Origin of the sequence: Candidatus Thiodictyon syntrophicum, assembly GCF_002813775.1 — a bacterium.
Taxonomy (GTDB): Bacteria; Pseudomonadota; Gammaproteobacteria; order Chromatiales; family Chromatiaceae; genus Thiodictyon; species Thiodictyon syntrophicum.
On sequence record NZ_CP020370.1, the window covers coordinates 1 to 114,434 of the forward strand.

The following is a 114,434-nucleotide window of genomic DNA, read 5'->3' on the forward strand; positions in this document are numbered from 1 at the left end:
ATGGATCCTTGGCAGGATTGTGTTCAAAGACTGAAAGGGGAATTGACGGCAGCCGAGTTCAACACGTGGATTCTGCCGTTACAGGCGCAACGCGATGGCGACCTGCTACGTTTGCTGGCGCCCAATAAGTTCGTGCAGGACTGGGCGCGGCAGCATTATGAACAACGTTTGCTTGAACTATGTCGTCACACGAGCGAGGGAACCATTACCCAGTTGAGATTTGATGTCGGCGGGCTCGATCGCCCGACGGGCGCGCCCGGACCGGGTTCCTCCGCGATCAGGATGCAGCCCTCTGCACTGAGCGAGCGGCGCGCGGAAGCAAACATCAACCCGGAATTCAGTTTTGCCAGTTTCGTGGAGGGCAAGTCAAATCAACTGGCACGGGCGGCGTCGATTCAGATCAGCCAAAATCCCGGTATTGCCTACAATCCATTGTTTATCTACGGCGGTGTTGGACTGGGCAAGACGCACTTGATGCACGCAGTCGGCAACATGCTGCTGGAGAGCAACCCGAATGCGAAAGTGACCTATCTGCACTCGGAGCGGTTCGTGGCGGAGATGATTCGCGCCTTACAGCACAACCGGATCGATGAGTTCAAGAAGACCTACCGTTCCCTGAACGCCTTACTGATCGACGACGTGCAGTTTTTCGCCGGTAAGGAACGTTCGCAGGAGGAGTTCTTTCATACTTTTAATGCGCTCTTTGAGTCCCGGCAACAAATCGTCCTCTCGAGTGATCGCTTTCCTCGGGAGGTTGTCGGCCTCGAAGAACGTCTGAAGTCGCGATTCGGGTGGGGGCTGACGGTCTCGATCGAGCCTCCCGACCTGGAAACAAGCGTCGCGATCCTTCAGAGTAAAGCAAGCCAGTTCGGCATTGTGCTCCCGGAGGATGTGGGTTTTTTCGTTGGCCGACGCATCCGTTCCAATATCAGAGAATTGGAAGGAGCGCTGCGGCGCCTCGTGGCAAATTCCCAGTTTACCGGCCGGGCAATCACGGTGGAGTTCGCCAAGGAGACGCTACGGGATATGTTGGCGGCACAAGACAAACGGGTGACGATCGCCAGTATACAGAAGACGGTTTGTGAATATTTCAAGGTTCGCAGCACGGACCTCCTGTCGGCCAAACGCAGTCGTTCAATCGCCAGGCCGCGGCAGATTGCGATGGCCTTGGCCAAGGAACTGACGAAACACAGCCTGCCTGAAATCGGCAGTGCCTTCGGCGGGCGGGATCATACTACAGTGCTCCATGCAACGCGGAAAATCCGGGAGCTTCGGGATAGTGATCCTGCGGTTGAGGAGGATTTCAAGAATTTGTTGAGAAGCCTGTCGTCCTAACTGTGGATAACCTGGGTATGGTATCCGGAGCGGGTTCTGCGGGGCAGTTGTCCACAGGTTGATCAGCGCCTCAGAGTGCTCAGGCGTGATTGCAGTGCAATGAAACCTATGGAGAAAAGTGTGTAGCACACATTTCCACAGGCCTTATAACTACAGACTATATTTTATTTTCTACTTTTTAAGAGGGGCAGCGGTATGGATGTGAAGATCGGGCGGGAGCAACTCCTGCCGGTGTTGAGTCGGGTGGTAGCGGTGGTCGAGCGACGCCAAACGCTGCCGATCTTGGGCAACCTGCTGTTACGGGCACAGGACGGTGGGTTGATAATCGTTGGAACGGATATGGAGATCGAGATCCGCTCCCGTTGCTTGGCGGATGTGATTGAGGAGGGGGAGGGGACCGTGCCTGCGCGCAAACTGGGGGATATTGTCCGTTCCCTCGCGGAAGGTTCGGAAGTGCGCCTGAAGATTGCCGGCGATCGCTGTGTATTGACGGCGGGACGCGGGAGATACGTCTTGGGAACGCTGCCGGCGCAGGATTTTCCGTTGATGGAGGCGGTGTCGCCTGAACTGGTGATGGAGATTGAAGAAGGGATTCTGAAGCGAATTTTCGAGAAGACGGCGTTTGCGATGGCGCAGCAGGACGTTCGGTATTATCTGAACGGCTTGTTGCTTGAACTCGATGAATCAGGCCTGCGCGCAGTGGCGACGGACGGGCACCGACTCGCGTCCTATGCCCATGCCTGTGCGCTTGACGTGCCCGAGAGTCGGGCCGTGATCATCCCATTCAAGACGGTGAATGAGCTCAGGAGACAGCTGAGCTTTGGGTCAAATTCGGTTCGGATTGAGATTGGGGAGCGGTTGATACGATTCGTTCTGGGAGATACGGTGTGCTCGTCGAAGCTCGTTGATGGTCGGTATCCAGAGTACGGCAGGGTGATTCCGGCCGGACTGTCGAAGGTGGCGATCGCGGATCGGGAGTTGCTGAAGAAGGCGCTCTCGCGGACGGCGATTCTTTCAAATGAGAAATATCGCGGCTTGCGCGTCTCCTTTGAAGCGGGGGTGTTGAGGCTTGTGGCGCATAATCCTGAGCAGGAAGAGGCGGTGGAGGAGATGGAGTTGGATTATGGCGGTGAGTCGACCGTGATCGGCTTCAACGTCGCCTATTTGGCGGATCTCCTTGCGGCGGTTGACACCGGTCAAGTGGAGGTTCATTTCGACGATGGAAGCAGCAGTTCTCTCTGGCGGGGGCTGGGTGCGGTGGGTGAGACTTATGTCGTGATGCCGATGAGGCTTTAGGGGCAGATGGGACGATGGTTAGCGCGAGCGTGGAACTGCTGAGGATCGACGGGCTCAGGAATATTGAGCACACTGAGGTGGATATCAGGGGTCCCTGCTCGCTTTTCGTTGGGGCCAACGGGTCTGGGAAGACATCGGTGTTGGAAGCGGTGTATTTGTTGGCGCGGGGCAAAAGTTTTAGAGGGAGAAGGAGTGGTGACCTGACGTCCTTGGGCAAGGAAGTGACGAGGGTGGTGGGGGATATCCGGGAAGGGGGTGAGGACGCGGTTTGGCAGTTGGCGTATCTCCGCAAGAGGACTGTGAGAGCGCGATACGTGAAGGGCGTCATGGTAGGTGATGGTGCTGAATTTGCCAGGTGGTTCGTCGTGCGGCTGATTGGGGAGGGTTCCGGGCGGCTTTTTGAAGGTGAGCCAGCGGTTAGACGGTGCTTCCTCGATCTCAATTTGTTCCACGTGGAACAGCGTGGATCTGAGGTGCTGAGGGCGTTCAAGCGGGTGCTGGAGCAGCGAAACGCCTGGCTGCGCTCTGGGGCTCGCGGTCGCCCGCTGTGGGACCATGAGTTTGTTCGCTTGGGGGTTGATCTCGATCAAGCGAGGAAAGGACTTTTCAGCGATCTGCGTGAGGCTTTCTTGGTTCTCGCGGAAGGTTTTCCCTTTCTTAAGGGGATAACTTTGACCTTTCGGTCTGGGTGGCCGGATGGGGTGCATCTCGCTGATGCGGTCGCTGCAGATTCCGGCGGGGAACAGATATCGGGTCATACACGGGTCGGCCCGCATCGAGCAGACTTTTCGCTGCGGAACCGGGATGGTGAACTTCCGATGTCCCGGGGACAGACAAAGATCGTGGTGTGCCTCTTGCAGCTAGCGTTTGAGCGAGTTCAGATGTCTAGACTGGGCTATGGTTCGGTCTGGTTGCTGGACGACCTTTGGGCAGATCTGGATAGTCGCTCGTGGGGAATCCTCTGTAGCCTCTTTCGTTCTACCGGCGGACAATGCATTTACACGCGCGTGGGAGATACGGACGGTCTTGAGGTGCTAGGTCTCCCGTCCGACACTCGGTTGTTCCACGTGGAACGGGGGACGGTCGTTGACCTATCATGACGATCGGTCCAGCCAACCTCTGTGTAGCGTGTGCCGATACGTGGCAAAACAGATTCTTGCGATCGGGTATAATTGCGCATCGGCCGGCGTCCAGGACGGTGCGAACAACCTTTCTGAGTCCCGTTAGGCTCGACCGCTTGGTTGTCCCAGGCCAACTATCTTGCGAGACCAGACACTGCAATGACATACGATTCAACAAATATTAAGGTTCTGAGGGGCCTGGATGCAGTTCGCAAGCGCCCAGGTATGTATATCGGCGACACCGACGATGGGACCGGACTCCATCACATGGTTTTTGAGGTGGTCGATAATTCCATCGACGAAGCACTCGCGGGCTATTGCACTGAGATAACTGTCACCTTGCATCGTGATGGGTCTGTTAGCGTCAGCGATAACGGCCGCGGCATTCCGGTAGATATTCACGCGGAGGAAAACCGCTCCGCGGCGGAAGTTATCCTGACCGTGCTGCATGCCGGCGGTAAATTCGACGACAATTCCTATAAAGTCTCTGGGGGCCTACATGGAGTCGGGGTGTCAGTGGTGAATGCGCTTTCGCAGCGCTTGATCCTGCGCATCGCAAGAGGCGGCAAGCGCTATGACCAGGAATATGCGATGGGGGAACCTCTTTATCCCCTTCGTGAAATCGGCGACGCCTCCGAGACGGGCACCTATGTCCGATTCTATCCATCACCCGAGATCTTCTCTAATCTCGATTTCCACTACGATATTCTCGTCAAGCGCCTCCGTGAGCTTTCGTTCTTGAACTCCGGCGTGCGGATTGTACTTTCTGAAGAGGTGAGTGGCCGCCAGGACATTTTCGACTACCAGGGTGGTATTCGTGCATTTGTTGATTACTTGAACCGGAATAAGACCCCGATCCACCCGAGTGTCATCTATTTCTCCGCTGAACGCGCGGGTATCGCATTGGAATTGGCTCTCCAATGGAATGAGGGATTCCAGGAAACGATATTCTGCTTCACCAACAATATCCCTCAGCGCGATGGCGGAACCCATCTGGCTGGCTTTCGCGCCGGGTTAACGAGAACGCTCAACGGTTATATCGAGCGGGAAGGACTGGAGAAGACACAAAAGATTAAGGCAATCGGCGATGATGCCAGGGAGGGTCTGACGGCCGTCCTGTCGGTCAAACTCCATGATCCGAAATTCTCGTCGCAAACGAAGGAAAAGCTCGTCTCTTCGGAGGTTAAGGCTTCCGTCGAATCGCTGGTGGTAGACCACTTCAACGCCTTTCTGGAGGAGCAGCCGGCCCAGGCCAAGATTATCGCTGCAAAGATGCTTGACGCGGCGCGCGCACGAGAGGCCGCAAGGAAAGCTCGGGAAATGACGCGCCGCAAGGGTGTCTTGGATATCGCCGGCCTACCGGGAAAACTTGCCGATTGCCAAGAAAAGGACCCTTCAAAATCTGAACTTTACCTCGTAGAGGGGGATTCAGCAGGTGGATCGGCGAAGCAAGGGCGTGACCGCAGTTTTCAGGCTATCCTGCCATTGAAGGGGAAGATACTCAACGTCGAGAAGGCGCGGTTCGATAAGATGCTTTCTTCAGCGGAAGTCGGGACCTTGATCACCGCGCTTGGCTGCGGCATTGGACGCGATGAGTATAATCCGGAGAACTTACGCTACCATCGCATCATCATTATGACCGATGCCGACGTCGATGGGGCGCACATCCGCACGCTCTTACTGACTTTTTTTTACCGCCAGATGCCGGAACTGGTCGATCGTGGGCATATCTTTATCGCCCAGCCGCCGCTCTATAAGCTCAAGAAAGGCAAGCAGGAAGACTACCTACTGGACGATGCTGAGCTCAACGCGGCTATGCTCCAGGCGGCCCTCGATGAGGCAGCCCTGTATGTTGCCGCCGATGCACCTGCGCTGGCAGCGACTGCTTTGGAATCACTGGCTCGGGAGTATCAGATCTTCGAGGGGATATCGCGTCGCCTCTCGTCTCGCTATGATCCAAGCCTTCTGCATGAATTGGTCCGCAGTCCGCGATTGGACTCATTGAATCTCCAGGATTCCGAGAGCATGGCAACCTGGTGCCGCGGACTTGCGCAACGTCTCAATGAACCCCATTTGGCCCATTCGTCGCTTCGCTTTATTCTGACCTATGAACAAGGGGAATCCCAAAAGGGGAGCTTCCTAAAGTTAACTCGCTTGATACATGGGATTCCAGAAACAAAACAAATCCCACTCGACTTCTTTCTCACCGCGGATTATCAGCGAATCGCTGAATTTGGGGAGAAGGTTGAGGGCCTATTGCAGCCCGGTGCCCAGATGGCACGTGGCGAACGCAGGAAGGATATTATCGATCTTGGTGATGGAATCCGCTGGCTGCTGGCAGAGGCACAGCGCGGATATAGTATGCAGCGCTACAAGGGGCTGGGTGAGATGAATCCGGAGCAGTTGTGGGACACGACCATGAACCCGGAGGGACGCCGGTTACTCAAGGTGACGGTAGAAGACGCGGTCGCGGCGGATCAGATTTTTACCACACTAATGGGTGACAATGTCGAGCCGCGACGGGAATTTATCGAACGCCACGCACTTGATGTGGAGCATCTCGATGTCTAGCGGGCACTGTTCATCCCGCTCAGTGACTGAAGTGCGCGCATCTGGCTAGTCGGACTGCGCAGGACTGCGCTGTAAATCGGCGCGTGTTGGTAGGCGGGCAACGACTCCTTCAATCCAGCTTTCCGTTTCTCGGCTCAGTTGTTGGGCGCTCTTACCGGTGCTGTTGATACTCTCGCCTATGACCAGTTGGATAGTTCCCGCCCGTTTAATCAGGCTGCGCCTACCCCAGAATACCCCGGCGTTATGGGCTATCGGCAAGATCGGGTAGCCGCTGCGCTGTGCGAGGAGGGCGCCGCCGACGTTGTAGGAAGCCCGTTCACCGGGCGGGACCCGCGTTCCTTCCGGGAAAATGACCACCCAATGTCCAGTGCCAAGCAAGTGCTGGCCTTCCGTAACCAGTTGTTTGAGGGCCGCGCGACCGGCGGAACGATCGATTGCAATAACTCGAAACCGGCGCAGCGCCGATCCGAGGATTGGTATGTCGAGTAATTCCCGCTTCAGAACCCAGGTGTGCTCAACCGGCAGCAGCGCCCGTAGAGCAATGGTTTCCCATGCCGATTGATGCTTACTCATGACGATGCACGTCGAGGTGGGTAAGTGTTCCAGCCCCTCGATCCGATAATCCAGCCGGCACAGGGATTTCAGTGCAATCAGGTTTGCCCGCGCCCAAATCCGTGCAACCCGGCTGAGGAGTCGGAACGGCACCCACCGCCCAACGATTGCAATGGCCCCGCCGAACAGCGCAACGGATAGCATGAGGAAGACCTGGTAAGCGAGCGAGCGTAGCAGAATCAAGAATTGCACCAATGGTTAATCAGTTCGTCCGTGGCGGCCCTTAAGTCCTCAAAAACAGGAACGCCCTCCAACTCCGCGGTTCCCAGCCCTAAAGTTCGCAGCCCCTTACCGCTCTTCACCAGCATCGGCTTCATTCCGACCAGTCGTGCTGCTCGAACGTCGCTGATGGAATCCCCGATGAACGGCAGCCCGCGCAGGTCTAGCCCAGTACGGTCGCTGACACTGTGCAGGAGTCCCGTCCGCGGCTTGCGACAAGCGCAGTTTTCACCCGGTCCGTGCGGGCAGAACAGGATCATCTCGAGTCGACCACCCCGCAGCGAGACCAGATCACGCAACTTCCGGTGCATGGCGTTCAAGGCGCCAAGATCGAACAGACCTCGCGCGAGCCCTGATTGGTTGGACACGATCGCAATCCGGAATCCGGCATGCGTCAATGCCGCAATGGCGTCCATACTACCCGGTATAGGCACCCATTGCGCCGCGCAACGGATGTAGTCATCTGCGTCTTCGTTGATGACTCCATCACGGTCGAGCAATACGAACCGTTCACACGACATGGCAGGCGATCATTGCTCGATGAACTGCGTATGGGCGATTTGCAGCATGGAGATGTCAGCCACCTGCAAGAACAACGCCCGTAGCAACGTCAGCAGCAGCAGTCGGTTATCTTGCACCGACCGATCCTCGCACATCACCATCACCTGATCGAAGAACTGGCCGACGTCGTCCCTCAACTGTGCGAGTTGCTCCAAGACCCCCGCGAAATCGCACTCGCGCATGAGCGGTGCTGTCGCCAGTTCCAGCCCTTGTATCCTGTGCCACAGTCGATGCTCCGCGTCATCGGTAAACAGGTCCGGATTCGGCCGCGCCGCGCGATCAAATGACGCCCGGGCCTTCGCGAGGATGTTACTGATTCGTTTGTTGGCCCCTGCCAAGGCCAAGGCTTCCGGCCGGTTGCGAAACGACTGCACCGCCCGAATCCGCCCGTCCAGTTGGCTGAGTGTGGCCCCCCCTGCGCCAATGACCGACGCCACGCTGTCCGGTAAGACCCCTCGCTCCTGGTAGTAGCCTTCCAAGCGGGCCATGACATAGGCCAATACCTCGTCGGTGGTGCCGGGGCTGAGGACGCCGGATTCAAACCCCCCCTGAGACGCCGACAGGAGCGAGTTAAGGTCGAGGTCCAAGGGTGTTTCCACGAGCATGCGTACTACCGCAATGGAGGCACGTCGCAAACCATAAGGGTCCTTGGCTCCGGTTGGCCGGTGCCCGATACCAAAAGAGCCGACCAACAGGTCCAGCCGGTCCGCCAGGGCAAGCACCAGACCACAGCCTCTGGCCGGCAGCGCGTCGCCAGCGTGGCGCGGAAGGTACTGCTCTTCAATCGCGGCACAGACTGCCGGCGGCTCGTCGGCATGTTGGGCGTAGTAGCGGCCCATGATCCCTTGGAGGCTCGGGAACTCCGCTACCATGGTGGTCGCCAAGTCGCACTTGGCCAGCATTGCCGCGCGCCCCACCAACTCCGGGTCCTCGCCAATCGTCGCAGCAATCGAACCGGCCAGTCTTGCGACGCGCCGACACCGGTCAGCGACCGAGCCGAGCTTATCCTGAAAGACAATCGACTCCAAACGGTCGAAATAGGCCGCAAGCGGCTGGTTCAGACCTTGCCGCCAAAAAAATTGGGCATCCGCGAACCGGGGCCGGATCACCCGCTCATTGCCTCGTATCACTTGTTCCGGGCACTTGCTTTCGATGTTGGAAACGGCAATGAACCGTGCCTGCAAGCACCCGTTATGGTCACGCACCGGGAAGTACTTCTGATTTTTCTCCATGGTTTCGATGAGGACCTCGGGGGGCACCGACAGGAAGCTTTCATCAAATGACCCGAAGATCGCGGTGGGCCACTCGACAAGCCCCGTCACCTCATCGAGCAGTTCCGGCGGCAGGTCCGCCGTGACGCGATGGGTGGCCGTAAGTTGTTGGACTTGGTCGACGATGAGTGCGCGCCGCTGTTCAAAGCACGGCTCGACAAAGCCCCGTTCCCGCAACAACCGTGGGTAAAGCGAGGCGTGCGTTACCGTCAGCGGGCCTGGGGCGTGGAAACGGTGGCCGAAGGTCTCGGTCCCTGCGCGAACCCCAAGGACCTGCGCCGGCACGGCTTCATCGCCTAAGAGGATACAGACCCAGTGTACCGGGCGGACGAACTCCGCATCGCCGGTGCCCCAGCGCATGCGTCTTGCCACGGGTAATCCAGCGAGGGCTTGCTCAAGTACTCCCGGCAGCAGCCGCGCAGTGGTCTGTCCGGACTCGAGCGTCCGACAGACGACCCACTCCCCCTTGTCTGACCGTTCGCGCGCCAGATCCGATACCGCGACCCCACAGGAGCGGGCGAAACCTTCCAGGGCCTTGGTTGGGTGACCCTCCGGGCCGAAGGCGGCCGCGACGGCGGGACCCCGCCGGGTGATCGTACGATGCGCCTGCTGGGTCTCGACCTGCGCGACCAGTACGGCAAGCCGCCGCGGGGTGCAATAAGGAGTGCCCGGCCCGTGACCGATCCCATTCTCGGTGAGTTGGGCGTCAATCCCGTCGGCGAAGGCCTTTGCCAAGCCCTGGAGCGAGACCGGAGGCAATTCCTCCGTGCCGATTTCTATCAGAAGATCCTGGGTCATGCGCGCGCCCGTATCAAGAGTCATGGCTTAAGCATCGGAAACCCGAGGGATTCCCGGCGCTCATAATAGGCGCGCGCGACGTTTCTTGCGAGCGCGCGAACACGCAGGATAAACCGCTGTCGTTCGGTCACAGAGATGGCCCCGCGCGCATCAAGCAAATTGAAGGTGTGGGAGGCCTTGAGCACCTGTTCATACGCCGGCAGGGGCAGACCATCCGCTACGAGTTGGTGACTGATCCGTTCGCTGGCGTCGAACGCCGCCAGCAGCGCCGGTACCTCGGCCTTCTCGAAGTTGTAGGCCGACTGCTCCACCTCGTTTTGATGGAAGACGTCCCCGTAAGTGACGAGGCCGAACTGGGAGTGGCTCCACACCAGGTCATAAACGCTCTCGACCGACTGCAGGTACATCGCAATGCGCTCGAGGCCATAGGTGATCTCACCGCTGACCGGTCGACAATCGAGTCCACCGACTTGTTGAAAGTAGGTAAACTGCGTCACTTCCATGCCATTGAGCCACACCTCCCAGCCGAGACCCCAGGCGCCAAGGGTCGGCGACTCCCAGTTGTCCTCGACGAACCGTATGTCATGTACGAGCGGATCGATCCCAACATACCGCAGAGAATCCAGATAAAGGTCCTGAATGTCGAGCGGTGCCGGCTTCAGCAGGACTTGAAACTGGTAATAATGCTGTAAGCGGTTTGGATTGTCCCCGTAACGACCGTCGGTGGGGCGGCGCGAGGGTTGGACGTAAGCGGTACGCCAGGGCTCAGGTCCGATGGACCGCAAGAAGGTGGCGGGATGAAAGGTGCCGGCGCCCACCTCCATATCATGGGGCTGTACCATCACGCATCCGAGCGCCGTCCAATAGCGCTGCAACGCAAAAATGAGACCCTGGAAGCTGGAAACATCAACCGGCTCGAGATTCAAGCTGTACCCCCTACCGCGTTCGCGAAGTATAAGGGTGAGAGTATATCTGTTATGCGGGTCGGGTTGGAACTACTTCGCAGCGCTGCGGCTGCGCCTATTCCCGACGTTCGGGCATGAATTACGGGACCCCTGCGCTCGACCCGCCCATCTCCCTCACACACCCGGTGTCATGGCGAGGGCGCACCGGTGTCGGTGCACTATTGCAGTGCAGCCTGACCAGGGGGCGGTCCGTTCTAGTGCGCTTCCCAAGGGGGGCGTGAGCCAGCCGAACAGTCGCCGATGATCGGGGACGGCTGGGTGGGCTGTCGCAATGGGCGCTGGACTTAGACTCCTCACTCCCCCAAGGCGCCGGAGCTGGGTCACACAAGTGCCGGGTGGCCCATCCCCTGGCGCCCGAACCCTGTAGCCGGGGGTGAGTCCCGTCGCCGGGCGCGTCCGCGGCAGACGCTGCCGCTGGCGCGAATCGTGCTTAACCCTTGCGACGGATCGCCGCGCACGCTGCGTTCGACCAGCCCCAGGGTCGTGCCCTCAGGGTCGGCAGCGCGGGCGCCGGGTCATCCAGCGGGTCAGGCGTGCAGCACTTGCGTCGACCTGTTAGGCTCGCTTGCCCACGAGCGCGGGCGGCGGCAAGTTAGAACCACCCCCTCGCCGCCTCCCCGGTGAGTCGCACCAATTTATCCAGCCAGCATTTGGAGTATTCAATGGCCGACGTCCTGAAGATGATCAAAGAACATGAGGTCAAGTTCGTTGACCTTCGCTTTACGGATACCAGGGGCAAGGAGCAGCATGTGTCCATGCCGGCGTCGCTCGTCGACGAGGACATGTTCAAGGACGGCAAGATGTTCGATGGGTCCTCGATCGCGGGTTGGAAAGGCATCCAAGAGTCGGACATGGTGTTGATGCCCGAGGCATCGACCGCCGTGATGGACCCCTTTGCCGACGAAAATACCCTGATCATCCGCTGCGACATCCTCGAGCCGAACACCATGCAGGGCTACGAGCGCGATCCGCGCTCCGTCGCCAAGCGCGCCGAGGCCTACCTGAAGTCGACCGGGATCGCCGACACCGCCTTTTTCGGCCCCGAGCTCGAATTTTTCGTGTTCGACGACGTCCGCTGGGGCGCGAACATGGGTGGGTGTTTCTACAAGGTCGATTCCGACGAGGCCGAGTGGAACTCCGAGCGCGTCTTCGAGGACGGCAACATGGGGCATCGGCCCGGGGTCAAGGGCGGCTATTTCCCGGTGCCGCCGGTCGATTCCCTGAACGACCTGCGCGCCGCCATGTGCCTGGCGCTCGAAGAGATGGGCGTGCCGGTCGAGGTTCACCACCATGAGGTGGCGACCGCGGGCCAGTGTGAGATCGGCACCCAGTTCACGTCCCTGGTCAAGCGGGCGGACTGGAACCAGATTCAGAAGTACGTGTGCTGGAATGTCGCCCACGGTTGGGGCAAGACCGTGACCTTCATGCCCAAGCCGATGGTCGGCGACAACGGCACCGGGATGCACGTCCACCAGTCGCTCAGCAAGGATGGGGTGAACCTGTTTTCCGGCGACAAGTACGGCGGCCTGTCCGAGATGGCGCTCTACTACATCGGCGGCATCATCAAGCACGCCCGGGCTCTGAATGCCTTCACTAACGCCTCCACCAACTCCTACAAGCGGCTGGTTCCCGGCTTCGAGGCCCCGGTCATGCTCGCCTACTCGGCCCGCAACCGCTCGGCCTCGATCCGTATCCCGCACGTGTCCAGCCCCAAGGCCCGCCGGATCGAGGTCCGTTTCCCGGATTGCACCGGTAACCCCTACCTTTCCTTTGCGGCCATGATGATGGCCGGGCTCGACGGGATTCAGAACAAGATCCACCCCGGCGATCCGATGGACAAGGACCTCTACGATCTGCCGCCCGAGGAGGAAAAGGCCATCCCGACCGTGTGCCATGCCCTTGACATGGCGCTCGCCGAGCTCGACAAGGACCGGGAGTTCCTGACCGCGGGTGGGGTCTTCACCGATGATCTGATCGACGCCTACATCGCGCTGAAGATGCACGAGGTCACGCGGCTGCGCATGACCACCCATCCGGTCGAGTTCGACCTGTACTACAGCCTCTAGAACCCCGGGGCCTCGACCCGGCGCGTTGGCGGTGCCCCGAAACGGGGTGCCGCCTCCACGTTGAGTCAGAGGCCCGACTCGACTATCCTGTGTCGATGATCAGGATACTGCCAGTCGTTATCTTCTTCATGTCGATCGGCGCGTCCGCGCAGGTCTTCAAATGGGTCGACGCCGATGGTCGTACCCATTTCTCCGACCGTCGCGAGCCCGACGCCCAGGCCATCGGGCTCAAGTTGCCCAAGCCGGTCGCCGGCGACCCAACGGTTTCCCCTACCGCGGCTGCGCCAAAACCAGGACCCTATTCAGCGTTCGAGATCCTGTCCCCCGAAACCAACAAGACGTTGCGGCAGCCTGAGGACACAGTGGCCGTCAGCCTGCTGCTTGACCCGCCCTTAATGGATGGACACAAGATCGAGTTGGTCCTGGACGACGTCGCCATCCCGGTGGAGAAGTCGGCGGGGACGCAACTGAACCTTCAGGGGATCAGCTTCGGCAGCCACCGGGCCTATGCCCAGATCCGCGACCCCCAGGGTGCGGTCATTGCCGGCACCCCGATCGTGATCTTCCATCTACGCAAGCCTATTCCGCCGGGCGTGCTGCCTTAGCTGTTGCTGGTGGAATGCGCTGCCCTTGTACACCCTACGATGCCGCGTAGCCGGAAATGTGACCAAGCATTTGCGGCCAAATACTCTTCTTAGGATCAACTGCCGACCGCGCCTTCGCGGCCGAGGCAGGACTGTGGCGCGATTATTGCTTATTTGAAGCGGGGGAGACCGGACGACCGAGGTATCGGTGCGACCGGGTCCGCGGCGCAAGTCCCCGCGGCGTCCCCTACGCAGCGATAGCCACGACCTTCTAACGCCATCCATCGGGATGAGTGTGCGCCGCCTCAGACACCCGACAGGAATATCAGCAACGTGGCCACATCGCCGCTTGAACAAACGGTTCTGGATCATTTAAACACCGCGGTGATGCTCTTCGGTGCCGACCTGTGTCTGCGGTACTTGAACCCGGCGGCCGAGATGCTCTTTCAGTTCAGTGCTCGCCATGTGGTCGGTCTGCATGCCGTCCATGTGCTGCCCTGCCCGGACACCAAGGTCGAGCACCGCCTCAAAGAGGCCTTGCGCTCGCGGCAGCCCTTCACCGAGCGTGAACTCAATGTCACCCTCCTGGACGGGCGCACCATCACGGTGAACTGTACCGTGTTACCCCTGCACCATTTCGATGCAGAGGCCGAGTTGCTGGTCGAGATACACCAGGTGGACCGACAACTGCGCATCAGCCGCGAAGAGCACCTGCTGTCTCAGCATCAGGCTACGCAGGCCCTCATCAAGGGTCTCGCCCACGAGATCAAGAATCCGCTGGGTGGTCTGCGCGGGGCCGCGCAGCTCCTGGAGCGGGAACTCCCCGACCCGGGGCTGCGCGAATACACCCGCATCATCATTGAAGAGGCCGATCGCCTGCAGGCCCTGATGAACCGCATGATTGGGCCGAACCGGATGCCGATCCGCGTCAAGGTGAACATCCATACCGTGCTCGAGCATGTACGCGGACTGATCCTGGCGGAGAACCCGTCGGGCCCCGCGGTACAGCGCGACTATGACCCAAGCATCCCCGAGTTTACCGCCGACCAGGATCGCCTGATTCAGGCCTTGCTGAACATTGCGCGTAATGCCGCCGCCGCGGCCGGCAGGGTCGGCACCCTCGGTTTTCGCACCCGCGTGCTACGCCAATTCACCATCGGCAACCGGCGCCACCGCCTGGTATTGCTCGCGGAGGTCAGCGATGACGGGCCCGGGATACCGGATGAGCTCAAGGACCAGATCTTCTTTCCGATGGTCTCCGGGAACCCCGGCGGCACCGGGCTGGGACTCGCCATCGCCCAGGAGCTCATCAACCAGCATGGGGGGCTGATCGAATGCGAGAGCCGCCCCGGCGAAACGCGGTTTTTCGTCTATTTGCCGTTGGAGTCCGAACATGACTAAAGAGCCCAGGGTGTGGGTGATCGACGACGACCGATCGATCCGCTGGGTCCTGGAGCGGGCACTGCGCAAGGCCGAGATGCATGTCACCTGCTTCTCCAACGGGGTCGGCATCATGGAGGCCCTGGAACGGGAGCGGCCGGACGCCATCCTGTCGGATATACGGATGCCCGGGATCGATGGGCTGGATCTGCTGCGCCAGATTACCGCCCGTTATCAGGGCCTGCCGGTCATCATCATGACCGCCCATTCGGATCTCGACAGCGCCGTCTCGGCCTTTCACGGCGGGGCTTTCGAATACCTCCCCAAGCCCTTCGATATCGACGAGGCCGTCTCCCAGGTCACCAGGGCCTGCCGCCGGGTGCGCAGCGATGTCCAAGAGGACCTGCCAGAGCTTGATCGGCCCGAGATCATCGGTGAGGCCCCGTCGATGCAGGAGGTCTTTCGCGCCATCGGCCGGTTGGCGCGCTCCAACATCACCGTCCTGATCAACGGCGAGTCCGGAACCGGCAAAGAACTGGTCGCCCGTGCCCTGCACCGCCACAGCCCCCGCAGCGAACGCCCTTTCATCGCGCTCAACATGGCTGCCATTCCCCGCGACCTGCTGGAATCCGAGCTCTTTGGACATGAACGCGGCGCCTTCACCGGGGCCCAGGCCAGGCGTGAGGGGCGCTTCGAGCAGGCCGACCGCGGCACCCTCTTTCTCGACGAGATTGGTGATATGCCCGCCGAACTCCAGACGCGCTTGCTGCGGGTCCTGTCCGACGGCGAATTCTATCGCGTGGGGGGCACGGCACCGATTCGGGTGGATGTGCGGATCATCGCCGCGACCCATCAGAATCTGAATGAATTGGCGCGCCAGGGGCGCTTCCGGGAGGACCTGTACCACCGCCTGAACGTCATTCGCATCCACCTGCCGGCCCTGCGCGATCGGCGCGAGGACATTCCGCTGCTGATGCGCCATTTCCTCGTCCAGGCCGCCCGCGAGCTCGGCTGCGAGGTCAAGCTGCTGCTGCCCACCGCGGTCGACCAGCTCCAGCGCCTGGATTGGCCCGGCAACGTCCGCCAGCTCGAGAATACGGCGCGCTGGCTCACCGTCATGGCCTCCAGCAAGGAGGTCCATGCGGAAGACCTGCCGCCTGAGTTGAACGCGGTAAAATCCGACGGCGATCGGGACGAATCCTGGGAGGCGGTATTCCGGCGCTGGGCGCGCCAGAGTCTCAAGCGCGGCGAGAGCGCCCTGCTCGACCAGGCCATGCCCGCCTTCGAGACCATCCTGATTCAAACGGCCCTGGAGCACACCGGCGGGCGCCGTCAGGATGCCGCCCGGCTCCTGGGCTGGGGTCGCAATACCCTGACTCGCAAGATCAAAGAGCTTCAGCTCGATCTCGGCGGTGATCCGCAAGACGGCTGACACGAATCCCAAACGCCCCAGGACTCTCCCATGGACCACAGCCACATCGACCTCAAGGGCTCACAGATCGCCTCGATTACCGAGACCGAGTCCGCAATCGGCATCGTATTTTCACGCGCCCTGATCATCAAGCGGATGACCGGTTCACCGGAGCGCACCCGCTGGTGGCAGGCCGGCACACTCGTACTGGAGGACGTGGCGGCTCACCGCGGGTTGCCGCCCGGTCCCTGCCACTGTGTCGGCGGGGAGATCGATGAGAACATCTACAGCTATCGGGATATGATCCCGATTCCGTTCTCCAGCCGGGGCCGGATTCGCTGCCTGCTGCTGCTCGAGGGACAGGACCAGCCGCTGGTGGTCGAGGCGGGTGCCGTGCGACTGGAGTTGGAGGGGGTGCCGAAATACATTGAACACCTGCGGGCCTGAGCGGCCCGCGGGGTCCTGCGGGTTTTTGCCGGTCCTGATCAGGACCTACACCATCAGCGCAAGCCGTTGACCAAAAAAGTAAAAAGAAGTTTAGCCGCAAATGAACGCAAATTGACGCAAATAATCTAAAGACTTGCATTTACTGCATGTTTACTGTCCGGGTGACGCCCGCGACGATTCTAACCGGCAGATTTATTTGCGCTTATTTGCGTTCATTTGCGGCGAAATACTCTTCTTGGGATACTCCGCCTCCCCCCGTGTGGGAGCCGGCGGGGTCGGGGGCGCAACGCTTACCGTGTCAAATGCGCGACGAACCGACGATCTGATGCGCCAGGTCCACCACGCGGTTGGCCATCGCCATATATTCCTGCGGATAGCCCGCCAGCGGTCCCCCGCCCGTGCCCCAGTAGTCCTTGCCGCCGACGCCATGCTCATGCTCGTAGGCGATGAACCGCTGTTGCATCGCGTGCATCTTGTCGATCAGTGCCTGTTTCTCGGTCTTCAACGCATCAAGGTCGCTCATGAACGTCTCCCCCAGGGGGTTTGGGTCGAAAGTGGTCGGCGAATTTAGTAAATTCGGAAGTCTTAATATACCATGCAGATCCGAGCCCTGGTCAACCCGGCCCCCGACCCCGTCTACCACCCGGACCTCCCTGCGCGGGAGGGCGTCCCCACGCGCGCCCGCGCCTGACTGACAATGTTCCATCTCATTCTTTACCAACCGGAAATCCCGCCGAACACCGGCAATGTGATGCGCCTGTGCGCCAACGTCGGCGCGACCCTGCACCTGATCGAGCCCCTTGGCTTCAGCCTGGATGACCGGCGCCTGCGGCGCGCCGGCCTCGACTACCGCGAATGGGCGGACGTGCGGGTGCACGCGTGCCTGCCCGACTGCCTCGTCGGACTGCCCCACGCCCGGGTCTTCGCCCTCAGCACCCATGGCCGGGTCCGCCATGACGCGCCGGCCTATCGGGCGGGGGACTGCTTTCTGCTGGGGCCCGAGACCCGCGGCCTGCCGCGCGATCTGCTCGAGGCCCTCCCCGCCGAGCGGCGCCTGCGCCTGCCCATGCAGCCCGGCAACCGCAGCCTGAACCTGTCGAACGCGGCGGCGGTGGTCCTCTTCGAGGCGTGGCGGCAGCATGGGTTCAGCGGGGCCTGTGAGCCGGAAACCTGACATGAGACTCACCCAACAACAACTCGAGGCCCACCTCTGGGGCGCCGCCAACATCCTGCGCGGCAAGACCGCCGGGCAGGACTACAAGAACTACATCCTCTCGCTGATGTTCTATAAGCGCCTGTGCGATCAGTGGGAAAACGAGGCGGACGAGGCCATCGCGGAGCTTGAGCGTCAACAGGGGCGCGCCTTCACCGAGGCGCAGAAGGCGGTCTTCCGCGCCCGCGGCGCACACCGATTCTTCATCCCCGAGGACTGTCGCTGGGGCGACATGCTGGCCGTGTCGGTCAACCTGGGCGAAGAACTCACCCTGGCCATGCGCGCCGTCGCTGACGCCAATGAGGAACTCAAAGGCGTCTTCACCGTGGACTGGAATCAGCCGGCCCCGGACGGGTCCGGCCGCCCGCTCATCCCCAATGAGGTGGTCTACGCGCTGATCCAGCACTTCAACAGCCACGACCTGTCCAACGCCAGCGTCCCCCCCGATGTGCTGGGCGGCGCCTACCAGTATCTGCTGAAGAAATTCGCCGACGACGCCGGGGCCAAGGCCGGCGAATTCTTCACCCCGCCCGAGGTCGTGGACACCCTGGTGCACATCCTGGAGCCACAGCCCGGCGACACCATCTACGACCCCACCTGCGGCAGCGGCGGTATGTTGGTCCATTCGGCCGACTTCTTGCGCGAGCAGGGCCACCGAGCAACTGCGGCCCAATATTTCGGCCAGGAGATGAACTGGAGCAACGCCGCCATCGGCAAGATCAACTCCGTGCTGCACGGGTTGGAGGCCCAGATCGTCGCGGGCGCCAGCACCATCACCGACCCGGCCTTTCGGGGCGCCGCGGGCAAGGTGCGCAAGTTCTCGCTGGTGCTGGCCAATTTCCCCTTCTCCGATGAATTCTGGTGGCTCAAGCCCGAATTCCAGACGGACGACAAGAAGAAAAAGGACAAGCTCAAAAAGGAGACCTTCGGCAAGGAAGGCTACAAAGACCCCTTCGGGCGCTTCGGGCGCGGCACCGCCTTCAAGGCCCCGCCGGCGGGCTATGGAGACTATGCCTTCATCCTGCACTGTCTCGCCTCGCTCACCGACACCGGTCGCGCCGGTGTCGTCTGCCCGCAAGGCGTCCTGTTCCGCGGTCAGCCCGAGGTCGAGGAAGAGACCGGCGAGTTCGACGATGAAGGCAACCCCAAGGTCAAGCGCCGCAAGGCCGACGACGAGCACCTGATCCGTCGCGCCTTGCTCGAATCACGGCTCATCGACGCCGTGATCTCGCTGCCGCTCAATGTCTTTTACGGTGCGGGCGTGCCGGCCTGTCTGCTGATCCTCAAAAAGCAGCGCCCACCCGAGCGGCACGACCAGGTGCTGCTGGTCTATGCCGCCCGCCACTACCGCGAACTCTCCAACCAGAACGAACTCCGCCCGCAGGACCTGATGCGCATCCTGGTCCATGCGCACGCCTATGGCGACCCGGCCAAGGTGCCGGACCTGGTGGCCCAGCACAGCCGGCGCATCGGCAAACAGATCGACGCCCGCGAGACCGATGAGGTGGAACGTCTGGAGGCCGAATACGCCGACTGGGCCGACACGCTCACCCGACTGGAGACCCAACTGACCAAGGATAGTGCGGCGCTGGCCAACCTCACCGCCGGGGCCATCAGGGACAAGGCGAAGGTCGGACTCGCCCGGCTCCAGGCCCAGCGTGACCGGGCCGCCGCCAAGGTGGCCGAGCGCGACGAGAAGATCGCCGAGACTCGGCGCCGTGCAGATGACGACCGGCGCGATGTTGAAGTGTTCGGCGCCGAGTTGGGCGCGATCTACGGCGACCCGGACGAACTGATCAAGCACGCACGGGTCGTCGGCATTGATGAGGTCGAGGAAAACGAATTCAATCTGAATATTCCGCGGTATGTGGATACCTTTGACCCGGAGCCGCGGGTGGAGGTCAAGGACGCGCTGACGGCGCTCAGAGATGCTGAGAGTGCTCTGAAATCCGCCGAGGGCCAATTGCTAGCCTTGTTGCGGGGAGCGGGCTATGAAGCCAAGTGATGCGCTCCCGCACCCTAGTGGTTGGCAGACTGAGATCGTTGGAAACGCCATCGAAATTAAGCGCGGGGTGTCCTGGTCGAAAGATCAAGAGCATTCGGCTCCCTACGATGGAGCGGTCCGGGTGATTGGTATCAGCAATGTTCAGGAGCGGCTTGATCTGGACAAGACCCTGTATATTTCCGGTGTCAAGCCAAAAGCAGTCGAGAAAAAGCGCTTAGAGAAAGGTTGGTCGGTCATTGTGGGCTCTAACGGCAATCGACAGCGCATTGGCAACGCTGTATTTATTGCCGAGGATTCCGCGTTTCTGTTCGCGTCCTTCTTAATTGCGGCCAAGCCAAAGCAAGAAAGCCCGATTACGCCTGAGTTCTTCTTTCGTTGGCTGCGGACAGAACAGGTTCAGGCATATCTGAGCGCTTCATCGGAAGGGTCGACCGGGCTTAGCAACCTAAGCCACAGTTTTTTCGTTCGATGTCAATTGCTTTTCCGGATGGTAAACAACAAACCGCTATTGCCCGAATTCTCGATGCCGCTGACATCGCAATTGATCAAGCGCGGGAAGCTGCGACCCAAGCAGAGAGCGCCAAGAAATCGCTTATGCAAAAGGTGTTCTGTGAAGGGATTCGCAAAGAGCGACAGAAAAAGACTTCCGTCGGATTAATTCCGCAATCCTGGGATGCGAGACCGGTCAATGCGGTCGTAAAGAATTTCGAGTACGGCCTTTCACTGCCGATGCACCTAAAGGGTGCGACACCAATTCTCCGAATGGGCAACATTTAGCATGGTGATGTGCTGATGGACGACCTGAAGTACGTCACACTACCGCCAAAACTGCTTGACCGCTACCTGCTGAAAAGGGGCGATGTTCTTTTCAATCGGACGAACTCCCAGGAGCACGTCGGGAAAGTCGGAGTATATCGGTCTGATGCGCCTGCTGTCTTTGCGTCGTACCTAATTCGGCTGCATCCGGACGTAGAGCAGATCGACAACTATTATCTGGGCCAAGTGCTAAGCGCCTATCCGGCACAGTGCCGCATCAAGCGTTACGCAACGCCTGGCGTACAACAAGTCAATATCAACGCCAAGAATCTTGGCAAGGCGCTGATCCCGATTCCGACAGGAGCGGCCGGACTTGAAGAACAACACCAGATCGCCGCCCTGTTGGAACAGGCCGATGAGCGGGTACGTTGTTACGGCCCGGTGCTCAAGAGTCTGGAGCAACTCAAAAAATCCCTGATGCACGACCTGCTCACCGGCGCCGTGCGGGTCAGCGATTGCGACCTTACGTTATCCCCATGAACAGGCAAGAGTGACCATGCCCACAATCACCCTGCACGATGTCCCGGAAACGCTTCATCAACGGTTACAGCAGCGGGCGACCATCCACCATTGGCCCATCGACAAAGAGGTCATTCTCCTGTTGGAACAGCTTTTGGCGAAGGGCGCCGCACCGGCCCCGCAGTCACCCGAGGAGCGATTTGCGGCGATCATCGATATCAGCCGACGCTGTGCCGCATTACCGGAGCTTGACTCGCGAAGCGCGGATGAGATCGTCGGTTATGACGAAAACGGTTGGCCCGCGTAAGGCAATCTGACAGTCGGGTTAAGCTCCGCTAACCCGACCTACGCGGCGCGGGCAACGGAAGACGGCCGCAACAGCGATTCCGGACGAAAATCCGCACCAAGATGCAGATCGGCCGGCGTGATGTCCAGCGCGGCACACTGTGACAAGAGCGTTGACAGTGCCTCGTAATAGCCCATCAGACGCCCTTCGTCATAGGCGGACGACGCATCCAAGGCCCCAGCCGCGTCTTTCAGAGACTGGGCGGTCTCCTCCAGGACCAGCAGTGCGTCTTGCTGTTTGCTCATGGATCGGCCTCCGCTAGAATTTGCTCCAGGATTTCAATTTGCTCGGTAAAGTTGGCGATCTCTTTCGGCCAATACTGGTTGACGAGGTGGCTGAGTTGACGCTCGGGAAGCTCAGGCGATACCCATTTCAGCGGGTTTGCGATCTTGTCTCGGTGGACTTCGACCTGATTGCGCAACGAGCGGATCGCACGCGTCACCTCACCGGTCGATTTCGTCGCATGTCCGAGCAGAAAGCCCGCGTGGCGCCCGCCTGACTTTGCGATCTCGTAGGCCGATGATTTCATCAAGGTTGAGTATAACATGGCGGTTCGGCTCGATTCCCGCGCGCAGCCCTTGTCGAGCCCGCGGCCTGTAGGTCGGGTTAGGTGCGCCCTTCGGGACTTGCCGTCTACACCGAAGATGCCGCACGCCGCAACCCGACAAGGCAACCTGGCTGTCGGGTTACGCTCCGCTAACTCGACCTACGCCCCGGCTGAGCTTCGACGCCAATCGCCTCTCGCCATGATATACCGGAAAAACAACGAGCTGGCATTCTTAGGATCGCCTCGAAGACCGGCAGCTAACAAAGAGGTTAGCAAAGCCCTGGTGTGTCGCGGTAGGCTAAAATGCTGATGTAGAAAGTATTTCATTTGATAGCTCTTTGATTGGGAACAACTGAACCATGAGCGAATCCGGCTACGTCGAACTCCCCGTCATCGCCTGGCTCTCCGGCCACGGCAGCGCCACCCCCGGCAACCAGGGCTTGGGCTGGACCTACCGCGACGAGTCGGCGATGGCGGCCTTCGGGCGCCCGCCGATAGACCCGCTGGTGGAGTCCCTGCTGGTCGCGGCGATCCGGCGCATTAACCCGCAGGTCACCACCGACGCACAAGCCCTGCTCGCGGTGCAGGCCCTGCGCCAGGCGATGGGCAAGCCCGACCGGTTGACCGCCAACCGCGAGACGCTGGACCTGCTGCGCGACGGGGCGCGGGTAGAGTTGACGCCGGGGGCGGACGCGACCACGGTGCAGTTCATCGCCTTCGAGCCGGAGCGCCAGCACCTCAACGACTTCACCGCCACCAACCAGTACCGGGTGCAGGGGGTGAAGCAGTGCCGTGACGATACCGTGTTGCTGGTCAACGGCATCCCGCTGGTGATCGCCGAGTACAAGAGCTATGTCAGCAGCGGCAAGGACTGGACCGAGACGGTGCACCAACTGCACCGTTACCAGCGCCAGGCACCCCTGATGCTGGCGCCAAATGTGTTCTGCGTGGCTGCCGACGAGGACGCCTTTCGCTACGGCACCGTGCTGCGCCGGGACGCCGACCAGGACGCGATCGAGCGGCACCTCGACACCTGGGGTTCCTGGCTCTCCAAATACCCGGACGTGAAAGGTTGGTGGAATGACCCGGCGGCGGACGACCCGGACGATCCGCTGGAATTGCCGGTCAAGGGCCTGCTGCGACTGGCGCCCTGCCATGTGCTCGACTTTCTGCAACACTTCGTCGTGTTCGAGACCAAGAAGGGGCGCACCATCAAGAAGGTGGCCCGCTATCAGCAGTTCGAGGCGGTGAACGACATCGTGGACCGCATCCTGGCGCTGATCGGCAAGCCGGTCGGCGCCCAGGACCGCACCGGTCTGGTGTGGCACACCCAGGGGTCCGGCAAGAGTCTGACGATGATCTTCGCCGCCTACAAGCTCGCCCGACTCCTGGGGTTGAACAACCCGACTATCCTGATCGTGGTGGACCGGCGCGACCTGAAGACCCAGATTGCCGACGATTTCGACGCCTGTGACTTCCCCGGCGTACGCAAGGCGCTGGGCGTCCAGGACTTGAAGGCCATCCTGCGCGGCTCGCGGCAGCCCCAGCGTGGCACCTTCGTCACCACCCTTCAATCCTTCCAGCAGATGGGTGACCTGAAGCCGCTGGCGGAGGACAACATCATCACCCTGGTGGACGAGTGCCACCGCTCTCAAAAAGGCGGCACCGCGGACAGCTACGCCATGACCATGCGCGTGAAGCTGCCCAACGCCTTCCGCTTCGGCCTCACCGGGACGCCCATCGACCGGGCGATGACCAACACCCATCGCGACTTCGGCCCGGTGATCGACGGCCAGCAGGAGCGTTATCTCAGCTATTACGGCATCAAGCGCGCGATCAAGGACGGCGCCACCCTGGAGGTGCACTACCTGCGGGACAAGGTGCCCTTCATCGTCGATGAGAAGGCCCTGAATGTCGGCTTTGAGCAGATGTGCACGGAGATGGAGGTCGAGGACGAAGCGGCGAAGGACCTGATCCAGCGCCAACGTTCGCAGTGGAAAGAGCTGGCCCGCCACCCGGACCGGGTGGAGATCGTCACAGCCAAGATGCTGGAGCACTTCCTCGCCTACCCCGACCCGAGCGGTTTCAAGGCGCAACTGGTGGGTGTGGACCGCATTGCCTGCGCCCGCTTCAAGGACGCACTGGACACCAAGCTCAAGGCGCGCGGACTGCCGCCCGATTGGTCGGACGTCATCATCTCCGAGGCCCAGAACGACGACCCCGACCTGACCCGTTTCCATTACGGTAAGCAGAAGCAGGACGACTTGATCGACTACTTCAAGCTGACACCGCCACAATGGGAAGAGTGGAACCGGGAGCGCTACGGCGAGGTGCGTGACCAGTGGCGCCCGCCGCTCAAGATTCTAATCGTCTGCGACCGGCTGCTGACGGGTTTCGATGCGCCGGTGGAGCAGGTGATGTACCTGGATAAGCCGCTGCGCGACCACAACCTGCTGCAAGCCATCGCCCGTACCAACCGGCCGCTGCCGGCCATGGACAAGCGTACCGGCCTAGTGGTGGATTACTTCGGCGTGTTCGCCAACCTGGCCAAGGCGCTCAACTTCGACGAGAACATCCGCGAGGAGGCGTTGATCGACTGGGAGGCCCTGAAGGCGACGGTGCCGGGGGAGGTGGCGCGCTGTCTGGAGACCTTCAAAGGCATCCGGATCAGCGACACCCGCGACTGCCTGCTGGCCGCCCTGCGCGCCCTCAAGGACCCCGATGCAGCCAAAGTGTTTGAGGTCAACTTCAAGAGCCTGGAGCGTCTGTGGGAGGCGGTATCGCCCGATCCGTGCCTGTATGAGCACCGGTATGTCTATAGTTGGCTCTGTGGCATCTACATCGCCTACCGCCGCCGCCAACGCGGCGCGGCCTCGAGTGCCACCTATGGCGAACTTTCGGCCAAGACCCGCGCGTTGATCCAGCAGAACACCACCTTCATGGATCTGGCCATGGCCTTGCCGGTCTTCAGGATCGATAAGGATTACCTGGGCAAGCTCGACGACCTGCCCAGCGCTGCCGACAAGGCGGCCGCGCTGGAGGCGATGCTGACGGCAGAGCTTACCGAGGACGCGGGTGGCGGTTTTACCTATCGGCAGTTGGGTGAGCGGCTGGCGCGGATCAAGGCCAACAAGGACGCGGCGGACAAGGCGGCTGAAGAGCGGCTGAAGGCCCTGCGGGACATCGCCGACGAAGCCGTCCAACGCGTCGAGGAGCCAGGCGCCCTGTACCTCACCCTGCCCGGCGAATACGCATTGTTCGTGGTCCTGCGCCAGTTTGCTGCCGGCAAGGATACGGTCTATCTGGCGACTTGCGCCCGCCGGATGGTAGCGCATCTGCGCGACAACCAGTTATTGCTGCCGGGTTGGAGTAGTTCCAAGGGCGGGCGGATGCGGGTGGAGGATTCGCTCCTGGCCGAATCCTGGAACCCGGACTATGCCGCCCTGGGCTTCGATTCGGCCGACGTCAACCCGCCATTCCTGGAACCGGCCCTTAATGAATTGGTGACCATTGATGCCGCCCGCTGAGGCGATCCGCCCCAGTGTCTTGCACCAGGTCTCGCTCGGCGGGCGGGAACTGACGTGTCGGCTGGTGCGCTCCAAGGCCGCCACCCGACTCCGGATCAAGGTCAGCAAGCCCGACGAGGTGGAGTTGATCGTACCGGAGCGCCGCACCGACGGCGAAGGATTCGCTTTTCTCACCGCCAACGCGGTTTGGGTGCTGGAGCAACTGGAGCGCGCGCAGCGTCGGCTGGCAGTGCGGCGGCCGGACCATCGGGTGCTCGGTCAGGTGCTCCTGGGCGGGGAGACCATCCCGGTCCAAGTAGTGCGTCTCGACACCTGGCTGGCTCCGAACCGGGTCGCGCTCCAAGACGGGGAGATTCAGGTCACCACCGGGCCGTACTCGCAAACGCCACCCGCGCGATCCTTGGAGAACTGGCTGCGCAAGCGGGCGCGCGCGCACATCGAGCCATACGTGAGTGAATTGAGCCAGCGCGTGAAGCGCGTGCCCGGCAAGGTCTACATCATGGATCAGCGCACCAAGTGGGGGAATTGTTCGGGGCTCGGCAACCTGTCGTTCAACTGGCGCCTGGTGATGGCGCCTGACTTCGTGCTGCGCTACATCGTCACCCACGAGGTCGTGCATCTGGCCATCCCCGACCATTCGCAGCGGTTCTGGCTGACGGTGCAGAGCTTATGCCCGAATTCGGATCGTGCGCGGCAGTGGCTGGTAGCCAACGCGGACCGGCTCATCATGGCCGACTGCATCGCGGCCGTGGCACAGGAAGATATTGGTCAGCCTTAGCCAAACTCCGCCTTCGGCTCCCGCTCCAGCAGCGCCGCCGTGGCCGCCAGCGGCGGCACCCCCTCATAAAGCACCTGATAAACCTGTTCGCTGATCGGCATCTCGACCCCCAGGCGGTGGGCGAGGGTGCGTACGGCCGCGGCCGTGATCACGCCCTCGACCTCCTGTCCGATGGCCGCCCGCGCCTGCGCGACGCTGGCGCCCCGCGCCAGGGCCAGGCCGAGGCGGCGGTTGCGCGATTGATCGTCGGTGCAGGTCAGGACCAGGTCGCCGACCCCGGCCAGGCCCATGAAGGTCTCGGGTCGACCGCCCAAGGCGGCGCCGAGCCGGATCAATTCGCTCAGGCCGCGGGTGATCAAGGCGGCACGGCTATTGGCCCCGAAGCCGAGGCCGTCGGCGATGCCGGTGGCGATGGCCAGTACGTTCTTGGCGGCGCCGCAGATCTCCACGCCCACCAGGTCTGAACTGGTGTAGGCGCGGAAGCGCCCGCCATGGAGCAGGCCCGCGGTGCGGCGGGCAAATGCCTGGTCCTCGGAGGCCACGGTGACCGCCGTGGGCAGCCCTATGGCGACCTCGCGGGCAAAGCTGGGTCCCGAGACGATCGCCAGGCTCTCGCCCGGCAGGCCCCGCTCGGCCAGGGTGTGCAAGAGTGCGCCGCTCTGGGGCTCCAGCCCCTTGGTCGCCCAGGCGAGCCCGATGCCCCGCGGCAGGCGCGTGCCCAGGGCCGTGATCACCTCGGCGAAGGCGTGGCTCGGCACCACCGCCAGGCAGGCGGCGGCGCCGGACAGGGTCTCCTCCAGCGATTGCTGGGGCACCAGCCCCGGGGGGAAGGGGACGCCGGGGAGGAAGCGCCGGTTCTCCCCGTGGGCGCGCAGTTCGGCGATCTGGTCCGACTCGTTGCCCCAGAGCCGGACCCGATGGCCGTTGCGGCACAACTGGATCGCGAGCGCCGTCCCCCAGGACCCGGACCCGAGGACGGCGATGTCGATGCCCACCGGGTCACTCGCTACCGGGTCACTCAGCACCCGGTCGCTCAATGCTGCCGCGCCCCTTCGGCCTCCGCCGCCGCCTGTTGCTGGTGTTGGGCGAACAGGGCGTCGAAGCTGACATGCTGGAGGACCAGTTGCGGGAAGCTGCCCTTGGTCACCAGGTCGGACACGGCCTCGCGTGCGTAGGGGAACAGCAGGTTGGGGCAATAGGCGCCGAGCATGGGGCCCAGTTCCTCCTCCGAGAACCCCCCCAGGGTGAAGATGCCGGCCTGGTGGACCTCGACGATGAAGGCCGTCTTGTCGCCGACCTTGGCCGTGACGGTGACGGACAGCACCACCTCGTAGGTCTGCTCGTCGAGCCGGTTGACCTTGGTGTTGAGATTGAGCTCGTTTTGCGGCTTCCACTCGCCGCGGAAGACCTCCGGCGCATTGGGCGACTCGAAGGACAGGTCCTTGAGGTAGGTGCGTTGGACGGCGAACTGCCGCTCCAGGTTGGTCTGATCGTTCTCGGCCATGGAATACCTTGCTAGTGACGTTAGTGTCGGGGACGAAGGGGCAACGGGGGCCTCGACTCAGCGCTTCTTGCGCGACAGCGGCAGGTTCGCCGCCTGCCAGGCGAGGATGCCGCCCTTGAGGTTGTAGACCTCCTCGAAACCCTGCTTGCGCAGGTGTTCGCACGCGGCCCCGGACTGGCCGCCCGACCGACAGTTGACGATGATCGGCTTGCCCTTGTACTTGCCAAGGACCGCCAGTTGGTTCTTGAAGCCGTTCATCGGGATGTTGACCGCGTTGACGATATGACCGGCGGCGAAGTCGGCCGCCGAGCGCACGTCGATCACCGTCGCGTCCTTGTGGTTGATCATCTCGGTGGCCCCCAGGGGCTCGACGTTGCCGCGCTCCCCGACGATCAGATTGTGGATCAAGAGCCCCAGGATCACGACGAGCGCGACGAACAGGTACCAATTGTGGACGACGAACTCAAACAGTTGGCTGACCTGCATCGGGCTTGATTCTCTGAATGGATGGGAAGGGGGCCGCCCGCTGGGCGGTCTCGCCAGGGCGTCGCCGGGCGGCCGACGGCGACCTGGTGGGCGCAGTATAAGGAGGGCGGGCGCGGGAGTCACTCCGGGACGCGCCGGCCAGCCGCTTCAGGCGTGCTGGCAGAACACCTCACGCATCATGCCGATGAGGCGCAGTGTGCGGGCGTCGCCCACCCGGTAGAAGACCCGGTTGGCGTCCTTGCGCGAGGCCAGGATGCCCTTGTCGCGCAGGATGGCGAGGTGCTGGGAGATGTTGCTCTGGGAGGTGCCGACGTGGTCGACGATGTCCTGGACGCTGACCTCCTGCTCACCCAAGGTGCAGAGGATCTTCAGGCGCAGTGGGTGGGACATGGCCTTGAGCGAGCGGGAGGCGCGCTCGATGTCCTCGTCGTCCGCGAAGAGGCTCGTCGCGTCGGCTCCTTCACCGGGGTCATTCAACACCGGTTGAGGCGCTTGACTCGCGGGGCTGACCGTCGCGTGGGTGCTGGATAAATTTTTCACAATACGATAATAAGCTTTTTTTCGGTCCTTGCGAAGCGCCGGGATGCAGGCGCCGCCCGCGCCGGCCGCGGGCTCGGACTATACTTGCGGCCGGTCTAGGCCCCGCGGCCCCCCGCACCCATTTAGAATGTTCGGCATCCTGGCCGCTAACCCCGTGCCACACCCCCTTCACCCGGTATCCGGACCCGCAAGACTATGCCCACACCCACTTATCACAGACTCCTGACCTGGATCGGCATCGTCGGCGCGGCCACGGCCTGCGTGGGCGTCGCCCTGGCGGAGCCGCCGGCGGGTGCCGCCCCCGCGGCGGCACCCGCTCCAGTGGTGGCACCCGCCCCCGCGGCGGAGCCCGCACCAGTGGTGGCACCCGCACCCGCGGCGGTGCCCACCCCCGCGGCGGAACCCAGCTCCACCCCCGCCCCCGCGGCGGCCGACGCCTTGCCCCTCGACGACCTGCGCACCTTCGCCGAGGTCTACGAACGCATCAAGGACGATTATGTCGAGGGCGTGAAGGACAAGACCCTGCTGGAGAGCGCCATCCGCGGTATGCTCTCGGGGCTCGATCCGCACTCGTCCTACCTGGACAAGGACGAGTACCGGGAGATCCAGGTGGGTACCACCGGCGAGTTCGGCGGCCTCGGCATCGAGGTCGGGATCGACGACGGGTTCGTGAAGATCATCTCCCCGATCGACGACACCCCGGCCCAGCGCGCCGGGCTCCAGGCCGGGGACCTGATCACCCGCATCGACGACAAGCCGGTCAAGGGCCTCGCCCTCAATGAGGCGGTCAACCTGATGCGCGGCAAGCCCGGCACCGAGATCCGCCTCACCATCATGCGCGGCAGCGAGGGCCGACCCCTGGAGGTGAAGGTGCAGCGCGACATCATCCATGTGGCGAGCGTCAAGAGCCGCACCCTGGAGCCGGGCTTCGGCTATCTGCGCCTGAGCCAGTTCCAGGCGCGCACCACCGAGGACATGCGCACCGCGATCGAGGCCCTGAAGAAGGAAAACAAAGGTGAGATCAAGGGCCTGATCCTAGACCTTCGCAACAACCCCGGGGGGGTGCTGAACGCGGCCGTGGGGGTGAGCGACGCCTTTATCACCGACGGGTTGATTGTGTATACCCAGGGTCGGCTGCCGGACTCCAAGCTCCAGTTCAAGGCCGGCCCGGACGATGTGCTCGGCGGCGCCCCCCTGGTGGTGCTGGTCAACGGCGGCAGCGCCTCGGCCTCGGAGATCGTGGCCGGCGCACTGCAGGACCACAAACGGGCCCTGATCATGGGGACCCAGACCTTCGGCAAGGGGTCCGTCCAGACCATAGTCCCGATCGATGAGACCACCGCGCTCAAGCTCACCACCGCGCGCTATTACACGCCCTCCGGGCGCTCCATCCAGGCCCAGGGCATAGCCCCGGACGTCGTACTGGAGCGCGGGGAGTTCAAACCCAGAGAGGAGTCGGAGGTCGGCTCGGTGAAGGAGTCGGACCTGCGGCGCCATCTCGATTCCCCGCCGCCGCCCGACGAGGCGAAGGCCGACGACAAGAAAAAGACCCTCGCGGCCGAAGACCTCCAGCTTGCCGAGGCCCTGAACGTGCTCAAGGGGTTGACGATCCTGGGCCGCAGTAAGGGCAACTAACCCCAGACAGCAGGGTTGAGCCGCAAATGAACGCAAATAGACGCAAATAATCATCGTGCTACCGTATTCTGCCCGGTACCCGTCGGGTCCACCCCAGGGCATCTCTCAGCAGCCGATCTATTTGCGCTTATTCGCGTTCATTTGCGGCCAAATACTCTTCGTTTGGCTGAGGCGCGCGGCAAGCCTTTGGGCGGGGTCGATCAACAACACAGGAGCTTTCCCATGCCAAGAGCACTGATTTTACTCGCCCAGGGTTGCGAGGAACTGGAGGCGGTCACGGTCATCGACCTGCTGCGGCGCGCCGCCGTCGAGGTGGTGACCGCCGGGCTTGCGGATGGGGCGGTGACCGCCAGCCGCGGAACCGTGCTGGTGCCCGACAGCACCCTGGAGGCCGAGCAGGGGCAGACCTTCGACCTGGTGGTGTTGCCCGGCGGCCTGCCGGGCGCCCGCCACCTCGAAGAGGACCAGCGGGTCCTGGCCCTGCTGCGCCGCCAGGCCGCTGCCGGGCGCCTCGTTGCGGCCATCTGTGCCGCCCCCAAGGTCCTGGCCGTGGCGGGCCTGCTCGACGGCAAGCGGGCGACGGCCTACCCCGGAAGCCTTAGCGTCGCCGAGTTCCCCCAGTTGACCCTGGTCGCTGACCCGGTAGTGGTCGACGGCTCGATCGTGACCTCGCGCGGCCCGGGGACCGCCATGGACTTCGCCCTGTGCCTGATCGAACTGTTGATGGGTGAGGGCCGCCGCCGGGACGTCGCGTCGCAGCTCGTGCGCGCCCCATGACGCCGCCAGTCCCAGCGCGCGCAGCGCCCGGTGAGTCATGCGCAACATGAGCCCACCCTCATGACCCTGGACCTGCCGGGGCTGGCCGTGCTGGCGGTCGCCTTTCTCCTGAGCGCGGTCGCGGCGCGCTGGCTGGCGGGCCGCCCGCCCGGGACCGCTGCCCTGCTCGACCACCCCAACGCGCGCTCCCTGCACCAGGTCCCGGTCCCGCGCAGCGGCGGTCTGGCGGTCCTCCTTGGCCTGCTGGCGACGCTGGCCCTGGGCTGGGGCGGCGGGGCGGTCCCGACCGCGCTCTGGTGGATCGCCGCGGCCGCGCTCCCGGTCGCGGTGGTGTCACTGTTCGACGACCTGGGCCATGTGTCGCGGCGCCTGCGGCTCGCGGTCCATGTCGGTGCGGCCCTGGTCCTGCTGGCGGGCGGGTGCGCCTGGGACTCCCTGACCCTGCCGGGCCTCGACTGGCCCTTGCCGGCGGCGCTCGGCGGCCTGCTCTCGGTGCTTTACGTGGTCTGGATGGTGAATCTGTACAACTTCATGGACGGGATGGACGGCTTTGCCGGCGGCATGGCCCTGTTCGGTTTCGGCGCCCTCGCCGTCCTGGGTTGGCGCGCCGGTGATCCGGCCTTCGCCCTGGCCGCGGCCGCCGTGGTCGCCGCGGCGGCGGGTTTCCTCCTCAGCAACTTCCCCCCGGCCCGGATCTTCCTGGGGGATCTGGGCTCCTCCACCCTTGGGCTGCTGGCCGCGGGGTTTTCGCTCTGGGGTGCTTCCGCGCAACTCTTTCCGCTGTGGGTCGCCTGGCTCGCCTTCTCCCCCTTCATCGTCGATGCCACCTGGACCCTGGCCCGGCGCCTGGCCCGCGGGGAGCGGGTCTGGGAGGCCCATCGCAGCCACCACTACCAGCGCCTGGTGCTCGCCGGCTGGGGCCACCGCACGACGGTACTGCGCGCCTACGCCCTGATGGCGGCCGTCGCCGCCGGCGCGGTCGCGGCGCCGGGGTTGGCGCCGCCGCAGCAATGGCAACTGCTGCTGGCCTGGGCGATCATCTACGCACTGATCCATCTGCGCGTGCGCCTGGCCGAGCGCCAGGGGTCCCCGCAGTGAGGATGAGCTGAGGATGCGCCCTCTGTTCGACCGCCTGCGCTCCCGGACCGCGGCCATGGTGCACGACCTGCTGATGGTTCCGCTCGCCTGGTTCCTCGCCTATTGGCTGCGCTTCAATCTGGGCACCATCCCGCCCGACTTTCTCCAGGGGGCGCTGGCGGCCCTGCCCTGGGTCATCCTGATCCAGGGGTCGGTCTATTGGGTGCTGGGCCTCTATCGCGGGGTCTGGCGTTTCGCCTCGCTGCCGGATCTGGTGCGTATCACTAATGCCGCCCTGGCCGGCACGGCCCTGGTGCTGGTGGCGCTCTTCGTGATCAACCGCTCCTATCTGATCCCGCGCTCGGTGCCGGTGCTGTTCTTCGGGCTGCAGGTCGTCCTGCTCTCCGGTCCGCGCCTCTTCTACCGCTGGTTCAAGGACCACCGGCTCAATCTGCGCTCAGGCCTGCGGGTGCTGATCGTGGGTGCCAATCGGGCCGGGGAGAATCTCGCCCGCGACATGCTGCGCGACCCCGCGCACGCCTATTTTCCGGCCGGTTTCGTCGATGACAAGCCGCGGCGCCAGGGTGGCGAGGTCCACGGCGTGCCGATTCTGGGCGGCAGCGCCGATATCCCGCGCCTGGTCGCCGCGCGCGACATCGACCTGGTCCTGCTCGCGGTCCCGACCGCCGGGGCGCGGGAGATGCAGGCCCTGGTGGGTCTCTGCGAACAGGCCGGCAAGCCCTTTCGGACCGTGCCCCAGCTCGGCAATCTGATGACCGGGCAGGTGAGCATCAGCCAACTGCGCCCGGTCTCCATTGAGGACCTGCTGGGGCGCGACCCCATCACCCTGGACTGGGAAGGCATCCGCGCCGGTCTCGCCGGGCGGGCGATCCTGGTGACCGGGGCCGGGGGCTCGATCGGTTCCGAACTGGTCCGGCAGATCGCCGGCGCCGGGCCTGAGCGCCTGATCCTCGTGGACCAGGGCGAGTTCAATCTGTACCAGATCGAGCTGGAACTGCGCGAGGGCCACCCGGGACTCGACTTCTCGCGCCATCTGCTCGACGTGACCGACACGGCCGCCGTTACCAGCCTGTTCCAGGCGCAGCTTCCCCACATCGTCTTCCACGCCGCGGCCTACAAGCACGTGCCGATGTTGGAGGACCAGTTGCGGGCGGCGGTGCGCAACAACGTCATCGGCACCTCGGTGGTCGCCGAGGCCGCCTGTGCCTGGGGTTGCGAGCGCTTCGTCCTGATCTCCACCGACAAGGCGGTCAATCCCGCCAACGTCATGGGGGCGACCAAGCGCGCCGCCGAGGCCCTGTGTCAGACGCTTGACCGCCAACGGCGCACGTCTGGGGTCGGGACCCGCTTCATCACCGTGCGCTTCGGCAACGTCCTGGGGTCCGCGGGCAGCGTGGTGCCGCTGTTCCGGCGCCAGATCGAACGCGGCGGTCCGGTGACCGTGACCCACCCGGAGATCGAACGCTTCTTCATGACCATCCCCGAGGCCTGTCAGTTGATCATGCAGGCGGCGGTGATCGGCGACGGCGGTGAGGTCTTCGTGCTCGACATGGGCGAGCCGGTGAAGATCCGCTACCTGGCCGAGCAGATGATCCGGCTCTCCGGGCGCGAGCCCGGCCGGGAGGTCCCGATCCAGTACGTGGGGTTGCGGCCCGGGGAGAAGCTCTTCGAGGAATTGTTCTACGCCTGCGAGGACCTGATCCCCACCAGCCACCCCAAGATCCGCGTCGCCCGGGGTGTTCATGCCGTGCTCGCCGACCGTCTCGGGCTCGGTGGCGACTGGCTCGTCGAACTGCGGCGCGCCTGCGAGGACGGCTCGGCGGCGGAGTTACGGGGTCTGCTGCGGCGCCTGATCCCGGATTGGCGCGACGAATCGGACGCTGCGGCACGCGTCGCGCCGCGCCTCGAACCAGCGGCGGCGGCGGCCGCGGTGCACAGTGCCGAGGGGACCCAGTGATGCGCGACGAGACCCTGTTGGAGGACTTCCCGGCCATCGCCGGTACCCGCGACGATCGCGACCCCGGCTTGCCGGACCCAGTTGAGCTGGACCCGCCGCCGTTCGACGGGCCCTCGGCCGCCGCGGCGCCCCCCGCCGCGACGCTCGCGGAGGCCCCTGATGCGAGCGCCGATGAGACCAAGGACCTGGCCGACCATCCGGGCGCGACCGAACGCCCGCCGGAGGCCCGCATCGTGGCGGCCCTGCACGGGCGCGGCAAGCTCACCCCCGGCGACCTGGCGCGCGCGCGGCGCCTGGCCGACGACGGCGGCGAGCCCCTGCTGCGGATGCTGGTGCGCCTGGGCCTGGTCTCGGAGCGGGACATGGCCCAGGCCGCGAGCGAGGTCCTGGGCCTGCCCCTGGCCGACTCCTCGCAGTTCCCCTCCGAACCCGTCGCCGAGGGCGTCTTCAGCCTGCGCTTCCTGAAAGACGCCCGGGTGCTGCCGATGGCCGAGGACGACGAGCACCTGCGCGTCGCCGTGGCGGACGCCGTGGACCCCTATGTGCTGGCCGCGGTCGCCATGGCGGCCGGCAAGCGGGTGGAGGGGGTCATCGGCCTGCCCTCCGAGATTGAGCTCGCGCTCGCCCGGCTCTACGAGAAGCAGGCCGGGCCCGACCCGGATGCCGAGCCCGACTACGGCGACTTCGACGACGAGGACATCGAGCACCTGAAGGACCTGGCCAGCGAGGCCCCGGTGATCCGCATGGTCAACCACCTGATTCAGAAGGCGGTGGAGTCCCGCGCCTCGGACATCCACATCGAGCCCTTCGCCGATGAGCTCAAGGTCCGCTATCGCATCGACGGCATCCTGAAGGAGGTCGATGCCCCCCCGGTGCGCTCCACCGCGGCGGTGATCTCGCGTGTCAAGATCATGGCCAAGCTCAATATCGCCGAGCGCCGCCTGCCCCAGGACGGACGCATCCCGGTTCGCGTCCAGGGCCGGGAGCTGGACCTGCGCGTCTCCACCGTCCCCACCATGTTCGGTGAGAGCGTGGTCATGCGCCTGCTCGACAAGGAGAGCGTGCGTTTCGACTTCGACGCCCTGGGCTTCGACGGCTCCCCGCGCCAACGCCTGATCGAGATCCTGGAGCAGCCCTACGGCATCCTGCTGGTTACGGGCCCCACCGGCTCCGGCAAGAGCACGACCCTCTACACCGCGCTGTCCCGGCTCAACACCCAGGAGCGCAAGATCATCACGGTCGAGGACCCGGTGGAGTACCAGCTCCCCGGCATCAACCAGATCCAGGTCAAGTCCGCCATCGGCATGACCTTCGCTGGGGCCCTGCGCGCCATCGTGCGCCAGGACCCGGACATCATCATGGTCGGTGAGATGCGCGACCTGGAGACCGCCCGCATCGCCGTGCAGTCGGCCCTCACCGGCCATGTGGTCCTGTCCACCCTGCACACCAACGACGCGGCGAGCGGCGTGACCCGCCTCTTGGACATGGGGGTCGAGGACTATCTCCTGACCTCCACCATCAACGGCATCCTGGGCCAGCGCCTGGTGCGCAGCCTCTGCCCCCACTGCCGCGAGCCCTACGACGCCCTGCCCGAACTCGCCGCCCGCTTCACCCGCTTCCAGCCGGAGGGTCCCGGCCCCATCCGGCTCTATCGCCCCGGCGGCTGCGAACTGTGCAACGGCAGCGGCTATCGCGGCCGGCTGGTCATCTCCGAGGTGCTGCTGATGACCGACACCATCCGCAAGCTGGTGCTGAGCCACGCCACCGCCTCCGCGATCCAGCGCGTGGCCATGGACGAAGGCATGGCCACCATGTACGAGGACGGCCTGCGCAAGGCCATGGACGGGCGCACCACGGTGGAAGAAGTGCTGCGGGTTGCTGAAGACGATTAGCCGGGGAGAACGCACCCGTGACACCGCGCAGCGGCCTTGATCATAACCTCGGCGACCCTGCCAGGAGTGAGGTCGCCGGTCCGCACAGCGGACCCTACGGCCCCGCGCCCGTAGGGTCCGCTGTGCGGACCACCCGCCTCGCAGTCGGTGCAGTGGCCGGGATTATGATCAAGGCCCCGCGCAGCGACCGGAGACGTATTCCCGTAGGATGGGTAGAGCGCAGCGATACCCATCCTTTGTGCCGTCGCGCTGATCATTCGCGTTCAATTGCGGCTTAATCGCCTTTTTCAGGATCAACCGTGCCCAAATATTTCTATAAAGCCGTCAAGCTCGACGGCGAAGCGGTAGAGGGCGAGTTGGAGGCGGCCGACGAGGCCGCCGTCATCAGTGCCCTCCAGGCCCAGGGCCTGCTGCCGTTGGAGACCCGCTCCGCCGGGGGCCTGCGCGCCCGCCTGGGCCGCACCCGGCGCCGCCGCCTGAACCAGAAAGAGATCGGCATCCTGACCCGGGAACTCGCCACCCTGATCGAGGCCGGTCTGACCTTGGACCGTTCGCTGCAGGTCTTGATCGAACTGACCCCGGAGGGCCACCTGGTGCGGGTCCTCTCCGACCTGCAAGACCGGGTGCGCGGCGGCGCCACCTTCTCCAGTGCCCTGGAGGCCCAGGAGGGCCAGTTCCCGCGCCTGTATATCAACATGGTCAAGGCGGGGGAGGCCGGCGGCGCCCTGGATCAGGTCCTGGATCGCCTGGCCGACTACCTGGAGCGGACCGCGGAGCTGCGCCAGACCGTCACCTCCGCCCTGGTCTACCCCTCGATCCTGCTCTTTGTCGCCTTCACCTCGGTCATCCTGCTCCTGGTCTTCGTGGTGCCCCAGTTCACCGCCCTGTTCCAGGACATGGGCGCGGCCCTGCCGCTGTCGACCCGGATCGTCGTGGGCGCCGGCGACCTCTTCCGCAACTACTGGTGGGCCATGCTCGCCGCCGTGGCCCTGATCGCCCTGGTCTTGGAGCGCTGGATGCAGGACGAGCAGGTCCGTGACCGCCTGGACCACCGCATCCTCGGTCTGCCGCTCTTCGGCGACCTGATCTGGAAGATGGAGACCGCGCGCCTCGCCCACACCCTCGCCACCCTGCTCAAGAACGGCCTGCCGCTCTTGAGCGCCCTGACACTGGCCAAGGAGGTGGTCAGCAACCGCAAGATCTCCCATCTCCTGGACGAGGCGGGTGAGGACCTCAAACACGGCCGCGGCCTCGCCGGCCCCCTGGTCCGGCTCAAGGCCCTGCCGGACCTGGCCCTGCAGATGATCCGCGTCGGCGAGGAATCCGGCGCACTCGACGCCATGCTCGCCAAGGTCGCCAACATCTATGACCGGGAGACCCGCAATAGCGTCCAGTCCATGCTGACGCTCCTGGAGCCGGTGCTCATCATCGGCCTGGGCGTGGTGGTCGCCGGCATCATCATCTCCATCCTGATGGCGATTTTGGGGGCGAATGAACTGGTGGGGTGAGGGCAGCGCGGCGGTCGACAATCCGCCTGGATCGTCCTAGCATGAACGCTGTCCGGCCATCGACCACGAGGGTGCATCGGATGGAAGCATACAAACTCAGTACCATCGCCGACCTGATGGAGAGCCCCGAGGAGCGGGTCGAGTTGATCAACGGGGAGATCGTCCGCCGCCCCATGGCGCGCGCCGAGCACGGGATCGTGCAGCACCGTGCCGGGGTCGAACTGGGTCCCTGCGACCGCAAGTCCGGCCCCGGCGGTTGGTGGATCATCACCGAGGTCAGCGTCAACTACGACCTCCACCAGTGCCCCAGCCATGACCTGGCCGGTTGGCGCAACGAGCGTATGCCCGAGCGCCCGCACGGCGTCATTGAGCTGACGCCCGACTGGGTGTGCGAGATCCTCTCCCCCGGGCACGAGCGCAAGGACACATTGACGATCTTTCTGCTCCTGCAACGCCACCGTGTGCCCTTTTACTGGCTGATCTGGCCCGAGGACCGCACGCTGGTCGCCTACCGGCTCGACGGTGATCACTATCGGGTCATCGCGACCCTCTCCGAGCCGGTGCGGGCGCGCATCCCGCCCTTCGATGAGATCGAACTGGATCTCGCTTATCTCTTGGGCGAGTGAGCCGGCGAGCGGCGTCAAACGCGATCGGCGCCCTGCTCGGCATCGGCGGCCCGGGGGATAGTACCGATTACGACAGGGGCGAATGAGTTGGTGGCGTGATTGGTTCCGGCGTGAAACGCGCGTGCAATTCAAACCATCCGATCAACCTACGAAGAGGGAAGCAAGATGAAGATCAGCCGATGCACGACCGCTCGGTGGTGTCCGTCGAGAGGGATCGTCGTCTTTCTGGGCCTGTTCGGCATCGTGCTCGCCCCGCCGGTGGTCCAGGCCGTGCCTTTAAATGGCAACCTGTCCATTACGGGCAGCGTCAGCTACGACACGGGCTATGCTCAGTCCAACCTGACTGGTACGGGTACCCAAAGCGGCGATATGAAGGTCATCCAGGGCGGGGCATCCACCTCCAGCACCTTCATTGATGCCTCCATCACCGGCAGTAACCCATTGAACGGCAACCTTACCGAGCTGGGTGACGGCTTCGATTTCTCAGGTAACGCATTGGCAGATGACGCTGGTTCGTACGGTACCGGAATCGATATCGGCCTCACTGTGGCAAACCACTCCGCCACCGACACCTATAAAATCACTTTCACCATTACTTTCGACAACAGGGTAAACTCGAGCGGTTCAGATGCCTACGCCCACTCCAACTTTTCCGTGTTCGATCGGGACGCCGGCCAGACCCTGTTCTTCACCGACCTGATGAGTGATACCCTCTTTGGAAACAAAAATGGGGGCGTGTCGAACGGAATCTTTGGCGGGGTAATGACGGAAACGGGCTCTGCAAGCTTTGCGATCACCCTGCTCGCCGGTCAATCGGTCATCTTCGACCCCAGCCTGCACGACCTTTCGTGGACTCTGAATGGTTCTGCCGGCACGGGTTCCGCCTCCTCGGCCACCCTCAGCACCTTTCTCTCCATCACCTCGGTTGAGACGCAGAACGCCGCCCCCGAGCCAGCCGCCATGGTCCTGTTTGGCATCGGGTTAGCGGGACTGAGGGCGCTGCGTCGGCGCCGCCGCCCGCAACCTGCGAATTGATCCCAACCGAAGCGAGGGACCGCAGTCCAGCGGTCACGCGCATCCCGAACCCTCGAACAACTGGAGGAATCACAGCATGTCGTCCAATGCCCGCCTCGCCACCGCCGCCCTGGCCACCCTCTCCCTGGCCGCCGCTGCCTGGAGCCCCAACGCCGGCGCCTGTGGCAATGAACCTTTCATAGGCGAAATCTGCATCGTCCCCTACAACTTCGCACCTCTTGGCTATGCCTTCACAGACGGCCGGATTCTGTCCATAGCCGAGAACACCGCATTGTACTCCCTGCTCGGCGGCACCTACGGCGGCGATGGCCGGACCAACTTCGCCCTGCCCGATACCCGGGGCCGGGTGATCATCGGCGCGGGGCAAGGGCCCGGGACGAGCAATTACTGGCTCGGCGAGAAGGGAGGAACTGAGAACGTCACGCTCACGGTGAGCCAGATGCCCACCCACACGCACAGCGCCGCCACCAGCATCGCCATCAAGGCGCGTGGGGTGAGCGCTGCGGGCAATGCCGACGGACCTGGCGGCAATGCCTGGGCGGCCAAAGCCAGGGTCGGTCAATACAGTACGTCAGCGCCGGACGTCGACATGACGGCAGGGGCCATCCAGGTCAGCAGCGTCAGCACCACGGTCGGCAGCGCCGGTGGAAATCTGCCTTTCTCCATCGTCCAGCCCTATCTCGTGCTCAACCCGATCATCGCCCTGTACGGCATCTACCCGTCCCGCAACTGACCCAAACGTGACTGTTCATGCGAAGCGCCGACTTGCGATCCTGGGCTCGATCCTGTTGGGGCTACTCTCGGGAGCGGCGAATGCAGTACCCGACTTGGCCGGAGAACTGAGAGACGCCCAGGCGGCCTTGGCCGTGGGCGACTATGCCAAGGCCTATCAGGCCTACCTGACACACGGCGATGACAACCCCCTGGCCCAATTCAGCCTGGGCCTGTTTTTCCAGTTCGGCTGGGGGCGGCCGGGGGACCCGGTCGAGGCCTGCCGCTGGCAGGAAAAGGCCGCCCAAGGCGGTATCCCTGCCGCCCAGCAGTTACTCGCCGATTGCCTGCGCCGAGGCGTGCACCGGCCAGTGGACCTGGCGGGGGCGGCACATTGGTATGAACAGGCGGCTTTGTCGGGAATCCTTACCGCCTCCTGCTCCCTGGCCGAACTTTACATGGCCGGCGAGGGGGTGCCCAAGGACCCGCAGAGGGCGCTTGAGTTGTGTCGGCAGCCAGCGGAAAGGGGCTTGCCCGCCGCCCAATTGCGGCTGGCGGGGTTTTACCTGGACGGCGATGTTGCAGTGCGTGATCCCGTATTGGCCCTGCGTTGGATACAGGCGGCAGCGCAGGCCAATAACGCCGAGGCCCAGTTCCGCCTCGGTTTGATGCTGCGTGATGGCGTCGGCCAGCCGGCGGACCCCCGTTCCGCCCGCTATTGGCTGGAGACGTCCGCCAGCCAGGGTTGGCTTCCCGCCTACTTACCCACGGCGGAACTCTATCTGAACGCCCCCGCCGACCCAGGGTCCGGTCTGCTGCCGGCGGCGGACCTGGCCAAGGCCTATCTGTGGTCGGCCGCTGCCGCTCGCAGGTTGGCCCCCGGCCCGGCGGCGGAGCAGGCCAAGGCACTGCTGGCAAAGGTGGGGGTCCTCATGCCGGACACCTGGCGGCCGGACCTGGATCGACAAATCGATCGGCATCTCGCCCAGACCGGCGTGACGCCTGCCGCGGCGGCACCTGCCCCGTGAGCCGGCAGACGACGATAATGGTGACGGCGGCCGATAGCGCCGGGGATGTCGCGGCACGCAACATGCGGTGGTTCGACTATCTACCCATCTGCCCATCTACCCACGGCGCCTCTTGGCTCGCGAATTCAGTAAACTGTTCCCGGAACTCCCGGCTACTTCTTCAGCTCGGGAATCCTGGTGATGACGACGCAAAGCGGCCCCCCGGCTTCCGGGCCGACCGGGTGGTTGTTATCGTACTTATTCGGCCAGTCATTCGCGAATAAGTAGAGTTGGCGGTCCGGCCATTGGGCGGCCTCAGGTGGGGCGCTCCATTCGCACCCTGATCCAATCGGGAATGCACGGGTGAGATCCTTACCGCCGCAGCCGCACAGCAGGAACACCCGCTGCCACGGCAAACGGTTCCACGGCGACAACAGCCAACTCGGCCAGCCCTCTGGGCCGCAGGTGATCCAACTGTCTTGCCATGTGCCGCTCGCCGCGAAGCGGTAACGCGCTCCCGGGGTGATCTCGATGCCGCTCGGATAATAAAGTTCTCGTGGGTCAACCGCGACGGGGGCGCAGCTTTCATTGAGGGCCAGTGGGCGCATGGTCGTCTCCTCTGACAGGGCGGACGTGATCCGCAAAGGGAACGGGGTCAGGCGCGAGTGCTTATCGCCGGCGCCGCCCGACATAGAATCGAGGGCCTTGATTATAACCCCGGCCACCCTGCCAGGCGGGAGGTCGCCGGTCCGCAATCGATGCAGTGGCCGGAATTATGATCGAGGCCCAAACAGGCCTCGATCATCGTTCCGGTCACCGCCCATGGGTCCCGCACAGGAGGTCGAGGCTTTAGCCGGACCAGGGCCGCTGCGACGCGAAGTCGACCGGCTAAAGCCTCGACCTCCTGTACCCTCGCGGCCGGAACGACGACCAAGGCCGCCGACTCCATAAAGGTATCAAGCCAACCGCAACCCGCCAGCCGCCAGCCGCCAGTTTCATCGACCGGTTAACGCCTCGCAACTGCCGACGACAACCGGGTCTGCCCCCGTGACGCTCGCCCGCCCCCCCTCAATGCCGCCGCCCGGGCCGGTCGAACTGATAGTTCTTGTCCGGATCACCGCCCTCCTGGACCGAGAACCGTGCGAACAGCACCTGGTCCCCGGGCCGCAGGGACGCGAGGGTGCTGAGGCCCATGTCCAGGTCGCGGAAATAGAAGGTCACGCCCAGCCGCTCCGCGACCGTGCAGGCGCCGTGGGCGAAGCCGTAGTCTTTGAGCCAGAAGGCGGAGATCATTCGCCCCTCGCCCGTCCAGCCAGGCATGACCTGTTGCTGCATGGCCTCGAGCACGGTGCGGAACCGGGTCTTGATGGCTGCATCCTTGAGCGGGCGGCCGCGCTCGCGGAAGGCCGGATCGAGGGCCAGGACGTCGAAAAAATAGCCCATCGGCTGGTCGAAGTCGGTGGCCTGCACGAGCATGGACTTCAGGTGATCGATCTTGCCGGCGAGGTTGGTTGGCTTGGTCATGCGTCTGTGCCCGATTCATGGATATGGGCAGGATTCTATCGCGTCGGCGAGTGCCTCCGCGACCTGCGCCGACCGCGCTCAGTCGGGCGCCGGTTGGGCCTGCCCGAACCCCACCGGCAGGCGCCGGGCGCCCCAGGTGCCGGGGCGCGCCTCGAAGACCCCGGCGCAGGGGGTGCCGCAGGCGGCGCAGTGTCCGGTCGCGTCGAGCCCCCAGTGGCCGAGTTGGTACCAGTCCCGCTCGATCAACAGGGCCCCGCACCCGTGGCACCAGGTGCTGCCGCCCGCCGCGTCATGGCAGTTGCCGGTGTAGGCGTGGCGCACGCCGTTGCGCCGCGCGATCTCACGCGCCCGCTGCAAGGTCGCGGGCGGGGTGGGCGGGGCGTCGCGCAGCTTCCAGTCCGGGTGGAAGGCGGTGAAGTGCATGGGGACATCGACCCCCAGGTTGCCCACCACCCAGGCCGTCATGGCGTCGATCTCGGCCTCACTGTCGTTGTAGCCGGGGATCAGCAGGGTGGTGAGCTCGAACCAGACCGTGGTCTCGTGGCGCAGGTAGCGCAGCATCTCCAGGACCGGTGCCAGGTGGCCGCCGCAGACCTGGCGGTAGAACTCTTCCGTGAAACCCTTGAGATCCACATTGGCCGCGTCCATCGGCGCGAAGAAGGCCTCGCGCGCCCCCGGGCTCACATAGCCCGCGGTCACGGCCACGTTGCGGATGCCCAGTTCCCGGCAGGCCAGCGCCGTGTCCACCGCGTACTCGAGGAAGGTCACCGGGTCGTTGTAGGTGTAGGCGACGCAGCGGCAGCCCAGTTGCGCGGCGCGCCGGGCGATGGCCTGCGGATCGGCCGCGGCGGCCAGGGTGTCCTGGTCGCGGGACTTGCTCATGTCCCAGTTCTGGCAGAAGCGGCAGGCGAGGTTGCAGCCGGCGGTGCCGAAGGACAGGACCGGGGTGCCGGGCAGGAAGTGGTTGAGGGGCTTCTTCTCGATCGGGTCGACGCAGAAGCCGCTGGAGCGGCCATAGCCCTCCAGGACCAGGGCCCCGTCGCGGCAGGCGCGGACAAAGCAGAAGCCCTGTTGGCCCTCGCGCAATCGGCAGGCGCGCGGGCAGACATCGCATTGCACCCGGCCGTCCGGGAGCGGGTGCCAGAACTGGGTGGGGTGGTTCGTCATGGTGAGCTACTCGTCGCTGTGAAGCCGGTGGCCCGCACGCGCGGCCGGGCGACGCGGGGAAGGTTCGGGACGGGGAGAGCGCCCCTTCCTGTTAGAGTAAGGATAGGCCAAACGCCGCGGCGCGGCGGTTGGCGGCGCAGCCTCGCTATAATGACGGTAGAACGCCCGTCTCGTCGGGCACCACGCGAGGGACACTCCCATGTCGATCGATCGTCAACCGGCCGTTGCCGGGGCCTTCTATCCGGCCAATCCAGTCGTCCTGGGGCGCCGCGTCGATGACCTTTTGGCCGGCGTCGCGGACAGCGGCGCCCTGCCGCACCCCAAGGCCCTGATCGCGCCCCACGCGGGCTATCAATACTCGGGGCCCATCGCGGCCAGCGCCTATGCCCGGCTCGCCCCCATCGCCGCGCGCATCCGTCGGGTGGTGCTGCTGGGCCCGGCCCACCGGCTGCCCTTTCGCGGCATCGCCTTTACGGGCGCGGACCGCCTGCTGACCCCGCTCGGCGCGGTGGACCTGGACCGGGAGGCCCTGGCGGGGCTTGCCGACCTGCCCCAGGTCCAGCGCCTGGACGCCGCCTTCGACGGCGAGCACTGCCTGGAGGTCCAGTTGCCCTTCCTCCAGCGGGTGCTTGGCGACTTCCGCGTGGTGCCCCTGATCGTCGGGGCCGTTGAGCCCGAGGCGGTGGCGGAGGTGATCGACCGGCTCTGGGGCGGGGACGAGACCCTGATCGTCATCAGCTCCGATCTCAGTCACTATCACGATTATGCCACCGCGACCCGGCTCGACCGGGAGACCACCCGGGTGATCGAGCAGCTGGAGCCCGCGGCCCTCGACCACCAGGCGGCCTGCGGGGCCACGCCGCTCGCCGGGCTGCTGGTGGCCGCGCGCCGCCGCGCAATGCAGGTGCGCACTCTGGACCTGCGTAACTCTGGTGATACCGCCGGTCCCCGCGACCAGGTGGTGGGGTATGGTGCCTATGCCGTTTTCTGAACCCGCGATGCTGGACCCCGAGGCGCGACGGCTGCTGCTGGATGTCGCCTGGGAGTCGCTCCGCCACGGCTTGGCCCGGGGCACGCCCCTGACCCCGGACCCGGCAGGGTTTCCGGAGCCCCTGCGGGCCCACCGGGCGGCCTTTGTCACCCTGAACCATTTCCAGTCGCTGCGCGGCTGTATCGGCCACCTGGAGCCCTGTGCGCCGCTGGTCCAGGACGTGGCGGAGAATGCCTTCGCCGCGGCCTTCCGCGATCCGCGGTTTCCGCGGCTGGAGCCCTGGGAACTGGACGCCCTGACCCTGGACATCTCGGTCCTGTCCATCCCCGAGCCCATGCGCTTTCGCGACGAGCAGGACCTGCTGCGGCAACTGCGCCCCGGGGTCGACGGCCTGATCCTCGCCGACGGTGCAGCGCGCGGGACCTTTCTGCCGTCGGTCTGGGAGTCGCTGCCAAGGCCCAGGGAGTTCCTCAACCATCTCAAGGGCAAGGCCGGACTCCCGGGCGACTATTGGAGCCCGACCCTGCGGGTCTCGCGCTATCACACCGAATCCTTCGGCGGTTAAGCCTCCGTGAATGACATCCCGCTGACCGGACTCCTGGTCGCCCTCGTGGCCCTGCTCCTGTGCTCCGCCTTCTTCTCGGGGACCGAGACGGCGCTCTTCACCCTGAACCGCTACCGCCTGCGCCACCAGGCCGATCAGGGTCATCGGGGTGCCCGCCTGGCCCGGGTCCTGCTGGAGCGCCCGGACCGCCTGATCGGCCTGATCCTGCTCGGCAACAACTTCGTCAACATCCTGGCCTCATCGATCAGCACCATCATTGCCCTGCGCCTCGGCGGGGAGGCGGCCATCGGGATCGCGGCCGGGGTTCTGACCTTCCTGGTCCTGATCTTTGGTGAGGTCACACCCAAGACGCTCGCCACCCTCAACCCGGAGCGCCTGGCCTACCCGGCCGCCTATGTCTATACACCGCTGCTGAAGGTCCTCTATCCCGTAGTGTGGTTGGTCAACTTGTTCGCTAACGGGCTGTTGTGGCTGATTGGGGTGCGCTCCGGACCTGGGCCGGGCTCGGCCCTCAGCCGGGAGGAACTGCGCACCGTGGTGAGTGAGTCCAGCGCCCTGATCCCGGAGCAAAGCCGCTCCATGCTGCTCGCCATCCTGGATCTTGAGCGGGCGACGGTGGAGGACATCATGATCCCCCGCAACGAGGTGGAGGGCATCGATATCCAGGACGACGCCGACGAGATCATCGCGGCCATCCGCAACGCCGGCTATACCCGTCTGCCGCTGTTCGACGGCGGCATCGACAACGTGATCGGCGTCTTCCACTCCCGTAACGCCCTGCACGCCATGCTCGACCAGGGGCTCGGCAAGGAGCACCTGCGGGCCATCGCCCAGGCGCCCTATTTCGTCCCCGAGGGTACCCCACTCTACCAGCAACTGCTCAATTTCCAGCGCGAGAAGCAGCGCATCGCCCTGGTGGTCGACGAATACGGCGACTTCATGGGCCTGATTACCCTGGTGGACCTGTTGGAGGAGATCGTCGGAGAGTTCACCACGGACCCCTCCGACAGCATCGCCGAGATCCACCGCGGCGAGGACGGGAGCCTGCTCGTGGATTGCGGCATCGGGGTGCGCGACCTCAACCGGGCGCTGCGCTGGGACCTGCCGACGGATGGACCCAAGACCCTCAACGGCCTGGTGTTGGAGTATCTGGAGACCATCCCCGAGCCTGGTACCAGCCTGATGCTGCACGGCCATCCGATGGAGATCATCCAGACCACCGAGAATACGGTGAAGACCGTCAAGCTGCCGCCGCGCCAGGGCCGCAAGGCCCGCCGGCCGGAGCGGCGTGGATAGCCCTCAAAAGAGTATTTGGCCGCAAATGAACGCAAATAAGCGCAAATAAATCTCCTGGTTGGCATTGTTGCAGGCGTCACCCGAATGGTGAACGTGCAGCAAAGGCCAAGCCTCTGATTATTTGCGTCAATTTGCGTTCATTTGCGGCTAAACTGCTTTTTTGGGATAACCAGGAAAGTGCTCATGTCAAAGTGAAGAGGGGCGACGCTCAGTCTGGAACGGCCCATCAGGGGTCGGATTCGGCCCGCGCAGCGGACCCGACGGGGACCGCGCGGCGGCGACGCACCAGCGGCATGACGACGTAGCCCGCGAGGGCATAGGCGAGCGCGGCGCCGCCCAGGGCTTGGAGCAGGGGCCGCGCCAGGGGGTAATCGCCCCCGCCCGGGAGCAGCGAGATGGCGCTGAGCGCACAGATGGCGACCAGGGTCAGATGGACCCCTGGCTTGCTGGCCAGCGCACCCCAGCGCGCTGCCAGGCGGGCGCCGATCCAGGCCGCCAGCACCCCGCCCGCGAGCCCGAAGGCCACGTCCACCGGCCAGTGTACCCCCACTGCCACCCGGCTCAGGCCTACCAAGGTGGCCAACAGGACCCACAGCACCCGGGTCTCGCTCCAGCGGGCGTAATAGACGAGCACGCCGCACAAGGCCCCGGCCGCCACGCTGTGGCCCGAGGGGAAACTCGCCCGCCGCAAGGCCGGGCCGATCAGGTTGAAATCCGCAAGCGGCATGACGGCCGACGGGCGGGCCGCGTCGAACAGTGGCTTCAGGCCGCGGCTGTAGGCGCTGGCCAGGATCGCGGCCAGCATCAGGGCCAACAGGACCCGCGGGTAGCGGCGGGCGAGGAACAGCCCGAGCGCAAAGGGCGCCGCATCCCCGCCGACGGCGGTGAGCCATTGCAGGACCCAGCCCGGGTAGCTGTCGGCGGCGGCGTTCAGCCCCGCGAACCCGGCGTGATAGCCGCCCGCAAGCCATAGCGTCAGGCCGGTGGTCAGACAGGCCAGTGCCCAGGCGGCGAGCCAGGCCCCCCCGCCGGGTGGGTCGAGGGGGGTGCGTGCCGCCCCGATGGCCAGCGCCCGCCGCAGATCAGACCCTAGCTCGCGGCGCCAAGTCGCGATCAGACCCTCAGTCACCGCGACGGCCGCCCGGTTGGGTCCCGCCGGTCGGGCGGACCTGTTCGCGTACCACCATCAGGGCGACCGGACCGCGGCGATAGACCAGATCGAGCCGCAGGTCCGGGACCGCGCGGGCGAGCTGGTCCAGCTTGTCCACGCGCAGAAAGACCAGCTCCCCGGGCCGCGGCGGGCGGTTGGGCGTAATGGCACCGCGGTAGACGCTGAAGCTCGGCATGGAGGTATTGAAGACCACCGTGGGCAGGTCGAGCCGCCGCGCGGTCAGGGCCGCCTCCTTGACCGGCGCCTGCAAGACCGCCAGTGCCCGCGGCGCCAGGACTCCGAAGACCAGCAGGCCCTGGACCACGCCGGCCAGGATCAGGCGCTGCCACAGCGGCGGCCGCGACCACAGAAAGAGCCCGAGCAGGGCCGCGCCCCCGGCCCACAAGGCATAGAAATAGGTCGGGTCCAAGAGGGCCAGGGCGTCGTTGTAGATCGCCACCTCGTGCGCCTTGCTGCTCAGTTCCCGCATCGTCTCGAGCGCCCGGGTCATCGCCAGCAAGGCGCCGACCAGCAGCAGGGGCGGGATGAAGGCCAGCCAGCGCCCGGTGAGCAGGTCGCGATGGCGCGCCATCAGGATGAAGAGCGGGGTGCAGCCATAGAGCAGGTAGTGCGGCAGCTTGGTGCCCGAGAATGAGAAGAAGACAAAGACGATGAGGAACCAGATCCACAGGAAGCGGTCCAGGGGGTCGGCCCAGGCGGCGCGCCAGGCCGGCAGCAGGCTCAGGAACCAACCGGTGAAGGGCAGGAGGATCAGGGGCAGCATCACGAAGTAATAGCCGAAGAAGCCGCCGTGCCCATGGATTGCCTCGCCATAGCGCGCGGCGTTGTGCTTCAGGAAAAAGCTCGCGAAGAACCCGGGGCCGTCGTCCAGATAGATCGCGAGATACCAGGGTCCGGCCACCAGGAGAAAGATCAGCCAGCCGAGCGGCGACAGGACCGCGCGCAGCCAGTGCCGCAGTGCCCCCTCGGACCAAAAGAAGAGCAGACTCGCCACCAGCGGAAAGAAGGCCGCCACCGGCCCCTTGGTGAGAAAGCCCAGCCCCATCCACAGCCACAGGCGCAACACCGGGGCGGCGCGGCGCCCCGCGTCCGGCCGCAGATAAAAGCGGTAGACCTCGAAGAACGCGAGCGCGATAAAGAGGTTCAGCAGCGAATCCGCGGTCGCCGCCTTGGCGATCAGTGACACCTGGAGCGACAGGGCCATGACCATCCCGGCCACATTGGCGGTGAGCGCGTCGAGCCGCTCGCGCACGAAGAGCCAGAGCGCCAGCACCCACAGTGAGGCCGCCACGGCCGATGGCAGCCGCAGCGCCAATTCGTTGAATCCGAGCACCTGGGTCGCTGCCGCTTGGACCCAATAGGTGAGTATCGGCTTGTCGTAGCGCGGCTCGCCGTCCCGGTGCGGGGTGATGTAGTTGCCGCTGGCGACCATCTCCCGGGTCGCCTCCGTGAAGGCCCCCTCGTCGAGGTCCATGAGCGGCAGGGACCAGATTTGCCAGAAGAAGGCGAAGACGACGATCGCCGCCAGCATCCAGGGGGAGGCGAAGGCGGCGTTGAGATAGTCTTGGAGGGGCTTCATGGGTGTGTCTTCCAGCCCGCCGCGGCGGGGTCGGTTTGGCTGCGGATGCGGTGGTGGCCCAGGTCGCTGGAGGCGTAAAAGGTGCGGATCATCAGCTCGGCCAGCACCCCGGTGGTAAGAAACTGGACCGCAGTGACCAGGAACAGGATCGAGATGAACAGCAGGGGCCGCTGGCCGATGTTCTCACCCTGTCCGAACTTGACCACCAGGAGCCACGCCATCATGGCCCCCCCGATGGTCCCGAAGACGATCCCGATCGACCCGAAGAAGTGCCCCGGGCGGGAGCCGAAGCGCAGGAAGAAGAAGGCCGAGAGCAGGTCCAGGATCACCCGGAAGGTCCGCGAGATCCCGTACTTGGAGGTCCCGAAGCGGCGCGCCTGGTGGCTGACCTCGGTTTCCCCGATGCGCGAGGGCGCCGTCACCCCGGCCATCCACACCGGGATGAAACGGTGCATCTCACCGAGCAGGGTCAGTTCCCGCACCACTTCCGCCCGATAGACCTTGAGGCTGCACCCGTAGTCGTGCAGGGCCACCCCCGTCACCCGCCCGATCAGCGCATTGGCGATGCGCGAGGGGACCTTGCGCAGCACCAGCGCGTCCTGGCGGTGGCGCCGCCACCCCTGGAGCAGGTCCAGGTCGCGCGCCAGCAACTCCTCGACCAGGCGCGGGATGTCGGCCGGGTCGTTCTGCAGGTCCCCGTCGAGTGTGGCGATCAGGACCCCGCGCGCCGCCTCGAAGCCCGCCTGCATGGCCGCCGTCTGGCCGAAGTTGCGGCGCAGCCGGATGACACGCACATGGGGACCAGAGCGCGTCGCCTCCTGCATCAGGCGCGCCCCGGTGCCGTCCCGGCTGCCGTCGTCCACACAGATCAGCTCCCAGTCCCCCCCATAGTCCGCCAGCCCCTGATGGGCGCGCGCCAGCAGGGGTGCGACGTTATCCACCTCGTCAAACAGTGGGATCACGACCGACAAGGCCGGGCGGGCGGCCGGTTCGGGGGTCTCGGGGCTGGTCATAGGGCGGGTCCGTGCAGGGCGGGTCTGAGTCGGGCGGGGGAACGCTAAACGCCCCACCGGAAAAGATCAACACCCGAACGCGCCCGCGCGAGTCCTCTTGTGACACCGCTCCAGCGGTTTCACGCCTGTGTCAGGCGCTCCGCGCCCCGGGCGTCGTTCAACGCCGCCAGGGGGCAGTCCGCATGAGAGACTAGGGGAACCGCACCGAGACCCCCATTGCCGCAGCCCCCATGACCACCCTCAGACTCCACCTGCGCCGCTACGGCGACCCCGCCGCCGACGGCCTCCCGCTGGTCCTGATCCACGGACTCTTCGGCTCCGCGTCCAACTGGCACGCCATCAGCCGCCGGCTCGCCGCCGGGCGCCGGGTCCTGGTGCCGGATCTGCGCAATCACGGCCAATCCCCCTGGGACCCGCGCATGGACTACCGCGCCATGGCCGCGGATCTCACTGCCCTCCTGGACGCCGAGGGCCTCCCCCGGGCGCACCTGGTGGGCCACAGCATGGGCGGCAAGGCGGCCATGTGGCTGGCCCTGACGGCGCCCGAGCGGGTGGGCTCACTGGTGGTCGCCGACATCGCCCCGGTCACCTACGCCAGCCGTCACGGCGCCCTGGTGCGGACCCTGGCCGCCCTGCCGCTCGGTGAGATCGCCGACCGGCGCGACGCCGACGTGCGCCTGGCCGCTACCATCTCCTCCGCCCCGGTGCGCGGCTACCTGCTCCAGAACCTGGTCCATGACCGCCCTGCTGCCGGAGTCGGCGGCGGCTGGCGCTGGCGCGTCAACCTGGAGGCGCTCGCCCAGTCCCTGGAGGACCTGCTGGGCTTCCCGGAGTCCGTCGGCCTGCAATTCCCCGGCCCCGTGCTCTTTCTCTACGGCAGCCGCTCGGACTATGTGACCGGCGAGGGGCTGCCGCGCATTCGCGCGCTCTTTCCGCTGGCGCGGCTGCGTAGCATTCCCAATGCCGGGCATTGGGTTTATGCCGATCAGCCGGAGGCGTTCGTCGCGGCGGTGGATGGGTTCCTGAAGGACTGAAGCCTCCAGTGGCAAACGGCTTGTTTCGGCCGTCAGGCTTCGGCCGTGGAGGTCCGCGCCGGTTCGGACGGCCTCGCCCCGCCCCGGCGATCTACCAGCTTGCAATCCCGCCGGTGTTGTCTGGCTCGCAGATCGGCCACCATCTCGGCGAGGCTGTGATGGTGCAGGGCGGCATAGGCATCGCGATTGCGCCAGACTTCGGTCAGGATTTCATCTTGGTACATCATCTTCAGGCTCCGTAAGAAGCTCCAGCGGCGTGCAGATTTCCGGACAGGAATAGCCCAGGCTGCCGCAGATAGAGCGAATGATCGGCTTGCGGGTTGCGTTGTCGATGTGGCGGCAATTCCAGGTGAGCAGAAAATCGATGCGGTGCACGGCGGCTACGGCAATATGCAGCGCATCGGCTTCTGCGGACTCGGGGATACCGCCTCTCGCGATCAATTGGCCGGCAAGCTCCTGCGCTTCCTCGTCGATGGGAAGCTCCGCGATCCCCTGCAACGCCTCCAGCCGGCGCGCGGCCGCTTCCGGATTCCCAGCCGATGCCTCGACAAGAACCAACTCGGACGTGAAAAGATCGAATCCCGCGCGTGCCTCGTCCCACCACTGCCCGGTGATCTGCTGCCAGGCGGCGGCCCTGATATCCCGACTTGGCCGGGCGGTCAGGTAGCTTGGGATCGAGGTCTCGATGTAGACGGTTTTCTTCATGTTTCCAGTCTGTTCTGCGTGCGGCCAAACTCGGCCATTACCCCGGACGAACCAGCAATCTGACCAGCGCTCGTTGCAGCAGGGAATCGGGCTTCGCGCAGATTCTAGCGGGCGGTTCTCGAAAGCAGCCAGCCTCGCGGTCAGTCGGAATTAATTCGAGCCCGGCCCAGCTTCTCTATCCGTGGGAGATACAGCGCTGTGTGATCAAGTCCTGCACCAACCTTAGCTCTACAATCAAGCTCTCGTCTGTCGGCGCCAGACTCGACGCCTGGGTCAAGATGACCTCGGACTCACTTAGGACGGCACAACCGAGTGCCATCGCTTCTTGGTTGAGGAGCAGCGCACCTAGCTGGTGCAATGTTTTTCCTTTGTTGCTCAGAACCAATGCATCACTCGAAGTGCGCCGTAGCGCAGCATCTAAAGCCTCAATGCTTTTCTCATAAGCAGATTTTGCCGCTGGCAAGTCTCCAAGCGATACGTAAAGCGCGCCGAGCTTATTCAAGGCAGAACCTTTGTTATTGTGAGCCACAACATATTCAGGGGCAATCTTTAGCGTCTCATCGCATGCGGCCACGGCTTCCAAGAAAGCGATTTTGGCATCAGAGTTATGCCCAGTCTTTGAAAAAATCATTCCAAGACCTACGAGAGCCCCAGCTTTCGTTGGATTTGCAAATACATGATTGGGATCCACTTTCAGCGTGTTGTCAAACCCGTGCACTGCGGACTGGTACGCTGAAATAGCTCCGCCATCATCTCCATGAGCCATCAAATGATCTCCGAGGAATCGCAGAACATTACCTCTGTTATAATGAAAGCGCGCGTCTCTTGGCGTCAACTTCAGCGCCGTTTCAAACTCAGCTATCGACGCATTGAAAAATTGTACGGCAGCATCTGGGTCGGAATTTGAAATCGATGCTGCTAGTCCAGCGAGGCCGATTCCCTTATGGGCGCGAGCAGGCGCAAATGTCGGATCGATTTCAAGTGCTTTATCGAAACTAAAGATCGCTTCGCGGTAATCTACGTCGGCGCGGGCTTTGTCGTCTAATCTCACCCGCAGGTCTCCTAGCCTAAACTGGGCAGAACCCTTGAGGTCCAGGGCATCTAGCAGGTTTGAATCACTCTGAAGCGCATCATCGCAGTGCATTATCGCGTCGCGCAGAGTCTGCTCAGCTAGTCGGTTATCTTGAAGGAAACCTGCGGACTCCCCGGTAAGCCAAGCAACGTTGGCGGCAGAAAGATCTGTCTTGAGCGTTAAAGCCACTCTGATATCAGTCAGTGCTTGGGCTACTCCATAACATGCCCCATTGACAGATTCGCGCATGATTGCGGTCCATTCATTATAACCGCGTTCCCAATTCTGCCGATTGGCGTGATAGATCACTTCGGCGATGGCGACCGGCTCGGTTTCGGCACGCTCGCGGTAGATGGCCTCCAGAGCGGCATGGGCCTGCTGCATTTGCGCCGGGTCCTCCTCGGCGAGCAGGCGCCGCAGCAGGTCATGGATGCGGTAGCGGTCGCGCTCGGGGCTGGTCCAGCAGAAAGAGAAGCGGGTGAGGGTCTCGAAGTCCGGCCGCTCGTGGCGGAAGTGCAGGCGCTCACCCAAGGCGTAGAAGAGTGCCTCGTCGAAGCCGCGGGCGGCGGCCAGTGCCTTGACCGCGTGGGCGACGGCCTCGGGGCAGTATCGCAACAGCCGCTCGACCATGGCCGCACGATGGTCGGTGTGCTCAGGGGCCACGGCAAAGGCTGCGGCGGTGAGACGTTGCCCCCGTTTGTTCGCCAAGCAGAAGATATCGGCAGCGAGTCCGAGATAGAGCGGGTGGACCTGATCCTCGGCGACCTCGGCACTGCGGATCATGGCCTCGATCAGTGCCTCGTCTTGGGCGGGATTGGGCTGGTCCGCGGCGGATGCGACGACGAGAGGGCCGCAATCCTCGGCTGGGTCGGTGAAGTTGGCCGGAGCGAGTGCCCGGCAGAGATAGTCGCGGGCGTCGGCCCGGCCCCAGTGTCCGACCAGTTGGCAGTCGATGCGTTCGGCTTCGATCTTGTCCGCGACGGCCTCGGCCCAGCGCGGCGGCTCGCGGCCGGCAATGACGACGACGATACCGCGGTTGGGCTCGCCGATCGGATAGAGCCCATTGACGAGTCGGCGCAGCCAGGCGTCCTCATCAAAATAGGACTGCCGGGACCGGGACTGTTCGCGGTCACCCCCCAGAAGGCCTCGTGCGTGTCGAACAGCAGCACCAGGCGCGGCACGGCCCCGGGGCGCTGCATCCAGACGTTGAGGTCGTTGGCAAACAGGCGCGGCAGGGCGTTGAGTGCGTTATCCAGGGCGCTCGGGTCGCGGTCGGTATCGAACAGGGTATCGAGCCGCTTGCGGGTCGCGGCGTCGATGCCGCGCTGCGCAAGCAGGAGTTGCAGGTTGCCCTGCCAGTCGGGGGCGACCACCTCGAGGCCCCGCGCCAGCAGATTGAGGATCGGGCCTTGATCGGCCGTCAGGAAATCGACACCGGCACCCAGCGCATCCAATTCCTCTACCGGGAGTAACTGCTTGAGTTGATCGGCACTGAGACGATCGGTGGCGCGCAGCCAGCGGGTGACGGCATAGTCGAAGGTCGGCAGCTTGAAGCCGGACTTGGTCAACTGCTTGCGCAGCATCAACAGGGCGGGCCAGGCGTCCTGGGGGTTCCCCTCGCTCGCGTCGGTCGCCGCGAAGTCGTGCCAGATGCAGGGGACCTTGATGCTGTCCCCCGAGCCGTCCGCGCCGACCAAGGCGCGATAAGCGTCGAGACAGGCCTGGTGGCCGACGCGGGTGTCCGGCTGGCCGTCGCAATGTGCCCACTCATCCGGCGGCAGGAGGCGGCAGAACTGCGCGCGCAGGTGCTTGAGCAGCAGTGACTTACCGGTGCCGCCGTCGCCATGGAAGAAGATCGGCCGCGGTTCGGGCGGCCGGGAGTGCAGATAGTGGGCGAACCGCCGCCGCTCGCTCAGCCGGTCGGTGAATAGGTCCAGTGCCCGGGGATGGGCGGTCAGGCTCGCTTGGTCGTCGCCGGGCATGGATGACTCCTGGAGCACTCGGGGCATTAGAGGGCTTTGCGGGGTGAAATCCGCGGAGGTTACGAGGCGGATTCTAACCGGGGATTGCCTTTCCCGCGCGCGACGGCAGTGCCCGAGGCGAGGGGCTGCTGCGGTACTACCGGAAACGCAGGGCATCCGAAGCGCCCTCGACGGTGTGCGAGGGGCTGGCGCGGCGTTCGGTCCGCACAGCGGACCCTACGGCGCCCGTAGGGTCCGCTGTGCGGACCAACGACCTCCCGGCGAGCGCCGTGGCCGGGACCACGATTGAGGCCAGCGCACGAACCGCCGCCCGCGCGCTCCCCGCCACGCCGGGGGCAGTCTATACTGCGCCCTTTTCCGCATTCTAAGGGCAGATTCGATGGCAAAGGGCAAGATCAACAAGGTGGTGCTGGCCTACTCAGGGGGCCTGGACACCTCGGTTATCCTCCGCTGGCTGCAGGAGAACTACGGCTGCGAGGTGGTGACCTTCACGGCCGACATCGGCCAGGGGGAGGAGGTGGAGCCGGCGCGCGCCAAGGCGACGGCGGCCGGGGTCAAGGAAATCCATATCGATGATTTACGAGAGGAATTCGTGCGGGACTTCGTGTTCCCGATGCTGCGCGCCAACGCGCTCTACGAGGGCGAGTACAAGCTCGGCACCTCGATCGCCCGCCCGCTGATCGCCAAGCGCCTGGTGGAAATCGCGGTCGCCACCGGGGCGGACGCTATCTCTCACGGGGCGACCGGCAAGGGCAACGACCAGGTCCGCTTCGAGCTGACCGCCTATGCGCTCAAGCCCGACATCCAGATCATCGCCCCCTGGCGGGAGTGGGACCTGCTGTCGCGCGAGAAGCTGCTGGCCTATGCCGAGACCCATGGCATCCCGGTCGAGATGAAGCGCGACGGCACCAAGTCACCCTACTCGATGGATGCCAACCTGCTGCACATCTCCTACGAGGGCTATGACCTGGAGGACCCCTGGGTCGAGCCCGGCCCCGATATGTGGCGCTGGACCGTCGCCCCCGAGCAGGCCCCGGACCGCCCGACCGAAATCACCCTGAGCTTCGCCGGCGGTGACTGCGTGGCCGTCGATGGCAAGACCCTGAGCCCGGCGGACCTGCTGGCCGAGTTGAACCGCATCGGCGGCGCCAACGGCATCGGCCGCGACGACATCGTCGAGAACCGCTTCGTCGGCATGAAGTCGCGCGGCTGCTACGAGACCCCCGGCGGCACCATCCTGCTCAAGGCGCACCGCGCCATGGAGTCCCTGACGCTCGACCGGGAGGCGGCGCATCTCAAGGACGAACTGATGCCCCGCTACGCGAGCCTGGTCTACAACGGCTTCTGGTACAGCCCCGAGCGCCTGATGCTCCAGGCCGCCATCGACCAGACCCAGAGCGTCGTCAACGGCGAGGTGCGCCTCAAGCTCTACAAGGGCAACGTGCTGGTGGTCGGGCGCCGCTCCCCGACCGACAGCCTGTTCGACGCCTCCATCGCCACCTTCGAGGAGGATGCCGGGGCCTATAATCAGGGGGATGCGACGGGGTTCATCCGGCTCAATGCGTTGCGGCTGCGGGTGGCTGGGCGCAAGCGAGGCTGAGCCTTTGGGGCCTGGGGCGGCGGCGCCTTGGCCGCTGCCGGTCCTGGGTCACGATGCCCACCCCAAGCGATTTGGTCTCGGAGGACGACGCATGCTGACTCGAGTCAAACTGAAGAATTTTGGCCCGCTGAATACTCTTGTCACTCCAGCAAATCATTCTAAAATCTCGCGAGCAAGACAATGTCTTTGGTTTTGATGACACTTATCTGGATTTGGCTAGGGCGCTCCGGCAGCAGACAACGAAAGGCAAGAACTATGCTGAATTCGCTGCGTCACGATCACGTCTCGAAAAACTGCTTGGGGGCGTGGTTGAATATGATCAGGCGTCGGGCCGCTGGCAGTTCGTTACGGGTCGCCAACGGTTTCCGATCGGTGTGACGGCCGAAGGGATCAAGAAGATCGCGATCCTCGACACGCTGCTCGGCAACCGGTATCTCGATCCAAGCTCGATCGTGATCATTGATGAACCTGAGTCCGCCCTGCATCCTACCGCTATTTCGGAACATGAGCTTCCTGCATCGTTTAAAGTGCTCGATCTGGCGAAGGCAGACTTTCGGCTGGTGCTGGTGATTAAGGGAGACCCGAGTCCCTGGCCTGAAGCATGGCTGCCGCCCATCAAAGATGAGCTGGCGTTAAGGCTCCAGCCCCTGGTCAACACCTGGCGACTCTCGCCAACAGCCGTGATGGTCTTCAACGAAGCCTTGGCAAAGCAATACGGATTGATTCTTGGCCAGCCTTCAGCTTCAACGCCAGCCCAAGGCTGAAGCCTTGGACTCCAGAATAGACCGTGGGAAACCAACGGTGAGGACCGACCCATGAACCAGATCGCCGCCCGTCTCCTTCCCGATGGCCTGGAGCCGGCCTGGGACATCGCGCGCCTGTTCCCGCCGCAGGGGGGATGGAGCGAGGAGGAATATCTCAGCCTGCCGGGGAACCATCTGACCGAATTCGACCATGGGCGAGTCGAGGTGCTGGAGATGCCGAGTGAGTCCCATCAACTGTTGGTGGCGGCGCTGTACCGCGCGCTGATGGCATTTGTCGGTGTATCGCGGCTCGGCACGGTCTTGTTTGCGCCCTTTCCCGTCAAGCTTTGGGAGGGTAAGCTGCGGGAGCCGGATATCGTTTTCATGCGCCGCGAACATGCCGAACGCCGCCATGACAAATACTGGCAAGGCGCCGATCTGGTGATGGAGGTCATGAGCACCGATGACCCTAAGCGGGACCGCGAAACCAAGCGGCGCGAGTACGCGATAGCGGGGATTCCCGAGTATTGGCTGGTTGACCCGACGCGCCAGACCATTACCGTCTTCATACTTGCCGCCGATGCCGATTGTTATACCGTCCGCGGTGTCTATGGTTGCGGACAAGAGGCGGCGGCCGAGAGCCTCCCGGGCTTTGTTATCGACGTGCGGGCGTTGTTTGAGAACGACCTCTAGCGCCCCATTCGATCGCAATGTATTGGATAACCAGCGAAATCAACAGGCTCAACCGGCTCGTCTACCGGCTCTTGACCAATGCCCCATAGGCACCACTGGACAAAAAGACCCCCAAGGTCACCGCCGCAATGCCGAAATAGTCTGCGGGCCTCGGCACCTCCCCGAGCAGCGGTATCGCCGCCAGCATCGCGAGCACCGGCACCAGCGAGGCGAAGCTCGAGCCCAGGGAGGCCCCGAGGATGCTCACGGCCTTGGTGTAGGCAAAGAGCGAGATGATCGCCACCAGGACGCCCTGATAGAGCGTCTGGATCGCCACGGCATCCCAGGGCGCCGCGGTGATACGGTGCGGCAGGAGCATGACGTAGACCGGCAGGTACCAGGCGGCGGACACCACCGAGACCACCGCGGTTGCGTGCAGCGCGGTGAAGCCTTTGGTGCCGGCGCGGCGCATCGCCACGGTGAAGCTGGCCCAGCACAGTGCGGCCAGGAGAAACAGGAGCTGTCCGCGCCAATTGCCGGAGGCCAGGTCAGTCAGACCGGTGCCGACCAAGATCACGATGCCGACTGGAATCAGCAGCAGTCCCGCCCGGCGCGGCCCCGCGATACGCTCGTGCAGGAAGAGGGTCGCGAGCAGTGCGGCCCACAATGGCATGGTGCCGGGGATCAGTGCACCGGCCTGCGCCGCCGGTGCGAACTGCAGGCCGGCCGAGGAGATGAGTACATAGGGCACGCCGGCGCCGGTACAGATGACGGCGAGCAGCGGCAGGCCGACCCGGCGGACTCCCAGCCCGTCGCGGATCACGATCGGCAGCAGCAGGGCGCCCGCGCAGCCGAACCGCAACGCGGTGATGTCGAAGGGGGAAAGGGAGGTCGTGACGCCATAGCGGGTCAGCAGGATCCAGCCCACCCAGATCGAGATGGCAAAGAGCCCCCACAGGGCCCCGGTGATATAGGATGAACGCTGCAGGGGGATGGCGAGCGAAGACATGGGTGGGCAGTGACCGCGGATGTCGGAGAAGAGGCGCAGGGCGAACCAGCAGAGCTTAACCCGTCGCGTGGAAACCCGAAAGCCGCGCGGCCGGGATGATCGATGACTCCAGAAAAAGCAGTTTAGCCGCAAATGAACGCAAGTGAACGCAAATAATCAGAGGCTTGGCCTTTACTGCCTGTTCGCCGTCCGGGTGACGCCCGCGACGATGCCAACCAACAGATCTATTTGCGCTTATTTGCGTTTATTTGCGGCCAAATACTCTTCTTAGGATGACTCAAGGCCGCCCGCCGTCGGGGACAATCCGCAACAGGCGCCCATCCGGCTCGTCCGTCAGCACATAAAGGTACCCATCCGGACCTTGGCGCAGGTCCCGCACCCGGGCGCCGATGCTGAGCTTGTCCTCCCCGACGGCCCGCTCGCCGTCCAGGGCGATGCGGCGGACTTGGCCGAACTTGAGCGCACCGCTGAAGAGGTTTCCGCCCCAGCCCGGGTAGCGATCCCCGCTGTTGTAGGCGAGCCCGCTGGGTGCCTTGGACGGGACCCAGACGAGTTTCGGGTCGATAAACCCCGCCCGGCTGGTCTCCTCTGAGACCCTGGGTCCCGAATACTCCAGGCTGTAGGTGACCAGGGGCCAGCCGTAGTTGCCGCCGCTGGTGATGAGATTGAGTTCATCCCCGCCCCGGGCGCCGTGTTCGGTGGCCCAGACCCGACCGGTTTTGGGGTCCAGGGCCAGGCCTTGAATGTTGCGGTGGCCCAGGGTCCAGACCTCGGGCCTGGCGCCCGGTCGGTCGGCCATGGAATTGCCGGGGAAGGGCTTGCCGTCCTGTGTCAGCCGCAGGACCTTGCCGAAATGGGTGCCGGGGTTCTGGGCCTGGTTGCGGATGTTCGCCCCGGCGAAGGCGACCGGCGGGTTGCCGCCGTCGCCGACGCTCATCAAGAGCGACCCGTCCGGCAGCCACAGGAGGCGGGAGCCGAAGTGCTGGCCGCCGGCCTTGGTGTCCGCGTTACGGAAGATGACCTGGACATCCTCCAGGCGGTGCCCCTGCAGGCGCCCGCGCGCCAGGGCGGTGCGGTTGGCGTCCCGGGTGCCCTCGGAAAAGGTGAAATAGACCAGGCCATTTGCGGCAAAATCAGGGTGCGGCGCGAGGTCCAGCAGTCCGCCCTGACCATAGGCCAGCACCTGCGGCACCCCGGCGATCGGCTCCGGGTCCAGGCGGCCGTCGCGCAAGACCCGCAGCCGCCCCGGCCGCTCGGTAATCAGGGCCGAGCCGTCCGGCAGCCAGGCGATGGACCAGGGGTGTTCGAGCCCGCCGACGACGGTCTCCAGCCGCCAGCCGCGCGCCTCCGGGACCTCGCCGCTGATGGGTGCGGGGCCGCTTGGGGGCGCGCAACCCGCGATCTGCGACCACCCGAGCAGGGTCAGGGCAAGGACTAGCGAGGGTCTCATAGGTTCAAATGGCAGCCGTCGATGGCAGTTCCGACGGCGACTCACCCCGGGCCAGGAGGTCGTCGAAAGGGTCCGGCCCCTCACGCTGGTGGCCGGCGGCGGCCAGGCGCCCCAGGTAGTCCCGCCAGCGCGCCGGCCAGTCGCGGCCGAGCTGATAGAGATACTGCCAGTCGTAGAGCCCGGAGTTGTGGCCGTCATCGAAATAGACCTTGAGCGCGTAGGCGCCGATCTGCTCCAGCCTGGTGATGCCGACCTGCTCCTTGCCGACCTGGAGCCGCGCGGTCTGGGCCGAGTGCCCGCGCACGGCGGCGGAGGGGGAGTGGACCCGCAGGTATTCGCACGGCAGCCGGAAGCGGGCGCCGTCGTCATAGACGATCTCGAGCACCCGGGAGCGCTGATGCAGGTTGATTTCGGTGGGGAGGCGGCGCGTCTCCATCCTCGGGTTCCTCGCAATAGTCATCGTTGCGAGATTGGGCCGCGGGGGGCCGACACCAAGGTCGGCCCCGTCGCGTCGCGGCCGGGAACCTCGCTCAGGTCCGGGTAAAGCGCTCCGTGCGCGGGAAGGCCTGACCCTGGGCGTCGAACAGATAGCAGGCGTCGGTCGGCACGCCGATGTCGAACTGACTGCGGGGGGTCCCCGGCGTCTCCGGGCGCACCTTGACGGTGAAGTCCTTGCCGCCGACGTCCAGATAGATGAAGGTCTCGGCCCCCAGGTGCTCCGCCACCAGGACGGTGCCGGTGATCCGGTTGTCCGCCCGCGGGTCGTCGAGCAGGACCGTGTGCTCGGGCCGGATGCCGACCTCCACCTGATCCCCCGGGCGCGCCCGGCTGGTGTCCACGCCGGCGGTGATGCTGACCCCGGTGTCCAGCTTGATGCGCGTGCGGCGTGCATCGGGCGCCTCGATCATGCCGCCCAGGAAGTTCATCTTGGGCGAGCCGATGAAGCCCGCGACAAAGCGGTTGGCGGGTTCGTGATAGAGATCGAGCGGCGGGCCGAACTGCTCCAGGTTGGTCGTGGCGCCCTCGGCCAGTGGGCTCAAGACCGCGATCCGGGTGGCGAGTGTCATGGCCTCTACCTGGTCGTGGGTGACATAGATGGTGGTGGAGCCGCGCTCCTCGTGCATCCGGGCCAGTTCGATGCGGGTCTTGACCCGCAGCGCCGCGTCCAGGTTCGACAGGGGCTCATCGAGCAGGAAGACCGCGGGGTGTTGCACCAGCGCACGGCCGATGGCCACGCGCTGGCGCTGCCCGCCGGACAGGTCCTTGGGTTTGCGCTCCAGGAAGGGATCGAGCCCCAGCATGGCGGACGCCTGCGCCACCCGTTCGCGGGCGGTTTGCTTGTCCACCTTCTTGATCTTGAGTCCAAAGGCCAGGTTCTCCCGCACCGTCATGTGCGGATAGAGCGCATAGGACTGGAATACCATACCGACGCCGCGCTCCACCGGCGGCACCTCGTTCATGCGCCGGCCGCCGATGAAGAGGTCCCCGGAGGTGATATCGTCGAGCCCGGCAATGGCCCGCAGCAGGGTCGACTTGCCGCAGCCGGAGGGGCCGACGAACACCACGAAGTCGCCCTCCTTGATGTCCAGGTTGATGTCACGCAGTACATCCCGCGCCACCCCCGGTTGGTAGTTCTTGACCAGGTGCTCGATCTTGACGTCGGCCATTGCTCTCATGCTCCCCAGGGACTGATTCGACTCTACGATACCGCAAGCACTCCTAGCCCTTGACCCCGCCCGCGGTCAGGCCGCCCACCAGCCAGCGCTGGGCGAGCAGGAACACCAGGGTGATGGGGAATCCCGACAGTACGGCGGCGGCGGCGAAGTCCCCCCATTTGTATTCCTGTGGGTTCAGATAATATTGCGAGCCCACCGCCAGGGTCAGCTTGCTCTCGTCTTGGAGCAGGATGGAGGCGACCGGGTATTCGGTGATGGCGGTGATGAAGGCCAGGATGAAGACCACAGCCAGGATCGGCACGGACAGCGGCAACAGGATCAACCGGAAGGCCTGCCAGGGGGAGGCGCCGTCGAGTGTGGCGGACTCCTCCAGCGACTTGTCGATGGTCTCGAAATAGCCCTTGATGGTCCAGACGTGCAGCGCAATACCGCCCAAATAGGCGAAGATCAACCCCGGGTGGGTATTGAGCCCCAGCGGCGGGAAATAGTCGCTGATGCGGCTGAACAGGGCGTAATAGGCGACCAGTGCCAGGACCGCCGGGAACATCTGGAAGACCAGCATCGCCTTGAGCAGCAGGCTGCGTCCGCCGAAGCGCAGGCGGGCGAAGGCATAGGCGCAGGTGGTGGACAGCGCCACGATCAGCACGGCGGAGGCGGAGGCCACCTTGACCGAGTTCCATAGCCACAGGAGCACCGGAAAGGGCGGCGGGATAGTCCGCCCGGACTCGTCGACGATGGACATGCCGAGCGCGAGCCGCCAATGGTCGAGCGTGGGGTGGCTCGGAATGATGTCACCCACGGCGAAATTCCCGGTCCGAAACGAGATGGCGATGACCATCAGGAGCGGGAAGATGATCAGGGCGAGCCAAGCCCACAGGAAGACGTGGGCCGCCAGTTTGCGGTAGATGATGGATTTCGCTTGCACCATGGCCATTGTGTCGCACTCCCGCGGTCTTTCGGTCAGGTCGGCCGGTCGACCCGCATGATCTTGATGTTGATGAGCGCCAGCACCCCGACCATGATGAAGATCAGGGTCGCGATGGCGGACGCCAGGCCATAGTCCTGGCCGGAACCCTCGAAGGCGATGCGATAGGTGTAGGTCACCAGAAGATCGGTGGTGCCCGCCGGGGTCTGGGCGCCGATGATGTCCGGGCGTCCCTCGGTCAGCAACTGGACCAGGACGAAGTTGTTGAAGTTGAATGCGAAGGACGCGATCAGGAGCGGGGTGAGCGGCTTCATCAGCAGCGGCACCGTGATGCTGAAGAAATCGCGGATGAAGTTGGACCCGTCCATGGCCGCGGCCTCGTAGAGGTCGGACGGGATCGCCTTCAGGAGCCCCATGCACAGGATCATCATGTAGGGGTAGCCGAGCCAGGTGTTGACGATCAGGAGCATGGTCCGGGCGAGCGTGGGGTCATTGAACCAGGCCGGCTTGATACCGAAGATCTGGCTCAGCAGCACGTTGATCTCGCCGAAGTTCTGATTGAAGAGGCCCCGGAAGACCAGGATCGAGATGAAGGCCGGCACCGCATAGGGCAGGATCAGGAGCAGGCGATAGAGCCCGCGGCCGGCGAGTGACTCCCACTGCACCAGGGCCGCCAGGACCATGCCGATGGCAAGTGTGAAGATCACGGAGAGCAACGAGAAGGTCAGGGTCCAGCCGAAGATCTGCAGGAAGGGCCCCTGGACCCCGGGGTCCGTCAGCACCCGCAGGAAATTCTTCCAACCCACGAATACGCTGAATCCGGGGGCAATGCCGGGCCCGGTGAACTCGCCCTCTGGCGTGAGTGCGCGATAAAAGCCGCTTCGCATGTCCGGCGCGATGCGCTCTTTGGTCTGTTGGTTGACCAGGATCAGACCATCCCCTCCCTGGGCGCTCGGCAGCACCTGATAGAGGGGCCGGATGGCGGAGAATTGCCGCAGCCCGCTCATGCGCAGGTCCGTGTGGTTCGGCAGATGGGCGCGGACCTCTTGAAGCACCCCGCGCAGGCGCACCAGGTCTCTGATCGGCAGCGGCTCGGCATCCAGCGGGGCCGTCGCCGGCAGCAGGTCGACCTCGATTGCGGCCGTGCTCGCCGGCGGCTGGGCACCCGCGTCCGGCACCCGCAACTCCACCGGCGGGCTCAGGAATCGTTCACCATCGGCGGCGGTCAGGGCCAGGCGATAGGTGTTGGTACCGGCGCCGTAGAGGGCGAAATCGAAATTCTGATCCGCAATCTGGAAGCTCTGCGACAACTGATAGGCCCGGGCCCGCTCGAAGGTCAGGATATTGGTGGCGCTGTAATTGGTGAAGGCGATCCAGATCGTATAGGCCAGCGGAAAGACGATGAAGATGAACATGGTCGCCACACCCGGGAAGATGTAGCGGTGGACATAGGCGCCAGGGGCGGAGAAGACATAGAGTCCGGTGGCGACCAGAATCAGGGTCACCAGGGCGAAAATGGTCTCGCCCTGAATGTACATCAGGGTCACGGCGTAGAGATTGACCAGCCCGATCACGCCGAGAATCGCCCATTTGAGCCAAGGCGTCGCGGGGCGCGCCGGTGTCGCGTTGGCCTGACCGGCCGCGGATGCTGAAGCCATGCTGAACCTCACCGTTCCCAATCAATGCAGGGTCGCGCCGCCTGGCGGCGCTGCTGTGCCACCGCTACGCCCGTATTTCCCCTCGATCCACTCGCCCGCGCGCGGGAATCGCGCGGGCGAGCAGGCTATTTGACGACGCGGGTGGCGGCGTCGTCCAAGGCCGCGTCGACCGGCTGGCGACCGGCGGCCACGTTCTTGAGCGCTCCCTCCAGGTTGCTCCAGTATTTGATCATCTCCGGGACACTGGGCATCGGCTCGCCATTCTTGGCATTCTCGTAGGTGACCTTGATCCGCTCGTCCGCGGCGAGCTGTGCCTGAAATGACTTGAGGGTGACGGCGCCGAGCGGCTTGTCGTCATTCATCGCCTTGAGCCCCTCGGGGGTCAGGAGATACTCCTCCAGGAACAGGGTCGCCAGGTCCTTATTGGGGCTGGCGTTGTTGATGGCGCCGCCGAGGACGCCGACGAAGGCGCGGGCCGGTTTGCCGCCCAGGGTCGGGAGCTTGGCCAGGCCGTACTTGATGCCGCTCTTGCTCAGGTTGTCCCAGGACCAGGGGCCATTGATGGTCATGGCCGCCTCCCCCTTATTGAATTTGGCCTCGGCGACCCCGTAGTCCAGGCCGCGGGGCAGGTGGCCCTGTTCGATCAGGTTGGCGACGAAGGCGACCCCCTGCTTGGAGCCCGCATTGTTGATCCCGGTGTCCTTGACGTCGAAACTGCCGTCCGCGCGCTTCTTGAAGGCATAGCCGCCTCCGGCCGCGAGCAGGGGATAGGTGAAATAAGGGGTCTCATAGGCCCAGAGGATGGCGTGCTTGTTGTCTTTCTGGAGTCTGGTGTCCAGCGCCGCCATTTCCTCGAAGGTCTTGGGTGGACCGTCCGGCAGCAGATCCTTGTTATAGATCAGGGACACCGCTTCCGCGGCGATAGGGTAGCCGTAGACCTTGCCGTCGATGCTGACCGCATCCCAGGCAAAATCATCGATTTTGGCACGCATCTGGGCACTGGGATTGAGCGGCGCGATGAGACCGCCCTTGGCCCATTCGCCGAAGCGGTCATGGGGCCAGAACATGATGTCCGGTCCCTGGGCATTGGAGGCGACCTGCTGGAAGCGCTGCTCCACGTTGTCCGGGTGGGAGACCTCGACCGGTACGCCGGTATCCGCGGTGAAGCGTTTGGCGACCTCGGCGAGACCGTTGTAGCCCTTGTCGCCGTTGATCCAGAGGGTGAGCTTGTCCTTTTCGAGGGCCGGGGCGGCGCTGGACAGGGCGAGTGTCGCGGTGGCGACGGCCAGGGTGACGAGTCTGTTCACGTTCGTTGTCCTGCCTCTTGCTGGTTGGTCGGCGCCGGATGCCGACGGCCTGGCGCGGGCGTTCGGGAAGCGGCCCCGCGCCGGTGTGAAACCCACTCTTGTTATCGTCGACAGGCGCCGGGAGGCTCACGGGCACCCCCGTCGGCCCCTCGCGGGAACCGCCCGTCGGCCGAGTATAGCCCATGGTCATTGTCCGCGAAACCGGGCTGATGAACGATCTGGGTCAGTGCCGAAAAACGACGCTGCCTGTTGTGTGACCGCGACATTTTTCCTTTCCGCCCTCGCCGGGAGGCTGGGGACGGCCGCAAGCTGGCCTCGAAAATACTTGCAAAACATGCCTCGACAACTCGTTCTTTAGGGTCTACATTAAGGGTCAGGCGATTGTGTGAAAAACGCAACGTCGGAGGAAGGGTCTGGGGAATCGGTCGAGCCCGTGCCGGGCGGCCGCTCCGGCGCCTGGCCAGCGCACCATGATCTCGACCCGCGGTGATGCGTGCAGCCGCAAAGGTTCCTTGCGGTTGCCGCGTCTCGCGCCACGGGTGGGCACGCAGGCCCCCCGTACGCGCCCCGCGGCAGGTCCCGCCCGGCGGGATGATCATCCGAATTTTTGGGGGAATATCGATGAAAGCTCGCGTGTTGACGGCGGCCTTCGCCGCCTGCCTGGCGTCAGGTGCGCTCCCGGCCGAGGATGCGGCCAAGAACTACCTGCCGGACTTCCACGGCTATCTGCGTTCCGGGCTCGGTGCCACCAGCGGCGGCGGGGACCAATCCTGCTTCCAGTCCAATGGCGCCGACAGCAAATACCGCCTCGGCAACGAGTGCGAGACCTACATGGAGATCGTGCTCGGCAAATCGCTGTGGGAGCAGAACGGCCAGAGCTTCTACATCGATACCCGCATCGCCTACAAATCCGGGCAACAGAACGACTGGGAAGAGGACCCGGGCGACGGCTCCGGTTCCAACAGCGACTCGATCTCCGGTGATCGCGCCGTCGCCGCCCACCCGTACCGGGACTCGGTGGTGTCGCTGCGCGAGGCCAACGCCCAGTTCCGCGGCGTGATTCCCGGCCAGAAGCGCTCCAACCTGTGGGCCGGCAAGCGCTTCTATCAGCGCCACGATATCCACATGGCGGACTTTTACTATTGGGATATCTCCGGCCCCGGGGTCGGCCTGGAATATTGGACGCTGGGCCCCGGGGACCTGTCGGTGGCCTGGATCCGCAACACCGACGGCGCCTGGGCCAACGGTCTGGGGACCGATTTCTGGGCTACGGACGGCATCCGCCCGAACGTCGTCAATAACGTCGTGAGCCTGCGTTATGCCAACCTGAAGACCAACAAGGACGGCAGCCTGGAGCTGGGCGCCGAGTGGGGCGGGGCCGATCTGACCAACGGCCAGAGAAATTATCTGTTCGTCAACGCCGATGACGAGGTCTATCAGCGCGGTTTCGACAATCAGAACGGTTGGATGTTTACCGCCGAGCACACCCAGGGCAACTGGTTCGGCTCCGGCTACAACAAGTTCGCGGCCCAGTATGCCAACGGCAGTATGGCCGCCACCGGCAACAACGACACCCACAGCCACAGCTTCTCCAATGTGAACCGGATGTGGCGGGTCATCGACCATGGGGTACTCGTCTTCAACAGCCGCATCGCGATGATGTACGCGACCTGGTATGAGTCGAAGAAATCGATCGACGGCGGCACCAAGGATTGGTTCTCCATCGGCATCCGCCCCCAGTACAACTGGTCGGATACGATGAACACGACGCTCGAGGTTGGTTATGACAATGTGGCCTTCGGGCACGACTGGGCCGGCTATATCCCGGACCCTACCCAACCGGACTATATTGCGAACTGCGCCGAGCGCAACAACCACTGCGTCCTGACCAAGGTGACGCTGGCCCAGCAGTGGCAGGCGGGCCCGAGCATCTGGGCACGTCCGGTGCTGCGTCTGTTCGTCACCTACGCGGATTGGAACCAGGGTAACTACCCCCAGACCCCGGGTATCATCCCGATCAGGGATACCACCGGTACCACCTTCGGCGCCCAAGTGGAGGCCTGGTGGTGAGGTCCTTGCCGCCCCGGTCGGCCGGGGCGGCGGCCGCATCTTCGGGGGTGTCGTGCGGCGGTCCCGGCCGCCACGGCACCGACAGCGTTCTTAACCAGTCCTGGAATCCCTCATGCCCAGATCTCTTACCGTCACCGCGCTCGCCCTTGCCCTGGTGACCGTCGCCGGCTGCGCCGGTTCGGGCAAGACCACCTGGGTCGCCCCCCTGGAGTCGCGCTCGCCCATGTATACGGCAGTCAGTCCGAGCGCCGCCGCGAGCCTCGCGACGCTCTCTGCCGTGCGGGTCTGTTGCGACACCCTCTCGGCGCTGCACTATCAACCATTGAACACCGGGGACAGCGAATTTTTCAAGCTCGACGCCAATTCGCAGGCCTTCGCGTTCGCGACCGGCAAGAGCCTGCTTGCCGCCTTCGTGATCCCGGATGAACTGGAACGTGCCACCCTCACCATCGAGGCGATCGCCGGGGCCACGGTCTTCGTCCCCACGGTCCTGATCCTGGATCGGGACTTCCGGGTCAGCCGCGCCATCGATTCCAGCAATTTCAAATACACCCCGGCCGGTTTCATGGAGCCCCAACGCCTGCGGGGCAAGGTCTATCTGGACCGCCGTCAGGGGGGGGAACTGGCGGCCGAGAAGTACCTGATCGTCTTCACGACGGATAAGGACCTGCGTGGCTCGACCCGGATGATGAGCGAGGCCAGGCTCTATGCCCGCGCCCATGGCCTGGTGGACCCCGGCCTGCCGGACCCCATCGCCCAGCACGCCGCCACCGGGGTGTTCCGGATGGGGGTGGGGGACCTGGAGGTTTCCGCCGCCTCCACCACCCAGTATGTCAGGCAGCAGCAAGGCGCGAGCCGCTATGTGCCCCCGACCAGCGCCGTTGCCCCAGCGCCGCGGCCGGCGCGGCCCGCGGCCCAGCCAAGCGCCCGCGTGGCCAAGGCCGGCGCGCAGCCGATGCTGAAGGAGACCCAGACCATGTACGACCGGATGATCCAGCAATCCGTCGCGCTGGGTGACATGGACCGCGCCTGGCGGCTGGTCCAGGAGGCCGAGCGGGCCGGCTCTACCACGGCGCGCGCGACCTTCGTCGGCGCGGTGGAGAACAAATAGGGGCCACGGGAGCGCGGGTGCGATCAGAACTGATGTGGTGACCGAGATCCCGGGTACGCTGTCGTTGTCGTTGTCGTAATCGTAATCGCAATCGAATAATCCGACCACGATTACGACAACGACAACGACGCCCGGTCCGTGAAAACGTCCGGTCGCTGTAGCTGTAGGGTACGCGATGTGTACCCTACGATATGTGCGTTAACACATCAGTTCCAGTCGCACCCCGGGGGCGCCCGGGCACAATGAAATTTCGGCTTTTCCCAGGTCTTCGGTAGACTCCCCGGCCTAGTACCTTCCAACCCCCGGAGTCGTCCATGCACCGCACCAGCGGCATCCTGCTGCACCCCACCTCCCTCCCGGGTCCCTTCGGCATCGGCGACCTGGGGCCGAGCGCCCACCGCTTCGTCGATTTCCTCACCCAGGCCGGCCAAGGGCTCTGGCAGGTCCTGCCGCTCGGGCCCACCGGTTACCGGGATTCCCCCTACCAGTGCATCAGCGCCTACGCCGGCAACCCCTTGCTGATCAGTCCGGAGTCCTTGCTCGCGGCCGGTTGGATCGACCCCGCGGACCTCGAACACCCGGACTTTCCGGACGCGGCCGTGGACTTCGGCCCGGCCCACGCCTGGAAGGGTGCCCTGCTCGATCGTGCCCACCAGGGTTTCCTCACCCGCGCCGACCAGGGCCAGCGCGACGCCTTTGCCCGCTTCCAGGAGGAGCACCGCGACTGGCTGGTCGACTACAGCCTCTTCAGCGCGCTGAAGAGCGCCTTCGACCTGCGGCCCTGGACCGCCTGGCCAGCGCCGCTGGCGCTGCGTGAACCGGCAGCGCTCCAGGCCTGGGCCCAGGACAACGCGCCGCAGATCGAGCGCGAGTGTCTGGTCCAGTTCCTTTTTTTCAGCCAGTGGTCGGCGTTGCGTGACTATGCACACGAGCGCGGCGTCCACCTGGTGGGCGACATGCCGATCTTCGTCGCCCACGACTCGGCCGAGGTCTGGACCCATCGCGAGTGGTTCCAACTGGAGCCGGACGGCCAGCCCACCGTCATCGCCGGGGTCCCGCCCGATTATTTCAGCCCCACCGGCCAGCGTTGGGGCAACCCGCTCTACGACTGGCCCGCCCTGGCCGCCGACGGCTACGGGTTCTGGGTGCAGCGTCTGCGCCGCCTGCTGGGGGTCACGGACCTGGTGCGGGTGGACCACTTCCGCGGCTTTGCCGCCTATTGGGAGGTCCCGGCGAGCGAGGAGACGGCGGTCAACGGGCACTGGGTCCCGGGTCCCGGGATGGACCTCTTCAACGCCCTGCGTGACGCCCTGGGAGGGGACCTGCCGCTGATCGCCGAGGACCTGGGCGTCATCACCCCGGACGTCGAGGCCCTGCGCGACGGGCTTGAGTTGCCGGGCATGGCCATCCTCCAGTTCGCCTTCGAGGATACCAGCGAGTGTTTCGGACACTGCCAGTTCCTGCCCCACAACCACCGACCGCGCCAGGTGGTCTACACCGGCACCCACGACAACAACACCATCGGCGGCTGGTGGTCGGAGCAGGCGGAGCCGATCCGCTCCCTGGTCTGCCGCTATTTCGACATCGACGGCAGCGAGCCCCACTGGGCCTTCATCCGCGCCGCCCTGGCCTCGGTGGCCTCGCTCGCCCTGTTCCCGCTGCAGGACCTGATGGGCGCCGGGGCCGCGGCGACCATGAACCGCCCCGGCACCGTGCAGGGCAACTGGGTCTGGCGGTTCCGTGAGGAGGACCTGGACCCCGCCGCGGCCGACCGACTGCGCGACCTGAGCCGTCTGTTCTGCCGGCGGCCCTATCCGCCGGCCGGGGGCTGAGCCCGGTCGGCGTCGCTCAGGTCGGCCGCCGGCTCAAGGCAGTTGCACCAGCGAGGGCGCCGACCAGCCGGGGGCGCGGTGCTCCGCGATCACCGTGGTATCGATCCCCCCGCGCAGGTTGAAGTCCGCCGTCAGGCGCATAAAGCGGGGTCCGGTGGCCGCCACCAGGTCGTCTAAGATGCGGTTGGTCACCGCCTCATGGAAGGCGCCCTCGTCGCGATAGGACCAGACATAGAGCTTGAGCGACTTGAGCTCCACGCACCGCTGGTCCGGGATGTACTCCAGGGTGAGTTCCGCGAAGTCCGGTTGACCGGTCTTGGGGCACAGGCAGGTGAACTCCGGGACGCGGATGCGGATGGTGTAGTCACGCCCGGGTTGCGGGTTGTCGAAGGTCTCAAGGGACCGGCTGGGGGCACTGGGCATGGGGGCGTCTCCGAAAGTCGCGGGATTCAGGTCGGCGGCGTGGGCCGCGGGGACAAGGCGCAAGTGTACCTGTCCGGGCGGAACGGCGGCCCGCCAATCCACGCTCCATACAGGGTCGAGTGCTCTCGGATCGCCGAGTTGCACTCGCCGACGGGTCGGGGCCCGAGGCCCCGACCCTTGGGCTGGGGCTGTTGTGAAAGGGTGCTGGAGCGCTCGCGGAGTTGAGGTTGCCCAGACTCAGGGCCCCGCCGCTCGCCTGGATCAGGGTGGTGGCGGTGCCGCCGCCGACAGCAGGCCGTTGCCGCCTGAGATTGGCGATGTTGTCGGTGCTCGTGATGGCGTTGCCGTTAAGGGTAAAGGCCCCGGCCCCTGCCAGGAAGCTGATCCCGGCGCTGGAGCGGCCCGACAGGTCGTTGTTGCAGGGCATCGCCGTTGATCGGCAGGGGAGAGGACGGCGTCGGCGCCGGGTTGCCCCAATTGGTGTTGAGCGTACTCGGGTTGATGTATCCCCAGTTGTCCGCGAGCCCTTGCAGCGCCCGGTCGGCGGCCCGCTTTCAGCCGTTGCATCAGAAATAAAGGGCGCTGACCCGCCACCCGCCCCCGGCGAAGCGCATCCGGACCACGACCGGCGCCGTGACCGCGCCGCCCAGGCGCAGCGTGAAATGCAGCGGGTGGTCGAAGAAGGCCCAGGAGAGGGCGGGCCAGAGGCCGGTCCCAGGCGGGGAGCGGGACAGCAATTGTTCCCGCACCCAGGCCAGCGTGACCTCCTGCTCCAGGGCGCTGGTGCCGCGGCGCCGGATGGCCTGTTGCAGCCACTCGATGAAGTCGTCGGAGAAGGGACCCAGGGTGCCGCCGGCGTCCTTGTTGAGGGTGCGGCGGATCGCATCCCGCACCGCGGCGAGGTCCACCAGCCGCGTCAGGCTGGCCTGGTCGTTCCGGACCAGGGCCCGGTCCAACTGCCACAACGTCAGGAAGGGCCAGGCCAGCCAGCCGTACATGACGAGCAGCAGCGTCATCAGGACCCGGCCTAAGCGCCGTCGCCGGGCACTGATGACCCGGCCGCCCCACCGGGTGTCGGCCGCCGCGGGGCCCAGCCTCATGCCGACTCCGCTTGCCGCTGCTCCAATTCCTCCCCGACCTCCAGCCACTGCGTCTCGGCGACCGCCAACTCGGCCGCGACCCGGTTGCTTTCCTCCATCAGGGTCAGCAGGCGCGGTTTGGCCTCCGGGGCATAAATCTCGGGCTGCGCCAGGGCGCTCGCCAGTTCCTGGTGCCGGGCGGCCAGCCGCTCCAGGGTCCGCTCCAGGGCCTGGAGGCGGTTGCGCAGGGGTTGCAGGGCGCGGCGCAGGTCAGCGGACTGGCGGCGCTGCTGCTTGCGGTCGGCGCCCTCGCGGGCCTCGGCCTCGGGGCGCGCGCCGGTGCGATCCGGGTCGCGGGCGGCGAGCCAGGCCGGGTAGTCGTCCAGGTCCCCATCAAAGGGTGCGACCAGGCCGCCGTCCACCAGCAGCAGGGTGTCGGCGGTCACGCGCAGCAGGTGCCGGTCATGGGAGACCAGCACCAGAGCGCCCTCGTACTCCTGGAGTGCCTCGCTCAGGGCCTGGCGCATCTCCAGGTCCAGGTGGTTGGTGGGCTCGTCCAGCAGCAGCAGGTTGGGGCGCTGACGGATCAACAGGGCCAGCACCAGGCGCGCCTTCTCGCCGCCGGACAGGGGCGCCACCGGGCTCGAGGCGCGATCCCCATCGAACCCGAAACCGCCCAGGTAGTCGCGCAGGGCCTGCTCGGTGGCCTTGGGGTCCAGGCGTTGCAGGTGCTTGAGCGGGCTTTCATCGATCCGCAGTTGGTCGAGCTGGTGCTGGGCGAAGTAGCCGACCTTCAACTCCTGGGCGGTCTCGCGGCGTCCGGCGCTGGGTGCCAGGTCACCGGCCAGGACCTTGACCAGCGTCGACTTGCCGGCCCCGTTGCGGCCGAGCAGGCCGATCCGGTCGCCCGGGTTGAGGCTAAGGTTCAATCCCTTGAGGATGGGCCGGCCGGCATAACCGGCGGCCAGCCCCTCCAGACGCAGCAGGGGGTGGGGCAGGTGCGTCGGGGCCTCGAAGCCGAAGTGGAAGGGTGAGTCCACATGGGCCGGGGCGATCAGTTCCATGCGCTCCAGGGCCTTGATCCGGCTCTGTGCCTGCCGGGCCTTGGTCGCCTTGGCGCGGAAGCGCTCTACGAAGCTGTGGATGTGGGCGACCTCGCGCTGCTGGCGTTCGTAGGCCGACTGCTGCTGGGCGAGGCGCTCCGCGCGCTGGCGCTCGAAGGCCGAATAGTTGCCGGCATAGAGGGTGAGGCGCCCCTGCTCCAGGTGCAGGGTGTGGCTGACCACGCTGTCCAGAAAATCCCGGTCGTGGGAGATCAGGATCAGGGTGCCCTGATAGGACTTGAGCCAGGCCTCCAGCCAGATCACCGCGTCCAGGTCCAGATGGTTGGTCGGCTCGTCGAGCAGCAGCAGGTCCGAGCGGCACATCAGGGTGCGGGCGAGCGCCAGGCGCATCCGCCAGCCGCCGGAATAGCTGTTCACCGGCCGGCGCTCGTCGCCCGGGGCGAAGCCCAGCCCGTGGAGCAGGCGCCCGGCGCGGCTCTCGGCCCCATAGCCCCCGATGGACTCCAACTGGCCGGCCAATTCACCGTGACGCAGACCGTCCCCGGCCGCATCGGCGGCGGCCAGGTCCAGTTGGATGCGCCGCAGTTCCCGATCGCCGTCCAGGACGAACTCGATAGCCGGCCCCGCGCCGTCCGGGGTGTGCTGGGCGACATGGGCCAGTTCCCAGCCGGCCGGCAGTGAGCAGTCCCCGGTGTCCGCGTGCAGTTCCCCGCGCAGCAGGGCGAACAGGCTGGACTTGCCCGAGCCGTTGGCCCCCACGAGACCGACCTTCTGACCCGGATAGACGGTCAGACTGGCCCCGGACAGCAGCAGCCGCGGACCGCGGCGCATTGATAGATCAGTAAGTTGCAGCATCTTCAGTGGCACGTCCAGCGGGCAAATGTGGTCGTTGTCGTAATCGTTGTCGTAATCGGAGAAGCGATGCAGTTTGAGGTGCGAGAGAATCCGGGGCGCCAGCATAACCTCGATTACGACAACGACAACGACAACGACAACGACAACGACAACGACAACGACGCTAAAAGTATCCTCTAATGGACTTGTTTGACCTCAATTAGTAACCGTTCCTGGGTGCAGGGTTCACGCCGCCCCCCGATCCAGCCGCCGGTAGCCCACCGCCTCGCCCAGATGGGCCGCGGTGATGGCCTCCATCCCCGCCAGGTCGGCGATGGTGCGCGCGACCTTGAGTATCCGGTGATAGGCGCGCGCCGACAGGGCGAGCCGGGTCAGGGCCTGCTGTAATAGCCGCTGGCCCTGATCGTCGAGCGCACAGTCGCGCTCGATCTCGCGCGGGCGCAGGGCGCAGTTGGGCCGCCCCGCCCGGGCCTGCGCCCGTGCGCGTGCCGCCCCGACCCGCGCCCGGGTCGCGGCACTGCCTCCCTCACCGCCCGAGACGCCGCCCGGGGTCGGACCGGCCAGCCGGGCGAGATCCAGCCGCGGGACCTCCACATGCATGTCGATACGGTCCAGCAGGGGGCCGGAGATGCGCCCGCGATAGCGCGCGACCTGCTCCGCCGTGCAGTGGCAACGCCCGCTCTCGTCGCCCAGATAGCCGCAGGGGCAGGGGTTCATGGCCGCCACCAGTTGGAAGCGCGCCGGAAACTCCGCCTGGCGGGCGGCCCGGGAGATATGGATGTGCCCGGACTCCAGGGGCTCGCGCAGCACCTCCAGCACCCGCCGGTCGAACTCCGGCAATTCGTCCAGGAACAGCACCCCCAGGTGGGCGAGCGAGATCTCCCCCGGGCGCGGGTTGCTTCCCCCGCCGACCAGGGCCACGCCGGAGGCGGTGTGGTGCGGGGAGCGGAAGGGCCGCTGCCGCCAGGTCGTCGGGTCGAAGGCATCGCGGTCGCTGATGGAGCGCAGGGCCGCGGTCTCCAGGGCCTCGGCCTCACTCAGCGGCGGCAAGAGCCCGGGCAAGCGATTGGCGAGCATCGACTTGCCGGTGCCCGGCGGGCCGATCAGCAGCAGGCTGTGCCCGCCCGCCGCGGCCACCTCCAGGGCGCGCTTGGCGTGTTCCTGACCCCGCACCTCCGCGAGATCCGGGTAGTCCGGGTCAGACACCGCGGCCGTATCCGGCACATAGACCGGCAAGGGGTCGGTGCCGTTGAGGTGTCCGCACAGGTCCATCAGGTGGCGCGCCGGACGCAGCTTGAGCCCGCCAACCAGGCCCGCCTCTGCCGCGTTCTCCGCCGGCAGGATCAGTTCGCGTCCGGCGCGTTGAGTCGCCAGGGCCGCCGGCAAGACCCCGCTGACGGGGCGCAGGTCGCCGGACAGGGCCAGTTCGCCCAGGAATTCATAGGCGTTCAGTTGCCCCGACCGGACCTGACCGGAGGCGCCCAGGATACCGAGCGCGATGGCCAGATCGAAGCGCCCGCCCTCCTTGGGCAGGTCTGCCGGGGCCAGGTTGATGGTGATGCGCCCGAGCGGAAACTGGAAGCGCCCGTTGAGCAGGGCGCCCCGCACCCGGTCCTTGCTCTCCCTGACCGCCAGTTCCGGCAGCCCGACGATGGAGAGGGCCGGCAGTCCGCCGCCCAGATGGACCTCGACGGTCACCAAAGGGGCGTCGATCCCTTCCCGGGCTCGGCTATACAGCACGCAGAGTGACAATGACGGGATACCTCGGGTGTGGGCCCCGGCAGGACCGGCGCCGCGCAGGGCCAGGACCTGCCCGCCATTATTAGGGAGTCGCCCCGGGACAGTCTCTCGGCGACCTTGATCATCAATAGACAGGAGTAACCGGATTTCTCAGGATTTACAGGATTTGTCGTGAATGCGCGCCGCATCCTGTCAATCCTGAAAAATCCTGTTAATCCTGTCCAATTTCTTCAGCTTACGCGAGCGCCTGACCGGAATCGGGAATTCGGCCTCGCGGCACTAATCGAGCCGGTGTTCCTTGATCAGACCCTCACGGTAGGCATGCAAGAGGGCGTGCAGTTCGTCGATCTGGCCCTGGATTTCGCGCCCGCGGTCGGTGTCGCCGATCAGCATCCGGCGCGGATAGGTAGCGATGACCTCGGTCGCGGTGTCGATATCGAGTTCCTCCGACACCGCCTTGTGCGTCGACTCGAAGGGCTGGTGGGCGGCGAGCAGCAGGTAGCGCGAATTGGAAATCAGCGTGTAGCCGGCGATGCCGGTCTCCTTCTGATAGGCGCGCGAGAAGCCGCCGTCGATGACGATCAGCCGGCCGTTGGCCTTGATCGGACTCTCGCCCTTGCCGACCTTGACCGGCACATGGCCGTTGATGATGCACCCGCGGTCCGGGTCCAGGCCGAATTCGGCCAGGATCTTGCGGGCGCTCTGCGGCGTGTCGCGCAGCGAGTAATAGGGGTTGCGCTGCTCGACATGCGTCGCCTTGTCGGCGATGAAGGCGCGCTCGAAGGTGGCCATCTTCTCCTTGCCGAAAAGCGGTGACTGGGGAGCGCACCACAGGAACCACATGACATCCATGCCGTACTGCTTCTGCGCGGGGTTGTCGATGTCGAAATAGCCTTGCCGGGCCAGCCGGTCGACCCGGTCGAGAAAGGTCCGGCCGCGGAACGACTCGCCATCGACGTTGAAGGCGCGGAACTCGCCGTCCTCGTTCATGGCGACGCAGCCGTGATAGAGCAGATTGCCGTCATGGACCAGGTACAGGCTGCCGTTGGCGAAGAGAAAGCGGGTATGCTGTTGCAGCTTGCGGCTGTTGAGGAAGGACTGCAGCAGCTTGTCCATCACCGACTGCTCTTGCGGCGTCAGGGCGTCCGGGGCGGCGGGGTCGATCGTCGGGAACAGGGTATCGCGCAGCGGATGCTCCACCCCGCCCAGGGTAATGACGCCGCGCGCGTAGTCGATCTGGTCGAGCAGCAGGCGGTCATTCATCAGATAATGCGGGCGGCGCTTGATGACCTGGCTCTCCAGCTTGAACTGGATGATGGTGATGGCCTTCTGCATCTGCGCCAGCAGGCGGATCTCCTGGCTGGTGAAGTTGTGGTCCTTGGGCAGTTTGGGAATGAACAACTCACAGGGGTCGTCCTGGTAGGTCTCAAGCGCGAAGGACGCCAAGGGCAACATGCTGATACCGTAACCGTTCTCCAGCGTCTCCATGTTGCCGTAGCGCAGGCTGAAGCGGATGACGTTGGCGATGCACGCCTCGCTGCCCGCCGCCGCGCCCATCCACAGGATATCGTGATTGCCCCACTGGATGTCGACCTGATGGTATTGCATCAGCGAGTCCAGAATGATGTGGGCACCCGGGCCGCGATCGTAGATGTCGCCGATGATATGGAGTCTGGCCACCGCCAGCCGCTGAATGAGTTCGGCCAGGGTGGTGATGAAGGTCAGGGTGCTGCCGGTCGCGACGATGGTGTCGATCTGGCTTTGGTAATAGGCGGTCTTGGACTCGACTCCCTGCTGGTCGTACAGCAGTTCTTCGATGGTATCGGCGACGTGACTGTGGAGAAAGCCGCGCACCGTTTCGCGCCGGTACTTGGCGGTGAGGCTGCGACAGAACCTGACCAGGCGGATCAGCGTCAACCGGCTCCATTCGTCCCGGTCTGCGACGCTGCGCAGCATCAGGGGTCCCTTCAGCTCGGGATAGTAGATCAGCGTGGCCAGGTTGCGCCGCTCGGGCTTGGTCAGCGCGTCGCCGAACATTTCCTCGATCTTACGCCAGATCGACCCGGCGCCGTTGCGCACGACGTGCTCGAAGGCCTCGTGCTCGCCATGGACGTCGGAGAGAAAATGCTCGGTCCCCTTAGGCAGTTGCAGCAGGGCCGTCAGGTTGATGATGGCCGTGGAGGCCGCCTGTATCGACGGGTGCTTTTCCGACAACAGGTTCAGGTATTTCAGTGAAATGTCCGAATCTTTATTGGGCATGAGAGCGGTACTCGCGGGCGGGTGCGGGTCAAGGAACGGTTGGTCAATAAATGAAACAAGTCGATTAGGGGGTGCTTGTCGCGTCGTTGTCGTTGTCGTAATCGAGGTTATCGTCGCGCCCGGATTCTCTCGCGCGCCGGATCGCATCGTTTCTCCGACAACGACAACGACAACGACAACGACAACGACAACGATTGTGTTGTGTTTACCTTGTTCCTGACTCGTTACCTAAGGGTCCGCTAGTCCGCCCGGGTCCCGGCGAGGGCCAGCACCCGCTCCAGCTCCGCCACCTGGGCCTCCAGACGGGCGAGTTTCTCGCGGGTGCGCCCGAGCACGGCCGTCTGGACGTCGAACTCTTCCCGGTTCACCAGGTCCAGGCGGGACAACCCGGCCTCCAGGGAGCCGCGCAGATTCCGCCCCAGGTCCTCCTGCAGGGTCTTGAGCCCGTCGGGCAGGGCGCCGGCCAGGCGCTGGGCGAAGTCGTCGAGTTGCTTCGGATCGAACATGACGGGGATACCTCGGGGTGTGGAGCCCGGCGCGACTCGTGTCCGCGGGGACTGGGGGTGTGGAGACCATTATAGGGAGTCCTGCCGAAACCGTCTGTCGCCAAAAACTGCACCAATGTAGGGCGGCCCCGGGTCCGCGGGGCAGGCAAAGCGACCGTACTTGGTGCGGTCACCTGTTGGGATTTCGTCACAGGCCGCCCGTTGCCGTTGTGATTTGGGCACAGACGCTTCTGGCACGTAACCTGCATTAACACTGCGTAACTTGACCAGCCTGACTCGCTGCGCCCGCGTCGGCACCGCCTGATCGCCATCCCCAGGCCGCGTGGTCTCGCGAGATTCGGCTCCCGCTCCCAACCCTAGTCCGACCCCATGAGGCACGAATAGATGAACGCACCCCGAGTCCGCACGGCCTGTGCCGTTGCCGCACTGCTCAGCGCCGGGCACGGCATCACGCAGCAGGCCCTGGCCGCGGACGAATCTCCCCATTCCCTGAAGGCCAACGTCGCGCTTACCAGCAACTATATGTTTCGCGGCATCAGTCAGACCAACAACGGCCCGGCGGTCCAGGGCGGCTTCGACTACACCTATGTCCCGTGGAGCCTGTACCTGGGCGCCTGGGGCTCGAATGTGGACAGTTCGTCCGGCAGCGGCTACTACTATCTCGACCAAGGCAATCAGCAGGTCATCGTCGGACCGGATACCGCGGATGCACTGTATCAGTCGTTGAAGGCCCCGGGCTACGATGGGGCCAGCATGGAACTGGACCTGAAGGCCGGCTGGGCACCGACCTTCGGCAAGCTCAGCGTCGACCTCGGTTACCTGCGCTACCAGTATCCGATGACGAAGACCGACGCCAACAATACCAATGAATACCACCTGGGCCTCGGCTATGACGTCATGGGCTACTTCACGCCCAAGTTCACGGCCAACTACAGCGAAGATTTCTATGGTCTCGGGGGCGCCTGGTACTACGACCTCCAGGTCGCCGTCCCCCTGCCTTATGCCTTCAGCCTCACCGCGCACTACGGCTGGACGCGCTACAACCATAGCGTAAACAATGGCGGCGGCTACAGCTACGACGACTACAGCGTGAGCCTCTCGCGCGAGGTCTACAGCGGCGTTGTGCTTGCCCTCGCCTGGGTCGACCGCACCGACACCGACCTGTGCGCGGCGCCCTTCCAGTGCGGCAGTACCGGGGTCTTCACGCTCTCCAAGTCCTTCTGAGGGCCTGTCTACAATCATCGGAGCATCGCGTCATGAAACTGATTTCCGCCATCATCAAGCCCTTTAAACTCGACGACGTGCGGGAGGCCTTGGGCGACATCGGCGTCTCCGGCATCACCGTCACCGAGGTCAAGGGCTTCGGCCGCCAGAAGGGCCACACCGAGCTCTATCGCGGGGCCGAATACGTGGTCGATTTCCTGCCCAAGATCAAGCTGGAGATCGCGGTCGACGACCAATTGGTCGACAAGGTGATCGAGGCCATCACCAACGCCGCCCGCACCGGTAAGATCGGCGACGGCAAGATCTTCGTCTTCAACCTGGAACAGGTCGTTCGTATCCGCACCGGTGAAACCGGTTCGGAAGCCCTGTGACGCGCGACTGACCCCGAAGGAGAGCAAGCGACTATGAAACCATCGACGCAACGGACCCTGGTGCGGGTCCTCGCCGGCGCCCTGGCCCTGACGCCCCTGATCGTGGGTGCGCAAGAGGCCCCGGTACCCACCATCAACGCCGGCGATACCGCCTGGATGCTGACTGCCACGGCGCTCGTGCTGTTCATGACCATCCCCGGCCTGGCACTCTTCTACGGCGGCCTGGTGCGCGCCAAGAACGTGCTCTCGATCCTCATGCAGTGCTTCGCCATCACCGCCCTGGTGACGGTGCTGTGGACCATCTATGGCTACAGCCTGGCCTTCGGCAACGGCGGCGCCCTGAACAGTTGGATCGGCGGACTCGACAACCTGTTCCTCAAAGGGATCGGACTGACCTCGATCTACGGGACCCAGACGATTCCCGAATCGGTCTTCATGACCTTCCAGATGACCTTCGCCATCATCACGCCGGCCCTGATGGTCGGCGCTTTCGCCGAGCGTATGAAGTTCTCTGCCCTGATGTGGTTCATGGGCCTGTGGCTGACGCTCGTCTATGTGCCGGTCGCCCACTGGGTCTGGGGCGGCGGTTTCCTGGGTACGCTCGGCGTGCTGGACTTCGCCGGCGGCACCGTGGTGCATATCAACGCCGGGGTCGCCGGTCTGGTCGCGGCGATTGTGATCGGTAAGCGCAAGGGCTTCCCGACCACGGCCATGCCGCCCCATAATCTGGGCTATACGGTGATCGGTGCCTCCATGCTGTGGGTCGGCTGGTTCGGCTTCAATGCCGGCAGCGAGTTGGCGGCCGACGGCGTGGCCGGCATGGCCATGGCGGTGACCCAGATCGCGACCGCGACCGCGGCGCTCAGCTGGATGTTCGCGGAGTGGTGGGCGCACGGCAAGCCGAGCGTGCTCGGTATCGCCTCGGGTGCGGTTGCCGGTCTGGTCGCCATCACCCCGGCCTCCGGCACCGCGGGCCCCATGGGCGCCATCGGTATCGGGCTGGCCGCCGGCGTCCTGTGCTTCCTCGCCTCGACCAAGCTCAAGCGCAAATTCGGGTATGACGACGCACTCGATGTGTTCGGGGTGCACGCCGTCGGCGGTATCGTCGGCGCCATGCTGACCGGCGTCTTCGCCAGCGCGGTCCTGGGCGGCAAGGGTCTGGCCGAGGGTCTGACCATCGTCGATCAGGTCATCAAGCAGGGGATCGGTGTCGGCACCACCCTGGTCTACACGGCCATTGCGAGCCTGATCATCCTCAAGCTCGTGGACTTGGTCATTGGCCTGCGTGTCACGGAAGAGCAGGAGACCGAGGGGCTGGATCTCGCGCTGCACGACGAGCGCGGTTACATCCTCTAAGGCGTTGCGGGCGGCAGTCGCCGCCCGCACCGATGAAGGCCGGACCCCAGGGTCCGGCCTTTCTTATTTCCGCAAGCAGTCGCCGGCGTGCCCAGCGTTGCGCGGCCCCGCCTTGAACCGCCGGCCCTGCCCTCCTTGGCAAGGGTGCTGAGTCAACGGCGCGCCCCTTGTTTGGGTCGCGCCGGTGCGGTGGGATTGAATCAGCGCCGGTCGAGCGGGATCCACTTGCGGTTTTCCGGACCGACGTAGTTGGCGCTCGGACGGATGATCTTGTTGTCCTGGCGCTGCTCGATGACGTGGGCGGTCCAGCCACTGATGCGTGCCATGACGAAGATGGGCGTGAACATCGCGGTGGGGATGCCCATCTGGGAGTAGGCGACGGCGGAGAACCAGTCGAGGTTCGGGAACATCTTCTTGAGATCCCACATGACGGTCTCCAGGCGCTCGGCGACCTCGAACATACGGGTGTCCTGGTTGGCCTCGGACAGCCGCCGGGCGACGGCCTTGATGACCTCGTTGCGGGGGTCGCCGACCGTATAGACCGGATGCCCGAAGCCGATGACGATCTCCTTGCGCTCCATGCGCTCCTTGATGTCTCTTTCCGCCTCGTCGGGGTCGGTGTAGCGCTGCTGGATCTCGCAGGCGACCTCGTTGGCGCCGCCGTGCTTGGGACCGCGCAGGGCCCCGATGGCGCCGGTGATGGCGGAATAGATGTCTGAGTTGGTGCCCGCGATCACCCGTGAGGTGAAGGTCGAGGCGTTGAACTCGTGCTCGGCGTAGAGGTTGAGCGAGGTGTGCATGGCCCGCACCCAGGCGGTCGAGGGCGAGTGCTGGTGCAGCAGGTGCAGGAAGTGTCCGCCGACGGAGTCGTCGTCCGTCTCCACGTCGATACGCCGGCCGTGCCGGGCGTAATGGTGCCAATACAGCAGCATGGAACCGGCGCTGGCGATCAGGCGGTCGCCGATGGCGCGCGCACCGGCATAGGGCATGGACTCCTTCTCGGGCTCCAGCGAGCCCAGCAGCGAGACCCCGGTGCGCAGCACGTCCATCGGGTGGGACGAGGGGGGGAGTTGCTCCAGGGCCGTCTTCATGGCCGCGGGCAGACCGCGCAGGGCGCGCAGGCGGTGCTTGTAGGCGACCAGTTCGGCCCGGCTGGGCAGGTGTCCGTGGATCAGAAGATGGGCGATTTCCTCAAACTCGGCGTGATCGGCGAAATCGAGGATGTCATATCCACGGTAGTGCAGGTCGTTGCCGGTACGGCCAACGGTACAGACGGCGGTGTTGCCGGCGGCGGTGCCGGAGAGTGCGACGGACTTCTTCGCCTTCGGCAACTGGCTTTCTTGCTCGGCCATGCTGGTCTCTCTCTTGGGTCAGTGATGATGTAGGGGGGGATTTATTGTCCGCAAATAAACGCAAATGAACGCAAATTAAAGATACGGCCAATGCGGCGCGCAAGTGCCGGCGAAACGAATCGCTGACAACCCGCCGTGAACACCGCCGCGGGGGCCTTGATGGTCGTTCCGGCCGGAACGCCTGTAGGGTGCGCCGCGCGCACCCCGGCCACCGATGCACTTGCGTTCGCGCGAGGTGCGCGCGGCGCTCCCTACGACGATCAGCCGCGGCCGGTAGTCGCGCGTCAGGTGTGAACCGCGATCATTCCACTTTTATTTGCGTTCATTTGCGTTCATTTGCGGACCAAACTCTTCTTAGTCCTTGTCCGCCACGAACAGGGCGTCGAGCTTCTGCTCGAAGCCGTGGTAATTGAGATAGTCGTAGAGCTCCATGCGGGTCTGCATGGTGTCCACGACATTGGCCTGGGTGCCGTCGCTCCGGATTGCCTGATAGACGTTGAGCGCCGCCTTGTTCATGGCGCGGAAGGCGGACAGGGGATACAGGACCAGCGAGCAGCCGGCCTCACCCAATTCCTTGGTGGTGAAGAGCGGGGTGGCGCCGAACTCGGTGATGTTGGCCAGCACCGGGACCCCGACGGCGGCGACGAAGCGGCGGTACTGCGCCAGTTCCACGATGGCCTCGGGGAAGATCATGTCGGCGCCGGCCTCGACACAGGCGATACCGCGCTCGATGGCGGACTCCATCCCTTCCACGGCCAGGGCGTCGGTGCGGGCCATGATGACGAGGTCATCGGTGCGGGCGTCCACGGCGGCCTTGATACGGTCGACCATCTCCTCCTTGGAGACGATGGCCTTGTTCGGGCGGTGCCCGCAGCGCTTGGCCGCGACCTGGTCCTCGATGTGGATCCCGGCAGCCCCGGCGCGGGCCATCTCACGCACGGTGCGGGCGATGTTGAAGGCGCCGCCCCAGCCGGTGTCCGCGTCCACGAGGAGCGGGAGCTCGGTCGCGAAGGTGATGCGGCGCACGTCCTCCAGCACGTCGTTGAGGCTGGTGATGCCTAGGTCCGGCACGCCGAAAGACCCGGCCGCGACCCCGCCCCCGGAGAGGTAGACGGCGCGGTAGCCGGTGCGCTCCACCATCATGGCGTGGTAGGCGTTGATGGCGCCGACGACCTGGAGTGGGTGTTCGTCTTTGACGGCCTGGCGCAGACGGGCGCCGGGGGTGTTTGCTTGGGTCATGGGTCGGTCCGAGGTTGGGTGGGGGTAGCGGTTGCGAGTCGGCGCTCGACGTTGCGCCGGGAGGCGCGGATGTGTCGGCGCATCATGAGTTCGGCCAGTTCGCCGTCGCGTTCGGCGATGGCATCGAGGATCAGTTCATGTTCCTTGAACGCATCGCGCGCCCGGTCGCTGACCATCCCGAACTTGCAGCGGTACATGCGCGCCAGGTGGTAGAGGTCGTCGCACAGGATGCCGATTAAGCGCTGGTTGCCGCTGCCCTGGACGATGCGGTAGTGGAAGTCCAGGTCCCCTTCCTTCTGGAAATAGGCCTGCCAGCACTCCCGGGCGATCTCGGCGCGGTGTTGCGCGAGCAACTCCTTCAGGTCCGCGATCCCGGCCGCGGACATGCGCTCGGCGGCCAGCCGGGCGGCCAGGCCCTCCAGGGCCTCGCGGATCAGGTAGATCTCGATCAACTGCTCGCTGGAGAGGGTGATGACCCGCGCGCCCAGGTTGGGCCGACGCTCCACGAGATTGGTCGACTCCAGGCGGCGCATGGCCTCGCGCAGGGGGCCGCGGCTGATCCCCAGGCGGGCGGCCAACTCGGGCTCGCTGATCTTGCTGCCGGGCGCGAACTCGCCCTCGACGATCGCCTGGCGCAGTTGCCCGAAGACGCGATCGGCGATGGTGGAGGCCTCCTCGGGCGGGGACTCAGCGATGGCATCCATCAAAGTGTCGACACTTTAGCTAAAGTGGTGCCAAAGATAGCCGATCCTTGGGCTATGTCAAGCCACTGTGTCGACAATAAAGAGTATTGTGTCCATCAAGGATCGCGGGGGGCGTCGATCGCCAACTCGGCGCGTCATCTTCCCATGCGGGCAGGCGACTGTCGTCCATTAAGAGTACATGCCGGCGCAAGCAACCGGGGTAACCGCTACTTGCGGTAAGTGAGGTTGCGCGCGACGAATAAGCTTGATCGCCTAGTCAGGCTCGGCTCTGCCAGTTTGATGGGTCGCGGCTGCCGTGAAAGACGGCCAGAACGACAATGCGCCGTACCTCCACTCGGAAGTAGACGCTGTACGGGAACCGCTCCGCGGTAATGCAGCGTACGCCTTTGTAAACGGAAGCATAGACCTGAGGCTGCGCGGCAGCGAGGGCTACACAACGGTCAATTTCTGCGATGAACTCATGGCCAAGGTTGCGGCGCTGCGACTCGTACCATCTTGCCGCCTCGAGAAATTCTGTACGTCGACAGAACAGATGCTTGATGAAGCACGCCCCCCTGCCCTCTGCCGCAGCAGCGGGAGAGGGGCGCTTGGCCCCGTCGCCTCAGCCGTGCTTGGCGTACCCGATGCCCTCCAGCGCGGCCGCGATCTCGTCCAGAATCGCCGGATCATCGATGGTCGCCGGGACCTTGTACTCCTTGCCGTCGGCGATGCTCTTCATGGTGCCGCGCAGCGTCTTGCCGGAGCGGGTCTTGGGCAGGCGCGAGACGATGACCACGGTCTTGAAGGCCGCCACCGGGCCGATGTCTTCACGTACCTTGTCGACCAGTTCCTTGCGGATGACCGCCGGGTCCCGGTCGACCCCGTTCTTGAGGACCACGAGCCCCAGGGGCAGTTCGCCCTTGAGTTGGTCCGCGGCACCGATGACCGCGCACTCGGCCACGTCCGGGTGGCTGGACAGCACCCCCTCCATGGCGCCGGTGGACAGGCGGTGACCGGCCACGTTGATGATGTCGTCGATGCGGCTCATGACGTAGACATAGCCGTCCTCGTCGATATAGCCGGCATCACCGGTGAGGTAATACCCCGGTTGCATGGCGAGGTAGGACTGGACGAAGCGCTCGTCGTTGTTCCACAGGGTCGGCAGGCAGCCGGGCGGCATCGGGAGCTTGATCATGATCCGGCCGATGTCGCCGGGCTTGACCGTCTCGCCTTCCTCGTCTAAGACCTGGATGTCGTAGCCCGGGACCGCGCAGGTGGGGGAGCCGGGCTTGACCGGCAGCAGTTCGATGCCGGTGCAGTTGGCGGCGATGGCCCAGCCGGTCTCGGTCTGCCACCAGTGGTCGATCACCGGCACCTTGAGGATGCGCTCGGCCCATTGCAGGGTGTCCGGGTCGCAGCGCTCGCCGGCCAGGAACAGGGTGCGGAAGCCCTTGAGGTTGTAGCGCTTGAGTTGTTCGGCGTTCGGGTCGTCGCGCTTGATGGCGCGAAACGCCGTCGGGGCGGTGAAGAGGGCCTTGACCCCGTGCTCCTCGATCACGCGCCAGAAGGCGCCGGCGTCCGGGGTGCCGACGGGCTTGCCCTCATAGACGATGGTGGTGGCGCCGATGAGGAGCGGGGCGTAGACGATGTAGGAGTGACCTACGACCCAGCCCACGTCCGAGGCGGACCACCAGACCTCGCCGGGTTTGATGTTATAGATGGCGCCCATGCTCCAGGCCAGGGCCACGGCGTGGCCGCCGTTGTCGCGCACGACACCCTTGGGGATGCCGGTGGTGCCGGAGGTGTAGAGGATATAGAGGGGGTCGGTGGCGGCCACCGGGACGCAGTCGGCGGGTTGCGCGGCGGCGACGGCCTCGGCCCAGCCGATGTCGCGGCCGGGGACCAGGGTGCCGGGTTCCTGGGGGCGCTGGTAGATGATGCAGTGCTCCGGCTTGTGCTCGGCGATGTTGATCGCCTCATCGAGCAGGGGCTTGTACTGCACGACGCGGTTGGTCTCGATGCCGCAGGAGCCGGCGACCATGACCTTGGGCTTGGCGTCGTCGATGCGGGTGGCCAGTTCGCGGGCGGAGAAGCCGCCGAAGACCACCGAATGGATGGCCCCGATACGGGCGCAGCCGAGCATGGCGATCAGCGCCTCCGGCACCATCGGCATGTACACGATGACCCGGTCGCCCTTGGTCACGCCAAGGTCCTTGAGCGCCCCGGCGAACCGGGAGACCCGCTCCTGCAACTGCCGGTAGGTGATGATCTCCTTGGAGTTCGTCACCGGGCTGTCGTGGATGACCGCCGGCTGGTCGCCGCGGGTGGCCACATGGCGGTCGACGGCGTTGTAGCAGGTGTTGAGCTCAGCCCCGCTGAACCAGTGGTAGAAGGGGGGGGTGGAGTCGTCCAGGACCCGGTCCCAGGGTTTGATCCAGTCGATCAGGCTGGCGGCTTCCGCCCAAAATGCGTCGCGCTCGTTCATCGAGCGATCGTAGGTGGCCTTGTAGCCCATAACATCTCCTCCGGTGGGTGTGACCGCGGTCCCGGACGGCCCCGCGGTGTTACTGATTTTCGTGCCGCGCAACACTAATCGCTCCGGGCGCGCCGTGCAATCTTCGCGCAACCGCCTCCCCTCCTTCTACACCACTACACGTTGGGGTCGATCCCGGCTATCCTGGCGTCCTGTCCAGCCCCGCGGCGGCGCGCGGGGTCTCGGGCCCCAAGGGCGATCCCCGTGGGCTTGGCGGGCTGACGGCGAGGCGGCGGCAGTGGCCGCGTCGCTGGTGCGCCGAACCCAATCGCAACCAGGCGCACATCAATGTCCACTTGGCGAATGTCCACTTGGCGCAAGACTGACGCGGACCGCGGTAACCCGGGGGGCTGTCCCCGCGACGGGCTCGGGGTCTTCGCTTGAGCGGCGCACCTTGGCGGCGGCCGCGCAGCGCCGCTGTCGGGGGCCTGTGCCTGGTCCTGCTCGCGTGTGCGTGCGCCCTGTCCGCCCAGGAGATGATCGTCCACCCCGGGGTCGGGGTGTCGGCGATGACGACCAATGAGGCGCGCCTGTACCTCACTATGCGGCTGAAGGCCTGGCCGAACGGTGTACCGGTCAAGGTCTTCGTGCTGCCCGACGAGGACCCGCTGCACCGCCGCTTCGCCACTGCCGTGTTGGGGCTCTATCCCTACCAACTGCGCCGGGTGTGGGATCGCCAAGTGTTCTCCGGTACCGGTCAGGCCCCGACCACCGTCGCGAGCGAGGCCGAGATGCTGCGGCGTGTTGCCGCCACCCCCGGCGCCTTGGGCTATGTCGGGTCGGTGCCCGCCGATGCGCCCGTGCGCTCCATGGAGGTCCGCTGATGATGGCCGTGACATCCCGTGTGGTCCCCTGGCTACTGGCCCTGGCCGTCGGCGTCGCGGCCGCCGACGAGGGCCGCGCGTCGGCGTGGTGGGAGCGGCTGCAGGGGGAGCGCCTGCAGATCCACGGCTTCGCCAGCCTGACCGCGGTCAAGACGAGCGCAAACCGCTTCTTCGGCGACAGTCCGGACCTGTCGTGGAACTTCATCGAGGTCGCGCTCAATGCCTCCTATCAGCTCAATGCGCGCGTCCTGTTCGCCGGGCAGGTCCTGGCGCGGCGCGCCGGGGACATGTATGACGGCACGCCCGCCCTGGATTATGGGCTGGCCGATGTGACCTTGGATGAGACGCCCACCCGGCGTCTGGGGGTGCGCCTGGGGCGCCTCAAGAACCCGTTGGGGCTCTACAACGAGACGCGCGATGTCCCCTTTACCCGCCCGAGCATCTTCCTGCCCCAGGTCATCTATTTCGACAAGGTGCGCAACATGGTCCTCTCGACCGATGGGGTGATGGTGTACGGCGAAACGTCCACCGGGTACGGCGACCTTTCGTTCACTTTGGGTGGCGGTCAGCCGGTGGTCGATGAGAATCTCGAATGGGCTTTTCTGGGTGATGACCTGCCCGGCAAGTTCATACCGCGGGGGGTCGCTTGGGCCGGCAGTCTCTGGTACTCGGCCTTTCAAGAACGGTTGCGGCTCGGACTGAGTGGGTTCACCTCCGTGCTCGGCTACCGGCCCGGTGTGGGGTTGGACCTTGGTGCTGGCGAGACGGCAATCAACTACCTGATCCTGTCGGCGCAGTACAACACGGAACATTGGACTCTCACCTCTGAGTACTCGCGATTACCCCTGGAGTGGCAGGACTACGGTGTAGATTTTCCCTATCGCAAAACCTCCGGTGAAGGCTATTACCTGCAAGGGGCCTACCGAGTGCGGCCGGGGCTGGAACTGATGCTGCGCTATGAGGAAGGCTTCACCGACCGCAAGGATCGCGACGGCACCCGCTCGTCCGCGCTGCTGGGCGGGGCGGTCCCGCCCGGCGACTACTTCTCCAAGATCTGGAGCCTCGGGGTCCGTTGGGACCTGAACCCCCACGTCATGTTGCGAGCCCAGTACGAGCGCCACCAGGGTACCTACACGATTGCCGCCCGCGAGAACGACCCGGCGACCTTGGTGGAGGACTGGGACCTCTTTGCGCTGCAGCTCGCCGTGCGTTTCTAGCGGGAGAAATCGTGGACAGTCCGCGCCGAAAATGGACCCGACTGGAATTCATGAGTCTGCGCTGGCAGGCCTTGATCGCGCTGTCGTTGGTCCTGCTGGTGGTCAATGGTGCACTCGCGGTCATGGCCTACCGGCATTCAACGGCCCAATTCGACCTCCAACAGTCGGGCGTACGCGACAATCAGGTCCGTCAGTTGCGCGGTCTGCTGGGGCGCAACTACGAGGAGATGACCCGCTTGGTGAGCGTGGTGCCGCTGTTGGGACCCGACGGCGCCGCTGGTCCGGTGCAGGACTTCGGCTCCCGCCTGCGGCGCGGCCTGGAGACTGAGGGCGCCCTGCTGGGCCTGGAGTGGGATGTCCGCTCGGTCTTCTGGATCACCCCGGACGGGCGCCTGTCCCTGGTCTGGCCGGCGGACGTATCGGCCCCGGGGGCGGAACTGCTGACCGCGCTTACCAGGAAGGACGACGCGGCCACGCAGTTGCTTGCGTGCCAGCCCGAATGTCTCCAGTTTCTTGCCGCGCCCGTCTTGTGGGAGGGCAAGTCCTCGGGGACCCTGGTCCTCGGACGCTCCCTGGCCGATGCCCTGCTCGCCTTCAACGTCTTGACCGGTGCCGAGGTGGCGGTGTTTACCGCGACCAACGCGCGCGGCGGGGCGGTGCCGGCGCCGCCCCGCTTTCCGGCCATGACCCATCCGAGCCGCACCGCGCCGATCATTCGCGCCCTGGCGCCCGACCTGGCGGCCGCCCCCACCCGCAACCCCGGCACGGCCGCGGGGGGGCAACCGGTGCTGGGGGAACTTGGCGGCCAGTGGTTCGAGGTCTTCCGCGTCGATGGTCTGGCCCCCGGGGTCAGCGCCCTCGTGGTCGATGAGGTGACGGCAGAGCGTCAGGCGATCCAGTGGACGACCCGCAACAGCATCATGCTCGGCCTGGGCGGCTTGGCCCTGTCCGGCTCCCTGCTGTTTTGGCTGGCCCAATCCTCGGTGGGACGGCTGCGCCGTATCGCCGCCGCGCTGCCCCTGCTCGCGGAGAACCGCTACGCCGAACTGCGCGCCAATCTGCCGCCGGTCGGCGGGCGGCTGACCCCCGCGGATGAGTTGGATCGGCTCAGTGAAACCGCCCAGGCCCTGACTGACCGCATGGAGATGCTCCAGCGTGACCGCGAGGAAGCCGAGACCCGCCTGGTGTGGCTGGCTGACCATGACCCCCTGACGCGGCTATACAACCGGCGGCGCTTCAACGATGACTTCGGGCGGGTCCTCAATCAGGCACAGCGCTTCGGCCATCGCGGCGCCCTGTTGTTCCTGGATTTGGATCAGTTCAAAGACGTCAATGACTTGAGTGGTCACCAAGTGGGGGACGTGATGCTGCAGCGGGTCGCCGACGAGTTGAGCAAGCTGACCCATCCGAGCGACATCCTGGCCCGCCTGGGGGGCGACGAATTCTCCCTGGTCGTGCCGGAATGTACCGATGCGGCGGCCCTGGCGTGCGCCGAGCGTATCCAGGCCGCGGTACGCTCCATCCAGATCCGCGAGCACGGCCGCGTTCACCGGGTTACCGCCAGCATCGGCATCGCCCTGTTCCCGGACCAGGGCCAGGAGCCCCAGGAGATCCTGGCCAATGCCGATCTGGCCATGTTTCAGGCCAAGGAGAAGGGGCGCGGGCGCTGGCATCTGTTTGCCGCCGCGGATCAGGCGCGCGAGCAGGCGGACGCGCGGGTCACCTGGCGGGACAAGATCACGGAGGGCCTGCGCGATGAGCGCTTTGAACTGCATTTCCAACCCATCGTCACCATCGCCACCGGCACCATCGACCATTGGGAGGCCCTGCTGCGGCTGCGCGACGCCCATGGGGAGTTGGTCTATCCGGACCGCTTCATCCCGGTGGCGGAGAAGACCGGCCAGATCCAGGCCATTGATCACTGGGTCATGGCTCACGCGGTCGGCATCCTCGGTCGGGACCCACGCCTGCGCCTGGCAGTCAATCTGTCCGGCAGCGCGATGGACGACCCCTCGCTCCTGCCGGACATCGAGCGGATGCTCCAGGAGCACCGGGTGGCCCCGACACGCCTGACCTTCGAAGTCACGGAGACCGCTGCCGTGGCGAGCATCGCGCGGGCGACCGAACTGATGCAGGGGATTCAGCGGCTCGGCTGCCGCTTCGCCCTGGACGACTTCGGCAGCGGCTATGCCTCCTATGCCTATCTGCGCCGCCTCCCGGTGGACGACGTCAAGATCGACGGGGCCTTCATCCGCGATCTGGCCACCAACCGGGAGGACCGGATCTTCGTCAAGGCCATCACCGATATGTCCCATGGAATGGGCAAACAGGTGACGGCTGAATTCGTCGAGAGTGCCGCGATCTATACCGTGTTGGGCGAGCTCGGGGTGGACTGTGCCCAGGGTTATTACCTCGGTCGACCAACCGCCACGGCCGAACACGGCCCCTGGCCGCGCCCCGTGGCCCGGCGCGAGCGCGTGGAGGACAATTTCAATGTGTGATACCCGACGACTGATCCTTGAGCGACTGCGTGCGACCCGTCGCGACCCTGTCGGCGCTGCGGCAGCCGGGCCGCCGCGCCGCTTCCCCTGGGACCGCGCGGAGCGGCTGGCGCGTTTTCAGGAGCGGCTCACGGCCGTCCATGGGGAGGTGCATCGGGTCGATACCCAATGGCCGCGGTTCCTGCATGACCTGCTGCGCCGACGCCAGGTGCGCGACCTGCTGTTCGGTCCCGGCGGGTGCCACGGCGAGGCCCTCGCCCAGGGGTGGCCGGACGGGCCCGCCGTGCGCCTGCGTCCTTACCTGGCGCCGGTCGAGCAGTGCCGGGAGGCGCTCTTCGAGCCCGCCCTGGCGGGCTTCAGCGGCTGCCGCGGCGCGGTGGCGCAGACCGGCAGCCTGGTGCTGTGGCCCGATGCGCACGAGCCCCGCCTGCTCTCCCTGGTGCCCTCGATCCATGTGGTCCTGCTGGACGCCGACACGATCTGCAGCACCTTCGCCGAACTGCTCCAGGCCCAGGGGTGGGCACGGGGTATGCCGACCAACGCGCTCCTGATCACCGGCCCCTCCAAGTCAGCCGATATCGAGCAGACCCTGACCTATGGCGTCCACGGCCCCAAGGAACTGATCGTGCTGGTACGCTAGACCCAGCCAACGACTGTCCTGGTGGCTTCCCGCGGTGGACCGGGGGCGGTGATTGCCGCGCCCATGGAACACTTCTGTAGTTTGCAGGGCGCCAACACTGATACGCTAATGGGTTGGGGGGCGACGGGGGCGCCTGCCGACCCAAGGACGCCCTGCTCAGGAGCACCCGGTTCACGGGCGCCACCAACGGGTGCACCAGCCGGTCCAGGCGCGGGCCATCCCGCGCACACCCTGCACGCGTGATCGCCCGGCCGAGGCTCCGGCGTGATCCGCCCTTTTTTCCACTCGCCATCGGAGGCGCACATGACCGGACTGCTGCGTACCAAGACGATCAACGCCGACCACCACCTGGTCGACACCGGCCTGCGGCGGGTCCTGGGGCCGGTGGACCTGACGCTGCTCGGCGTCGGGGCCATCATCGGCGCCGGGATCTTCGTCCTCACCGGGGTCGCGGCGGCCACCTACGCGGGCCCGGCCATCGTCCTGTCCTACGTGGTCGCCGGGTTTGCCTGTGCCTTCGCCGCCCTGGCCTATGCGGAACTGGCCGCGGCCATCGGCGGCTGCGGCAGTGCCTACGGCTACAGCTATGCCGGGCTGGGGGAACTGGTCGCCTGGATCATCGGCTGGGACCTGATCCTGGAGTATTCGGTCGCGGTCTCGGCGGTGGCCATCGGCTGGTCGGCCTACATGAACAACGCACTCCAGGCGATGGGGCTGGCGCTCCCCGCGGGGTTGCTCAAGGGTCCGCTGGAGGGCGGGCTGATCAATCTGCCGGCCGCCGCCATCGTCCTGATCCTGGGGCTGTTGCTGACGCTGGGGGTGCGCCAGAGCGCGCGCTTCAACGCCGCCATGGTCCTGATCAAGCTCCTGGCGATCGGGGTCTTCATCGCCATCGCCGTCTCCCATGTGAATCCAGCCAACTGGAGTCCCTTCATGCCCTTTGGCTGGAGCGGCGTGATGGGCGGGGCGGCCCTGATCTTCTTCGCCTATGTCGGCTTCGACGCGGTTTCCACCGCGGCGGAGGAGGCGCGCAACCCCCAACGCGACCTGCCCATCGGCATCCTGGTGTCGCTTGCGGTTTGCACCCTGATCTATATCCTGGTGGCCGGGCTCCTGACCGGGGTGGTGCCCTACGCCACGCTCAACGTCGGGTCACCGGTGGCGGACGTGGTACTGCGGCTGGGCTATCCCTGGGGCGCCGGATTGGTCGCCGCGGGGGCCATCGCCGGCCTGACCACGGTCATGTTGGTCCTGTATTACGGGCTCACCCGGGTGTTCCTCGCCATCGCCCGGGACGGTCTGCTGCCGCCGCTCTTCGCCCGGGTCAACCCCCGCACCCAGACGCCGATACGGGTCATCGCGGCGAGCGGGCTCCTGATGGCCGCCATTGCCGGGCTCACCCCCATCGGGGACGTGGCGGAACTGGTGAACATCGGGACCCTGGCCGCCTTTTTCCTGGTGTCGGTCGGGGTGCTCGTCCTGCGCTATACGCATCCGGACCTGCCGCGCCCCTTCCGCACCCCGTTCTCGCCGCTGATCCCGCTCCTGGGGGCCGCCTCCTGCCTCTATCTGATGGCCAGCCTGCCGCTGGTGACCTGGCTGCGCTTCGGCGTCTGGCTGGCACTGGGGCTCCTCATCTACTTCACCTATTCGCGCCGTCACAGCACGCTCGCGGGAGGGGTCTGACATGCTGCACGAATTCATCAATTGGCTGTTGCTCACCGTCCATGACTGGGGCTATGCGGGCATCTTCATCCTCATGGCACTGGAGTCCACCGTCCTGCCCGTGCCGAGCGAGTTGGTGGTGATCCCGGCGGGCTATCTCGCCTATCAGGGACAGATGAGCGTGCCCCTGATCTTCCTCGCCTCCACCCTCGGGAGCCTGGCCGGGGCCTTTATCAATTACGGCTTCGCGCTGCTGGTCGGGCGGCCCTTCCTGGAGCGCTATGGACGCTATTTCTTCGTGCGGCCGCCGCTGTTGCACAAGACCGATGCCTTCTTCGCCCGCCATGGGGCCATCTCCACCTTCACCGGGCGCCTGATCCCGGGCATCCGTCACCTGATCTCATTGCCGGCCGGGCTGACGCGCATGAATCTGCTGACCTTCAGCATCTATACCAGCCTGGGCGCGGGTCTGTGGACCCTGGTACTGATCGCCATGGGGTGGTTCATCGGCGGCAACGAGGACCTGTTGCGGGATAATCTGCCCCTGGTCACGGGCGCCGTCCTGGTCTTCGTCGGACTCACCCTGGGCGGCTATATCCTGTGGCACCGTCGGCGGGGCTGAGGAGCCGGGGCGTCCCGTGGCCCGGCGCCACGCGCGCGGGCGGGACGCCCGCGCTCCTTTGGTCACTGCGCGGGCATGGCCTTCTCGGTCACCGGCTGCCCGCGGACCCCGGCGTAAAACACCGCCAATTTCGCCGGCACCGTGCCGACATTGCGCCCGTTGTGCGGTGTGACCTGCACGGTGCCGCTCGGGTCCAGCGCCGCCGCGCCCCGGATACCGAGCACCAGTGCCAACCCGAGCATTGCCGATTGGATCTTCATCGTGTCTGGTGTCCCGCGTCAAAGGTATCGATCAATCGTTCTTGAGGGCTTGAATCGCGGCCCGTGCGGCGGCCTCGAAGCGGCGGTAAACGGGGTCTTCAAAATCGTTGCGCCGTTCGGCCAGCACCGCTTTCAACTCGTCGCGCACGGCCGCCTGGAGCGCGGTCCGCTGGTCCACATGGCGAAAGGCGTCCTGACTCAACCGCGCCTGGACCGCATCGACGAGGCCTTGGGCGGCGGTGAGATCAATGCCCTCGAAGACCTCCGGCAGTCCCTTGCCCAGGCGGGTCCGCACCGGCAGACCATCGGCGTCCTCGCCGATCAGGTAGAGTTCGCTGATACCGGTCGTCGGGCTGGTCACCGCGGCAATCAGCCCCAGGGCCTTGGCCAGCAGCAGGGCCGGCAGCGCCTGGTCGCGCTGGGCGCGTTCATCGGCCAACAGGATTGCGGGCCACTGGGTACCGTCGCCTTCGCCGTTCAATTCCAGGCGGATGCGCTCCGGATTGCCGCCCTGGGCGATACGCCGCTCGTATTGCTCCTTGAGAAAGCGGGTGGCCTTGGCGTAGCGCAAGGGGAACAGATTGGTCAGCCCGAGCAGGGTGATCTCGTTCAGATTGGTCTCGCTGCGGATGATGTCCACCGGCACGTCACCCCGGAAGTTGTCGCGGAACAGGGCCTCCAGCGCCTCGCCGAACTGCGCCAGATCGGGTGCCTTGGGGAGTATGACCAGGAACTGGGACACCTTGGTCTTGGCGGCGCCCAGCACCACGGCCTGGGGGTCGAATTCAAGAAAATTACCCGCCTGGTTGACCAGGTCGTGGATGAACTTCTTCAATTCGTCGCTGCGCCCGGAATACTCCCGTTCCAGTTGGCCGATGATGTTGACCCCGAGCAGGGGGCGCCGCTCACGGCTGGATGAAACCAGGGCGTCGTGCGCGCTCTGGGAGCTGGCCGCGCATTGCTGTTCCAAGACGTCGAAGAAGCGCTGGCGGCTGATCCGTGCCTGGAAGGCGGAAAAGGTCGGATCGGCCGCGAACTGCTCGATCAGGGCGACGCGCACCGCCTGGGCCTGTCGCGTCTGCTCGCCGCGGTCCTTCTCCAGTTCACGACCGAAGAGCCGAACGTTTTCCGCATTGTAGAAGCGCACCAGCGGTTGGCGCAGGTCCGGCGTTGCGCCATCATTGCAGCGCGCGTCGATCCGCTCCTGGAATTCCTTGATCGAGTCGTCCACCAGCCTGGTGCAGGCGGCGACATCGCTCGCCAAGGCATTGAACTCGCTGATCGCCTCCTGCAGCAGACGCTTGGCGAAGGCCCAGGCCTCCACCTGGGTGCGGGCGGTATAGAGTTCGCGCAGGGCCTCGCCCTCGGCGTCGAGCAGGCCGCGGCGCTTGCCGAGCAACTGCGAGACCAGACCGACGTTGGCATAGGCGACGCGGTTGGCCGCGACCTTCTGCTCGGCGTCGGCACTCGCGCTCTTGGCGCGGCTGATCCGATCGTCGGCCGCCGCCAGCCGCTCTTGCAGCGCGGCGCTCAGAGCGCCCAGGCAGCGGGCAATGTCCTGCATCGACTTGACGCCGTTCTTCCATTCGTCGAACAATTCGCCCTCGACCCGGCGGCGCAATTCGCGGACATGGTCCTTGCGTGCCTGCAGCTTGGTTTCGTAGAACTTGCGTACCCCCAGCCCGCGGTAGTTGTCGTCGAAACCCTGCGCCATCAGCTTATCGATCTCGTTGATCCAGACCTTGTTGTCCAGGGTCTGCACCAGGCCCATGAGCTGCGGCAGCAGGTCGAGCCACTCCTTGACGATGGGCTTCCATTTCTTGTTATTGATTTCCTCGGGCAGGATGCCGCGCGACAGGGTCAGGTGCTCGTCGGTCAGCGACCAGCGCTCCAGCGTTTGCTGGTCGCGGACGAACTCGCCGAAATCCTGATTACGCGGTTCGTCCCGAAAGCCGAAGGTATCGTCCCAGTTGTTGTAGCGCAGTTGCAGGGCGGCCTGGCGGGCGAATTGATAGGTGAGATATTCGCGGATTTCGCCCTCGGGCACGGCCAGGCGCTTGATGCCGAAGGTGAGAAACCGCTTTGAGCGTAGGGGCGTGGTGCCGCCTGTGCGCGTCTCCGGGGTGCCGTCGCCGTTCTCGGCATTCTCCATCTTCTCCAGGAGCTTCATCGCCTCGGCGTTGCGCACGGCCATCAGCTTCTGAAACAGGAAATCGGCGAGGATGCCGGGCAGTGTCTTGTCGACATCGACCTGCAGGCCGTTTTCGTTGCGATTACAAAATAGGTAACAGCCGTTGAACGGATCGCTGAGTGCAAGACGCTCGCCGCGCTCCGCAAGATCGTGGGGTTGATAGGCGCCGACGCTGAGCGCGTTCAGCTCGACCAGTGCGGCATAGCCGTTGGCGTGATAATTGCCCGTATCCCAATTCGGATTGGGAATCTCCTCGGGCAGCAGGGCGTAAACGACGATGCGGTACATCTTGGGGTCGCGGTAGAGCGCCCGAATCTGCGCCACCGCATCGATCACCGCGCCGCTGCCGGTACCGCCCGCCAGGCCGCAGCACAGGTGGAAGGTCACACTGGCGTCACCGCCGGTGGTGAGCTCGCCGGCCAGTTGTTTGATCTGGTCTTTGAACTGGCGCGCCTTGCACGCGAACAGAAAGCGCCCGAGCCGACGCTTCTGGCCGCCCAGGGTCTCCCCGACGATGCTGTTGAGAATGTCCTTCCATTGGTCCCGGCTGCCGATCCAGGGTTGGATATTCGGATGCCCGCTGATATTGTCGAGAATCTGATTGAGATTGCCGCCCGTAATCAAGAGCTGGCTGCGGGTGGCCAGTTGTACACTCTCCCCGAGAATCCGCCAGGTGGCGTCGTCGATAGCCATCATCTCTTTGCTGGAATCGACATAGAGATAGCGCAGCCGCACCTGGTCGGGTTCGCCCCCGCGCCATTCCTGAAAGACGTTCTTGCGCAGGGCGCGGAGGATCTTGCCCCCGGTGCCGCCCAGACCGATGACCAAGTGGTTCTTCATGTCCGATTCTCAGGGTTGAACAGTGTGAAGTGGCCGGGTGGCGACCGACGGCCGTCAGGCGGCCCGGGCGGGGTACTCATCCGGGTGAACGCGGGGGCTGAAGCGGCGAGCCGCGGTTTGCCGGTCGGTGCGGTCGCCGTGGGCACCGGGTCGGCAAGGCGGGTCCGGCCTCGGGGACGGGGACGAGACGATGCCTCATTATCGAGCAACCGGGTCGCTCCCGCCAGCCCATCGCCCGCCCTGGGTTCGATCACAACTGATGTGTTAACGTACATGTCGTAGGGTACGCATCGCGTACCCGCCAAGCTGCCACGACCGCCGGAGCCGGGTACGCGATGCGTACCCTACAGCTACAGCTACAGCTACCGGACGTTCTCATGGTCCGGGCGTCGTTGTCGTAATCGTGGTCGGAATATTCGATTACGACAACGACAACGACAACGACAACGACAACGACGGCGTACCCGGGATCTCGGTCACTCCATCAGTGCTGATCGCACCCGCCCGCCCGCGCGGCGCATCCGCTGTCCCGCGAGGCCCCGGTGGGGCGCTGCGAACGCCCTTGCCGCTCGCCCCGCGCGGGGCTAAGATCGGCGGCAGTCGCGGTCGCGGGCAGTTGAGTGGATGGAGGGTTGTCCGTCCTGGTTGCCGTTCCCCGGCCGTTTTTCGACCCAGTTCAACGACAATTGCCACCAGCTTTGGGGATGTGGAGATCAGCGATGGCCGAGCGAATAGGCAAGTGCACCAGATTCGGAAATTGCTCCAAGGCCGATACGGGGGCCGCGATAACGATTCCCGACGGTGCTGATGCCCTCTGCCCCGAATGCGGCAGGGAGCTCTTGGTGAGCGACCAGGGGGCTGGTCGCGCACGACCGATCGGTGGTGTGATCGCCTTGGCGGTGATGGCCTTGCTGGTGCTCGGTGCCCTCGGCTTCGGCGCGATGAAATTGTTGGGAGGCAAGCCGGCTCCGACCGACACGCCGGTGACACCGACCCCCGCCGAGCCCGCGGACCTTGCCGCGCCACCGCCGCCCCCCGCGGCCAGGGTGGAACCTGGTTCCCCGGAGCCGGCCCCGGCGGCACCGGCTGACGAAGGGATGGTCCGGGTCGCCGATTTCTGGATCGACAAGACGGAGGTCAGCATCGCGGCCTTCAAGGCTTGGGCCCCCGGCTACAAGACGCCCAAGGGTTTCACCAATGACATGCCCGTGGTGGATGTCACCTGGGAGGATGCCCGACGGTTTGCCGAGAGTGGCGGGAAACGACTGTGTAAGGAAGGGGAGTGGCTCTTCGCCCTGGGGCAGGTGCGGGACCCGTCGGCCGCCAATCTCAGCGGCGACACCATGGACCGCCCCCGCCCGGTTAGCGATGAGCGCGACAGGAACAGCCATGGGCTGCTCAATATGGTCGGCAACGTCAGCGAATGGGTCGACTCGGGGTCCGACGAGGCCGCGTTCGCGGGCGGCTACTGGTATTGGAACAAGGCCGATCACGCCGCCGCCGATCTGAAGCGCGTGAACCGGCTCGGCACCCGGCAGAATTATCAACACTACATCGGATTTCGGACCTGCCGCGATGCGGGCCCGGCATCACCATGAGGGGCGCAAGACGATGAAGCCGCTGAATCGATCTGTTTGGTTGCTGATGGCATTGACGCTGGTGCCGCTCCTGCTCTGCGGCAACGGCGCTCAGGCGCGCAGTCTGGCGCAGATCAGGGACAGCGGGGTGCTCAAGATCGGTATCCGGGAGGATATCCCGCCCATCCAGTACCGGGACCAGAAGGGGGAGTTGGTCGGTATCGACCCCGATCTCGGGAGGGCCCTGGCCGATGCGCTTGGTGTCAAGCCGGAGTGGGTGATTCTGGCCGGGTCGAAATTCCGCGAAGAGGTGCTCCTTGCGCAGAAAGTCGACGTAGTGATTTCCAGCTTTTCCATTACCAGAGAACGGCTTGAGGTCATCGATTTCTCCAATCCCTATTTTACGACCGGGCTGGCCGTCATGATCAGGGCCGGCGACCGGGCCAAGATCCGGGGCTATAAGGACCTGGCCGGTAAGACCGTGACCGCGACCCGCGGCAGCACCGGCGAGCGGCTCATCAGCGAACTGGTGCCGGACGCCGATTTCTTCTTCGTGACGGGGACGGCCGAGACCTACGGCGCCCTGCGCAGCGGCAAGGCGGATGCGCTGATCAACGATAAGGTCTTTCTCGACCACGCGGCCGCCCAGAGCCCCGATCTCTATGTCCTGGACGGCACCCTGTCCGCGGATCAGTACGGGATCGGGGTGGCCAAGGGGGATCAGGATCTGCTCAACTATGTCAATGACGTTCTGTCCCGGATGAAGGCCGACGGCAAGCTGGCCCGGCTGATCGGCAAATACTCCAAGTTTGATCCAGGCCTGGAGCCTGAAGCGATCAAGGGCGGCACCCTGACGTCCTATGTGGTCAAGCCGGGCGATACCCTGTCGCGGATTGCGTTGCAGTTCTACGGCGATCCCACACGCTGGCCGATCATCTATGCGGCCAACCGCGATACGGTGAAATACGCTAATGTCCTCAATGTCGGCCTGGAGCTCAAGATTCCCTCGTCGGCGCGAGCGGTCGATGCGGTCGCTCCCGTCAAGGAACCCGCTGTCGGCCCGTCGGTCGGTGATGGACTCAAGGGTAAGCTGAAGGAGGCGGAAGGACTCTACAAGGGCGGGTTGATCGACAGGAAGGAGTATGAAGAGCTGAAGAAGGCATTGCTGAAGCGTTTTATGGAGAATTGACCGAGCACCGGAGTGGAAGCGCAGCGTTTGCGCCAAGAGAGTATTTGGCCGCAAATGAACGCGAATAAGCGCAAATGAATCCCGATTGCTCCTCGACACGTGCAACGATGACCGACGCGGTGAGCGCGCCTGAGCCGGATCGTCGCCCGCCGCCTGCCAATCCCGGCGAGTCGGCCAATACCGGCCTGGTCGTCGCGGTGCGCGGCAGCGTCGTGGATGTGAGCTTCGAGACTCGACTACCGTCGATCCATACGGTCTTGCGTGCGGGGCCGCAGCGGCAGATCGTCATCGAGGTGTTGGCCCAGCGCGATGCCCATCAGGTGCGCGGGATCGCCTTGACGCCGACCCAGGGTCTGGCCCGCGGCATGGTCGTAGAGGACACTGGCGGACCACTGAAGGCGCCGGTGGGCGAAGGGATACTCGGTCGGATGTTCGACGTCTTCGGCAACGCGATCGACTGCCAGCCGACGCCGACCCGGATCCAGTGGCGTTGTGTGCATCAGGCCCCGCCCCCGCTGGCACGTCGCTCCACCAAGTCCGAGGTCTTTGCAACGGGCATCAAGGTCATCGACGTGCTGATGCCGCTGGAGCGCGGCGGCAAGGCGGGGCTGTTCGGCGGGGCGGGCGTCGGCAAGACGGTGCTCCTGACCGAGATGATCCACAACATGATCGGGCATCAGGATGGCGTCAGCCTCTTTTGCGGCATTGGCGAGCGCTGTCGCGAGGGCGAGGAGCTTTACCGCGAGATGAAGGACGCCGGCGTACTGCCGAACATGGTGATGGTCTTCGCCCAGATGAACGAACCGCCGGGCAGCCGGTTCCGGATCGGGCACGCGGCGCTCACCATGGCCGAGTATTTCCGCGACGACGAGCATCGCGACGTGCTGCTGCTCATCGACAATATTTTCCGCTTCATTCAGGCCGGCATGGAGGTCTCCGGGCTGATGGGCCAGATGCCCTCGCGCCTCGGCTATCAGCCCACCATGGGCACCGAGCTGGCCGGGTTGGAAGAGCGCATCGCCAACACCGCTACCGGCGCCATCACCTCGATCCAGGCGGTCTATGTGCCGGCGGACGACTTTACCGACCCGGCCGCGGTGCATACCTTCTCCCATCTCTCCGCCTCCATCGTGTTGTCGCGCAAGCGGGCGAGCGAGGGGCTGTTCCCCGCCATCGACCCGCTTCAATCCAGCTCAAAGATGGTGACGCCAGGCATCGTGGGGGAACGTCATTATGCCTTGGCGCGGGACATTCGCCGCACCTTGGCGCAATACGCGGAGCTCAAAGACATCATCGCCATGCTCGGCCTGGAGCAGCTCACGCCCGCGGACCGCAATCTGGTCGCCCGCGCGCGCCGCCTGGAGCGCTTCCTGACCCAGCCCTTTTTTACCACCGAGCAATTCACCGGCCTCTCCGGCAAGCTCGTGAGCCTGGAAGACGCGCTGGACGGCTGCGAACGCATCTTGAACGATGAGTTCAAGGACCTGCCGGAGGCCGCCCTGTATATGATCGGGTCCGTGAATGAGGCCAAGGCGAAAGCGAAGCTGCAGGAGAAGACGCCATGAATCTCAAGGTGCTGCTGCCGTTCCAGGTCTTCGCCGATCGGACCGGCGTGACGCGCATCGTCGCGGAGACGCGCGCGGGTGCCTTCGGGCTCTTGCCGCACCGGCTCGATTGCGTCGCGGCGCTGGCCCCCGGCATCCTGACCTACGCCACCGACGCCGATGGCGAGGCCTATCTCGCAGTGGACGAGGGGGTGCTGGTCAAGACCGGCCCGACCGTACTGGTCTCGGTGCGCCGGGCGATCGGCGGCGCTGACCTCGGCCAATTGCGCGCGGCGATCGAGCAGGAGTTTCTGACCCTGGACGCGCAGGAGCAGGGTCTGCGCTCGGTCATGGCAAGACTGGAAACGGGCGTTCTGCGCCGGTTCATGAGCCTTCAACATGAATGACGATCCTCGCGGGAGACCGTCGCACACCACTGCGGACCTCGCCGGGACCGTCGGCGCCAAGGCCGCGCGCAAGCTCAAGGCGCAGCGCAACCCGACGCCGGGGGTCTGGTTCGGCCTCGGCATGATGGGGTTGATCGGTTGGTCGGTGGTCGTGCCGACACTGCTCGGCGCGGCGCTTGGGCTCTGGATCGACAAACAGTTCCCGGGCACCCATTCCTGGGCGTTGGCGCTCCTGGTGGGCGGATTGACGCTCGGCTGCTTCAACGCCTGGCATTGGGTGGCCAAAGAGGAGCGGGCCATGCGGGAAGAGCAGGAGGGGCGCGATGAATGAGCCGCTGGCGCTCGCGCTGGCGGGGGTCGCGGGCCTGGTGCTCGGGGCGATCTTCTTCGGCGCTCTGTGGTGGACGCTACGCAAGGGCCTTCAGTCCCCGCGACCGGGTCGGTGGCTCTTGGGCAGCCTGGTGCTGCGCACTGCTATCGTACTGGCCGGGTTTTATCTGGTCGGGGCGGGTCATTGGGAGCGAATGCTTGCGTGTCTGCTCGGATTCGTGAGCGCCCGCCTGGCCCTGACCCGGATGGCGGCGCGCCCCGCCGCAGGCAGTCGCGCGGCAAGTACCCAGGAGGCAAACCGTGGACTTGAGTCCTGATCAGACGATCTTCTGGCAGTACGGGTTCATCAAGCTCAATGCCACCATTGCGTTCACTTGGGGCTTGATGTTCGTGCTCGCCGTCGGCTCCAAGCTCATCACGCGCAGCCTCTCCACCGAGCTGACCCGCTCGCGCTGGCAGAACCTGCTGGAGATCATCGTCACGGGCATCGAACGGCAGATCGAGGAGGTCGGGCTGCGCCAGCCGAGACAGTATCTCGGCTTTCTCGGCACCCTCTTCCTGTTCGTCGCCGCGGCGGCCCTGGCCACGGTCATCCCCGGCTATGAACCGCCGACGGGCTCGCTCTCGACCACGACGGCACTGGCGATCTGTGTCCTCGTAGCCGTGCCCGCCTTCGGCATCGCCGACCAAGGCGTGGGTGGTTATCTCAAGTCCTATATGGAGCCGACCTTCATGATGCTACCCTTCAACATCATCAGCGAGGTCTCACGGACCCTGGCCCTGGCGGTGCGTCTGTTCGGCAATATGATGAGCGGCGCGATGATCATTGCCATTCTGCTCACCATCACGCCCTTCCTCTTCCCGATCCTCATGACGGCGCTGGGGCTGCTCACCGGCATGGTGCAGGCCTACATCTTCAGCATCCTGGCCGCTGTTTACATCGCCGCGGCGACCCGTTCGCGCAAGCCGGCGCCCGGCACTTGAGCCAACTCCGAATCAACCCGAGGACCACCATGGACAGCTTCACCATCATTGCCGTCGCGTCGATCGTCATCGCTGGTCTCACCACCGGCTTCGGCACCATGGGCCCCGCGCTGGCAGAGGGTCGCGCGGTCGCCACCGCGCTGACGGCGCTGGCGCAACAGCCCGATGCCTCCGCCACCATCACCCGGACCCTGTTCGTCGGGCTCGCGATGATCGAGTCCACCGCTATCTATTGCTTTGTGGTCTCTATGATCCTCATCTTCGCCAACCCCTTCTGGAACCTCGCCATCGCCCAGGCCGCCGGGAAATAGTCCATGCTCATCGATTGGTTCACCGTCGGTGCGCAGGCGATCAATTTTCTTGTCCTGGTGTGGTTGCTGAGGCGCTTCCTCTACCAACCGATCCTTCACGCCATCGACGAGCGGGAGCGGCGGATCGCCGCCGAGCTGGCGGACGCCGATGCGAAACGGGCGCAGGCGCAGCACGAGCGCGAGACCTTCCAGCACAAGAACGAAGCCTTCGATCAGCAGCGTGCAGCCCTTTTTGCGCATGCGATGGACGAGGCGAAGGCGCAACGTCTGCGGCTCCTGGAAGAGGCCCGGCAGGCCGCCGATGCCGTGCGGGCCCAACGACAGGACGCGCTGCGACAGGAGGCCGATCGACTCGATCAGGCACTGCGGCGCCGGACTGTGCAGGAGGTCTTCGCCATTGTGCGCAAGACGCTGGCCGATCTCGCCGGGGCCAGTCTGGAAGAGCGGCTGGTCGCGGTCTTTATTGAGCGGCTGCGGGCGATGGACGGCGCGGCCCACGCGGTGTTTGCCAAGGCGCTGAAGACGGCGACCGACCCGGCCTGCGTGCGCAGCGCCTTCGACCTGCCCGCGACGCAGCAGGCAGCGATTCAAACGGCGCTCGACAGCACCTTCGCCACCGAGGTGCAGGTGCGATTCGAAACCGGGGCGGATCTGGTCGGCGGGATCGAGCTGACCTCGAATGGACAACGGATCGGCTGGAGCATTGCGGATTATCTGCGGTCACTGGAGCTGGGGGTTGGGGATCTGCTGGATAAGCAGTTATACTTTCAAGGATCTAAAGACTCCAAGGACTCCAAGGACTGATTGGCTCAGTTGTCGTTGTAGTCCTTGAAGTCCTTTTCTTTGCAGTCCTTATCCTTGGGGCCATGAAGTACTGACCAATGACTCACCCCCTCCAGACCCTCTTAGACCAAACCTTCAGCGCCATCGGTCAGGCGACAGGGACATTCGCACCGCAACTGACCCCACACGAGGTCGGCACCATCGCGACCGTCTCCACCGGCATCGCCACGGTCGCCGGCCTGCCCGGTGTCGGCTTCGAGGAGCTGCTGGCGTTTCCCGGCGAGGTCTTCGGCATCGCCTTCAACCTGGACGCGGACGCGATCGGTGTCGTGCTGCTCGGGGACTACTGGCAGTTGCACGCCGGGGCCCTGGTCGAGCGCACCGGCCGGGTCATGGACGTGGCCGTCGGCGATGGCCTGCTGGGGCGCGTCATCGACCCGCTCGGCCGGCCGCTCGATGGTCAGGGGCCGGTGCGCAGCGATGAGCGCCTGCCGATCGAGCGCCCGGCGGCGGCCATCATGGACCGCGCGCCCGTCACCGTCCCGCTTCAGACCGGGCTCAAGGTCATTGATGCACTCATTCCCATCGGCCGCGGCCAGCGCGAGCTGATCCTCGGCGACCGCCAGACCGGCAAGACGACCATTGCGATCGACAGCATCCTCAACCAGCGCGGCCAGGATGTCCTGTGTGTCTATTGCGCCATCGGTCAGCGGGCGTCCAGCATCGCCAAGGCGGTGGCCACCTTGCGGGAGCAGGGTGCCCTGGACTATACCGTGGTGGTGGTGACCGAGGGCAACGACGCGCCGGGTCTCGCCTACATCGCCCCCTATGCCGCGACCAGCATTGCCGAGCATTTCATGGAGCGCGGGCGCGACGTGCTGATCGTCTACGACGACCTCACCCACCATGCCCGCGCCTATCGCGAGCTCTCCTTGTTGCTGCGCCGCCCGCCCGGCCGCGAGGCCTTCCCCGGCGATATCTTCTATATCCACTCGCGCCTGCTGGAGCGTGCCACGCACCTGAGTCCAGAGCGCGGCGGGGGCTCGCTCACGGCCCTGCCGATCATCGAGACCGAGGCCGAGAACATCTCGGCCTATATCCCGACCAATCTGATCTCGATCACCGACGGGCAGGTCTATCTGTCGCCCTCGCTGTTCGCATTGGGCGTGCTGCCGGCGGTCGATGTCGGCAAGTCAGTCTCGCGCGTCGGCGGCAAGGCGCAACGGGCGGTCTACCGCGCGGTCGCGGGCGATCTCAAGCTTCGCTTCGCGCAGTTCGAGGAGTTGGAGACCTTTGCCCGGTTCGGTGCCCGGGTGGATGAACCGACCCGTGCGATCATCGCGCATGGGCAGCGCATCCGCGCCTGCCTCAAGCAGTCGGAGCTCGCCCCGGTGGCGGTGCCGGCGCAACTCGCCGTCCTGCTGGCCCTGACCGCGGGGCTCTTCGACACGGTGGACCTCGAGCGGATGACTGCGGCCGAGCAAGCGGTGCAGGCGGCCGCGGCGACGATCCCGGACGCGCTTCGCGAGCGCCTGGCCGGCGCCGGGGCTTTGCGCGACGGAGATCGGCAGGCGCTCATCGACCTGGCCGGCCGGGCGCTCACCGGATTCCAGCCGTCGGCGGTGCCGAGTGCTCCGGGCGGGGCCGCCCGCGTGCCGGACACGGCGGCCCCCGGGCAACCGACCGAAGCAAGCCCGCCATGACGAAAAGGTCAAAGCCCATGCTCCCGAAACTGCACTATTGGTGGCAAGCCAAACGCTCGAGCTTCTGGTTCGTTCCGGCCGTGATGGTGCTGGATGCCGTAGCGCTCGCCACCCTGCTGATCACCTTGGACGTGACCGTCGAAGAGATCGCCGAGGCGGCCGAGCGCACGATCGACTCTCCACACGACCGGGCACGGCTCGGCAACCGGCTGACGCGGGTACGCGAAGTGCTCGCAACCGCACCGGTGGTATTCGTCGGCGCACACCAAGACGGACGCGCGGCCCGATGAGCGACAGCACCGCCAGCCTGCGCCGCCAGATCAGGAGCGCCGGCGATCTCCAATCCGTCGTCCGCACCATGAAGACCCTGGCCGCGTCCAGTATCGGCCAGTACGAACAGGCGGTGCGCGCTTTGGGCGATTATGCGCGCACGGTGGAGCTGGGCCTGAGCGTCTGTTTCCGCGGCAGCGGGGCGGACGCGGCGCTGACCGGGACGCTGGTCGAACCGGATAGGGGCCGGGATACGAACCGGATCGGCGGGATCGTGTTTGGCTCCGACCAGGGGCTGGTGGGCCAATTCAACGATGTGGTGACCGACTATGCGGTGCGGGCCCTGGCTGCCCTGACCGACCGGCCGCTGGTCTGGGCAGTCGGTGAGCGTGTCCATGCGCGCCTGACCGATGCCGGTCTGCCGGTGGAGGGCCGGTTCGCCGTGCCGGGCTCGGTCGCGGCCATCACCCCGCTCATCGGGCAGATCCTGGTCGCGAGCGAGGTCCGGGGGAAGCGCGTCGCGCAGCTCGATCTGTACTACAACCGTCCCGCGTCCGGCGCCGGCTATGCGCCCGTCAACCAGCGGCTGTTGCCGCTGGACGACGCCTGGCAAGGCCGGCTTGCCGCGCTCCCCTGGCCGACCGGGAACCTCCCCGAAGTTATTGGTACCGGAGCCGCGACTCTGAGCGCGCTGATGCGCGAGTATCTCTTCGTCTCGCTTTTTCGCGCCTGTGCCGAGTCGCTGGCGAGCGAGAACGCCAGCCGTCTGGCGGCGATGCAGCGCGCCGAGAAGAATATCGACGAGTTGTTGGAGGCCCTCAACGGCAAGTTCCACCGCTTGCGCCAGGGCGCGATCGACGAAGAATTGTTCGACGTCATCTCCGGCTTTGAGGCACTGGCCGGAACGCGGCCCCAATCGCGACCCCGGTGACGGTTGCAGGTAAGGGGGCGCAGCGTTGGCAGAGAGGCGTCGATCGCGGCGGAGGTCCTGGAGCCAACTGCCGGGGGCTATTTCACCAGGGTCACAGGCAGCGTGGACAGATGGACGACCTTGGCGGCAACCGAGCCAAGTAACAGCGTCGCCAGCCCGCCGCGCCCGTGGGTGCCCATGACGATGTGGTCGCACCCCTGCTGCGTCGCGAACTCGGCGATGGTCTCCGCGATGGGTCCGGTGACCACCCGGGCGGTGTAGGCGACCCCGGCCTGATCGAGCAGCTCGCGGGCGCTGCGCAGGTCCTCCTCGCCCTCGCTTTGCTGGATGGGCACTGGTTCAGTTTGGTTCTTCCTTATCCTTATGTTTTTGTAGTATTTTTATAACCTGGGCTGTCGAACTCTAAGGACCTCATCCCACGAGAGTCCCTGCTGGAGAATCCCCAGAGCCACCGCAGGAACCTGTTTTGTCGTGAAGTGGCTGCGAATAAAGTTATGGACAATCCACAACATATCCAATGTTCTTTGCAAACCAGAAATGCTCTTCGCGTACGTATTCGTTCGGCGGCGATAAGCAGAATTCTTTCGCCGAAATGAAGCGTTCGATGCTTCCAAATGATTAGCATGAATATCGGCTGGCGTCACATCTTGATCGGTTTCTGGATGCTCCGGATGAGGGGTTTCGTATTTGGGACGCGAGTGCCCCGTTCTATCAGTTCCTTTCCCTTTATTCTTAAGGCGCACCTTCACACCGCGACGAAGCACTTTCGGTGGGCGGCCGCGTTTTCCGGTTCGCAATACTTCGTGGCAAATTTCAAACAGGAGATTGCCATACCGACGTTCCCCGTCGGTGACTAGAGTGACATCGCCAGTACGCAGGATGACATCTCTAAGTATTTGTATGGCATATGAAAATAGGCTGCGATCCTTTTTCCCGCACTGAAGCGCCCAGATAAATCGACTTGCCCTTTCCATCAGTACGATCGTCCAGCCTTCACAATCCTCCGGGGGGACATTCCTATTCACTTTCGTATAAAGCTCATCACCTTCGATCAGTTGCTCAATAAAGGTGTGCGTCAGGGCATATATGACCAGCACATCCTTGCAATCGGCCAGGCGACGCTCCCATAGGAGCAACGTATTCTTCGCAATCGCGAAGGCCCGGCAGGCGGCGTTCAAGCCGATCCCCTCAGTGCGCGTTTTGAGCACTTGAATGATGAAGCTGGTCGGTTTCCTGAGCCCCTCGATAAGGGTGGCTTTGGTCTCGGAAAAGAGCCTATTGCAACTTTGACATCGCCACAGCAAACGCGTACCGTTATGACCGGTTTGATACGTCTTGTGATGCCGACAATTCTGTGAATTGCAATGAGGGCATGTCCATTGTCCGTTCAAGAAGTTCTCACTTATTCAAAAAGTGACGGAAACCCGCGCCGAACTAGATATATTACATATATTTCAATGTCTTGTAAACAGGAATTAAACTGAACCAGTGCCGCTGGATGCGGGTGACCTCGTCCTCGTGGAGGAAACCGCGAACCTGCCAGGCGTCGACCGGTTCACGGACGTGGAGCAGGTGGATCTGCGGGGGCTCACGCCGCTCGGCGAGCCGGACCACATGCTTAAGTGCCCGCAGGGACTGGGCAGAGCCGTCGCAGGGGACCAGGAAGCGCATCATCGGCACCTCATCATCGGGACCTCGTCATGGGTGCGTCCGAGCGCTGTGGGGTGTCGCCGACGGTGCCGGGGTGCCAGCCGAGGATCAGGAGCAGGGCCGCGAATCCGAGCACATAGGCCAGGGTCACATGCCAGCCGTGGCGCACCCAGTTCAACACCGACTTCGCCTCGGGATACAGGTTGGAGATGGCCACCCCGGCGGAACTGCCGAACCAGATCATGGAGCCGCCGAAGCCGACCGCATAGGCGAGCAGGCCCCAGTCGTAGCCGCCCTGTTTGAGTGCCAGGGCGGTGAGCGGGATATTGTCGAAGACGGCTGAGACGAGCCCGAGCGTCAGGGCGGAGGGCCAGGAGGCCGCCGGCAGCCGTTCCACCGGCATGAGGGAAGCGCACAGCACCAGCGACAGCAGGAAGAGACTCCCTTTGAGGCTCTGCGGCAGCAGGCCCCACTCGGGTTTGCGGATCAGCCCGGTGAGCAGAATCGCCGCCCACACGGCCATCCCCAGCACGGGAACTCGGCCGGCCAGGTCCTTGGCGTGTAGGTTCAGTGCCACGTTGGCGGCGACGGCGGCGACCAGGATCGTGATCACGATGCCCAGGCGGGTCCAGTCCACCGCCGTGTCGGCGGGTACCTGCCGGGCGGCCGGCTGGTAACGGTGCTGCTGGATGGCGGCCGGGATGCCGAATACCAGCAGGGCCACACCGGCGGCCACATAGGCGTGCAGGACCGCGCTCGGCGCCACGCCGGAGAGCCACATCATGGTGGTGGTGGTGTCGCCCACCACGCTGCCGGACCCGCCGGCGTTGGACGCCGCGACGATCGCCGCCAGGTACCCGAGGTGGACACGGTGGCGGAATACCCCGGCGGCGACGGTGCCGCCGATCAGGGCGGCGGCGATGTTGTCCAGCACTGCCGAGAGCACGAAAATCATGGCGAGGAGGACAAAACCGCCCGGCCAGCCGGCGGGCAGGAAGCGCGGCAGCACCAAGGGGATCCGGCTGTCCTCGAAGTGGCGGGCCAGCAGGGCAAAGCCGAGCAGCAGGCCGAGCAGGTTGGCGAGCAGCACCCACTCGTGGCCCAGGTGATCGATGAGCCCGGTCAGGCCCGGTCCCGCCGGGAATCCGGTCACGCCGAGTTTGAAGGCGGTGATGACGGTGAGCCCGGTCAGGGCGACCGCGAGGGTGTGACGGTGCAGGACGGCGACCCCCAACAGGGTGGCCGCAAACAGGATGAACTCGGATGGGATGCCGAACAACTGGATGGATGCGGCGGCAACTCCTGGTGTTGCGGCCACGGCGGGGCCGCTGCACGCCAGGTTGGCGACCAAGGTGACCAGCGTCAGGGCCGGCAGACTCAGGTGGCGCGGAGTGCCGGTGGCGGGGACGCAGAGCATGGGCGGTATCAAGGCGGCGCCGATTGGGACCTGACAGGGTGGCGCAGATGATAGCCCGGGCGCCGTTGAACTGCGATGCTTCCGTCCGGTGGCTGTCAGTGGCCCCGGGTCGCCTGACGGCGTAGGATGCCGACGCTGAGAACCCGCGCCGCGCAGGTGTCGCCGCCAATTTCCCTCATCCCTCATCCCTCATCCCTCATGTGACCACCCAATGAAGATCGTCATCCTCGGCGCCGGCCAGGTCGGTACCTCGGTGGCCGAGAGCCTGGTCTCGGAGGCCAACGAGATTACGGTCGTCGATACCGACCTGGTGCGCCTGGCGCGTCTCCAGGACCGGCTCGACCTGCGCACCGTGGTCGGCAACGCCGCCCTGCCCTCGGTCCTGGAACGGGCCGGCATGGCCGATGCGGACATGTTGATCGCGGTGACCCAGAGCGACCAGACCAACCTGTGCGCCTGCCGCACGGCCGCCACCCTCTACAAGACCCCGACCAAGATCGCCCGGCTGCGCTCGCCGGACTATGCCCGTTACCCGGAACTGCTGGAGGCGAAGAACTTCGCGGTGGACTTCAGCATCTGTCCGGAACAGATCATCACCGATTACCTGGTCCAGTTGCTGGCCTTTCCCGAGGCGCTCCAGGTGCTGGAGTTCGCCGACGGTCTGGTGAGCCTGGTGGCGGTGCGCGCCATCCCGGGCGGGACCCTGGTGGGGCACCCGGTGGCGGACCTGCGTCGCCACATCCCCACCGTGGACGCACGCATCGCCGCCATCTATCGCCGCGATCAGCCCATCATCCCGGACGGGGAGACCCTGATCGAGGCCGGGGATGAGGTCTTCTTCCTGGCCGCCACCCGCGACATCGGCCAGGTGGTGAGCGAACTGCGGCGCCGTGACCGCCCGACCCGGCGCATCCTCATCGCCGGGGGCGGGAACATCGGGGAGCGGCTCGCCGGCGCCACCCAGGATCGCTATAAGGTGAAGTTGGTCGAGGCCGATGAGGCGCGCGCCCGGACCCTGGGGGCGACGCTGAAACACACCCTGGTGCTGGTGGGGGAGGGTACGGACGAGAACCTGCTGGCGGCCGAGTCGATCGAGGACATGGACTGCTTCCTCGCCCTGACCAACGACGACGAGAACAATATCCTCTCCGCCCTGCTCGCCAAGGGCCTGGGGGCGCGCCGGGTACTGGCCCTGATCAACCGGCGGGCCTATGTCGATCTGGTGCAGGCGGACCGCATCGACATCGCCATCTCCCCGGCCCAGATCTCCATCGGCTCCCTGCTGGCCCGGGTGCGCAAGGGTGACGTGGCCGCGGTGCACAGTCTGCGCCGGGGGGCGGCGGAGGCCCTGGAGCTGGTGGTCCATGGGGACAGCCGTACCTCCCAGGTCGCGGGCCGGCGCATCGAGCAACTGGACCTGCCCCCGGGGGTGACGGTGGGGGCCGTCGTGCGCGGGGCCGCACCCATGGCGGGTGGGGCCGACCGGCGCCGCGTCCTGATCGCCCACCACGACGTGGTGATCGAGGCGGAGGATCATGTGATCCTGTTCGTGATCAGCAAGGACCTGCTGCCCAAGGTGGAGCGCTATTTCCAGGTCGGTCTGGGGTTCTTCTGATGTATTCGGTCCTGTCGGTCACCAACGTCCTCGGGCGCCTGTTGATGGTGTTCAGCCTGACCTATCTGCTGCCCATCGCCTGTGCCCTGATCTACGACGACGGGACCCTGCTGACCTTCGTCTTCAGCATGCTCGCCTGCGTCCTGGTCGGTCTGTTGATGGTCGCGGCGACCCGCCATGAGCGCCGGGTGCTCAAGGCGCGCGACGGCTTCATGCTGGTTACCATGGCCTGGACCCTGACCGCCGCGATCGCCACCGTGCCGCTGATGCTGCACCAGCAGCTCTCCTTCACGGACGCCTTCTTTGAAACCATGTCCGGACTCACCACGACCGGGGCCACGGTGATGGTGGGGCTCGACGATATCGCGCCCTCCATCAACCTGTGGCGCCATGCCCTGTGCTGGTTGGGCGGCATGGGGATCATCGTGCTGGCGGTCGCGATCCTGCCCTTCCTGGGGGTCGGCGGTATGCAACTCATGCGCGCGGAGGTGCCGGGGCCCATCAAGGACAACCGGCTTACCGCTCGTATCGGCGATACCGCGGCGCTACTCTGGGTCATCTATGTGAGCCTCACCCTGGCCTGCGTCCTGGGGCTGCGGATCGCCGGCATGGATTGGTTCGACGCCGTCTGCAACGCCTTTTCGACCTTGAGCCTGGCCGGCTTCTCGACCCGGGACGCGAGTATCGGCGCCTGGGACTCGCCGGTCATCGAAATCGTGATCATCGTCTTCATGGTGCTCGCGGCGATCAACTTCGCCACCCATTACACCGTCTGGCGGCATCGCAGTCTGAGGCCCATCTGGCGCGATCCGGAGGCCCGGGGGGTGCTCGGGGTCCTGTTGCTGAGTTCGCTGTTCTGCGCCGCTTATCTCTGGTTCAACGACGTCTACGCGAGCTACTGGACCGCCCTGCGCTATGTCAGCTTCAACCTGGTCTCCATCGCTACCGACTGCGGGATGGTCAACACCGACTACGCCCTATGGCCCATCGTTGTCCCGCTCTTTATGCTCTTTCTGTCCTCGG

The 114,434-nt window shown here is 65.1% G+C and carries 104 protein-coding genes (1 of these 104 running past the window's edge); 59 read left to right on the forward strand and 45 right to left on the reverse strand.

What is annotated here, in order from left to right; all coding sequences use genetic code 11:
• The 4 genes from dnaA (at nt 1) to gyrB (ending at nt 6,323) form a co-directional block, all read left to right on the forward strand.
• Nucleotides 1–1,335: a chromosomal replication initiator protein DnaA gene (gene dnaA, locus THSYN_RS00005; protein ID WP_100917320.1), complete on the forward strand. Its 1,335-nt coding sequence runs from the start codon at nt 1–3 to the stop codon at nt 1,333–1,335.
• Between the two features lie 195 nt (nt 1,336–1,530).
• The gene (dnaN, locus tag THSYN_RS00010) at nt 1,531–2,631 is read left to right on the forward strand and encodes a DNA polymerase III subunit beta (protein ID WP_100917321.1); all 1,101 of its coding nucleotides are present in this window, start codon (nt 1,531–1,533) and stop codon (nt 2,629–2,631) included.
• Nucleotides 2,632–2,645: 14 nt separating this feature from the next.
• Nucleotides 2,646–3,731 carry a DNA replication/repair protein RecF gene (recF, locus tag THSYN_RS37105; protein WP_100917322.1) on the forward strand — a complete coding sequence of 362 codons (1,086 nt, stop codon included), beginning with the start codon at nt 2,646–2,648 and terminating at the stop codon, nt 3,729–3,731.
• Nucleotides 3,732–3,911: 180 nt separating this feature from the next.
• On the forward strand, nt 3,912–6,323 hold the full coding sequence (gyrB, locus tag THSYN_RS00020) for a DNA topoisomerase (ATP-hydrolyzing) subunit B (RefSeq protein WP_100917323.1): 2,412 nt from the start codon (nt 3,912–3,914) through the stop codon (nt 6,321–6,323).
• A 45-nt stretch (nt 6,324–6,368) separates the two neighbouring features.
• Here the strand turns inward: gyrB and THSYN_RS00025 are convergent, their stop codons facing one another.
• The 4 genes from THSYN_RS00025 to glyQ are packed head-to-tail and all read right to left on the reverse strand — an operon-like array spanning nt 6,369 to nt 10,710.
• Nucleotides 6,369–7,127, reverse strand: coding sequence for a lysophospholipid acyltransferase family protein (locus THSYN_RS00025; RefSeq protein WP_335582482.1), 759 nt, complete (start codon nt 7,125–7,127; stop codon nt 6,369–6,371).
• Complete coding sequence (gene gmhB, locus THSYN_RS00030; protein ID WP_236848752.1) at nt 7,115–7,654, reverse strand: D-glycero-beta-D-manno-heptose 1,7-bisphosphate 7-phosphatase; 540 nt, start codon at nt 7,652–7,654, stop codon at nt 7,115–7,117. The genes THSYN_RS00025 and gmhB overlap by 13 nt, the downstream gene beginning before the upstream one ends.
• A gap of 30 nt (nt 7,655–7,684) precedes the next feature.
• Entirely contained in the window at nt 7,685–9,808 is a 2,124-nt protein-coding gene (gene glyS, locus THSYN_RS00035; protein ID WP_335582483.1) for a glycine--tRNA ligase subunit beta, read from the reverse strand.
• Nucleotides 9,805–10,710: a glycine--tRNA ligase subunit alpha gene (glyQ, locus tag THSYN_RS00040; protein ID WP_100917325.1), complete on the reverse strand. Its 906-nt coding sequence runs from the start codon at nt 10,708–10,710 to the stop codon at nt 9,805–9,807. The genes glyS and glyQ overlap by 4 nt, the downstream gene beginning before the upstream one ends.
• Before the next feature lie 701 nt (nt 10,711–11,411).
• Here glyQ and glnA point away from each other — a divergent pair.
• From glnA to THSYN_RS00065, 5 genes are all read left to right on the forward strand, one after another.
• Nucleotides 11,412–12,815, forward strand: a complete 1,404-nt coding sequence (gene glnA, locus THSYN_RS00045; RefSeq protein WP_100917326.1) for a glutamate--ammonia ligase — start codon at nt 11,412–11,414, stop codon at nt 12,813–12,815.
• Nucleotides 12,816–12,910: 95 nt separating this feature from the next.
• Nucleotides 12,911–13,420, forward strand: a complete 510-nt coding sequence (locus tag THSYN_RS00050; protein ID WP_100917327.1) for a DUF4124 domain-containing protein — start codon at nt 12,911–12,913, stop codon at nt 13,418–13,420.
• Nucleotides 13,421–13,786: 366 nt separating this feature from the next.
• A complete protein-coding gene (glnL, locus tag THSYN_RS00055; RefSeq protein WP_418219956.1) occupies nt 13,787–14,800 on the forward strand; it encodes a nitrogen regulation protein NR(II) in 1,014 nt (337 codons plus the stop codon).
• Nucleotides 14,793–16,211, forward strand: coding sequence for a nitrogen regulation protein NR(I) (gene ntrC, locus THSYN_RS00060; RefSeq protein WP_100917329.1), 1,419 nt, complete (start codon nt 14,793–14,795; stop codon nt 16,209–16,211). The genes glnL and ntrC overlap by 8 nt, the downstream gene beginning before the upstream one ends.
• A gap of 30 nt (nt 16,212–16,241) precedes the next feature.
• Nucleotides 16,242–16,637 (forward strand): hypothetical protein, encoded by a 396-nt coding sequence (locus THSYN_RS00065; RefSeq protein ID WP_100917330.1) that lies wholly within the window; start codon nt 16,242–16,244, stop codon nt 16,635–16,637.
• A gap of 298 nt (nt 16,638–16,935) precedes the next feature.
• Here THSYN_RS00065 and THSYN_RS00070 read toward each other — a convergent pair whose 3' ends face one another.
• Nucleotides 16,936–17,160, reverse strand: a complete 225-nt coding sequence (locus tag THSYN_RS00070; RefSeq protein ID WP_100917331.1) for a hypothetical protein — start codon at nt 17,158–17,160, stop codon at nt 16,936–16,938.
• A gap of 174 nt (nt 17,161–17,334) precedes the next feature.
• Between THSYN_RS00070 and THSYN_RS00075 the strand changes: the two genes are divergently transcribed.
• The 5 genes from THSYN_RS00075 (at nt 17,335) to THSYN_RS00090 (ending at nt 21,437) form a co-directional block, all read left to right on the forward strand.
• Nucleotides 17,335–17,811 (forward strand): tRNA (cytidine(34)-2'-O)-methyltransferase, encoded by a 477-nt coding sequence (locus THSYN_RS00075; protein WP_100917332.1) that lies wholly within the window; start codon nt 17,335–17,337, stop codon nt 17,809–17,811.
• A 1-nt stretch (nt 17,812) separates the two neighbouring features.
• Complete coding sequence (locus THSYN_RS00080; protein ID WP_172965209.1) at nt 17,813–19,855, forward strand: type I restriction-modification system subunit M; 2,043 nt, start codon at nt 17,813–17,815, stop codon at nt 19,853–19,855.
• Nucleotides 19,842–20,513 carry a restriction endonuclease subunit S domain-containing protein gene (locus THSYN_RS33285; RefSeq protein ID WP_157817369.1) on the forward strand — a complete coding sequence of 224 codons (672 nt, stop codon included), beginning with the start codon at nt 19,842–19,844 and terminating at the stop codon, nt 20,511–20,513. Before THSYN_RS00080 ends, THSYN_RS33285 begins: the two co-directional genes overlap by 14 nt.
• A 134-nt stretch (nt 20,514–20,647) precedes the next feature.
• The gene (locus THSYN_RS00085; protein WP_100917334.1) at nt 20,648–21,151 is read left to right on the forward strand and encodes a restriction endonuclease subunit S; all 504 of its coding nucleotides are present in this window, start codon (nt 20,648–20,650) and stop codon (nt 21,149–21,151) included.
• Between the two features lie 16 nt (nt 21,152–21,167).
• The gene (locus tag THSYN_RS00090) at nt 21,168–21,437 is read left to right on the forward strand and encodes a FitA-like ribbon-helix-helix domain-containing protein (protein ID WP_100917335.1); all 270 of its coding nucleotides are present in this window, start codon (nt 21,168–21,170) and stop codon (nt 21,435–21,437) included.
• Between the two features lie 38 nt (nt 21,438–21,475).
• On the opposite strand, the gene THSYN_RS00095 is transcribed toward THSYN_RS00090, so the two are convergent.
• Together THSYN_RS00095 and THSYN_RS00100 are read right to left on the reverse strand one after the other, a co-directional pair.
• A complete protein-coding gene (locus THSYN_RS00095) occupies nt 21,476–21,721 on the reverse strand; it encodes a hypothetical protein (protein ID WP_100917336.1) in 246 nt (81 codons plus the stop codon).
• Nucleotides 21,718–22,023 carry a hypothetical protein gene (locus THSYN_RS00100; protein WP_157817370.1) on the reverse strand — a complete coding sequence of 102 codons (306 nt, stop codon included), beginning with the start codon at nt 22,021–22,023 and terminating at the stop codon, nt 21,718–21,720. The genes THSYN_RS00095 and THSYN_RS00100 overlap by 4 nt, the downstream gene beginning before the upstream one ends.
• Nucleotides 22,024–22,382: 359 nt before the next feature.
• On the opposite strand from THSYN_RS00100, the gene THSYN_RS00105 reads away from it, so the two are divergent.
• Nucleotides 22,383–25,550, forward strand: coding sequence for a type I restriction endonuclease subunit R (locus THSYN_RS00105; protein WP_100917338.1), 3,168 nt, complete (start codon nt 22,383–22,385; stop codon nt 25,548–25,550).
• Nucleotides 25,537–26,328 (forward strand): M48 family metallopeptidase, encoded by a 792-nt coding sequence (locus tag THSYN_RS00110; protein WP_100917339.1) that lies wholly within the window; start codon nt 25,537–25,539, stop codon nt 26,326–26,328. Before THSYN_RS00105 ends, THSYN_RS00110 begins: the two co-directional genes overlap by 14 nt.
• Here THSYN_RS00110 and THSYN_RS00115 read toward each other — a convergent pair.
• The 4 genes from THSYN_RS00115 to THSYN_RS00130 form a co-directional block, all read right to left on the reverse strand.
• Complete coding sequence (locus THSYN_RS00115) at nt 26,325–27,365, reverse strand: NAD(P)H-dependent glycerol-3-phosphate dehydrogenase (RefSeq protein ID WP_236848753.1); 1,041 nt, start codon at nt 27,363–27,365, stop codon at nt 26,325–26,327. The genes THSYN_RS00110 and THSYN_RS00115 overlap by 4 nt on opposite strands.
• Complete coding sequence (gene secB / locus THSYN_RS00120; RefSeq protein WP_100917340.1) at nt 27,362–27,832, reverse strand: protein-export chaperone SecB; 471 nt, start codon at nt 27,830–27,832, stop codon at nt 27,362–27,364. The genes THSYN_RS00115 and secB overlap by 4 nt, the downstream gene beginning before the upstream one ends.
• 57 nt (nt 27,833–27,889) lie before the next feature.
• On the reverse strand, nt 27,890–28,318 hold the full coding sequence (locus THSYN_RS00125; RefSeq protein ID WP_100917341.1) for a rhodanese-like domain-containing protein: 429 nt from the start codon (nt 28,316–28,318) through the stop codon (nt 27,890–27,892).
• A gap of 147 nt (nt 28,319–28,465) precedes the next feature.
• Nucleotides 28,466–28,708, reverse strand: a complete 243-nt coding sequence (locus tag THSYN_RS00130) for an ArsR/SmtB family transcription factor (protein WP_236848999.1) — start codon at nt 28,706–28,708, stop codon at nt 28,466–28,468.
• Nucleotides 28,709–29,053: 345 nt separating this feature from the next.
• Between THSYN_RS00130 and THSYN_RS00135 the strand changes: the two genes are divergently transcribed.
• The 10 genes from THSYN_RS00135 (at nt 29,054) to THSYN_RS00180 (ending at nt 41,125) form a co-directional block, all read left to right on the forward strand.
• Nucleotides 29,054–30,493, forward strand: a complete 1,440-nt coding sequence (locus THSYN_RS00135; protein WP_100917343.1) for a S41 family peptidase — start codon at nt 29,054–29,056, stop codon at nt 30,491–30,493.
• Nucleotides 30,494–30,715: 222 nt separating this feature from the next.
• Nucleotides 30,716–31,270: a DJ-1 family glyoxalase III gene (locus THSYN_RS00140; protein WP_100917344.1), complete on the forward strand. Its 555-nt coding sequence runs from the start codon at nt 30,716–30,718 to the stop codon at nt 31,268–31,270.
• 30 nt (nt 31,271–31,300) lie between these two features.
• Entirely contained in the window at nt 31,301–32,368 is a 1,068-nt protein-coding gene (locus THSYN_RS00145) for an MraY family glycosyltransferase (RefSeq protein WP_335582484.1), read from the forward strand.
• Nucleotides 32,369–32,381: 13 nt separating this feature from the next.
• Nucleotides 32,382–34,325, forward strand: coding sequence for a polysaccharide biosynthesis protein (locus THSYN_RS00150; RefSeq protein ID WP_100917346.1), 1,944 nt, complete (start codon nt 32,382–32,384; stop codon nt 34,323–34,325).
• A complete protein-coding gene (gspE, locus tag THSYN_RS00155; RefSeq protein WP_172965210.1) occupies nt 34,325–36,217 on the forward strand; it encodes a type II secretion system ATPase GspE in 1,893 nt (630 codons plus the stop codon). The genes THSYN_RS00150 and gspE overlap by 1 nt, the downstream gene beginning before the upstream one ends.
• A 299-nt stretch (nt 36,218–36,516) precedes the next feature.
• The gene (locus THSYN_RS00160; RefSeq protein WP_100917347.1) at nt 36,517–37,725 is read left to right on the forward strand and encodes a type II secretion system F family protein; all 1,209 of its coding nucleotides are present in this window, start codon (nt 36,517–36,519) and stop codon (nt 37,723–37,725) included.
• An 80-nt stretch (nt 37,726–37,805) separates the two neighbouring features.
• Nucleotides 37,806–38,351 (forward strand): Uma2 family endonuclease, encoded by a 546-nt coding sequence (locus THSYN_RS00165; RefSeq protein WP_100917348.1) that lies wholly within the window; start codon nt 37,806–37,808, stop codon nt 38,349–38,351.
• Between the two features lie 165 nt (nt 38,352–38,516).
• On the forward strand, nt 38,517–39,386 hold the full coding sequence (locus THSYN_RS00170) for a PEP-CTERM sorting domain-containing protein (protein ID WP_100917349.1): 870 nt from the start codon (nt 38,517–38,519) through the stop codon (nt 39,384–39,386).
• Between the two features lie 76 nt (nt 39,387–39,462).
• The gene (locus THSYN_RS00175) at nt 39,463–40,119 is read left to right on the forward strand and encodes a phage tail protein (RefSeq protein WP_100917350.1); all 657 of its coding nucleotides are present in this window, start codon (nt 39,463–39,465) and stop codon (nt 40,117–40,119) included.
• 7 nt (nt 40,120–40,126) lie between these two features.
• Nucleotides 40,127–41,125, forward strand: a complete 999-nt coding sequence (locus THSYN_RS00180) for a tetratricopeptide repeat protein (protein ID WP_216644648.1) — start codon at nt 40,127–40,129, stop codon at nt 41,123–41,125.
• 152 nt (nt 41,126–41,277) lie between these two features.
• On the opposite strand, the gene THSYN_RS00185 is transcribed toward THSYN_RS00180, so the two are convergent.
• From THSYN_RS00185 to amrS, 3 genes are all read right to left on the reverse strand, one after another.
• Nucleotides 41,278–41,712: a hypothetical protein gene (locus THSYN_RS00185; protein WP_157817371.1), complete on the reverse strand. Its 435-nt coding sequence runs from the start codon at nt 41,710–41,712 to the stop codon at nt 41,278–41,280.
• A 460-nt stretch (nt 41,713–42,172) separates the two neighbouring features.
• Complete coding sequence (locus tag THSYN_RS00190; RefSeq protein WP_100917352.1) at nt 42,173–42,628, reverse strand: hypothetical protein; 456 nt, start codon at nt 42,626–42,628, stop codon at nt 42,173–42,175.
• A 78-nt stretch (nt 42,629–42,706) separates the two neighbouring features.
• Entirely contained in the window at nt 42,707–43,795 is a 1,089-nt protein-coding gene (gene amrS / locus THSYN_RS00195) for an AmmeMemoRadiSam system radical SAM enzyme (RefSeq protein WP_100917353.1), read from the reverse strand.
• A gap of 199 nt (nt 43,796–43,994) precedes the next feature.
• Here amrS and amrB point away from each other — a divergent pair, with 199 nt between their 5' ends.
• Genes amrB through THSYN_RS00210 form a run of 3 tightly spaced genes read left to right on the forward strand, consistent with a single transcriptional unit; the run spans nt 43,995 to nt 46,647 of the window.
• Nucleotides 43,995–44,786 (forward strand): AmmeMemoRadiSam system protein B, encoded by a 792-nt coding sequence (gene amrB, locus THSYN_RS00200; RefSeq protein ID WP_100917354.1) that lies wholly within the window; start codon nt 43,995–43,997, stop codon nt 44,784–44,786.
• Nucleotides 44,773–45,351: an AmmeMemoRadiSam system protein A gene (amrA, locus tag THSYN_RS00205; RefSeq protein WP_100917355.1), complete on the forward strand. Its 579-nt coding sequence runs from the start codon at nt 44,773–44,775 to the stop codon at nt 45,349–45,351. Before amrB ends, amrA begins: the two co-directional genes overlap by 14 nt.
• Nucleotides 45,352–45,357: 6 nt before the next feature.
• Entirely contained in the window at nt 45,358–46,647 is a 1,290-nt protein-coding gene (locus THSYN_RS00210) for an HlyC/CorC family transporter (protein ID WP_100917356.1), read from the forward strand.
• A 226-nt stretch (nt 46,648–46,873) separates the two neighbouring features.
• On the opposite strand, the gene THSYN_RS00215 is transcribed toward THSYN_RS00210, so the two are convergent.
• Genes THSYN_RS00215 through THSYN_RS00225 form a run of 3 tightly spaced genes read right to left on the reverse strand, consistent with a single transcriptional unit; the run spans nt 46,874 to nt 50,410 of the window.
• On the reverse strand, nt 46,874–47,776 hold the full coding sequence (locus THSYN_RS00215) for a phosphatase PAP2 family protein (protein ID WP_236848754.1): 903 nt from the start codon (nt 47,774–47,776) through the stop codon (nt 46,874–46,876).
• The gene (locus THSYN_RS00220) at nt 47,769–49,397 is read right to left on the reverse strand and encodes an ArnT family glycosyltransferase (protein WP_100917357.1); all 1,629 of its coding nucleotides are present in this window, start codon (nt 49,395–49,397) and stop codon (nt 47,769–47,771) included. The genes THSYN_RS00215 and THSYN_RS00220 overlap by 8 nt, the downstream gene beginning before the upstream one ends.
• On the reverse strand, nt 49,394–50,410 hold the full coding sequence (locus THSYN_RS00225) for a glycosyltransferase family 2 protein (RefSeq protein ID WP_100917358.1): 1,017 nt from the start codon (nt 50,408–50,410) through the stop codon (nt 49,394–49,396). The genes THSYN_RS00220 and THSYN_RS00225 overlap by 4 nt, the downstream gene beginning before the upstream one ends.
• A 230-nt stretch (nt 50,411–50,640) precedes the next feature.
• Between THSYN_RS00225 and THSYN_RS00230 the strand changes: the two genes are divergently transcribed.
• Entirely contained in the window at nt 50,641–51,444 is an 804-nt protein-coding gene (locus THSYN_RS00230) for an alpha/beta fold hydrolase (protein ID WP_100917359.1), read from the forward strand.
• A gap of 32 nt (nt 51,445–51,476) precedes the next feature.
• On the opposite strand, the gene THSYN_RS00235 is transcribed toward THSYN_RS00230, so the two are convergent.
• The 4 genes from THSYN_RS00235 to THSYN_RS00250 form a co-directional block, all read right to left on the reverse strand.
• Nucleotides 51,477–51,671: a hypothetical protein gene (locus THSYN_RS00235; RefSeq protein ID WP_157817372.1), complete on the reverse strand. Its 195-nt coding sequence runs from the start codon at nt 51,669–51,671 to the stop codon at nt 51,477–51,479.
• Nucleotides 51,655–52,149: a type II toxin-antitoxin system VapC family toxin gene (locus tag THSYN_RS00240; protein ID WP_100917361.1), complete on the reverse strand. Its 495-nt coding sequence runs from the start codon at nt 52,147–52,149 to the stop codon at nt 51,655–51,657. The genes THSYN_RS00235 and THSYN_RS00240 overlap by 17 nt, the downstream gene beginning before the upstream one ends.
• A gap of 175 nt (nt 52,150–52,324) precedes the next feature.
• Nucleotides 52,325–54,004 (reverse strand): tetratricopeptide repeat protein, encoded by a 1,680-nt coding sequence (locus THSYN_RS00245; protein WP_100917362.1) that lies wholly within the window; start codon nt 54,002–54,004, stop codon nt 52,325–52,327.
• Between the two features lie 8 nt (nt 54,005–54,012).
• Nucleotides 54,013–55,203, reverse strand: coding sequence for a hypothetical protein (locus THSYN_RS00250; RefSeq protein WP_100917363.1), 1,191 nt, complete (start codon nt 55,201–55,203; stop codon nt 54,013–54,015).
• 379 nt (nt 55,204–55,582) lie between these two features.
• Here THSYN_RS00250 and THSYN_RS00255 point away from each other — a divergent pair, with 379 nt between their 5' ends.
• The 3 genes from THSYN_RS00255 to THSYN_RS00265 all read left to right on the forward strand — a co-directional run bounded on the left by THSYN_RS00255 (nt 55,583) and on the right by THSYN_RS00265 (nt 58,239).
• Entirely contained in the window at nt 55,583–56,803 is a 1,221-nt protein-coding gene (locus THSYN_RS00255; protein WP_100917364.1) for an argininosuccinate synthase, read from the forward strand.
• A gap of 137 nt (nt 56,804–56,940) precedes the next feature.
• Nucleotides 56,941–57,567, forward strand: a complete 627-nt coding sequence (locus THSYN_RS35110) for an AAA family ATPase (RefSeq protein WP_216644649.1) — start codon at nt 56,941–56,943, stop codon at nt 57,565–57,567.
• Between the two features lie 51 nt (nt 57,568–57,618).
• A complete protein-coding gene (locus tag THSYN_RS00265) occupies nt 57,619–58,239 on the forward strand; it encodes a Uma2 family endonuclease (protein ID WP_100917365.1) in 621 nt (206 codons plus the stop codon).
• A gap of 61 nt (nt 58,240–58,300) precedes the next feature.
• Here the strand turns inward: THSYN_RS00265 and THSYN_RS00270 are convergent, their stop codons facing one another.
• From THSYN_RS00270 to malE, 7 genes are all read right to left on the reverse strand, one after another.
• Nucleotides 58,301–59,227 carry a DMT family transporter gene (locus tag THSYN_RS00270; protein ID WP_100917366.1) on the reverse strand — a complete coding sequence of 309 codons (927 nt, stop codon included), beginning with the start codon at nt 59,225–59,227 and terminating at the stop codon, nt 58,301–58,303.
• A 277-nt stretch (nt 59,228–59,504) separates the two neighbouring features.
• On the reverse strand, nt 59,505–60,677 hold the full coding sequence (locus tag THSYN_RS00275; protein ID WP_100917367.1) for a PQQ-dependent sugar dehydrogenase: 1,173 nt from the start codon (nt 60,675–60,677) through the stop codon (nt 59,505–59,507).
• Between the two features lie 4 nt (nt 60,678–60,681).
• Nucleotides 60,682–61,113, reverse strand: coding sequence for a gamma-butyrobetaine hydroxylase family protein (locus THSYN_RS00280; protein ID WP_100917368.1), 432 nt, complete (start codon nt 61,111–61,113; stop codon nt 60,682–60,684).
• Nucleotides 61,114–61,207: 94 nt separating this feature from the next.
• The gene (locus THSYN_RS00285) at nt 61,208–62,344 is read right to left on the reverse strand and encodes an ABC transporter ATP-binding protein (RefSeq protein ID WP_100917369.1); all 1,137 of its coding nucleotides are present in this window, start codon (nt 62,342–62,344) and stop codon (nt 61,208–61,210) included.
• Nucleotides 62,345–62,396: 52 nt separating this feature from the next.
• Nucleotides 62,397–63,287 carry a maltose ABC transporter permease MalG gene (gene malG / locus THSYN_RS00290; protein WP_100917370.1) on the reverse strand — a complete coding sequence of 297 codons (891 nt, stop codon included), beginning with the start codon at nt 63,285–63,287 and terminating at the stop codon, nt 62,397–62,399.
• A gap of 26 nt (nt 63,288–63,313) precedes the next feature.
• Nucleotides 63,314–64,936, reverse strand: a complete 1,623-nt coding sequence (gene malF, locus THSYN_RS00295) for a maltose ABC transporter permease MalF (RefSeq protein ID WP_100917371.1) — start codon at nt 64,934–64,936, stop codon at nt 63,314–63,316.
• A 125-nt stretch (nt 64,937–65,061) separates the two neighbouring features.
• Nucleotides 65,062–66,243: a maltose/maltodextrin ABC transporter substrate-binding protein MalE gene (malE, locus tag THSYN_RS00300; RefSeq protein ID WP_100917372.1), complete on the reverse strand. Its 1,182-nt coding sequence runs from the start codon at nt 66,241–66,243 to the stop codon at nt 65,062–65,064.
• Nucleotides 66,244–66,864: 621 nt separating this feature from the next.
• On the opposite strand from malE, the gene lamB reads away from it, so the two are divergent.
• The 3 genes from lamB to malQ all read left to right on the forward strand — a co-directional run bounded on the left by lamB (nt 66,865) and on the right by malQ (nt 71,256).
• On the forward strand, nt 66,865–68,313 hold the full coding sequence (lamB, locus tag THSYN_RS00305; protein WP_157817373.1) for a maltoporin: 1,449 nt from the start codon (nt 66,865–66,867) through the stop codon (nt 68,311–68,313).
• Between the two features lie 112 nt (nt 68,314–68,425).
• On the forward strand, nt 68,426–69,424 hold the full coding sequence (locus THSYN_RS00310; protein ID WP_100917374.1) for a MalM family protein: 999 nt from the start codon (nt 68,426–68,428) through the stop codon (nt 69,422–69,424).
• Between the two features lie 314 nt (nt 69,425–69,738).
• Nucleotides 69,739–71,256, forward strand: coding sequence for a 4-alpha-glucanotransferase (gene malQ / locus THSYN_RS00315; RefSeq protein WP_100917375.1), 1,518 nt, complete (start codon nt 69,739–69,741; stop codon nt 71,254–71,256).
• A gap of 33 nt (nt 71,257–71,289) precedes the next feature.
• Here malQ and queF read toward each other — a convergent pair whose 3' ends face one another.
• From queF to ubiK, 6 genes are all read right to left on the reverse strand, one after another.
• Nucleotides 71,290–71,679, reverse strand: coding sequence for a preQ(1) synthase (queF, locus tag THSYN_RS00320; protein ID WP_100917376.1), 390 nt, complete (start codon nt 71,677–71,679; stop codon nt 71,290–71,292).
• Nucleotides 71,680–72,245: 566 nt separating this feature from the next.
• Nucleotides 72,246–72,779: a DUF2939 domain-containing protein gene (locus THSYN_RS00325; protein WP_100917377.1), complete on the reverse strand. Its 534-nt coding sequence runs from the start codon at nt 72,777–72,779 to the stop codon at nt 72,246–72,248.
• The gene (locus tag THSYN_RS00330) at nt 72,776–74,677 is read right to left on the reverse strand and encodes an ATP-binding cassette domain-containing protein (RefSeq protein WP_100922241.1); all 1,902 of its coding nucleotides are present in this window, start codon (nt 74,675–74,677) and stop codon (nt 72,776–72,778) included. The genes THSYN_RS00325 and THSYN_RS00330 overlap by 4 nt, the downstream gene beginning before the upstream one ends.
• 225 nt (nt 74,678–74,902) lie before the next feature.
• A complete protein-coding gene (locus THSYN_RS00335; protein WP_100917378.1) occupies nt 74,903–76,429 on the reverse strand; it encodes a YifB family Mg chelatase-like AAA ATPase in 1,527 nt (508 codons plus the stop codon).
• A gap of 267 nt (nt 76,430–76,696) precedes the next feature.
• Entirely contained in the window at nt 76,697–78,676 is a 1,980-nt protein-coding gene (locus THSYN_RS00340; RefSeq protein ID WP_100917379.1) for a fructose-1,6-bisphosphatase, read from the reverse strand.
• Between the two features lie 239 nt (nt 78,677–78,915).
• A complete protein-coding gene (ubiK, locus tag THSYN_RS00345) occupies nt 78,916–79,182 on the reverse strand; it encodes a ubiquinone biosynthesis accessory factor UbiK (RefSeq protein WP_100917380.1) in 267 nt (88 codons plus the stop codon).
• Between the two features lie 384 nt (nt 79,183–79,566).
• Here ubiK and THSYN_RS00350 point away from each other — a divergent pair, with 384 nt between their 5' ends.
• From THSYN_RS00350 to THSYN_RS00360, 3 genes are read left to right on the forward strand one after another with little or no spacing between them, the layout of a single operon-like run.
• A complete protein-coding gene (locus tag THSYN_RS00350; protein WP_100917381.1) occupies nt 79,567–80,406 on the forward strand; it encodes a TorF family putative porin in 840 nt (279 codons plus the stop codon).
• Nucleotides 80,407–80,438: 32 nt separating this feature from the next.
• Complete coding sequence (locus THSYN_RS00355; RefSeq protein ID WP_100917382.1) at nt 80,439–80,777, forward strand: P-II family nitrogen regulator; 339 nt, start codon at nt 80,439–80,441, stop codon at nt 80,775–80,777.
• Between the two features lie 33 nt (nt 80,778–80,810).
• Nucleotides 80,811–82,133 carry an ammonium transporter gene (locus THSYN_RS00360; protein WP_100917383.1) on the forward strand — a complete coding sequence of 441 codons (1,323 nt, stop codon included), beginning with the start codon at nt 80,811–80,813 and terminating at the stop codon, nt 82,131–82,133.
• Between the two features lie 200 nt (nt 82,134–82,333).
• Here THSYN_RS00360 and prpC read toward each other — a convergent pair whose 3' ends face one another.
• The 5 genes from prpC to THSYN_RS00385 all read right to left on the reverse strand — a co-directional run bounded on the left by prpC (nt 82,334) and on the right by THSYN_RS00385 (nt 87,922).
• Nucleotides 82,334–83,485, reverse strand: a complete 1,152-nt coding sequence (gene prpC / locus THSYN_RS00365) for a bifunctional 2-methylcitrate synthase/citrate synthase (protein WP_100917384.1) — start codon at nt 83,483–83,485, stop codon at nt 82,334–82,336.
• A 354-nt stretch (nt 83,486–83,839) separates the two neighbouring features.
• Entirely contained in the window at nt 83,840–84,724 is an 885-nt protein-coding gene (gene prpB / locus THSYN_RS00370; RefSeq protein ID WP_100917385.1) for a methylisocitrate lyase, read from the reverse strand.
• Nucleotides 84,721–85,428 (reverse strand): GntR family transcriptional regulator, encoded by a 708-nt coding sequence (locus tag THSYN_RS00375; protein WP_100917386.1) that lies wholly within the window; start codon nt 85,426–85,428, stop codon nt 84,721–84,723. Before THSYN_RS00375 ends, prpB begins: the two co-directional genes overlap by 4 nt.
• A gap of 256 nt (nt 85,429–85,684) precedes the next feature.
• Nucleotides 85,685–85,969 carry a type II toxin-antitoxin system RelE/ParE family toxin gene (locus THSYN_RS37110; RefSeq protein WP_100922242.1) on the reverse strand — a complete coding sequence of 95 codons (285 nt, stop codon included), beginning with the start codon at nt 85,967–85,969 and terminating at the stop codon, nt 85,685–85,687.
• Between the two features lie 60 nt (nt 85,970–86,029).
• Nucleotides 86,030–87,922: a propionyl-CoA synthetase gene (locus tag THSYN_RS00385; RefSeq protein ID WP_100917387.1), complete on the reverse strand. Its 1,893-nt coding sequence runs from the start codon at nt 87,920–87,922 to the stop codon at nt 86,030–86,032.
• A 398-nt stretch (nt 87,923–88,320) separates the two neighbouring features.
• Here THSYN_RS00385 and THSYN_RS00390 point away from each other — a divergent pair, with 398 nt between their 5' ends.
• The 6 genes from THSYN_RS00390 to THSYN_RS00415 all read left to right on the forward strand — a co-directional run bounded on the left by THSYN_RS00390 (nt 88,321) and on the right by THSYN_RS00415 (nt 95,409).
• Nucleotides 88,321–88,764: a hypothetical protein gene (locus THSYN_RS00390; protein WP_100917388.1), complete on the forward strand. Its 444-nt coding sequence runs from the start codon at nt 88,321–88,323 to the stop codon at nt 88,762–88,764.
• Entirely contained in the window at nt 88,764–89,981 is a 1,218-nt protein-coding gene (locus tag THSYN_RS00395; RefSeq protein WP_236848755.1) for a TonB-dependent receptor, read from the forward strand. Before THSYN_RS00390 ends, THSYN_RS00395 begins: the two co-directional genes overlap by 1 nt.
• 11 nt (nt 89,982–89,992) lie before the next feature.
• Entirely contained in the window at nt 89,993–92,482 is a 2,490-nt protein-coding gene (locus tag THSYN_RS00400) for a bifunctional diguanylate cyclase/phosphodiesterase (protein ID WP_236848756.1), read from the forward strand.
• Nucleotides 92,475–93,122 (forward strand): LutC/YkgG family protein, encoded by a 648-nt coding sequence (locus tag THSYN_RS00405; RefSeq protein ID WP_100917389.1) that lies wholly within the window; start codon nt 92,475–92,477, stop codon nt 93,120–93,122. Before THSYN_RS00400 ends, THSYN_RS00405 begins: the two co-directional genes overlap by 8 nt.
• A gap of 303 nt (nt 93,123–93,425) precedes the next feature.
• On the forward strand, nt 93,426–94,808 hold the full coding sequence (locus THSYN_RS00410) for an amino acid permease (RefSeq protein WP_100917390.1): 1,383 nt from the start codon (nt 93,426–93,428) through the stop codon (nt 94,806–94,808).
• A gap of 1 nt (nt 94,809) precedes the next feature.
• On the forward strand, nt 94,810–95,409 hold the full coding sequence (locus THSYN_RS00415; RefSeq protein ID WP_100917391.1) for a DedA family protein: 600 nt from the start codon (nt 94,810–94,812) through the stop codon (nt 95,407–95,409).
• A 62-nt stretch (nt 95,410–95,471) separates the two neighbouring features.
• Here the strand turns inward: THSYN_RS00415 and THSYN_RS00420 are convergent, their stop codons facing one another.
• Nucleotides 95,472–95,669, reverse strand: coding sequence for a cupin domain-containing protein (locus THSYN_RS00420; protein WP_100917392.1), 198 nt, complete (start codon nt 95,667–95,669; stop codon nt 95,472–95,474).
• 31 nt (nt 95,670–95,700) lie between these two features.
• Nucleotides 95,701–98,700, reverse strand: a complete 3,000-nt coding sequence (locus THSYN_RS00425; protein WP_100917393.1) for a tubulin-like doman-containing protein — start codon at nt 98,698–98,700, stop codon at nt 95,701–95,703.
• 842 nt (nt 98,701–99,542) lie between these two features.
• Between THSYN_RS00425 and THSYN_RS00430 the strand changes: the two genes are divergently transcribed.
• The 12 genes from THSYN_RS00430 (at nt 99,543) to THSYN_RS00485 (ending at nt 108,729) form a co-directional block, all read left to right on the forward strand.
• Nucleotides 99,543–100,298 (forward strand): formylglycine-generating enzyme family protein, encoded by a 756-nt coding sequence (locus THSYN_RS00430; protein ID WP_157817374.1) that lies wholly within the window; start codon nt 99,543–99,545, stop codon nt 100,296–100,298.
• A 13-nt stretch (nt 100,299–100,311) separates the two neighbouring features.
• Nucleotides 100,312–101,466 carry a transporter substrate-binding and LysM peptidoglycan-binding domain-containing protein gene (locus THSYN_RS00435; RefSeq protein ID WP_216644650.1) on the forward strand — a complete coding sequence of 385 codons (1,155 nt, stop codon included), beginning with the start codon at nt 100,312–100,314 and terminating at the stop codon, nt 101,464–101,466.
• 107 nt (nt 101,467–101,573) lie between these two features.
• The gene (gene atpD / locus THSYN_RS00440) at nt 101,574–103,031 is read left to right on the forward strand and encodes a F0F1 ATP synthase subunit beta (protein ID WP_236848757.1); all 1,458 of its coding nucleotides are present in this window, start codon (nt 101,574–101,576) and stop codon (nt 103,029–103,031) included.
• Nucleotides 103,028–103,417, forward strand: a complete 390-nt coding sequence (locus THSYN_RS00445; RefSeq protein WP_100917396.1) for a F0F1 ATP synthase subunit epsilon — start codon at nt 103,028–103,030, stop codon at nt 103,415–103,417. The genes atpD and THSYN_RS00445 overlap by 4 nt, the downstream gene beginning before the upstream one ends.
• On the forward strand, nt 103,410–103,748 hold the full coding sequence (locus THSYN_RS00450) for an AtpZ/AtpI family protein (protein WP_100917397.1): 339 nt from the start codon (nt 103,410–103,412) through the stop codon (nt 103,746–103,748). The genes THSYN_RS00445 and THSYN_RS00450 overlap by 8 nt, the downstream gene beginning before the upstream one ends.
• Nucleotides 103,741–104,064, forward strand: a complete 324-nt coding sequence (locus THSYN_RS00455) for an ATP synthase subunit I (RefSeq protein ID WP_100922246.1) — start codon at nt 103,741–103,743, stop codon at nt 104,062–104,064. Before THSYN_RS00450 ends, THSYN_RS00455 begins: the two co-directional genes overlap by 8 nt.
• Nucleotides 104,048–104,731: a F0F1 ATP synthase subunit A gene (locus THSYN_RS00460; protein WP_100917398.1), complete on the forward strand. Its 684-nt coding sequence runs from the start codon at nt 104,048–104,050 to the stop codon at nt 104,729–104,731. Before THSYN_RS00455 ends, THSYN_RS00460 begins: the two co-directional genes overlap by 17 nt.
• 29 nt (nt 104,732–104,760) lie before the next feature.
• The gene (locus THSYN_RS00465) at nt 104,761–105,042 is read left to right on the forward strand and encodes a F0F1 ATP synthase subunit C (protein WP_100917399.1); all 282 of its coding nucleotides are present in this window, start codon (nt 104,761–104,763) and stop codon (nt 105,040–105,042) included.
• Between the two features lie 3 nt (nt 105,043–105,045).
• Nucleotides 105,046–105,846 (forward strand): F0F1 ATP synthase subunit delta, encoded by an 801-nt coding sequence (locus tag THSYN_RS00470; protein WP_100917400.1) that lies wholly within the window; start codon nt 105,046–105,048, stop codon nt 105,844–105,846.
• Between the two features lie 77 nt (nt 105,847–105,923).
• Complete coding sequence (locus THSYN_RS00475) at nt 105,924–107,528, forward strand: alternate F1F0 ATPase, F1 subunit alpha (protein ID WP_100917401.1); 1,605 nt, start codon at nt 105,924–105,926, stop codon at nt 107,526–107,528.
• A gap of 17 nt (nt 107,529–107,545) precedes the next feature.
• On the forward strand, nt 107,546–107,818 hold the full coding sequence (locus THSYN_RS35115) for a DUF2254 domain-containing protein (RefSeq protein WP_216644651.1): 273 nt from the start codon (nt 107,546–107,548) through the stop codon (nt 107,816–107,818).
• Nucleotides 107,815–108,729, forward strand: a complete 915-nt coding sequence (locus THSYN_RS00485) for a F0F1 ATP synthase subunit gamma (protein ID WP_100917402.1) — start codon at nt 107,815–107,817, stop codon at nt 108,727–108,729. Before THSYN_RS35115 ends, THSYN_RS00485 begins: the two co-directional genes overlap by 4 nt.
• A 77-nt stretch (nt 108,730–108,806) precedes the next feature.
• Here the strand turns inward: THSYN_RS00485 and THSYN_RS00490 are convergent, their stop codons facing one another.
• From THSYN_RS00490 to THSYN_RS00505, 4 genes are read right to left on the reverse strand one after another with little or no spacing between them, the layout of a single operon-like run.
• Complete coding sequence (locus THSYN_RS00490) at nt 108,807–109,064, reverse strand: universal stress protein (protein WP_236848758.1); 258 nt, start codon at nt 109,062–109,064, stop codon at nt 108,807–108,809.
• Nucleotides 109,065–109,109: 45 nt separating this feature from the next.
• Entirely contained in the window at nt 109,110–110,120 is a 1,011-nt protein-coding gene (locus THSYN_RS00495; protein WP_100917404.1) for an IS1 family transposase, read from the reverse strand.
• 52 nt (nt 110,121–110,172) lie between these two features.
• On the reverse strand, nt 110,173–110,403 hold the full coding sequence (locus THSYN_RS00500) for a universal stress protein (protein ID WP_100917405.1): 231 nt from the start codon (nt 110,401–110,403) through the stop codon (nt 110,173–110,175).
• Between the two features lie 10 nt (nt 110,404–110,413).
• A complete protein-coding gene (locus tag THSYN_RS00505) occupies nt 110,414–111,796 on the reverse strand; it encodes a citrate transporter (RefSeq protein ID WP_100917406.1) in 1,383 nt (460 codons plus the stop codon).
• A gap of 211 nt (nt 111,797–112,007) precedes the next feature.
• Here THSYN_RS00505 and trkA point away from each other — a divergent pair, with 211 nt between their 5' ends.
• Together trkA and THSYN_RS00515 are read left to right on the forward strand one after the other, a co-directional pair.
• On the forward strand, nt 112,008–113,411 hold the full coding sequence (gene trkA, locus THSYN_RS00510; protein ID WP_100917407.1) for a Trk system potassium transporter TrkA: 1,404 nt from the start codon (nt 112,008–112,010) through the stop codon (nt 113,409–113,411).
• Nucleotides 113,411–114,434: the 5' portion of a TrkH family potassium uptake protein gene (locus tag THSYN_RS00515; protein WP_100917408.1), read on the forward strand. The gene runs 431 nt beyond the window's last position; the window shows 1,024 of its 1,455 coding nt (coding positions 1–1,024); it begins with the start codon at nt 113,411–113,413; the stop codon falls past the right edge of the window. The genes trkA and THSYN_RS00515 overlap by 1 nt, the downstream gene beginning before the upstream one ends.

Bases quoted from the DNA above. Each gene is read 5' to 3' on its own strand.
- dnaA (WP_100917320.1), top strand. From the start codon at position 1: ATGGATCCTTGGCAGGATTGTGTTCAAAGACTGAAAGGGGAATTGACG.
- dnaN (WP_100917321.1), top strand. From the start codon at position 1,531: ATGGATGTGAAGATCGGGCGGGAGCAACTCCTGCCGGTGTTGAGTCGG.
- recF (WP_100917322.1), top strand. From the start codon at position 2,646: ATGGTTAGCGCGAGCGTGGAACTGCTGAGGATCGACGGGCTCAGGAAT.
- gyrB (WP_100917323.1), top strand. From the start codon at position 3,912: ATGACATACGATTCAACAAATATTAAGGTTCTGAGGGGCCTGGATGCA.
- glyS (WP_335582483.1), bottom strand. From the start codon at position 9,808: ATGACTCTTGATACGGGCGCGCGCATGACCCAGGATCTTCTGATAGAA.
- glnA (WP_100917326.1), top strand. From the start codon at position 11,412: ATGGCCGACGTCCTGAAGATGATCAAAGAACATGAGGTCAAGTTCGTT.
- THSYN_RS00050 (WP_100917327.1), top strand. From the start codon at position 12,911: ATGATCAGGATACTGCCAGTCGTTATCTTCTTCATGTCGATCGGCGCG.
- glnL (WP_418219956.1), top strand. From the start codon at position 13,787: ATGCTCTTCGGTGCCGACCTGTGTCTGCGGTACTTGAACCCGGCGGCC.
- ntrC (WP_100917329.1), top strand. From the start codon at position 14,793: ATGACTAAAGAGCCCAGGGTGTGGGTGATCGACGACGACCGATCGATC.
- THSYN_RS00065 (WP_100917330.1), top strand. From the start codon at position 16,242: ATGGACCACAGCCACATCGACCTCAAGGGCTCACAGATCGCCTCGATT.
- THSYN_RS00070 (WP_100917331.1), bottom strand. From the start codon at position 17,160: ATGAGCGACCTTGATGCGTTGAAGACCGAGAAACAGGCACTGATCGAC.
- THSYN_RS00075 (WP_100917332.1), top strand. From the start codon at position 17,335: ATGTTCCATCTCATTCTTTACCAACCGGAAATCCCGCCGAACACCGGC.
- THSYN_RS00080 (WP_172965209.1), top strand. From the start codon at position 17,813: ATGAGACTCACCCAACAACAACTCGAGGCCCACCTCTGGGGCGCCGCC.
- THSYN_RS33285 (WP_157817369.1), top strand. From the start codon at position 19,842: ATGAAGCCAAGTGATGCGCTCCCGCACCCTAGTGGTTGGCAGACTGAG.
- THSYN_RS00085 (WP_100917334.1), top strand. From the start codon at position 20,648: ATGGACGACCTGAAGTACGTCACACTACCGCCAAAACTGCTTGACCGC.
- THSYN_RS00090 (WP_100917335.1), top strand. From the start codon at position 21,168: ATGCCCACAATCACCCTGCACGATGTCCCGGAAACGCTTCATCAACGG.
- THSYN_RS00095 (WP_100917336.1), bottom strand. From the start codon at position 21,721: ATGAGCAAACAGCAAGACGCACTGCTGGTCCTGGAGGAGACCGCCCAG.
- THSYN_RS00100 (WP_157817370.1), bottom strand. From the start codon at position 22,023: ATGTTATACTCAACCTTGATGAAATCATCGGCCTACGAGATCGCAAAG.
- THSYN_RS00105 (WP_100917338.1), top strand. From the start codon at position 22,383: ATGAGCGAATCCGGCTACGTCGAACTCCCCGTCATCGCCTGGCTCTCC.
- THSYN_RS00110 (WP_100917339.1), top strand. From the start codon at position 25,537: ATGCCGCCCGCTGAGGCGATCCGCCCCAGTGTCTTGCACCAGGTCTCG.
- secB (WP_100917340.1), bottom strand. From the start codon at position 27,832: ATGGCCGAGAACGATCAGACCAACCTGGAGCGGCAGTTCGCCGTCCAA.
- THSYN_RS00125 (WP_100917341.1), bottom strand. From the start codon at position 28,318: ATGCAGGTCAGCCAACTGTTTGAGTTCGTCGTCCACAATTGGTACCTG.
- THSYN_RS00130 (WP_236848999.1), bottom strand. From the start codon at position 28,708: ATGTCCCACCCACTGCGCCTGAAGATCCTCTGCACCTTGGGTGAGCAG.
- THSYN_RS00135 (WP_100917343.1), top strand. From the start codon at position 29,054: ATGCCCACACCCACTTATCACAGACTCCTGACCTGGATCGGCATCGTC.
- THSYN_RS00140 (WP_100917344.1), top strand. From the start codon at position 30,716: ATGCCAAGAGCACTGATTTTACTCGCCCAGGGTTGCGAGGAACTGGAG.
- THSYN_RS00150 (WP_100917346.1), top strand. From the start codon at position 32,382: ATGCGCCCTCTGTTCGACCGCCTGCGCTCCCGGACCGCGGCCATGGTG.
- gspE (WP_172965210.1), top strand. From the start codon at position 34,325: ATGCGCGACGAGACCCTGTTGGAGGACTTCCCGGCCATCGCCGGTACC.
- THSYN_RS00165 (WP_100917348.1), top strand. From the start codon at position 37,806: ATGGAAGCATACAAACTCAGTACCATCGCCGACCTGATGGAGAGCCCC.
- THSYN_RS00170 (WP_100917349.1), top strand. From the start codon at position 38,517: ATGAAGATCAGCCGATGCACGACCGCTCGGTGGTGTCCGTCGAGAGGG.
- THSYN_RS00175 (WP_100917350.1), top strand. From the start codon at position 39,463: ATGTCGTCCAATGCCCGCCTCGCCACCGCCGCCCTGGCCACCCTCTCC.
- THSYN_RS00185 (WP_157817371.1), bottom strand. From the start codon at position 41,712: ATGCGCCCACTGGCCCTCAATGAAAGCTGCGCCCCCGTCGCGGTTGAC.
- THSYN_RS00190 (WP_100917352.1), bottom strand. From the start codon at position 42,628: ATGACCAAGCCAACCAACCTCGCCGGCAAGATCGATCACCTGAAGTCC.
- amrS (WP_100917353.1), bottom strand. From the start codon at position 43,795: ATGACGAACCACCCCACCCAGTTCTGGCACCCGCTCCCGGACGGCCGG.
- amrB (WP_100917354.1), top strand. From the start codon at position 43,995: ATGTCGATCGATCGTCAACCGGCCGTTGCCGGGGCCTTCTATCCGGCC.
- amrA (WP_100917355.1), top strand. From the start codon at position 44,773: ATGCCGTTTTCTGAACCCGCGATGCTGGACCCCGAGGCGCGACGGCTG.
- THSYN_RS00220 (WP_100917357.1), bottom strand. From the start codon at position 49,397: ATGAAGCCCCTCCAAGACTATCTCAACGCCGCCTTCGCCTCCCCCTGG.
- THSYN_RS00225 (WP_100917358.1), bottom strand. From the start codon at position 50,410: ATGACCAGCCCCGAGACCCCCGAACCGGCCGCCCGCCCGGCCTTGTCG.
- THSYN_RS00230 (WP_100917359.1), top strand. From the start codon at position 50,641: ATGACCACCCTCAGACTCCACCTGCGCCGCTACGGCGACCCCGCCGCC.
- THSYN_RS00235 (WP_157817372.1), bottom strand. From the start codon at position 51,671: ATGATGTACCAAGATGAAATCCTGACCGAAGTCTGGCGCAATCGCGAT.
- THSYN_RS00240 (WP_100917361.1), bottom strand. From the start codon at position 52,149: ATGAAGAAAACCGTCTACATCGAGACCTCGATCCCAAGCTACCTGACC.
- THSYN_RS00245 (WP_100917362.1), bottom strand. From the start codon at position 54,004: ATGATCCGCAGTGCCGAGGTCGCCGAGGATCAGGTCCACCCGCTCTAT.
- THSYN_RS00250 (WP_100917363.1), bottom strand. From the start codon at position 55,203: ATGCCCGGCGACGACCAAGCGAGCCTGACCGCCCATCCCCGGGCACTG.
- THSYN_RS00255 (WP_100917364.1), top strand. From the start codon at position 55,583: ATGGCAAAGGGCAAGATCAACAAGGTGGTGCTGGCCTACTCAGGGGGC.
- THSYN_RS00265 (WP_100917365.1), top strand. From the start codon at position 57,619: ATGAACCAGATCGCCGCCCGTCTCCTTCCCGATGGCCTGGAGCCGGCC.
- THSYN_RS00270 (WP_100917366.1), bottom strand. From the start codon at position 59,227: ATGTCTTCGCTCGCCATCCCCCTGCAGCGTTCATCCTATATCACCGGG.
- THSYN_RS00275 (WP_100917367.1), bottom strand. From the start codon at position 60,677: ATGAGACCCTCGCTAGTCCTTGCCCTGACCCTGCTCGGGTGGTCGCAG.
- THSYN_RS00280 (WP_100917368.1), bottom strand. From the start codon at position 61,113: ATGGAGACGCGCCGCCTCCCCACCGAAATCAACCTGCATCAGCGCTCC.
- THSYN_RS00285 (WP_100917369.1), bottom strand. From the start codon at position 62,344: ATGGCCGACGTCAAGATCGAGCACCTGGTCAAGAACTACCAACCGGGG.
- malG (WP_100917370.1), bottom strand. From the start codon at position 63,287: ATGGCCATGGTGCAAGCGAAATCCATCATCTACCGCAAACTGGCGGCC.
- malF (WP_100917371.1), bottom strand. From the start codon at position 64,936: ATGGCTTCAGCATCCGCGGCCGGTCAGGCCAACGCGACACCGGCGCGC.
- lamB (WP_157817373.1), top strand. From the start codon at position 66,865: ATGAAAGCTCGCGTGTTGACGGCGGCCTTCGCCGCCTGCCTGGCGTCA.
- THSYN_RS00310 (WP_100917374.1), top strand. From the start codon at position 68,426: ATGCCCAGATCTCTTACCGTCACCGCGCTCGCCCTTGCCCTGGTGACC.
- malQ (WP_100917375.1), top strand. From the start codon at position 69,739: ATGCACCGCACCAGCGGCATCCTGCTGCACCCCACCTCCCTCCCGGGT.
- queF (WP_100917376.1), bottom strand. From the start codon at position 71,679: ATGCCCAGTGCCCCCAGCCGGTCCCTTGAGACCTTCGACAACCCGCAA.
- THSYN_RS00325 (WP_100917377.1), bottom strand. From the start codon at position 72,779: ATGAGGCTGGGCCCCGCGGCGGCCGACACCCGGTGGGGCGGCCGGGTC.
- THSYN_RS00330 (WP_100922241.1), bottom strand. From the start codon at position 74,677: ATGCTGCAACTTACTGATCTATCAATGCGCCGCGGTCCGCGGCTGCTG.
- THSYN_RS00340 (WP_100917379.1), bottom strand. From the start codon at position 78,676: ATGCCCAATAAAGATTCGGACATTTCACTGAAATACCTGAACCTGTTG.
- ubiK (WP_100917380.1), bottom strand. From the start codon at position 79,182: ATGTTCGATCCGAAGCAACTCGACGACTTCGCCCAGCGCCTGGCCGGC.
- THSYN_RS00350 (WP_100917381.1), top strand. From the start codon at position 79,567: ATGAACGCACCCCGAGTCCGCACGGCCTGTGCCGTTGCCGCACTGCTC.
- THSYN_RS00355 (WP_100917382.1), top strand. From the start codon at position 80,439: ATGAAACTGATTTCCGCCATCATCAAGCCCTTTAAACTCGACGACGTG.
- THSYN_RS00360 (WP_100917383.1), top strand. From the start codon at position 80,811: ATGAAACCATCGACGCAACGGACCCTGGTGCGGGTCCTCGCCGGCGCC.
- prpC (WP_100917384.1), bottom strand. From the start codon at position 83,485: ATGGCCGAGCAAGAAAGCCAGTTGCCGAAGGCGAAGAAGTCCGTCGCA.
- prpB (WP_100917385.1), bottom strand. From the start codon at position 84,724: ATGACCCAAGCAAACACCCCCGGCGCCCGTCTGCGCCAGGCCGTCAAA.
- THSYN_RS00375 (WP_100917386.1), bottom strand. From the start codon at position 85,428: ATGGATGCCATCGCTGAGTCCCCGCCCGAGGAGGCCTCCACCATCGCC.
- THSYN_RS00385 (WP_100917387.1), bottom strand. From the start codon at position 87,922: ATGGGCTACAAGGCCACCTACGATCGCTCGATGAACGAGCGCGACGCA.
- THSYN_RS00395 (WP_236848755.1), top strand. From the start codon at position 88,764: ATGATGGCCGTGACATCCCGTGTGGTCCCCTGGCTACTGGCCCTGGCC.
- THSYN_RS00405 (WP_100917389.1), top strand. From the start codon at position 92,475: ATGTGTGATACCCGACGACTGATCCTTGAGCGACTGCGTGCGACCCGT.
- THSYN_RS00410 (WP_100917390.1), top strand. From the start codon at position 93,426: ATGACCGGACTGCTGCGTACCAAGACGATCAACGCCGACCACCACCTG.
- THSYN_RS00415 (WP_100917391.1), top strand. From the start codon at position 94,810: ATGCTGCACGAATTCATCAATTGGCTGTTGCTCACCGTCCATGACTGG.
- THSYN_RS00420 (WP_100917392.1), bottom strand. From the start codon at position 95,669: ATGAAGATCCAATCGGCAATGCTCGGGTTGGCACTGGTGCTCGGTATC.
- THSYN_RS00425 (WP_100917393.1), bottom strand. From the start codon at position 98,700: ATGAAGAACCACTTGGTCATCGGTCTGGGCGGCACCGGGGGCAAGATC.
- THSYN_RS00435 (WP_216644650.1), top strand. From the start codon at position 100,312: ATGAAGCCGCTGAATCGATCTGTTTGGTTGCTGATGGCATTGACGCTG.
- atpD (WP_236848757.1), top strand. From the start codon at position 101,574: ATGACCGACGCGGTGAGCGCGCCTGAGCCGGATCGTCGCCCGCCGCCT.
- THSYN_RS00445 (WP_100917396.1), top strand. From the start codon at position 103,028: ATGAATCTCAAGGTGCTGCTGCCGTTCCAGGTCTTCGCCGATCGGACC.
- THSYN_RS00450 (WP_100917397.1), top strand. From the start codon at position 103,410: ATGAATGACGATCCTCGCGGGAGACCGTCGCACACCACTGCGGACCTC.
- THSYN_RS00455 (WP_100922246.1), top strand. From the start codon at position 103,741: ATGAATGAGCCGCTGGCGCTCGCGCTGGCGGGGGTCGCGGGCCTGGTG.
- THSYN_RS00465 (WP_100917399.1), top strand. From the start codon at position 104,761: ATGGACAGCTTCACCATCATTGCCGTCGCGTCGATCGTCATCGCTGGT.
- THSYN_RS00470 (WP_100917400.1), top strand. From the start codon at position 105,046: ATGCTCATCGATTGGTTCACCGTCGGTGCGCAGGCGATCAATTTTCTT.
- THSYN_RS00475 (WP_100917401.1), top strand. From the start codon at position 105,924: ATGACTCACCCCCTCCAGACCCTCTTAGACCAAACCTTCAGCGCCATC.
- THSYN_RS35115 (WP_216644651.1), top strand. From the start codon at position 107,546: ATGCTCCCGAAACTGCACTATTGGTGGCAAGCCAAACGCTCGAGCTTC.
- THSYN_RS00485 (WP_100917402.1), top strand. From the start codon at position 107,815: ATGAGCGACAGCACCGCCAGCCTGCGCCGCCAGATCAGGAGCGCCGGC.
- THSYN_RS00500 (WP_100917405.1), bottom strand. From the start codon at position 110,403: ATGATGCGCTTCCTGGTCCCCTGCGACGGCTCTGCCCAGTCCCTGCGG.
- THSYN_RS00505 (WP_100917406.1), bottom strand. From the start codon at position 111,796: ATGCTCTGCGTCCCCGCCACCGGCACTCCGCGCCACCTGAGTCTGCCG.
- trkA (WP_100917407.1), top strand. From the start codon at position 112,008: ATGAAGATCGTCATCCTCGGCGCCGGCCAGGTCGGTACCTCGGTGGCC.